The sequence below is a fragment of the Cupriavidus sp. OTU4054 genome, assembly GCF_038440175.1.
Taxonomy (GTDB): domain Bacteria; phylum Pseudomonadota; class Gammaproteobacteria; order Burkholderiales; family Burkholderiaceae; genus Cupriavidus; species Cupriavidus pauculus_D.
Genome location: NZ_JASATF010000006.1, coordinates 1 through 113,347 on the forward strand (window position 1 = coordinate 1; position 113,347 = coordinate 113,347).

A 113,347-nucleotide genomic window follows, 5' to 3' on the forward strand; every position below is an offset into this window, starting at 1 on the left:
GGCCGCGCCCGTGATGCGGGGGGCGTCACCGGTACCGTCGTTCGGGCAAAACACGCCTCGTGCGAACTTCACCGAAGCGTCGGCCAGCAGCGGTTCGCAGGCGAGTAGCTGGGCGCGGTCCAGACGCTCGAAGGGTTCTCCGGCAGACTTCAGTAGTGCCTCGTCATAGGGGCCGGGCTGGTCGTTCTCGCCATACAGGTAGAGGATGCCGGCCTGTCGCCCACCATAGGCCTCGCATGGCACGACGCCTTCGCCGAACAGCAGATTGCGGGAGTAGGCGGCCAGGTCCAGTGCTGCCTGCGAGTTGGCCATCCAGCGGTCGCGCGTGCCTTCGCGTACGAAAAGCGTCGCCCAGCGCAGCATGGACGGCGTCCATGGCGGGCAGATGCTGATGCCCTCTCCGAGGCCCAGCAGGGATTTCAGCGCGGCGCCGGCGACGCCGGGCTCGGCCCAGCTGAAGCAGTGGCCCGGGGACACGAGCCCGGCGTTCGCGAAGCTCGCACCGGCGGCTGCCGTCGGCGCGGCATCGACGATGTCCACGGTGGCGCCCTCACGGGCGAGGGTCAGGGCGGTGACGACACCGGCGATGCCGGCTCCCACAACGACGATATGCATCGGTCCATCCAGTCATGGCTTGCGCTGGGTGGAAAGTATATGTATTTTTTGCGTTTACGCAAATTTCTGGAACGGCGATCATGAACAGGAAGGCCACGCGCCGGGGAGCAGCGGCAGATCTCCTGGATCCGGCGACGCTAGGCAAGCGCCTGCGCACCGCCCGCAAGCAGCTTGGATGGACACTGGTGCAGGTGGCAGAACGCGCAAACGTGTCCATCACGACCATCTCCCGCGCCGAACGCGGCCAGCTGGCGCTGGGCTACGAGAACGTCGCCGCATTGGCGCAGGCGTTGCAGCTCGACATCGGCACGCTGTTCTCCGACGATTACGCGCTGCCCGCCGACCATGAGGGTCCGGTGGTGACCCGCGCTGGCGAGGGCGTCCGCTACCGCGGGCAGTCGTTCACCTATGAGTTCCTTGCGACGGCCGCCACCGGCAAGCCCATCAATCCGGTACTCGGCACCATTCACGCACGGTCGGTGAAGGGCCCGAAGGACTTCGCAAGACATGCTGGCGTGGAGTTCGTGTACGTGCTGTCCGGGGAAATCGAAGTGCACTTCGAGCACGGCGACAAGGTTCATCTCGGACGCGGAGACTCCCTCTACTTCGACAGCCGGATCGGACATGCGTACATCACGGTGAGCAGACAGCTGGCCCGGGTCATCGGGGTCATCACGACAGAAAGCCAGCACATGATGCTGGCCAAAGAGGAACACGCCGCAGGCGATGTCTGACTATCGCGCCGCGACGCCCGCCCCATTCCTTTACGGCGACGTCGTTTCGGTTATTGCGATTTCGTTTATTTCGAATTACCATGTTGGGGTCCATATCGTAAGCATTGGAGCCCCACGATGCCGCATACCCTTTTTCATGCATCGCTGCCGTCGGCAGCCGAGAGCGCTATCGCGCGCGAGTCATCGCGCAATCTGGCCGTCGTTCTGGACAGCAAGGCAGAGACGCAACAGTTCGACTTCAGAAACGCCCGCGGCGAGGTGCAGCAGGTCACCCTGCCCACCACGGCACTGAAGCTTCTGGTCGATGTGCTCGCAGAGATTGGAAATGGCAACGCCGTGTCGATCATTCCCATTCACGCGGAACTCACAACACAGGAGGCGGCGGATCTCTTGAACGTCTCGCGCCCATACCTCGTGCAATTGCTCGAGAAGAACGAGATTCCGTTTCGCAAGGTCAACACGCATCGACGCGTCCTCTATAAGGACGTGGTGGCATACAAGGAACGGATCGACGGCGAGCGACGCAAGGCGCTCGATGAACTCGCGGCGCAGGCGCAAGACCTCGACATGGGATATTGAGCATGGCGTCTAACTTTGCCGTCATCTACGATGCGTGCGTCCTGTTTCCCGCCCCGCTTCGCGATCTGCTCATGCGGCTCGCTCTGACGGATCTGTATCGTGCCAAGTGGACCGATCGGATTCATGACGAGTGGACACGCAACGTCATCGCGCGGCGTCCTGACCTGGGCGTGGACAAGTTGCAACGCACGCGCGACCTGATGAACGACAAGGTTCGAGATTCGCTCGTCGTCGGCTACGAGCACTACATTGAATCGATCACGTTGCCCGATCCGGATGATCGGCACGTTGTGGCTGCTGCCATCCATGCCGGCGCCGGGGCGATCGTTACCTTCAACCTGAAGGACTTTCCCAAGGCCGCGCTCGCGAAGTTCAACATGGAAGCGCTGCATCCTGACGACTTCATCATGGACTTGTGGGACCTGCACATGGGCAAGGTCCTGGCAGCCGTTGCGGAACATCGCGCATCGCTGAAGAACCCACCGAAGAGTCGGGACGACTACCTTGCCACGCTTCTCCAGCAAGGCCTCACGAACACCGTTGCAACGCTTTCCGATTTCAGTCTGGCACTCTGAAAACAGCCTAGGTCGGCGCGGCACGTTCCTGATTGCGTTGGCTGCTACTGGAAACGGGCAGCCGACGCGATAGTCTTGCGTTATGTCGTGAGCGACAAACCGGTGCCGCCTACAGTCACTATCCACCAGCCACGATCACCAGCGCCTGAATCTTCCCTGCCACCGGCCCTTCACCATACCGATCGGCAATCGCCTTCGTCGCCCGGTCGATCGCAAGGTCGAGCAAGCCCGCATCGCGCGCCTCGATATCGTTGCGCAGGGGCGTGCCAAGGCAATAGGCCGTGGCGACGTCGCGGGCCGAGTCTGCGTGGCTCATCTTCTCGTGCGCCTGGATCTCGATATCGCGGAACCCTGCACGGTGCAGCTCGTCCCGGATCCGCGCGATATCGTGATAGCCGTGTGGCGTGCGGGCGAGGAATGCTGGCGGATCATGGGGAAACACCGTGGCGACGGCTTGGGTGACGACGTCGGCAAAGACGTTCTCCTCGATGCGGTCCCACACGTTGAAGATAAAGCGCCCGCGAGGCTTCAGCACGCGACGCGCTTCGGTGTAGCCGGCGCACCGGTCGGGAAAGAACATGGCGCCGAACTGGCAGCAGACGGCATCGAACGTGCCATCGTCGAACGGCAGGTGGAGCGCATCCGCCTGCCGCCATTCGATACGGCTATCCGCACCCTGCCGTGTCGCGGCGTAGTTGAGCATCGGCGCATTGAGATCGGTGACCATATAGCGCGCGCCAGCGTCGAGCTTCGGCGCAAGCGCCCGCGTGACCACGCCACTACCGGCCGCCGTCTCGAGCACCGAACCGGGCGAGGAAGCCGCGACCAGCTCGGCCAGATCGGCGGCATAGGCCTCGAAGATCAGCGGGACCAGCAGCGTGTCGTAGAACTTCGGGATCGACCCCGAAAAGACCGTGTCGCGCTCAGTCATACCGCCCCCCTAATCAGCCGTCTTGCCGTTGCACCATGGTGGTCGTGCGTACCGGGAGCGTCAAGGTCGTCTGCGCACGGCATCGTGGGAATCGTGTTCCGGCACGGCTGACGGGAAACGAAACGACCATCGTGGAAGCGGCGGTCGCCGGCGATCAGCGAGAAGTCAGCGAGTCGGCCTGCGACGCCGCGAATGTGGCCAGGTCCGGTGCATTGTTCTCTCGGTAGACAATCGCCCTCGCCCGATATGCGCGCGCCGCCCGCAATACGTAGCCGTCATCTCCTGCCGGCGTTCCTGCTGCGCTCGCCCACGCCGCGCGATTTGCTTCCAGCCGGTGCCGAATGAGCGCTTCCAGTGAAGCATTCTGCGACGTCTGGGCGAAGCGGATACCCTGTTCATAGGCAGCGCTCAACCAGCCCATACGGCTATCGAGATCCGCCGCTGCCGAGTCGAATCCCCGCACGTAGAGCGCGGTCGTCAGCGCCTTGTCCTGCGTGTTCTCTATGGCCACTGCTGTCGTGAGGCATGCCAGACCGTATCCCCAGGCATCGAAGCCCAGGCTGCGCCCGTCGTCGAGCAATGCACGCGACAGTTCTCGCGCCTTGTCCGGATTGCGAGAGACATAGAACCCGGCCAGAGCGGCCTGTATCCGGTAACGCTGCGACGCGTCGATACCTGGCAGTTTTGCGTAGGCTCGCTCCACCGCCAGACGCTGCGCGTCGGTTTCGCCCGCCTTCTCGAAGTTATTCGCTGCATCAACCCAATGGCTTGCCGCGAACTCCGCGCCGCTGGCAAGGGCCTCGCTATCGATTGCCAGCGACGACCACAGTTTTGCCGCCTCCAGATACTGGCCGGATTTCTCCAACCGCTTGATATCGTCAATCGCGATGTGGGCCTGGGCAGGCTCCGGCATGGCAGGGAGTGCGACCGCGAAACATAGGGCAATCAGACAATGCGCGCGTTTCATGAATTTCTCTGTTCAATTTCCTCATCCGATGCGACTTAACGGCAAAAATCGTCGCGCAACGAACCCCCAACAAGCGCAAAACTGCTGATATATTACATACCTAGTCGAACCACCAACGGGGGGCGCCGGTGCAAACCCGCGCGCAGCTGACCATGACCACGACGATCGTCTATACCCATGCCGCCTGTCTCGCGCATCAGCCCGGCCCTCATCACCCGGAATCGCCCGAGCGGCTGAAGGCCGTCGTGGGGGCGTTGCAGACACCGGAATTCGCGGCGCTGGAATGGCGCGATGCGCCGATGGGCACCGTCGAGCAGTTGCAGTTGATCCACGAATCGGACTACATCGACGACATCGCGCAAAGCGCCCCATCCCGTGGCTATGTGCCGCTGGACGCTGGCGATACGCTGATGTCGCCGGGCTCGTGGGAGGCCGTCATGCGCTGCGTCGGCGCGGCCTGTGCGGGGGTCGATGCGGTCATGGACGGGCAGGCGCGCAACGTGTTCTGCGCGACGCGGCCGTGCGGTCATCACGCCGAACCGGCCAAGGCGATGGGCTTCTGCATTTTCAATCAGGCGGCCATCGCGGCCGCCTACGCGTACGAGGTGCGCAGGCTCGCGCGCGTGGCCGTGGTCGATTTCGACGTGCATCACGGCAATGGCACGCAGGCGGCCTTCTACAACCGCCCTGAACTGTTCTACGCGTCCAGTCACCAGTCGCCGTTCTATCCCGGTACGGGTGCGCGCTCCGAGACCGGCGTGGACCACAATATCGTCAATGTTCCCTTGCCGCGTGGCTGCGACTCGGCGCAGTTCCGTGCCGCGATCTCCACGCTGCTGCTTCCCGCGCTCAGCGCCTTCGCGCCCGATCTGCTCATTGTCTCCGCGGGCTTCGATGCGCACCGCATGGATCCCCTCGCGGGCATGAACCTCGAGGACGACGACTTCGGGTGGATCACTCGCGAACTGATGCGGATTGCCGACGACACCTGCGACGGCCGCATCGTGTCGATTCTGGAGGGCGGCTACAGCCTCGATGCATTGGCCACGAGCACCGTGGCGCATGTCGGCGCCCTGATGCAGGCCGGGGCATCATCCCATTGAGTCGATCGCGCGAAACTGCGCGCACAGCCTGAACACGTCTTCGGACAACGCCATCTGCTTCGCCTTGCCATAGCGGGTGGCGAGTTTCATCAGTTCCTTGATATCGCGTCCGCTCGCTTTCGGGTAGGTGGCGGTCAATACGTCCACGAGTTCGTCCCCCAGCGCCGCGCCGTACTGCTCGGCCTGCAGGCGCCACAGCCGCGCCGCATCCTCCCTGCCCGGTGTCTCGTACTGGATGGTGGCGATGCACCGCGACAGGATGGCGTCATCGACGTCGCCGGTCCGGTTGGTCGTCATGAACAGCAGCCCGCTGAAATACTCCAGCGTGCGCAGGAACTCCGCGACGATCGCGTTGTGCTCGAGGTCGTTGCCGCGGCGGCGAATGTAGACGTCGGCCTCGTCGAGCAACAGCACCGCGTTCCAGCGCATGGCCCGGCGCAGGATCTCCATCAGGCTTGCGCCGACCGAGGCGGCGGTGGTTCCCAGCTGTCCGGAATGCACGCGGTAGAGCGGCTTGCCGACGACTTCCGCGTAGACCTCCGCGGTCAGCGTCTTGCCCAGGCCGGGCGCACCCTGGCAGAGGATCGTCGTGCCGCCCGATTTGCCCGGCACGAAATCCTGCACCAGCACGTCCATATGCGACGTCAGGATGTCGATGAGGTCGCGGTGCTGGTCCGGCAGTACCAGCTTGTCGCGCATTTCGGGCCGATACCGGTATTCGGTCAGGTGTTGCACATGCACCCAGATGTTCCGGTGCCACTCCAGATGGAACATGTGCACATAGCCATGGAGCGGCATCTTGTCGAAGCCCGTGGCCACGCCGGACCGGCGCCAGAACTCGGCGTCGTGTGTCACTTCGAAACGGCGCTCGAGACGTTCCTCGTCGTTGATGCAGCGCGCCGCGACGCCGTCGCCCAGGCGCGCGAGCACCGCGGTGCCTTTGCCCTCGACGGTGAACGCAGCCCCCGTGGCGATGTACTGCGCGCCGAAGCTGCGCTGGTAACGCACAAAGCGCTGGGCATGCCGTTCGTATTCCTGCCGAAACTCCGCGCACTCCTTGAAGAAGCCGAAATCGGCGAGAAGCTGCGGAATGGTGCGGTCGATGATCTCGTCGCGCGTGACGATGATCGACGTCGTCATGCCCGCCCTGCGCCGCGCGGGGTCCGTCAGTTCCGAATTGGCGGACAGCATCGTGTTCGCCAGCAGGTCGATGGCGACATAGGGCATGCCCTGCTCGGGCTCCACGTGCCGCACGCGCTGGACCAGCCACGGCAGCAGCACGCCATCGCGGCTGCGCTGATACAGCCAGCCATCGATGACATCGCGCGACAGGTAGGCGACGAGTCCGGCCGACAGCATCTCCAGGCCGGGAATGGTGCGTGCCTGCGGCGCGTTATGGACGTTGTCCAGCGCCAGCATCTGAAAGAGCAGCGCGCGCTCGTTCTGCGATTTGCTCAGCGCATAGAGCGAGTTCAGCGACTGCGCGTCGAACAGGCGCGCCGATACCGACATGCTGCCATGGCAGAGGCCGTGTTCCCTGAGCTGCCGGGCCAGCGGAGACTCGGCTTCGATCAGCGCGAGCAGCGGGTGGATCAGGGACTGCGGAATCTCGAAATTCATGGGTTGCACTCCGTGCTACGCCAGGAAGAAGCGGATGGCCTCGGAGACGATCGGTGGCTGGATCGCATGCGGGCCGTTGAATTCGACATACTCGACGTCGTAGCCGGCAGCCTTCAGCTTGGTGGCATGGGTGCGCCCGCTGGTCTGAATGGGCAGCTGCTCGTCGGCCAGGCCGTGCGCGATAAAGACTTTTGGCGCGCCTTCCTGCATGAATATAGACATGAACCCGCCCGAGAACGCGATCACGTGGCTGGCGATATCGCCATTGGTGATGCCGATGGAAAGCGCGTAGCTCGCGCCATCGGAGAAGCCGGCGAAGGCCAGCCGATCCTGCCGAATGCGATAGCGGGCAGAGACGGCGGCCAGCGCCTGCCGCAGCCGCTCGAGGTCGGGCCCGTTGCCGCCGATGACGATGTCCCAGGTGGGAAAGGTCGAATGCGGGGCCAGCACCAGAAAGCCGTGCGCGTCGGCGTGCGGCTCGATAAAGGGCAGCACCTTCTCCGGAAAGCCGCCGGCGCCATGGAACATGACTAGCAGCGGCACCGGTCCCTCGCCGAGTGCCGCCGGCACGTACAGGACGGCATCGCGTTCATTGGCAATGCCAAGCCGGTGGCGGCCCGGCGGTAGCGGGGCCTGTGTCGGTTCGGCATGCGTGTAGGTTATCCGGCCCAGCAGAGAGGGATCTAACATGGCGGAAACGATGCATCGTCGGAAGTGTGATATGTAATATATCACCAATGTTGTGCAGATGTCAGCGCGAAGCGGGCGACATCGACACGGCAAACATTGCCGACGATGGACTGGCGCTCAGGTACCGGCCTGCAGGAGCGCCATGCGCATGTCTTCCAGTTTCAGGCGAAGCTCGAGGGGCGTGGAGTCGTCCACGTCTCGCATGGCTTCTTCGAGGACGGTGGCAAGGCGTTGCGCGATGACGCTGGGATCGGCGACCTTCATCACGGCTTCGAGGACGGCCACACGTGCCCGGAGTGGCAATTCTTGAGCGACGGACGAGGCTGGGGGCGATTTTGGGTCCATGGCCGCACATTAAGTCCCAAGGCTTACCGGAGTCTTACAAGCGGTACCCGATGCCAGGCGAAGTAGAATCGGGCGTCCCGCCATATCGGCTGCCCCCTGACATCCGCCATTCGCATGCTTCCCGACAGCGATACCCTGCTCCTGCTCGTCTCCCGTGAAATGCCGTTCGGCAAGTACAAGGGAACGCCGATCGCCGATCTGCCGGGCAACTATCTGAACTGGTTTGCGCGGGAAGGCTTCCCGCCGGGAGAAATCGGCCGCCTGCTCGCGCTCATGCACGAACTCGATCACAACGGGCTCGGGCATCTGCTGGCGCCGTTACGGCAGCGCCGATAAGCAGCCATTTACTTACAACGATTCATTGAAAATCCACCAAGCCCAGCCTGGCTAATCAAGCCCTGATCCACCCGCTAAGCTTTGCTCCAACATCACCCATCAAGGAGCAAGATCATGAGCCAGGCCACCGACCCCATTCTCGTCGCCACCGCGTTCTTCGACCACTGGACCGCCAATCGCATCGACGACGCGCTCGATATGCTGGCCGAGGATGTGCTGTACGACAACGTGCCCTTTCCCGATCTCGTCGGGCGCGAGAAGGTGCGGAAATTTCATGGGGATTTCGGCATCGGGAAGACCTTCAAGGTGGACTGGAAGGTCGTCCATATCGCGGCCGCGGGCAATGTCGTGCTCAACGAGCGCGTCGATATCTTTCGGCACGAAAACGGCAAGGAGATCTCGTTGCCTGTCATGGGCACCGTGACCGTCGAAGGCGGAAAGATTACCGTGTGGCGCGACTACTTCGACCCTGCCGACTTCGAGCGGCAGCTCGCGCAGGTGCTGGCGGCGGGTTGAACGGCAAGCATGCGCGTCAGCGCAATCCGTGAAGAATGTCGATGGCCGAGCGGCCGTAAAACAGGGCGGCTTGCTCCGCGGCCTCTCTGGTGAAGTAATCCTCTTCGTCGTCGAGGGTTTCGCCAAAGAGGCGGTCGTCCCGATGCGCCGAGAAGCAGATGGCCATCCGGTAGTTCCACTTCGGTCCCGGCGCACTGTCGCCGATGCCGGCATCCGGCAATTCGAATGCCATCGCATGGATATACATGCCCCGATAGTCTCGGCAGAACCAGCCCATGATCGGCAAGACTACTTCGCCTTGACGAAGGTGGACATGCCGTCGATCGCCTCTCGCGCCGACGACAGCGCCAGTGCGATGGCCGCGTGCGGGGCGCTGGCCGTATGCTGGATCATGCCGGGCAACTGCCGGCGGGAACCCATGCCCTCGCTCACTTGCGTGATTGTCACGGTTGCGAGGAACCGTGGTTGCACCGAGGCACCCGCGTCGGGTGCCTGAGACACCCTTGCCGATACCCGGAAGCCCTTGTAGATGGCATTGTTTTGAGACATGTTGGCCTCCTTTCGCCATCGAGCATACGCCCTATACCTCGAGGTGTCCGATTTACTTTCACGGCGGCCTGCACGTGCGCGCATGGTAGTGTTGCGGCTCACGTACCCTGAAAGCCCACGCAATGCAGATTTTGGTCGACGCAGACGCCTGCCCGGTCGTCGTCAAGGACATGTTGTACCGTGCCGCGCAGCGGGCCGAAGTGAATCTCACGCTCGTGGCAAATCAGTACCTGCGCACGCCGCCGTCGCGATTCATCAAGGCGCTGCAGGTGCCGTCCGGTTTCGACGAGGCCGACAAGCGCATCGTCGAAATGGCGGAGACCGGAGATCTCGTGATCACCGCCGATATTCCACTGGCCGCGGCGGCGCTAGAGAAAGGTGCGCAGGTGCTCGACCCGCGCGGCGTGTGGTTCAGCCGCGAGAACATCCAGGAGCGACTGACCATGCGCGATGTCATGGACCAGCTCCGGGCTTCGGGCATCGATACTGGCGGCCCGCCCCCGTTTTCGCCTCAGGACGGCAAGGCGTTCGCCGGACAACTGGACCGGTTTCTCGCTCAACAGGCAAGACGATAAGCGGCGCGATAACCAGGCCGCTCGATCACGCGCTCAAACCCCTGACATCGATTCGCCGGGCACCAGCCCGCCGATGATATCGAGACCGCGCTGCACCGCCGCGCGCTTGGCCACGCCAAGACTTTCCCAGTTCTGCTCCGGCAGCTTGAACACGCGACCGTTCGCGCCCGACGGCGTTTCGCCTTCGCGGCAGATCACGACCGACGCGCTATACGTGCGGTCAGGCTTGCGCTCGTTCCATTCCCGTGCGGGCGCGTCGAACTTGTACACCAGCGGATAGATGTCGAAGCCATTGGCGCGCGTTGCTGGATAGTTATCCATGTATTCCCCCACTTTTATAGAACCTCGTCCACTGTACGCCTGTTCTGTTGCCGCACTGAGGTTTATTTTCCATGGACGAACTGTAGCCGCCGCGCTTTTACGTGTGCACGATAAGGCGCAAACGATGGTGGCTTGCCCTACTCGCCAAACAGGTCCTCGGCGGCCACCACATAGGCGCGCACGCGATCGCGAATCACCTGCTGCCAGTCTTCGGGTCCTGGCTGCCGATAGACCCAGCAGCGAATACCGAGATAGAAGATGCCCCCGTGCATGCCCCAGATCAGCTCGTTCTCGCGCTCGGTGGGCCGGGCCCGCAGCGACAGGCCCAGATGGCGTCGCGTCTCGCGCACGATGCGCGGAAACAGCTTCTCTTTCAGCAGCGCGAGGTATTTCTCGGGGATATAGCCGTCGCTGAGCCCCGAGAACACGAGGATGCGTACCCACTCCGGTGTGAGGATCGCCTTCGCGTAGTCGAGGTAGAACTGCGTGAGTTTCTCCTGCAGTCCCGGCCCCTTGTCGTCGAAGCGCGCCTCCCACTCCGCGTTCCAGCGGCCAAGGTAGACCATCTCGTAGACGCGCTCGATCAGCGCCTGCTTGGTCGGGAAGTAGTGATACAGCAGCGGATGCGTGACGCCGATTTCCTTGGCGAGATCGCGCGTCTGACCTTCCAGTCCGCGTTCCGAGAAAAACTTTACCGCGCCTTGCAGGATCTGGAGTTCGCGTTCCTCTGGCTTGAGTCGGCGCCGCACTTTCTTCTCGTCGTCGGTGGTCATCGGGTGTCGCTGGGCCTTGGGCACGGGAATGGCGGATAGGCCGTCATGATAACTGCTTGGCGCGCCCTGCCGCCCGCGCGATCCATGCGGTGCGATGCCGGTATTTTCGGCAACTTGACTTTATTGACCAGTGGGTAAATACTGAAAAAAATAACGAGCGGTACGGAGACAAGGACTCAGGATGGAGCTTGCCGGAGAACAGATCATTCATGCGCCACGCCAGCGGGTATGGGCGGCGCTCAACGATCCGACGATTCTTTCGCGCTGCATTCCCGGCTGCGAGGAAGTCAGCCAGATCTCCGATACGGAGACGCAGGCGCGCGTGCAGTTGAAGATCGGCCCGGTGCGCGCGCGGTTTGGCGGCAGGATCCTGATGTCCGATATCGACGCGCCCAGCCGCTGCCGGCTGACGTTCGAAGGCGCGGGCGGCGCGGCGGGCTTTGCCAAGGGAAGCTCCACGGTCGAGCTGACCGACAGCGGCGCGCACACGAGCCTTCGCTACGCGGTGGAGGCATCGGTCGGCGGCAAGCTTGGGCAGATCGGCGGGCGGCTCATCGATTCGTCGGCGAAGAAGATGGCCGACGAGTTTTTCACGGCGTTCGATATCGCGCTGCGCGATGACGGCGCCGCGGCGAACGGGAGCGCCACGTTCGCTCCCTCCCCCGCAGCGAGCTCCAGCGTCGTCTCCACCGGGCGCGCCATGTCCGGCGCCAATCCCGACGCCAATCCCGGCGCCAGGTCCGGTGCCCTCTACGGCGAACTGCAACGCGCGTTCTGGTTCCTGTTCGGCGCCGCGTTCACGTTCGCGATCATGCACTGGCGGACCTGACCGTCCCAAACGACCGTGAAAGCGCCTCCCTTCGATTTCGTCCGGGCGTCCTCCGTCCCCGAAGTCCTGTCGCTGCTCGCGCAGCACGGCGACGACGCCAGGATCCTCGCCGGCGGCCAGACGCTGCTGGCCACGCTCAATATGCGGCTTTCCGAGCCGCGCCTGCTCGTCGATATCAACGACCTCCCGGGACTGAGCGGTATCTCGCTGCAGAACGGCTACGTCCGCATCGGCGCCCTGACCCGCCATGGCGAGATCGAAGACTCGCCGGTGGTCCGCCGCCATATGCCGTTGCTCGCGCAGGCCGCGCCCCATGTCGCGCACCGCGCCATCCGCAATCGCGGCACGCTCGGCGGGTCCATCGCCTTTGCCGATCCCGCGGCGGAGTGGCCCACGTGCGCGGTCGCGCTCGACGCCCGCATCGTCGTGATCGGCCCGCAAGGCGAACGCAAGATTGCGGCGGCCGACTTCTTTGTCGATCTCTATACGACCGCCCTCGCCCCCGGCGAGATCATCACCGCATGCGAGTTCCCGACGCCGGCGCGGCCGCGACGGCATGTCTTCGATGAACTCACGCGCCGCCACGGCGACTACGCGATCGTCGGGCTGGCCGCGAGCGCGCATGTCGAGGATGACCGTCTGCACGATATGCGGCTGGTTTTCCTGGGCACCGGCAATATCCCCATGCGCGCGCGCGGCGCGGAAGCCGCGCTCGAAGGCAGCCCGCTCGACAATGGGGCGCTCGATGCCGCGCGGCAGGCGCTGGCACAGGAGCTGAAGCCCGTCGCCGATCTCTATCACTCCCCCGAGGCCAAGCTGCATCTCGCGTCCGTGCTGATGCGCCGCCTGGCGCATCGCCTGCTCGGGCACGCATCCACACGGAGCACCCCATGAGCGAACCGGTCCGCATCAATGTTTGCGTCAACGGGCAGGAGCAGGAGCGGCACGTCGAGGCACGCATGCATCTGGTCGATTTCCTGCGCGACGACCTCGGCGTGCGCGCCGCGCGCGTCGGCTGCGAGCACGGCGTCTGCGGCGCCTGCACGGTGCGCCTCGACGGCGAGATCGTACGCGGCTGCCTCGTGCTGGCCGCGCAGGCGCACGGACATGAAGTGGAAACGATCGACTTCATCAGCGATCGCGGCGACATCCGCGAGCTGCAGCAGGCGTTCCACGCGCGCAATGCGCTGCAGTGCGGCTTCTGCACGACCGGCATGCTGCTGACCGCCGCCGCGCTGCTCGAAGAAAAGCCCGATGCCACGCGCGACGAGGTGCGCGAGTATATGTCCGGCAACTATTGCCGATGCACGGGGTATCAGTCGATCGTCGATGCGATCTGCGACGTTTTGCACCAGCGGCGACACGCCGCCGGGGAGAGTGCGACTTCCATGGTGGCGCCGGCATGAACGACTTTTCCCGCAACGAACGCGATGCTGTCGCCGATGGCGTTGATATCCGGCAGCGCTATATCGGCGCCTCTGTCGCGCGCCCGAACGCCAGACGCCATCTGGAAGGGCGCGGCGTCTATACCGACGATGTCGTGCTGCCCCGCATGGCCCACGTCGTCTACCTGCGCAGCCCCATGGCCCACGCGCGGATCGTCCACGTGGACGCCGACGCGGCGCGCGCGATGCCGGGTGTCGTGGCCATCATCGACGGCGTGCAGATCGCGGCCATCTGCAAACCGTGGGTCGCCACGCTCGCTCATCTGACGGGCATGAAATCCGCGCCGCAATACCCGCTGGCCATCGACGAAACCTTCTGGCAGGGCGAACCCGTGCTCGCGATCGTAGCGGAGACGCGCCAGCAGGCCGAGGACGCTCTTCAGAAGGTCCACGTCGAATGGGAGAAACTGCCGGCCATTACCAGCATGGAGGCCAGCCTTTCCGGGCCGCCGATCCATCCCGCGCTGGGCGACAACATCTGCTTCCATCGAGAGATCGATACCGGCGGCGTCGATGACGTCTTTGACTCGGCAGATCTGGTGATCGAGGAAAGCTATACGTTCGGCCGCCATACGGGCGTCACGATGGAAACGCGCGCCGTGCTGGCGGACTATAGTCCCGCCGACGGCCGGCTTACCGTCTATCGCGGCCATCAGGCCCCGCATATGATGCAGGACCTCTACGCGCGCCACTTCGGGCTGCCCGAGAGCGCGGTGCGCGTCATCTGCAAGGACGTCGGCGGGTCGTTCGGCATCAAGGTCCACTCCTACCCCGACGATTTCGCGACGGTCGCGCTGTCGATCCTGCTGCGCCGCCCCGTCAAGTTCGTGGCGGACCGGCTCGAGTCGTTCGTCACCGACGTGCATGCGCGCGAGCATCGCGTGCATGCGCGCATGGCCGTCAATCGCGACGGCGAGATCCTCGGCTTCGATGTGCGCGACATGACCGGCATCGGCCCCTACTCGGTGTATCCGCGTACGAGCGCGATCGAGGGCAATCAGGTCATCAACCTGATCGGCGGTCCCTATACGCATCGGCACTATCGCGCGACGCTCGACGTGCTGTTCCAGCACAAGACACCCACGAGCCAGTATCGCGGCGTGGGCCATCCGATCGCCTGCGCGGTGACCGAGGCCATCGTCGAGCGCGCGGCGCAGCAGCTGGGCATCGATCCGCTCGAGATGCGGCGGCGCAACGTGATGCACGACGACAGCTTTCCGCGCAGCGGTGCGTCGGGCATCAAGCTGGAGGGGCTGTCGCACGACCAGTGCCTGGCGCGCATCGAAACGCTGATGGACTACCCCGCCCTGCGCAGGGAACAGGCCGCCCTGCGCGAACAGGGCATCTATCGCGGCATCGGCATCGCGGTGCTGATCGAGCTGACCAATCCGGGCGCGGCGTTCTATGGCGTGGGTGGCGCGCGCATTTCGGCGCAGGACACCGCCACGCTGCGGCTGGATGCCAGTGGCAACGTCACCTGCCTCGTCGGCGTCGGCGAACAGGGGCAAGGCACCGAAACGGTCTTCGCGCAGATTGCCGCGGACGCCGTCGGCGTGCCGATGACGCGCGTCAGGGTGGTCACGGGCGATACCGACGTGACGCCTTATGGCGGCGGCACGTGGGCGTCGCGTGGCGCCGGCATCGGGGGCGAGGCCGTGCTGCAGGCCGGACTCGCGCTGCGTCAGAACCTGCTGGCGCTCGCGGCCATCATCCGCGATTGTCCCGCGCACGATCTCGATATCAGCGACGGCGTGATCGTTCACCGGCAGGATCGCGCACCCGTGATCGATGTGGCCGAGGCCTGCCGCATCTACTATTTCCGTCCCGATACGCTGCCGCACGGGCCACTTCCGGAACTTGTGGCCACGCGGTCGTATGCGCAGACGGGCTATCCATTCGCGTTCACCAACGGCGTACAGGCCTCGTACGTGGAGGTCGATGTCGAAACCGGGTTCGTCCGGCTGCTCGGGCACTGGGCCGTCGAGGACTGCGGACGCGTGCTCAACCCGCTGCTCGTGGACGAGCAGATGCGCGGCGCCATCGTGCAGGGCATCGGTGGCGCGCTGTTCGAGGAGTGCCAGTATGACGCGGATGGGTCGCTGTGCAATGGCTCCATGGCCGACTACCTCGTGCCGATGGCCGCGGAAATGCCCGATATCGTGCTGGCGCACGTCGAGACGCCGACCAGGACGTCGCAGCTGGGCGCCAAGGGCGCTGGCGAGGCCGGCACGGCCGGCGCGCCGGCTGCCGTGATGAATGCGATCAACGACGCGTTGCTGCCGTTCCGGGCGCGCGTGACGTCGCAGCCGATCACGCCGGAGAAGATCCTGCGCGCGCTCGGTGCGATCTGATCAAACGGCGCGGGATGCTCAGACCGAGCAGTAACGCTGCTGCATGGCCTCGTCCTCGCGCAGCGCGCGCGCCGAGGACGCATGGACGATTTCGCCCTGATCCATGATGTAGGCGCGATCGGCGATGCCCAGCGCATGCTCCACGCTCTGCTCGACGAGCAGGATCGTGGTGCCCTTGCGCTTCAGCCCCTCGAAGTACTCGAACATCTCATCGACCAGCTTCGGCATGATGCCCTCGCTCGGTTCGTCGAGCATGATCATCGCGGGCCGCGCCGCCATGGCGCGCGCGATGGCAAGCATCTGCTGCTCGCCACCGGACATCGTCGTCGCTTCCTGCTTCAGGCGCTCCTTGAGCCGCGGAAACGTCTCCGCGATCTCCTCGACGGCATCCTGCGGCCGCACCGCCCGGCTCCCGCGCGCGGCCAGCACGCCGAGCTCGATGTTCTCCAGGACGGTCAGGCCCGGCACGATCCGCCGTTCCTCGAAGACATAGGCAAGTCCATGATGGAAGCGGCAATAAGCGGGCTCGTCTCGCAATTCCGTGCCGTTGAAGACGATCGAACCCTCGATGCGCGGCATCAGGCCCATCACGCTCCGCATCGACGTGGTCTTGCCCGCGCCATTGCGGCCGATCAGCGCGACGACTTCGCCGGGCATCACGTGGAAATCGACGCCTTGCAGGATATGGCTGCGGCCATACCACGCATGGAGGTTCTTGACGGTAAGCAGCGGGTCGGTCGCCATCAGTGATTCCCCTTGCCCAGATAGACGCGCCGGACGTCCTCGTTGGCCCGAATGTCGTCGGGCCGCCCCTGTACGAGCAGGCTGCCCTGATGCAGCACGATGATGCTGTCGCTGACGCCCATGACGAGTTTCATCTTGTGTTCCACGAGGCCGATCGTGCGGGACTCGAGCAGCTTCAGGATCAGATCCATGATCGCGCGCGTCTCTTCCGGGCTCATGCCGGCGGTTGGTTCGTCGAGCAGCAGCAGGCGCGGATCGCTCGCAAGCGCCACCGCGATCTCGAGGCTGCGCTGCTCGCCATGCGCGAGGCTATCGGCCGCCGCATGGCGCTTGTCCTGCAGGCCGACGAGCTCCAGCAGCGCCTCCGCCTTCGCGACCCATTCGGTATGGCGGCTGCGCGGCGTCCACAGGTCGTACGTACGGTCCTGGCATTGCACCGCGACACGCACGTTCTCCAGCACGGATAGTGCCGGAAACAGGTTGGTAATCTGGAACGACTTGGAGATGCCGACCTTCGCGAACTCGTGCGAGCGCAGCCCGATCAGGCTCTTGCCGTTGAAGACGATCTCTCCGGACGTCGGCGCCAGTCCGCCCGAGATCATGTTGAAGAACGTCGACTTCCCCGCCCCGTTCGGTCCGATGATCGCGGTCAGGCGGCCCGGTTCGAGGCTGACCGTGATGTCGTCGTTGGCGACGAAGTTGCCGAAGCGCTTGGTGACGCCGCGCGTCTGGAGGATTGCCGTGGCGCTCATCGCTTGACCCATCCCAGCACCGTGCCCCAGATACCCTTCGGGAAGAAGAGCACCAGAACGATGAAGACAATGCCGACGATCAGCTGCCAGCGTTCCGTGAAGCTCGTGACGATATGCTCGATGCCGAGGAACACGCCGGAACCGACGAACGGCCCGAAGAACGTCCCCATGCCGCCCAGCAGCGTGATCATCATGACCTGGCCCGACGTGTGATACGACAGGCTGTCTATCGACACCGTGGACAGATTGATGGCATTCAGCGCCCCCGCCAGTCCGCAGATCAGGCCGGAGATCAGCAGCGACAGCAGCCGCACGCGTTCGACGTCGATGCCGCAGGCCCGGGCGCGATGCTCGTTCTCGCGCAGCGCCTCGAGGATGGCGCCGAACGGCGACTGCAGCAGCCTTGCCAGCAGCGCGAGCCCTACCGCGACGAAGGCGAGCGTGAAGTAGTACTTGTTCAGCGGATCGAGCAGACTCAGTTCGGTGAAGCCAAGCCGGAGCTTCTCCACGTTCACGCCGCGCAGACCGTTGTCGCCGCCGGTCAGCGACGACGCATGGAAGAACAGGAAGTACACGCATTGCGCGAGGGCCAGCGTCACCATGGCGAAGTAGATGCCGCGCGTGCGGCTGGCCAGCAGGCCGATGACCAGCGCGAACGCGCCGGCCAGCAGGATGCCGAAGGCGATGGCCAGCGGCCATGCGACGCCGTACTGCGCAATGAGGATGCCGCAGCCGTAGGACCCGCTGCCGAAGAATGCGGCATGGCCGAACGACAGCTTGCCCGTGTAGCCGAACGTCAGGTTGTATCCGGCGGCAAAGAGCCCGAAGATAATGATGTTCGTGGCCAGCGAGTAGAACGGAAACACGAGGGGCAGCACGGCCAGCACGATCAGCGCCGAGACGACCGGGGCGCGCGCGATCCGCTGGACCAGCACCCGTCCGATGGAACCGGACGGCGGCGCACCTGCCTTGGCCGGAAACTGCGAGGTGATCTTTTCCATCGTCAGACCATCAATCCTTTCCGGCCGAACAGGCCATTCGGCCTGACGATCAGCATGATCGCCATGAGCGCGAACATCGAGAAATCGGCGAACTCGGGCTGGAACAGCGTCGTGAAACTGACGACCACGCCCACGATCAGGCCCGCCACCACGGCGCCGCCGAGCGATCCCATTCCGCCCACGACCGTGATGACGAATGCCTCCACCAGCACGGGCACGCCCATTTCCGGCGACGCGCCGCGCATCGGCGCGGCCAGCAGTCCCGCCAGACCCGCGATGGCCGTGCCGGCCCCGAAGATCGCCAGCCATACGGTGGACATATTGATGCCGAGCGTGCGCAGGACCAGCGCGTCGCGCGCGCCCGCCCGCACGATGAGCCCGAACCGAGTCCTCTCGAGCAGCAGCCACAGCGCCAGCAGCACCAGCGCGGTCACGCCGATCAGGAACAACCGGTATAGCGGGAACATGCCGATGCCGATATCGACGGCGCCCTGCAGCAGCTCGGGCGTCTCCAGCTGCTCCCCCTGCACGCCGAACCCCATGCGCACGAGGTCCATCAGCACGTAGGCCAGGCCGAACGTCAGCAGCAGCGGGTAATCGATGCCGCGCCCATAGAGCGGCCGGATGAGGAACCGCTCCGCGAGCATGCCCAGCGCGGCCGTCGCCAGCGGCACCACCAGCATGCAGAGCCAGAAGCTGCCCGTCCTGGCGTAGACCAGCACCCCGACGTAGGCGCCGACCATGAAGAACGCGCCGTGCGCGAAGTTGACGACGGTCAGCAGCCCGAACACTAGCGAGAGCCCGACGCCGATCAGCACATAGATCGAGCCGAGCGCCAGTCCCGTGACGAGCTGCTGCGCAATGAGGTTGAAGGACAGTTCCATCCGGACTCCATCGGGCGGCGGCGAATCAGGCCTGGAAACCCAGTTCCGAGCAGGTGCGGAGCCGGCTCTCGTCGAGGTTATCGACGAGCAGCACCTTGAAGATGTCCTGATCGTTCGCGGCGGCGGCCTTGTCCTTCGACTCGACGATCAGCACCGACTGCACGGCCTGCTGGTCGCACGCGCGGTAGAACTCCATGCCCTTGTAGATATCGCCCCGGATCGCGCGCAGCGCCTCGACCACCTTCTCCGTATCGGTGGTGCCGGCATTCTTCGCGGCGGCCAGCACGTTGCGCACGCCCGCATAGCCCAGACCGGCATAGTCGGTCGGATACATGCCCTTGTGCATTGCCTTGAAGGCGTCGTTGAAGCGCTTTGCCGACGGCAGGCTGGATTCGAGCCCCCAGTAGTACCCGGTGGCGCCGACGATGCCCTCGTACGATTTGTGGCCATCGACGAAGCGCCCGTTGTGCATCAGCAGCGGCGCCGCCATGCGCATCTGCTTCTTCACGCCGAAGTCGTTGGCCTGCCGGAACGCGATCTGCTGGTCGCGGCCGAAGTTGCAGACGATGAGCAGGTCCGGCTTGAGGGCCAGGATGCGCGGGAAATAGCTGGAGAAGTCGGTGGTGCCGAGCGGGTGCCGGATATCGGCGAGCACCTCCATGCCCAGCGGCTTGCCCGCCGTCTGGAAGCCACGCACCATCTCGTGGCCATAGGCATAGTCGGCGGTCAGGAACACCACACGCTTGCCCAGCCGCGGAATGACATACCTGGCTACCGCGCCCGCCGTCATATGGGGGTTGAGGCATTCGTGGAACGTGTAGCGGCTCCAGTCCTTGGCTTCGTTGATCGCATCGGACTGGCTGATCGAGTTGTAGATGACCTTGCGCTGCTTCGTGATGTTGTTCACCGAAAGCTGCACGGCGGCCGAAACCGAGCCGACGATAAAGTGGGCGCGATCCTTGTCGATGAGCTCGATCGTCCGGGTCGCGGCCTCCTGCGGGTTGAGCTTGTCGTCCCGCACGAGCAATTCCGCCTTGCGGCCGCCCAGTCCTCCCCCATCGTTGAACTCCTTGATCGCCACTTCCGCGCCCCGGACCACGGCCTGCGCCTCGGCGGCGAAGGCCCCGGTCAGCGGCACCGGGAAACCCACGCGGATATTGTCGGCGCCCTGCGCTCGCGCCAGCAGCGGAAACTCCCCCAGCGCCAGCACGCCACCGGCGGCAAGGGTCTTGAGAACGGCACGACGTCCGCCCCCGAACGTGGAATCGCCCATGTTGTCTCCTCGGATCGTTGTATTTGTTACCCACGGCCCTTTATTTAACCGTTGGTAAATATCTTTGACCCAATATATATGTGGGTCCTTGCATATGTCAATGCGGGTTTTGGAGACCTCGGTCTCCGACTTGTCTTAACTCGCCCCATCAAAAACTACAGGTCGCAACGGTGGATTTCCGCGGCGCTGCCAAGCCAGAATCCCAAGGGTGGCACCACACACCGGAAGGAGCCGAGATGAGGCGATCGATACTTGCCGCGGGACTGTCGGGCGCGGCCTTGCTTGTGCCCGCCGCGAGCCATGCCGTCGAGGGCGCGCTGGGCCGGCCGGTCACGGGCACCGGCGTCGTGCCCAATGCGGGCATCGTGTCGCCGGAGCCGATCATGGCGGTAAACGTCGCGCAGGTGTACCTGAATGGCTCGATCGGCAGCGGCCGGGCCGTGCCGATCGTGGGCGAGACGTCGGCCGGCATCAACGCGGAGATCGCGTTCACGCTGGCGACGTTCATGAAGGTGTGGGATACGGGCCCCGGCGCCTGGAACTTCGCATCGAGCTTTACGCTGCCCTACCTCTGGACCGAGGTCAACGCCAGTTTCGCGGCGGGACGGTTACAGGGCGCGCGGTCGGACCGCGCATCGAACCTGTTCGATATCACCTTTGCACCGATCATCGCCGGATACCACTTCTCTAAGACCGAGCACGTCTCGGTCAGCCTCAATATCTGGGCGCCGACGGGCCAGTACGACGTGAACGCGCTGGCCAACCCGAGCCTCAACAACTGGACCTTCGTCCCGCAGGTGGCTTACACGAAGATCTTCGCGGCGTATGGACTGGAATTCGACGCCGTGGCGGGCGTGCAGTTCTACACGCGCAACAGCGCGACCGACTATCGCAACGCCTCGCTGTTCACGCTCGACACCATGCTGCTCAAGCATTTCGGCAAGGGCTTCTCGGGCGGCATCATCGTGGGCACCACCCAGCAGCTGGGCAACGACAGCGGCCCGACCGCCGACCGGCTGAACGGCTTCGTCGGGCGCGACTGGGCCGTGGGCCCAATCGTGACCTACGACACGAAGGTCGGCGCCAGAAGCATGCTGTCGCTGGGCATTCGCTGGGTGCCTACCGTTTCCAGCAAGAACCGCATCGACAGTACCCGGACGTTCATGGGCACCGCGACGCTCGTATTCTGACCTCAGGCGCCCCGGGCGCGGCCGAGCAGCCGGCGCAGCTGCGTATCGGTGGGTTCGGCCGCGGACACGGGCAGCAGCGGCACGTCGATGGCCTTGTGCCAGTCCATGAGCGCGACGCTGTGATCGTCCGCGAACTGGCGGATATTGCGCCGCAGCGCTTCGCTGCCGAATCCGAGCTCCACCTGCAGCTCGCCGTTGGTGACCACCAGATGGCCCGAATCGGGCAATTCCAGCAGGAACGGATCGTAGACGAGCACGGACAGCAGATCGTTGCGGCTGCGCAGCGCCAGCATCAGATGGCGCGTATGGCTGTCGCTGCCGTCGAAGTCGCTGATCACGATGACCAGATGATCGTGATGCGCCATGCGCAGCGTGGCCTCCAGCGCCGCGTTGAGCCGGAGCGCGCTGCGTTGCGCGGGGGCGTCGGCGCGCAACGCCCGGTTGAAGCGCTCGATCTCTCCCAGCAGATGCAACACGCCATGGCGGCTGCGCTGTGGCGGCTGCGCGGACTGTCCCACGTCGCCGAACACCACGCCGCCCACGCGGTCTCCATCGGACAGGACGCGCCATGCGGCCAGCGCGGCCACTTCGGCCGCACTCACCGACTTCATCGCGCGGCGGCTGCCGAAGAACATGTTCATGCGCTGGTCCACGACCAGCAGCACCGGACGCTCCTTCTCCTCCGCATAGACGCGGACATGCGGCTTGCCCGTGCGCGCGGTCACGCGCCAGTCCATCGTGCGCACGTCGTCGCCGGGGACGTAGAGCCGTAGCTCCTCGAAGGCGAGGCCGCGCCCATGCACGCGCGACGCATGCCGGCCGGAAAGCAGGCTGTGCACGGGCTGCCGCGTGCCGAAATGGAAGTCGCGCACATGGGCTTCGAGCGCGGCCAGCGCGGGCACATCGACATTGACGCCCGCTTGTGACGCCGCGTGTGACGCCGCTTGTGACCCTGACACGGCCGGTGCCGCCGTCTTCGGGCTTCGGGCGCGGGCGGCGGTGTCGCGGGGCATCGCGCGCTCAGGCAACCGCCACGCGTTGCAGCAGCCGGTCGATCGCCGCATCGGCCGTCACGCCGCTGGCATGCGCCTCGTACGACAGGATCAGCCGATGACGGAAGACATCGTGCACCACGGCCTGCACGTCTTCCGGTGTGACGTGATCACGCGCGCGCAACCATGCGATGGCACGCGCCACCTTGTCGAGGCCGATCGATCCGCGTGGGCTCACGCCGACCTGGATCCAGCGCCTGAGGTCGTCGTCGAAGCGCCCCGCGTCGCGCGTGGCCTGCACCAGCGTGACGATATAGCGCTCCACGGGCGCGCTCACGGTGATGTCCCGTATCGCCTCGCGTGCCGCGAACACCGCGGCCGGGGACAGCCTGTTGGCTTCCCCCTGCCCCCCGGATCTGGCGGCGGCCTCTTCCGCGCGCGCGAGCCGGATGATATCGGCCTCGGCACCGGCATCCGGGTAGCCGACGCTCACGTGCATGAGAAAGCGATCCATCTGCGCCTCGGGCAAGGCGTAGGTGCCCTCCTGTTCGATGGGGTTCTGCGTGGCCATGACGAGGAACAGCGGTTCCAGCTTGTGGGTATGCCCGCCCACGGTGACCTGTCGTTCCTCCATCGCCTCAAGCAGTGCGGCCTGCACCTTTGCGGGCGCGCGGTTGACCTCGTCGGCGAGAATCAGATTGGCGAAGATCGGGCCAGGCTGAAAGCGAAATTCGCCTCTGCCGCCTTCCGAGAGATAGACGTCCGAGCCCGTGATATCGGCCGGGAGCAGATCCGGCGTGAACTGGATACGCGAGAGCCGCGCATCGAGATGCGTTGCCAGGCTCTTGATCGCGCGCGTCTTGGCGAGCCCGGGCAGTCCTTCCACGAGCAGATGGCCGTCGGCCAGCAACCCCAGCAGCAGCCGTTCGATCATGCGCGACTGCCCGACGATCGATGCCCCCATGCGTGCCTGCAGGGCGAGGATGTCGTCGCGTGCCGAAGCGTTCGTGGTCATCGCTCGCCTCCGGAGCGCCCACCCGTGAACCAGCGGTAATAGCGGTTATCGGGGTCCGCGCGCATGACGGCCGTGATATCGCGCAGCCATTGCTCGCGGTCGCCGCGGTAGGCGTCGAGGCCTGCCGCGTAGAACGTATGCAGCGTGCGGCGTTCCTGCTGGATCGCGCGATGGAGCGCGTCGTCGCCGCCGGTGAGCGGCGGATCCGATTGCAGGTCGAGCAGCTCGCGCAGCGTGGCGGGAAACTCCTGCCGCCGCACCCAGCCCGTGTACTCGATGCGCGGGCGATCGTCGGTCACGGCGGCGGCGTCGCCGGCGAACCAGTCGAGGGCCGTGCGATCCATCACGTACGTGGCGAGCAAGGCGGCCGGCGAAGCCACGCCGACTTCGCGCAGCGCGGCGGCAACCGCGGGTTGCGCAAAGCGTGCGGCGATGCCGGTGGCGTCGAGCGGCATCGGTTGCAGGGAGCCGATCAGCAGCATCTCGTGGAGTTCGGTGGTCCAGAGTGTGGCGTGCGGAAATACGTCGAGGAAACTGCGGATCAGCGCGCGCGTGTCGTCGCGGTTCTGCGTCGGCAGCGGCAGCCACTGCGCGACGACGCCACCGGTTTCGAGCCGTGCGGCCGCAAGGCGATAGAACTCGCGCGAGTACAGGTTGACCACGCCGCTGGCGGACGGGGGCGGCGGTTCGAGCGTGATCAGGTCATAGTGTTGCGCGCTTTGGCGGAGCTCGCGCCGGCCGTCGCGCAGGCGGATCTCGAGGCGTGGGTCCGCGCCTGCGTTGTAGTTGCCACGGAAGCTCGGTACCGCGCGGACGACAGCGGGCAGCAACTCGGCTGCCACGCGATGGTCGAGGCCCGGATACTGCAGCAGTGCGCCGGCGGTGATGCCGGTGCCGAGTCCGATGACCAGCGCGGACTTTGGCTCGCGTTGCTGGACGATCAGTGGCAGCAGGGCCTGCAGGCGCATATAGCGCAGCGAGGCCATGGTGTCGCCGGAGTTGGAGACGCCCTGGATGTATAGCCGCCGGAATGGCTGGCTGCGGCCCTGCTCGATGACGCCGACGGTGGCGCCGCGGCTCTCTTCGTAGAACACGAGCGCGCCGCCGCGCGTGTGGGCGAGCAGCGTTGCCAGGCGGTCGGCTGGGGTGGCGATGGCGATGGTCAGGGTCGCGAGCGCGAGTATCGGCACCGCGAGGCGCGTGGTGCGGGTGCGGGTGGTTTCGTTTCTCGAGCCGAGAATGGCCACGAGGGCGATCAGGGTGCTCGCGAGGGCCAGTACGCCGAGCGATCGGATGACGCCGAGCCATGGCAGCAGGACGAATCCGACGAGCGACGAGCCGGCGATGCCGCCGAGGGTGTTGAGCGCGATGACGGTGCCTACGCCCGTGCCGAGGCGGGGCGCCGCCACGGTGAGGCGCAGTACGTATGGGAATGCCGCGCCGAGCAGCAAGGTGGGGAGGAATACCACGCATAGCGCTGCGGTGGCAAAGCTGGCGGAGCTTGCGGCGAGCAGGCTGCCGGTTGCGCTCAGCATGCGCTGCTGCACGAGGGACTGCGCGGCGGGCAGCCATGCGCCGAGCCATGCGAATTCGATGAGCGCGGCGAGGCCCGCGCCGGCGATCAGCAGCGCGAAGGCTGCCCATGGGTCCCGCGTCCGGTCGACACGGCGCGCGACGAGGGCGCTGCCGATGGCGAGGCCGGCGAGATAGGTGGCGAGCATGACGGCGAAGGCGAAGGCGCGGGTGCTGAGGAATTGCACGATGGCCTGGGACCAGAGGACTTCGTAGCCGAGGGCGATGCCGCCGGCCTGGGCGTAGAGCACGAGCGCCAGCGCGCGCCGCCGCGCCGCGACGCGCGCACGGGCCCACCTATCGCCCCCCGCATCGGCCCACGCATCGCCCGCCGCATTGGCCCCCGCATTGGCCCCCGCATCGCCCCGCGCATCGCCCGCCGCATCGCCCCGCGCATCGCCCCGCGCATCGCCCCCGGTATCGGCCCGCGTATCGGCCCGTGTATCGGCCCGCTTATCGGCCCGCTTATCGGCCCGCGTATTGGCCCGGGTATTGGCCCGTGTATCGGCCCGTGTATCGGCCCGTGTATCGGCCCGCGTATTGGCCCGTGTATCGGCCCGGGTATCGGCCCGGGTATCGGCCCGTGTATCGGCCCGGGTATCGGCCCGGGTATCGGCCCGGGTATCGGCCCGGGTATCGGCCCGGGTATCGGCCCGCGTATTGGCCCGTGTATCGGCATCGGCACCGGCATCGGCATCGGCATCGCCAACGGCATCCGCATCTGCATCCGCACCTGCACGTCTGCCATAGGCAAACGCCCCCGCTGCCGCAAGCCCGTTCAGCACCGCCGCCGCGCAGGCGCTGCCCGTTACGCCGAGCAGCGGGATCCATGCGAACGCGGCGAGCAGTGTGCCAGCGATCGCGCCCGCCGTGTTGGCCGCGTAGAGCCTGCCCCCGTGCCTGCCGATCTCGCCCTGCGATGACCGCAGCGCGCGCATCAGCACAGGTAGCGTCGCCCCCATGGCCGTCGCCGGTATGCCGACCAGCAGAACGGGCAGCAGCCATGCAATGGCCCCCACCCGTGCCTCGGCCCAGGCGAATGGCTCCGCCGCGTGCGCGAGGCCGAGCGTCGCCCCGACGCCAAGCACTGCAATCGCGCATTCCAGCATCGCGTAAAGCCGCCACGGCGATACCGCGCCGCCGGCACCGCGATTGCCCGCCGGATCGGTCAGGCGGTCGGCCATCCGCCCGCCAGCCCACCCGCCGAGCGCCAGCCCGGCGAAAAACGCGCTCACCCCGATCGCCACGGCCTCCATCTCCACGCCGACCACGAGCGACAGCTGCTTGACCCACAGCACCTGATAGACGAGCCCGCCCGCGCCGGACAGCGCGAGCAATCCCGAGGCCAGCCACAGGCCGGCCCCGCGCGCCTCCACTCCCGCCACCGCCGCCACTGCGGGGAACGACGCGGCAGCCAGCCGGCCGAGGTTGCGATCCGCCGCGGCCACGGCCTACTTCTTCTGCTGTGGTTGCTGGCCCTTGGCCATCTGATCCGCGACCTGCCGCTTGATCTTCTCGCTGGCCTGGTCGATCGTGAAGCTCGCCGGAATCTGGCTCGGCGGATAGTCGACGAAGGTCTGCAGGAAATTGATCGCGCGGCGGTTGCCCTCGATGAACAGGTAGGGATTCTCGGTCTCGAGATCGTGATACCGGTTCGTCGGCCCCGTGTCCGCGCGCTCGTACGGATCCATCCGCAGATTGAAGTACTTCGGCGCGCGCAGGCACGTGAACGGCTCCTTCCAGACCATCATCGACCCCCGCTCCCGCTGCTCGCAGAACACGACCTTCCACGCCGTGGGCGTGGTCGCGCCCTGCGTGAGCACGTCGTAGCGCATGGCCACCAGCTCCGCGTCGTCGTTGAAATAGTAGAACTCGTCCCGCGCGCTCTTCGTCGTCTGGCCCGTGAGCAACGGCAACTGGTTGTATCCGTCCAGATGGACCTTGAAGCTCTTGCCACCGAGGCTCGCGCCTTTCAGCAACCGGTCCTTGACATCGCCATCGCCCGCCGCCGCAAGTAACGTGGGGAACCAGTCGAGCCCCGACATGAGCCCATTGGTCATCGACCCGGGCTGGATCCTGCCGGGCCACCGGATCATGGCCGGCACACGGAACGCGCCCTCCCAGTTGGAGTCCTTCTCGCTGCGGAACGGCGTGTTCGCGGCATCGGGCCAGGTGAAGAAGTTCGGCCCGTTGTCGGTGGTAAAGATCACGATCGTATCGTTCGCGATGCCGGTGTCATCGAGCACCTTCAGCAGCTTGCCGACGTTCTGGTCCATCTCCCACATGCCATCGGCATATTCGTGCCCCATGCCCAGCCCCGCCTTGCCGCGATATTCCTGCCTGACGTGCGTGAACAAATGCATGCGCGTGAAGTTCATCCACACGAAGAACGGCTGCTTTGCCTGCGCCTGCTTCTGGATATACTGCGCGGCCGCGCCCGTGGTCTCGTCGTCGATCGTCTCCATGCGCTTGCGATTCAGCGGCCCCGTGTCCTCGATCTTGCCGTCCGCCGTGCTGTGCAGCACGCCGCGCGGGTTATAGAACTTGAGGAAGTCGGGATTGTCCTTCGGCCAGTACGGCCGCTCGGGCTCTTCCTCGGCATTCAGGTGATAGAGGTTGCCGAAGAACTCGTCGAAGCCATGCTTCGTGGGCAGGAACCGGTCCTGATCGCCGAGGTGGTTCTTGCCGAACTGCGCGGTGACATAGCCGAGCGGTTTCAGCGCCTGCGCGATCGTGACATCGCGGTCCTGCAGCCCGACGGGCGCGCCGGGCAAGCCCACCTTCGACATGCCGGTGCGGAACACCGTCTGCCCGGTAATGAACGTCGAACGCCCCGCCGTGCAGCTGTTCTCGGCGTAGTAGTCCGTCATCATCATCCCTTCGCGCGCGCTGCGGTCGATGTTCGGCGTTCTGTAGCCCACCACGCCATGGCTGAAGGCGCTGATATTGCCGATCCCCACGTCGTCCCCGAAGATCACGAGGATATTGGGCTTGCCACCCCGGCCAGCCGGGGCGCTTGCAGGCGCGGCGGCCACGGGCGAAGCGCCGGCCGGTGGCGGCGCGACCGGTGCCGGGGTCGCCTCCGATGTCGGGGCGGCGGGCGGCGTGGGGGCGGTCGCAACAGGCGGCGGCGCCGCCGGTGCCGGAGCGGCCTGCTCCGCCTTGTTGTCATCGGCCTTCTTGCAGCCACCCAATGCGCCGCTCAATGCAAGCATCGCGATGCAAAGCGCCGCGGCACCCGCCCGCGCGGATTGAGGGAACGAAGTTGAGATCATCGAAGACTCCCGTCGAGTTTTCACGGTTGTGCAAACGGATAGATACGTGCCCAGTCCCGCTTCATGCTGATGACCGTCCAGCCACGTGCCGTGGCTTCGTCCAGCGCCTTGTCCAGCTTGCCGACGCTCGATTGGCGGTCATACGCGAACTCCCGCTCGGCATCGTCGTGATGCACGAGCACGGCCAGGCGCGCGCCGGCACCGGCCATCGTGTACTGCAACATCTGCAGGTCGCCGTCGGAGTTGCCGACCGCAACGATCGGCCGCTTGCCAATCTGGTGATAGATGCCGACGGGCTTTCCCGGACCGTCGTCGATGAACTCGAACGTGGGTCCGCGTACCAGCGCCGGCTGTCCGTCGCGGACCTCGTACTTGACCGCCTGCGTGGAGCCGATGACCTGCTCCGGCGGAATGCCATAGACGCGCTCCGACCAGGGCCGCATGAACTCGCGCGTGCCGCCGGAGACGATGTACGTCCTGAAGCCGTTGGCGCGCAGATAGTCGAGCAGTTCCAGCTGCGGCTGGTAGACGAGGTCCGTATAGGGCCGCCCGAACCTGGGATGGCGCGCCTGCGCGAGCCATGCACGGATCGTCGCGTCGTACTCGTCCACCGTCATGCCGCTATTGGCAATGGAGACCAGCTTCAGCAGCGCCTCCTGCTGCCGCATCAGCGCCGGCATATCGTTGGCCATCAGCGCGACGAACGCGGGATCGTTGCGCCATTCGGGATGCCGTGGCGCGGCCGCGCGGACCTGATCGAACAGGAAATAGAACTGGAAGTACAGCGGCTGCTCGCTCCACAGCGTGCCGTCGTTGTCGAACACGGCAATGCGGTCCGCGGGCGCCACGTAGTCGGCGGTGCCGGGCTTCGTCACGGCGTCGACGAAGCGGACGATGGACTGCCGTGCGGTGTCGTCGCGCCACGATGGCAGCGCACTGGCCGCGGAGGTGGCGCTGGCCGACGGCGACGCGCCGGCCGCGCCGCCATCGGGCGGGATCGCGCATCCGCTCAATGCGGCAAGCAGCATCGCCACGAACGTCACGCCCGCCAGCAGATTGCCGAGCCGGCGAAGGTGCCGCGCGGGGAGGGTCACGCGTCGCGCCACGCGCGCGCCGCTCATGGCACTGGCCTCGTGGCCTGCATGGCCAGCGCGGACTGCGCGCGCATCTCTGCCCATCGGCGCTCGTCCATCACCAGCCGAAAGCCGAGATGCGACATGCTCGTGTACGGATCGGTGCCGCGGCGGGCGCTGGGCCGGTAGCTGAGGCAGAAGTCCTCGTTGCAGAGGAACGACCCGCCGCGCGTCACGCGCTTCGGCGCGTTCAGCGGCACGCCGGGTTCGCTCGGATCCCACGCATCGGCCGGACCGGCGGGATTGCGGGGCATATTGCCGGCGACGGCCTCGCGCCGGAACTGGTCCGCGCGGTACCAGTCGGCCACCCATTGCCACGCATTGCCGGTCATGTCGAAGAGCCCGTAGCCATTCGCGGGAAACGTGCCCGCCGCACTGGTCCCTAGCGCGCCGCCGGCCTTGGCGCTGACCACCGGAAATGGCTGTGCCTGCTGGCCCTGCCAGACGTTGGCCATCTGCCGGCCGTCGGGGGCGAAGCGGTCGCCCCAGCTATAGGTCGCCTGCTCGAGCCCGCCGCGCGCCGCGAACTCCCATTCGGCCTCGGTCGGCAGTCGCTTGCCGACCCACCTGGCGTAGGCCTGCGCGTCCTCGTACGAGACCTGCACCACGGGATGATCGTCCTTGCCCTCGATGGAGCTGCCCGGGCCCGCCGGGTGCCGCCAGTCGGCGCCGGGAACGAAGCGCCACCAGCGCGAGGACTCGCGCAGCGGCACGGGGCCGTTCGTGCCGACGAAGACGAGGGCGCCCGCCACCATCGCGCTGTCGGGCGGACGCGGCGTACCCGGTGGCAGCTGCACTTTCATCGTTTCCCAGTCGGGTACGCGCTCCGCTGTGGTCACGTACTGCGTGGCTGCCACGAACCTGCGAAATTCGGCATTGGTGACGTGGTGCTGGTCCATCCAGAAGCCATCGACATGCACCTTGTGCGCGGGGCGCTCGTTGGCCTGGCTCATCTTGTGGTCGCTGCCCATCAGGAAGTCGCCTCCGGGTACGTGCACCATGCCGCGCGGACCGGTTACACCATCGCCGGGCGCGATGGCACGTGTGGATGCGGCCCCTGCCGAGGCGTGCGGCACGGCGTCGAACCACCACGCCGCGCCCGCGCCGGCCGCCGCCATGCCGAGCACAAGCGCGGGCCCCACGATGCGGCGTCGCCACGCTGCGGGCGCGATGGCCGCGGTTCGGCCGGGTTGTCGTTTTCCCATTGGCACTCCTTGCTCCATACGCGGGCAATCCCACCCAGTATGCGCAGCGACCCGCCCCGAACGGAATGCAATCTTTCCGTAGCTGATCTGAATGAATTTGTGCGCGCTAGGGATTGAGCGGCGGCAGGCGTCCGCGCGCGCGGGATGCGGCGCGATAGGCGGCAATCTGGCGGCGCATGGCATGCCAGCGTGCGGGGTCGCGCCGGCGCCAGCGGACATATGCGTAGGCAAACACGCCCAGGCACGCCACGACGGCCGCCGCGCCGGCCATTACGCGCGGGTCCAGCCGGTCGATCCAGCGCGACAGCCGCGCGAGCGTTGCCCCCGGAGGGCTCGGCCCCACGCCGGGGCCCGCGCGGCCGACGTCGATCGTTACCGCCGGGGCAGACGATTGCATCGCCTTGCCGCTTGCCGCGTCGTACCACGCCACGGACACGGCCGGCAGCCGGTATTTGCCGCTGGCCTCGAACACATAGGTCACCGTCTCGATGCGACGGCCGCCTGTCGTGCCCGCGCGCGTGGCGCCATCGGCGAGTTGCGGATCGGCGCGGTACTGCTTGGCGCCGCGCACGGGGTCCATCGTCGGCGGCGCGATCATCATCGCGGGTGTGCCGGGGGCGAAGATCGTGATCGTGCGCACCAGTGCGTCACCGGCCTTGAGATGCCCCGCCTTGCCGTCGATGGCGTGATCGAACTGCTGTGCGATCTCGATGGGCACCGCGGGCAGCGTCGCGGCATTGGGCCTCGTCTGCGCGGCCGCGGCCTGCTGGCCGCCGACATGCAACGTCGTCGGCGGCAATGTCACGCGCGCATTGCGCGGCTTGCCGTCATCGCCCGCGAAGGTAAAGGCGATGTCCGGGGATGTCAGCGCGATATCGCCGGGCGTCTGCGGCGTCAGCACGTAGGTCTTGCGGATGCCGGCGTAGCTGGTGCCGTCGATCATCTCGGTCGAGTTGATGGCGCGCTCGTCGGGCATCGTGATGACGGCGCCGGGGACGCGCAGCGTGGGAAATGTGGGCGCGGAAAGAAAGAAGTTCGGCGCGAGGATGGTGACCTCCACCTGCAGCGACTGACCGACCACGGCCGGCTGGCTGCCGACGATCTTCACCTCGACCTTTGCATCCACCTTCGCGTCCACCTTCGCGTCGTCCGCCGCATGGGCCGCGACGGTCAGGCTTACCCATGCGAGCCCCGCCAGCCAGCGCCGCGTCATGGCTTGCCCTGCTGCAGGGCGAACTTGCGTGCAAGCAGTTCGGTGGGCGACGTCTGGATCGCGCGCATCCACATGTCCGCGTTTTGCTGGACGAGGCCCTGCTGCATCTTGTCGCCGCCCGGCGGCGGCGGGGGCTTGCCGGGATCGATCTCGATCTTGTCCGGCTTCAGGTCCGGCGGTTCTTCCTCGCCCTGTTGCTTCTGCTCCTGCTGCTTCAGCAGGGCCTCCATCCGCGCGAGGTTCTGCTGCGCCGGCGGCCAGCCCGGACGCTGCTGCAGGGCATACCGGTATCGCGCCATGGCTTCGCGATATTTCTGCTGCTGCGCGAGGGCATTGCCGAGATCGAACTGCGCTTCGGGGGTGGACACCCTCTCGAACGCGCGCGCGGCTTCGGCGAATTTTCCGGCGCGATAGTAGGCGACGCCACGCCACATCGGATCTTCGAACAGCGTGGCCGCCCGCGTGAAATCGCCCTGTTCGAATGCGCGGCGCCCCTGCTGGTCGTGCGTGAGCCACAGGTCCGCGAAGCGCCACGGCCGTATGGCGGTGTCCGCTTGCGCAAGCAGCGGATCGTGCGGGGCACTGATGGCGACGGTCAGCAGCGCGCCGGCGATCCAGCGGATGGTCCAGCCCTTGCGGAACCATAGCAATGCGAGCAACGCGATCGGTACCGTCAGGGGCCATCCCGCGTCGTGCCAGCGCAGCGTGTCTTCGGCACTGGTCTGTGCCATATGCGACTGGATATGGCGCTGGACCCATGCCACGTCGTCGTCGCTGTCGGGTGTGATCGTCGTCACGGGAATATCGGCGTCGCGCAGGGCACGCAACGTTGCCGGGTCGAGACCGGGCGCGGTGCCGTCGCCCTCTTTCAGCGGACCGCCGTCCTGGGTGCCGATGACCAGTGCCACGACCTGTGTGCGTTTGTCGCGCTGGCGCAGCGCGTCGGCCGCGCCGGGTTCGAGGCCATCGGTCAGCAGCAGGATGGTGCCCGGTATCGGCTCGCGTGCCATGGCTGTCGCGATCATCCGCACGGCCTGGGCGGTGTGCTTGCCCGGCACGGGCATGATGCGTGTCTGCAACGCGTCGGCAAAGGTTTGCAGCAGCGCGGCGTCGTCGGTCAGGGGCAACACGAGGTGTGTGGAACCGGCGTAGGCGTACAGCGCGGTGCGGCCACCGTCGCGATGGGCGAGCAGCGCGCGGATCTTGAGCTTGGCGCGCTCGAGCCGCGTGGGCGTGACGTCGATGGCGTTCATCGTGGGGGCGAGGTCGACCGCGATGGCGAGCGGGGCCTTGTCGGCAAGAAACGGCGGCCGTTCGCGCTGCCATGTCGGGCCCGCCAGGGCGATGGCGGCGATCGCGAGCAGCAGCGTGACCAGATGCACGGGCCGCACGGCAAGCCGCCCGCGCTCGCCGACGACGAGCGCGTCGAGCAGATGCGGGGCGATGGTGCCGCGCCAGCGGCGACGCACGTCGCCGTGCCGACGCACGGCCCAGGGGAGCCATGCTGCGACGAGTGCGAGCAGGAGCCACGAGGGCCGCAGAAAGTGAAACTGCGCGAGGGCACCGATGGCGTCGGTCATGCCGCCCCCTTGCCCGCGGCAGGCGCTGACGTGCGGGCGATCCCGCGCGTGACGTTGTCGGCCGACGGCCAGCGCTGCCGCGAGAACTGGGCTCGCGAGAGGTCCGTTTGCGCTAGCCGGCGCGCGGTCCGGCGCACGGCGTGGGCCGCCGACAGCCAGCGCGTGGCGTAGGCGGCCGACGGCCAGCGCAGCCGCGAGAACTGAGCTCGCGAGAGGTCCGCTTGCGCTAGCCGGCGCGCGGTCCGGCGCACGGCGTGGGCCGCCGACAGCCAGCGCGTGGTGTAGGCGGCCGACAGCCGACGCGGTCGCGGGCGGCGGGCTGGTGCGAGCGCGATGGGCGCCTCGGTCATACCGCCCCCTTGCTCGCGGCAGGCGCTGACGTGCGGGCGATCCCGCGCGCGACGTTGTCGGCCGACGGCCAGCGCAGCCGCGAGAACTGGGCTCGCGAGAGGTCCGCTTGCGCTAGCCGGCGCGCGGTCCGGCGCACGGCGTAGGCGGCCGACAGCCGGCGCGGTCGCGGGCGGCGGGCTGGTGCGAGCGCGATGGGCGCCTCGGTCATACCGCCCCCTTGCTCGCGGCAGGCGCTGACGTGCGGGCGATCCAGCGCGCGTAGCTGGCCATCGACAGCTGATACGCCACCAGCAACAACACCGCCGCCCCAAGCGGCCACATGAACAGTTCGCGTCGGGGCCGCCAGCTCAGCGTTCGCACCTTGTGCGGCGTCACGCGATCGAGCGTGCCATAGATCGCCGCCAGCGCATTCTGGTCGGCGCCGAAGAAATATCGGCCCCCGGTTGCCGCGGCAATGCGCTGCAGCGTCTCCAGATCGACCTTCTGCTCGCCCGTCGCCGCCGGGTCGCCGATGCCCACGGTGTGCACGACGACACCCCGCGCCCTCGCAATCTCGGCCGCCTGCAGCGGCGGCATCCTGCTCGCGGTATCGTTGCCGTCCGTCAGCAGAATCAGCACCTTCTCCGTGGCTTGACTGTGCTCGAACATCTTGATGCCAAGCCCGATCGCGTCGCCCATCGACGTGCTCGCGCCCGCCATGCCCGGCACCATGTCCCCAATCAGCGTGCGCGCGAGCGCATGGTCGAGCGTGAACGGCGCCAGCGGATACGGCGCATCCCCAAACACGATCAGCCCGATGCGATCCCCCGGCCGATGCGACACGAACTCGCCCACCACCTCCCGCACGGCCTGCACGCGCGCTTCCATCGCCCCGGCCGGGTTCCGGAAGTCGCGCGTATCCATCGACTGCGACAGATCCAGCGCCAGCAGCAGATCGCGCACGGGTTCGGTCTTGTAGACCGGCGGCTCCAGATACTGCGGCCGCGCCAGCGCCACCACGATCAGCCCCCACGCCACCGGCGCCAGCACGCGCTGCGCGACATTGCGATGCGGCACATGCGCGCCCGTCGCGGGCTGCAATCCCGCCGCACTGGCTACCTCCCCAAAATAAGGCAGCCGCACCGACGCGCTCGATTCCCGATACGGCGGCAGCAGCCACCACACGAGCAACGGCAGCACCAGTGCAACAAGCACCCACGGATAAGCGAGCGCGATCATGCGGACGGCACCCGATGCCCGGCAATCCATCGCCGGCAGGCCATCGCCACCTCATCGGCGCGCGCGGCCGGCCACGCCGCAAGCACCGATGCGTCGCGGTACTCGGCGTCGATCAGCGCCTGCAATGGCGCCATCGCATCGGCGGCCTTGCCCGCATGCGCGCGCAAGAACGCATGCCATGCCTCGCCGGCCAGACCCGCCACCTCGACGCGCGGCCATGCGGCCAGCGCGCAGCGCTTGAGCAATGCCGACAGCGCCATCAACGCGCGCGCGCGAGCCGCCCCTTCCTCATGCAGGTCGGCCCGCAACCGCGCCAGTTCCGCGAGCGCTTCACGCCGATACCGGTTCGCGCGCCAGTGCCGCCATCCGCGCCACGCCAGCCAGGAGGCCAGCGCGAATACGACGACGGCCAGCACGAGCCACCCCACCGTCCCCGGAAACCAGGAAGGCGGTGACGGCATGACGATATCGGCCAGATCGGGCAACGCATGACTCCCATTGGCAACCGCAACGGTTGTCATGGGCAGCGTAGCGCGCCCCGCGCGGAAAGCGAATTAAGAGTTTTGGGAGGCGAGTTGAATGCTTTGGGCGGCGGCCGCCGCTCAGCGGCGCAGGCGCACGAAATCCGCGAACGAGACGAGCTTGCGCTTCTCGTTGGACAGGGTCTTGCGCCCGGACTGCGTGGATGTCGTGGATGTCGTGGATGTCTTGCGTGCCGACTGGCCGCGCTCGAACTTGGCGGCCGCGCGGGCGTCCTCGCGCGCATGGGTCTGATCGGACTTCTGTTCGGCTTTCTGGCGTTCGGCTTCGAGCCGCGCCGCCGCGCGCTCTTCGCGCGCGATATCCTGCGCCACGGACAGGATCTCCGCCTTGAGCAGATCGCGCCGCTGCCGCGCGGCCAGCCTGGCCGCCTGCAACTGCTCTTTCCGCTGGCGCAGCCAGTCTTTCCGGTTGACGGGCGCGGGCCGCGCTTCCTGCGGCACGCTCAGCCGCAACGCCCGGCTGGTCGCAACCTTTTCCGCCTGCAGCGTGCCTCGCGCTTTTTGCTTCGCCGAATCTTGCTTCGGATCACTCACGCTGGATCACTCCCCGCCCACTTATCGGTGACGCATAGGCATCACCGGTGCAAGTCCTCGAAACGACAACCATACCATAGGACGCATGCGCGGGCGGGCGGTCAACCGGGCAGACAGTCCCGGAATTCGGCGCGCAACGCCTGCACGGCGGGAAGGTTCGCCTGCGGATCGGTCGAGATCAGCGCGGCCATCTGCGCGGCATGGCAGACGAGGCCATTGGCACAGCGCACGATATCCTCGACCTCCGCGTCCGCGGCCGCGTTGCCGGATCGCGACATCGGGCGTATGCCGCCTCGCGTGAGCCCGTTCGCGGCGCGCAATGCCCGCGACCGGTACTCGCCGAGGTGATCGACGATGTCCTTGCTGCGCGGGTCGTCGAGCGCAAGCAGCGCATCGATCATGACGGTCAGGCCGGGCGCCTCCTGGTCGGTGTTCCCGGCGGCATCCCCGGTGGCGTGATACTGGCGCACCCACCGCTCGTCCGCCGCCTCCAGCAGCCAGACACAGCGCATCAGGCTCTCGAACTGCGGCCGGAACAGCGCCAGCGCCGCGTTCGGCATGCCGATCGTGAGCAGCGCCACGGCGCCCGTCGCATGCTCGACGGACATCAGCGCGCACTGATACCCGGCAATGGTGCGCGGATGGTCGGTGGGAACGGCATCCTTCATGCTCGCCACGGCGGCGCCATGCAGGGCCGCCGCGCGCGACAGGATTTCCATGGACATGAGTCGGGCCTCGTTGAGAGAGGCCCGCATTCTATCCCCTATCGACGGTCACGTTCATCGGCGCCCTTATTTCTGTGCAGATCATTATATAAATCGCTTGACCGCCCGCCAACTCTCGCATAGTTTTGCGTCAATCGACAGATCATCCAATCAAAGACTGGCCGGCAATGGCGCGGAGCATGGCATCTTCCCATCGAGACATCATCGTCGTCGGCGCTTCCCTCGCGGGGCTGACATTCGCCCTCGCCTGCGCAAAGCATGGCGTACCCGTTCGCGTGCTGGAGCGCGCCGAGCGAAGAGTGCATGGTGGCGACAATCTGAGCGTGAACCTCGCATCCATTGCGGCAGCCGTCGGCTGCGATCCGCGTTCGGCGCCGCAACTGCCCGTTGTGCGCGCCTATCGTGACCGGCATCTGACGGCCTGGCCAGCCTTGTACGATTGGCTTCGCGATCGTGCCGGCGAGGCCCCGGGCATTACGCTGATGGAAAACATGACCGTTAGCGCGGTCGAGTCCGGGCATGACAAGGCAACGGTAGTGCTCGCCGACGGCTCCACCTTGTCCGCCGATGCGGTCATCGGTGCCGATGGTTACCGCAGCACGGTCCGCCGTGCGATCGCGCCCGAGCTGCCGCATGCGCGTTACGCGGGCTACATCGTCTGGCGAGGACTGATCGAAGAGAAGATGCTGCCATCGCCGGTGGACTGGCCTTCCAATGGCGGCCTATGGATCGAATTCTCGCAAGGGTACCGCCTCGTCGCCGCGGTGCTTCCCGGACGTGACGGATCGCTCGATCCTGGCCAACGGCAGGTGACATTCGCCTGGTTCGATGCCGGCCGGGAAGCGCTCCTCCGGCGCACGCATTGTCTGACCGAAGACGGGTATGTGGTCGGAACGCTCGGCGCCGACGCTATCGGTGACGATGTCAGAGACGAACTCGCCCGGCTCGCTCCGCGGGTCTGGCCCGACCCGTGGGTCGACGCCGTGACCGCGGGGGTGCGCGCGGCCGGCACCATGCGCGGCGCACCGATCGCCGAGTACCGTCCCGACCGGCTGGCATCGGGGCCATTGGCGATCATCGGCGATGCCGCGCACGTGCTCTCTCCCATGACCGGAAGCGGTTACGCCACGGGCGTCGAAGATGCGGCATACCTTGCCGGATTGCTGGCAGGGGTCGCGCCCTCGATGCCCATGGACGTGCTGCTGAAGCAGTACGAGCAGGCACGTCTGCCCTACATACGAGGGCTCGTGAACCATTCCATGACGTTGTCCGGCGAATTTCGCCGCTATGCGGCTACCTTTGCGCGCTGAGGCCCGACCCATGCACCTCAACCTTCACCAGCTGGATGCGTTCGCGCGCGTGGCACGGCTCGGCGGCTTCTCGCGCGCGGCCGATCAAATGCATCTGAGCCAGGCCGGCCTCAGCATTCTGATACGCAAGCTCGAGACCCGGCTTTCGGTCCAGCTGTTCGAACGGAACGCGCGCGGCGTCACGCTCACAGCCTCCGGAAGAGGCCTCCTTCCCATCGCGGAGCGAATGCTGCAGGACGCCCAGACGATCCTGAACAACAGCCAGCAGCTTGCCGAGCAAGCGGTCCGTCGGATCACCGTCGCGCTGCCACCCCTCCTTGCGTCGACGGTGCTTCCGGGAGTGCTGTCACAGTTCCAGGCGTCTCACCCCACGGTGAACGTCAGCTTTCGCGAGTGCGTCGGCGACGAACTGGTTCACCACGTCTACACGCGAGGCGCCGACTTTGCGATGACGTTCCAACCCGCCGACAACGGGGAACTGGAAAGCCTCCCGCTCGGCCGTGACCAGCTCTGCGTCGCCCACACCCCCGATCATCCGTTGTCGCAGCTTCCGCGCGTTCGCTGGTCCGATCTCGTCGGTCTGCCCATCATCGTCAATACGCCGGGTAGTGTCGCCCGGATGCTCGCGGAGGATGCGTTCGCGAGCATGCAGGAGCCGTTGCAGCCTGCCTTCGAGACAGGCAATCACATGACTTCCGTCGTCCTGGCCGGTGAAGGACTTGGGGTCGCCATCGTCTCCTCCACCGTCCAGGGACTCGCGCTGTCGATGAACGCGGTCGTGCGGACATTGATCGGTCCGCAGATCACGCGCTCCCTTCAGGTGCTCAAACGCCGCGGTTCGCCGCTAACCGAACCGGCAAGGGCCTTCGTGGACCTGTTCGGCAAGGCCGCCACACGCGAGATGTCCGCCGCCAGGACGCCCATCTCGCGCCGTTCGGTCTAGGCGAACCGGTTTTCGATCACGCCCAGGCCATCTACCTCGATTCGCACACTGTCCCCTTCCTGGAGGTAGCGCGGCGGCGTCATCCCCATGCCCACCCCGGCCGGAGAGCCCGTGGCAATGACGTCGCCGGGATACAGCGTGATGCCTCGCGAGCAGGTCTCGATCAGCGTGGGGATGTCGAAGATCAGATCCGTGGTCACGGCGTCCTGACGCAGTTCGCGCTCGCCCGACGCCGTGGTGACCCAGCAGCGCACGCGCGTGTTGGTGCCATCGAGCTCGTCGGCGGTCACGATCCACGGGCCCATCGGACAGAACGTGTCGAACGACTTGCCGAGGTCCCACTGCTGATGGCGCATCTGCACGTCGCGCGCCGTCACGTCGTTGACGATCGTGTAGCCATAGACGTGGCCCATGGCCTCTTCACGCGAGATGTTCTTGCCGCCCTTGCCGATCACGATCGTCAGTTCGGCCTCATAGTCGATCTGCGCCGACAATGGGCCGGGCAACTTCACCGTATCGTTCGGCCCGATGACCGTCTCCGGCGCCTTGGTGAAGAAGATGGGCCACGCCGCCGGGTCCGGCGCGTTGTCCTTGAACACCGTCGTCTCCAGCTCCCTGGCATGGGCGCGATAGTTGCGTCCCACGCACCAGAGGTTGCGGCGCGGAACCGGCAACGGCGCTTCCAGCTTCGCCTCACGCAGATCGAAACTGTGTGGTTCGAGCGGAGGGAGTTCGCCACCGTTCGCAATCGAATACTCGATCACGGCCAGTGCGCCACGCTGGGCCTGATCGGCGGCGAGCATGAACGGGCGAATGGACTTCCCATCGCCGGACACGACGCCGACACGACGGGCGCCATCTTTGAGGATTACACCGATACGCATATTACTTCCCAGAGGTTGAGTGAGTCGTTCGATAGACCGGCGCCGGTTGCGTGAAGAACGAACGGAGGATGTGATAGACCATCTTGTAGTTCTTCTGCTGGAAGCTGGCGTGGGCAATGCCCGCCATGACCGCGAACTGTTTGTCGCGATTGGGCAGGAGCTGGAAGAATTCGAGGAGATCCTCCTCGCTCGCGATGCCATCGTATTCGCCGCGCATCACGATGGTCGGCATCGGCATCTTTGCGGGATCCACGATCGGCAGCTTCGAACACATGTCCACGTAGGTGCCCGTGGGCACCGAGTCGTCCAGCGTCAGGATGGCATCGGCAAACGCGTTGACGGTCGCATCGTCCGCGGTGCCTGGGTGATCGCGATTGAAAATGCTGTGCACGAACGCATTGTCGATGGGGCGCCGATTCTTGCTCAGCCACTCGTCGAGCCGCTTGCGCCGCGCCTCGAGCGTGGGACTGCCCTCTCCGGTCCACACGAACGCATCCAGTGCGAGCCGCTCGACGCGCTCGGGATGCTGCTGCGCGAACAGCGCCGCCTTCAGCGCACCGGACGAAATGCCATAGACCAGGAATCGCTCCGCCCCCGTATGCGCGGTGATGAACGTCGTGGCCGCGGCCAGGTCGGCCGCGCCATTCGCGATGTCGAAGTTGATGTCGCGATGCTTGCTGGATCGGCCATAGCCTTCGCTATCGACGCACCACGTGTCAAAACCCTGCGCCGCAAACCAGTCCATGACCGACGAGTCGGGTCGCCCCGGCACATGCAGGTCGAAAGTGGGCTGTCCGGCCATGGACGATCCATGCACGAACAGGATCGTGCCCGCCGCCTTCTGGTTGCCCGTCGGCGGCTTGCGCCACATGAAGAGATCGACGCCGCCGTCGCGGGTGGTCCAATGCTCCTCCCCACCTGTCCACTGCACATCCGGCTTTCGATGCGAAGCCGTTGCGGCGGGTTGATTTGCCATCGTGTTCATAGGCCTTCCTCCTTGAAGATATGGGTTCGAATGAATGTCAATGCCCGGTGGGACCGCATCACTCCAGCGTGATGTGCATCTCGCCGGCCAGCTTGCGGACGTTGCCGACGTAGCGCTTGAGCATGGCGTCCATCTGATCGGGCGTGCTCGACACGGCTTCGGCACCCACGCCCGCGAATACCTCCCGCACGTCGGGAAGCTCGAGGATGCGCGCCAGTTCCTTGCCGAACTTCTCGCGGACCGCCTTCGGGACCTTTGACGACACCACGGTCCCAAACCAGTCGGCGCCGTCGTAGCCCGGCGTGCTCGCCTGCGGCAGCGTCGGCGTACCCGGGATAAACCTCGCGCCTTCCGGCGAACTGCTGCCGAGAATCGCGATCTGGCCGGCCTTGGCGAGGCTGATGACATTCGGTGCCGGCGCGAAGGCATAGAGGAGCCTGCCGCCAATCACGTCGTTGATGGCCTCGGGGGTACCGCGGTACGGCACGTGCGTCGCCGAGAATCCGCCGACGCGGGCGAGCATCGCGCCATGCAGATGCGCCGTGCTGCCCACGCCCGCGGAGCCGTAGTTCACGCCCTGGGGCGCTGCCTTCGCACGCGCGATCAACTGCGCGACATTGGCCAGCTTCTGTTGGGGCGATACCACGAGGAAAGCCGGAGAGCGGCCGATCAGCCCGACGCCGGCGATGTCTCGCAGGGGGTCGTACGCCAGCGCCCGGTCCAGCGCGGCATGCACGCCGAAGGCGCTGGGCACCATCATGACGGTCTGGCCGTCGGGCTTCGCGGCCAGCAATGCGGAGGCCCCGACGATACCGCCCGCACCGGCCTTGTTCTCGACGATCACCGGCACCTTCCATGCTTCCTGGAGGTGCCGCGCCAGGACACGCGCGAGGATATCGGTGGTACCGCCGGCCGAGGCCGGGACGATGACGCGAATGGTCTGGCCCGGCGCGGGGTAAGCCGGCGCGGGATCCTGCGCGGAGGCACAGGTGGCGACGAGGGCCGCGGCGGCGGCCATCAGCCAATGGCGAGGTCTTGCAGTAAGCGACACGGGGACTCCCGGAAGACGTGAAAGATAGATGGGGACGCGATACGTGCGGCGCGTCAGGCAGAAGCCGGATCGCCCTCGTGTTGCCACCAGTGGGAGAGCCAACCCGCGGTGCCGCCCCGCGCGACGAGATCGCGCAGGATTGCCGGCATCGGTGCGAGGCCGAAGCTCGTACCGCGCGTCTGATTGACGAACAGGCCCGTGGCGAAATCGACTTCCAGCAGGTCCCCATCCTCACAGAGATCGAGGATGCCCGGATTGGGTGCGAGCACCGGAAGACCTTCTCCCAGTGCCGCGCGATAGGCTTGCACGGGCATGGATTCGCATACCAGTCCGAGCCCCAGTGCACGCATCGCGATGTAGCCGGGCACTTTCGGCCCCATGCCGAAGCGTTTGCCCGCCACCACGATATCGCCGGGACGGCATCGCGCGGAGAATCCGCTGCGGATCTCTTCGAACAGGTGCGGTTTCAGGACTTCGGGATCGGTTTCGCGCGCGGTAACGAAGTGCGCGGGGACGATGCCGCCAGCGTGCGGCACATCGTCGCCAAACTTGTGGCAACGGCCACGCAATACCCATTCGAACTTAGACATAGCTGGTCTCCAGTCGCTCGAGCAAGGCGGCATCCGCGGTGGCGGTGCGTGGGTCCGAGATTCGTCCGGCCAGTGCCGACGCCGCGACCGTTGCCGGACTGCCGAGATAGAGGCTGGCATCTCGCGGCCCGAAGCGGCCTTTGTTGCTGTTGGTCGCGGTGGAAATCGAGACCTCTCCCGAGGCGAGCGGACCTACCACGGCGTCGTTGCAGGGACCGCATCCCGCGGGCAACACGATCGCGCCAGCATCGAGGAACACCTGCATGAGCCCGTCCGCGACGAGGCGCGTGGTCGAACGTTCCGAACCCGGCACGACGAACAGGCGCACGCCGTCGGCCAGCTTGCGGCCCTTGAGTATGCTGGCGGCGATGATCATGTCGTCGTACATACCGGATCCACACGAGCCGATAAAGGCGTGGTCCACGGGCGTGCCCACCGAGGCCGCGACATCGGCGGCGTTCGTCACGTCTCCGGGCGGCACGACCTGCGGACCCACCTTCGAGAGGTCGATGGCCGCCTGCGCCTCGTACCGGGCGTCCGCGTCGGGAAAGACCGGCTCGAATGGCCGCTTTGCGTGCGTCCCGCAGTAGCGCAGGACCTCGTCGGAGGGCGGCACGAAGACGCCCGCGGCGCGCATCTCGGTCGGTGTGCTGCAGAGCGCGACGCGCGCACCGAGGCCAAACTGATCGAGATCGCCGGCCAGCTCGAGCACACGGTAGTCGAGATCGAACGGAATCCGCCCGGCCTTGATCTCGCGAGCGAGATAGAAGCCGACATCGCGTGCGTACACGCCCGGCGACAGGCGCCCCCGCAGCTCCAGGCGGACACTGCGCGGCACCGTGATCCAGGTCGTCCCCGTGGCAAGTACCCGCGCGATCTCGTTACCGACACGCAGGCCCACCGCGCCGACCGCGCCGGCATTCGTCGCGTGGGTGTCGTTGTCGAAGTAGAACATGCCTGGCAGAACGAGCCCCTCTTCCATCGGGAAGATATGGCCGTGCCCGCCTCGGCCGGCATCGTAGAAGTTCTGAATCTTCCAGCGCTTGACCGCCTTGCGGTTGTACGCCCCGCGCTCGGCAGCCCGCGCGCTGCCGTAGAGGACGTCATGGTCGCTGACAACCATGGTCTTCTCGGGGGCATGAATCCGGTCGATACCGATGGCGTCCAGCGTCTGCTTCGCTTCACGCAGCAGTCCGTCATGGATCATGACCATGTCAGGATCCGGAAACAACAAGGCGTCGGCCTCGACGCCGTCGCGGTGCATGGGATCGCGGCTTACGCGGCCCATGATCTTCTCTATCGCTGTGTACCCCATTGGCGCCTTCCCATGCATGTCGTTGGTATGACACGACTCTAGGGTTCGCGCAGCGATTAGTAAATTATGGGGATGTCATGGCGACATTACGATTCTTTATACGCGCGATCGCCCGGCACGGCGCGCGTCAGCAAGTCCTGCCGAAGGCCGCATCCATGGCTCGCGCCCGCCATCGGCCCGGCGTCGTGCCCGTGGCCTTGCGGAACACGTTGGTGAAATGCGCTTGCGAGTGGAAGCCGGTATCGACCGCGATGGCCGCCAGCGCGAGCTGGCCTTCCGATAGCAGCCGCTTTGCAATTTCGAGCCGGGCTTCCGTCAGGTAGGTATGGGGCGTCATGCCCGTCGCCAACAGGAATTGCGCGGCAAAGTGCATCCGGCTGAGCCCCACGTGGTCCGCCATGGCCTGCAGCGAAATCGCCTCGGTGGCGTTGGCGCTGATAAAGTCGAGGGCCTTGCGCAGGCGCCATGCCTGCAACCCCAGGGACCTGTCTGGCGTGCGCGTCGATTGCAGTTGCGCGCGGACAAGATACGCCACGACGGTCCGGCATGCATGGTCGATGAACAGCGCGGTCGAGGGATCCTGCAGGCTCGCCGCTTCGGCCAGCGCGCCGACGAAGCGCCCCAGGATCGGATCCGCGCGAAAACAAGGGTCCTCGAGCGCGAACCCATCCGGTACGTCCTGCCCGCAGCGATGCAGCGTGTCACGCATCGTGGCGGTGGGGACATACAGAATCACCGACTCCATCGGTCGCTCGACGCGGCACCGTAACCGCTCGCCGGGCGGCGTCACCTGCGCGGCGCCGAAATGCCCGCCGCGCGTGAAGGCGCCGCTCCCTCCCATATAGCAGTCCACCATCGTGTCGGATAACAAGACCTCGATGGTGTAGTAGCGCTCCAATACCGGCGATGTAAGCATGCGCGGTTCGCGGCGACGGTCGCTCCACCGGCCCCATGCGCAGGAAAATACGCCCGACCCGGGCAACACACGCGTATTCCCCCGCCACTCGGCTTCGGCGTCGGTAATGGGCAAAGGTGGGATATCGGCGTCCATAGGCAGGGCTTATAGGTGATGCGCCCAACCATTTTCGTAAGCGCTTCGCCGCAACGCAATATCGCCCGACGGGGTGGTCGATAAGCTGCGCTTATAGGACGTGGCAACCTCAGGCAACCTCAGGCGGCCATCTTCGCGGCAAGCGCGGAAGACTCCTGCGCGAGTTGCACGCGCATCTGGCGAATGACGCCCTTGGCGTGCTCGGACAGCGGCGCTCCCGCGCGAAAGGCGATGACGCTATTCAGCACCACGTCGACGGAGAGCGGCCGGATGGTCAGTCCTCTCTGCATGTAGTCGGCGGCAACGAGCGGATGGGATACGCCGACGCCCACACCGGCCAGTGCGAGTTCGCAAACCGTGTGCGAATTGGGTGTCTCGACCAACGGCTTGAGAAAGACGCCGCTCTCGCCGAACTGGTTCTCCAGCGAGATGCGCGTCGGGTCCGCCGAATTGAGCGCGATGAACGGTTGCCGTTCCAGGTCTCGGGGTGTCACCGTGCGCCGGCGCGCGAGCGGATGGCCGTCGCGCATCACGACTACCGCGCGCAAGTGCGCGAATGGTGAGTGTTCGAGCCCCGCCATGGACAGGCCGGCCGCCATCAGGCCGAACTCGACCTTGCCGGCCGACACCGTCTCGTGGACCTCATGCGTGTTCATCACCTGGAGCGATATCTGCACCCCGCGCTTTTCGGCTTCGAAGGCGGCGATCGCGCGCGAGATGAAGCCGAGCCCGAACGCCGGATTGATGGCGACGGTCAGGCGTCCGAGCCCGTACGAGCGCAGGCTGCGTATGCGATGTTCGATGTATTCATATCCGGCGAAGAACCGATCCACGTCGCTCATGAGCGCGCTGGCGGCGAAGGTGGGTTCGAGCCGCCCGCGCGTCCGCGCGAACAGGCTGACGGCGGCAGCGGTCTCGAGCTTGCGGATTGCCTGGCTCACGGCAGGCTGGGAAACGCCCAGCAACACTGCCGCCTTGCTCATGCTGCCCGACGTCATGACCGCACGGAAGATCTCGATCTCGCGAATGCCCATGTTCCTCAGTTCCCGCTGTGATGGCGTGGGCATTAGCTTACCTCAGCGCAGACTGCCGCTATCGTTCAGAGATCGAGCAGCAGGCGTGCGCCGCCGCCGGAAGACGGGTCGGCGGGCACGGCGCAGCAGATGAGCGCTTCGTCCTCCTCCGTGCGATAGCCAGGGGCGACCGCATAGGCCACGGCGCCTTCGACGATTTTCGTACGGCAGGTGCCGCAGGTGCCCCCACGGCAACTGAATTCGGGACTGAGCCCGCGCGACTCCGCGAGATCCAGCAGGGAGCCGCCGCCGGGGCTCCAGCGTGCCTCCTTGCCGGAGCGGACGAACGCGACCGGCGTGGACGTTTGCGCGGCGCTTCTGACCGGTCCCGCGGCAATCGGGCCAGCGCTGGCGTCCGGTCGCCGGGTCAGGCCGGACGGCCCAAATGCTTCGGCATGGATCCGTGCGTCGGCCACATTGAGATCGCGCAATCCATCGTAGGTGGCCTGCATGAAACCAGGGGGGCCGCACAAATAGAAGTCGTAGTCGTCGAACGGCAGCGTACGGCGCAGCACCGCAACATCGATGCGCCCGGCGATGTCGTAGTCCTTGCCTTCCACGGCGTCTTCCACCTCCGACAGCACACGCACGCATCGCACCTTGCCTCCGGACGCATCGACAAGGCCACGCAGTTCCTCGGTGAACGCGCGCTCGCCGAGCGACCGCGCGGCGTGGAACATCCACGCCTCGCGGACCCTGCGCTTGCGCAGTCCTTCGTACACCACGTGCCGCAGCATGGCGAGCAGCGGCGTGACGCCGACGCCAGCGGCGAGAAATACGGCCGGCCGGCGCTCGGCCGCATCGACGACGAATTGTCCCGCAGGCGCGCGTGCCTCGATCACGCTGCCCACGCGCAGCGCGTCGTGGAGATAGGTCGAGACGACGCCCTCCCGCTTTACGCTGATCCGGTACCGGCCGTCCGACGGCGCCACGGAGATCGTGTAGGTGCGGATGACGGGCTTGCCGCAGGCGGGCGGCGTGACGCGGATAGGCAGATGCTGTCCCGCCGCGTGCGGGATCATGCCGGCGGCATCGTCTGGCTCGAGGTGGAACGAGCGGATCGTGGAGGATTCGTCCACGATGTCCACGACGCGAAACGGCCGCCATGCGTTGGCCAACGCCGCGGCTTTCAGGCGCTCGGCGGCCTGGTCCCAGCTCCCGGTCATCAAAGAGTTCGGCGACCAACCGTTCTCCAGGAACGTCCAGCGCACCGGCAGGGCATCGGGCCGGTACACGATGTGCTGCGGCGTGAAATGCCATAGCCGCTCGGCACCCTGGAAGGCGCCGATCTCGGGGTCGTCGAGCGAGACCGAAGCGGTGCCGCTCAACTGGAGCATGTCGCCCGTCTCGAAATCGACAAAGGTGACGCCCGCGCGCGGGTTGACGAGGAAGTTCCCGAGCGTGGCGAAGAACAGGTTGCCCGCGAAATCCGGCACGGTGAGCCTGCCGTTCTCGTCCACGCGCACGAAGCCGGCCCTGCCGCCCCGGCTCGATACATCCACCTGTCGCGGGCCGCCATGCTCGCCATCTGCGTACGACGCGACGAACATCATATCCGCCGCGCCGATCAGCGAGCGTTCGCGCGGGCCAAGCGCGGCCATCCGCTCCGCTGGCGCCGGCGATGGCGTCGACGGATCCCGCGCAAACGCCGGCGCTCGCAGCTGGATGTACTGGGGGCAGTTGCCAAAGCTCTGGGCCACCGTCACGTCGAATCCCGTGTCGGTCCGGTTGGCCACCGCGCCGTTCATGCGGTTGCGGCGGCGCGTATGGAACTCCACGCCGAGCAAGCCGATGCTGGCACCGTCAGCCAGCCCCACGCTGGCGGGATCGCGCGGATCGGTGACGACATCGACGCGCAGCGACGTGCTCGTCGGCGACTGAATGAAACCTGCCTGACCGGCGATCACGGTGGCCCAGGGAAGACCGTCGGCATCCACGGCGCCCACCACCAGAAACGGCAGTCCCGCGAAGAACTCGCGGTGCTGGTCCGGCATATAGTCGCGAATCACGCGGCGTCCGACATCGCGCATCCGTTCTGCGACGCCGAGCTGGCGCTGCATCGAAAGCTCACCCGCATGCCAGGGCGAAGCCGGCTCGCTACCGTTGTCCATTGCCATCGTAGGCCTCCGTCGGCTTCTGTCTTCACTGGTTGGCGGTGAGCCCCACGGGCGTCCGGTCGAACGCGATGAATCCCGGCAGCGATTCGATCCGCTGCAGCCAGCCATTCACGTTTCGATAGGCAGACAGATCGACGTTGCCTTCCGGCGCGCGCGCGATGTAGCCATATAGCGCCACGTCGGCAATCGTCGGATGGCCGAGCGCGAGAAAGGTGTTGCCTTCCAGTTCCGCCTCGATCAGCTTGAGAATCGCGTGCGAGCGCGCGATGACTTCGTCGGCGTTATAGCGCGCACCGAATACGGTGATCAGCCGCGCGGCGGCGGGACCGTAGGCGATTTCGCCTGCCGCAATGGACAGCCAGCGATGCACGGCGGCAGCCTGCAACGGCGCCTCCGGCAGCCAGTCCGTCTTGCCGAGCTTCTTGGCAAGATAGACGAGAATCGCATTCGAATCCGCGATGACGTCGCTGCCATCGACGAGAACCGGCACCTGCCCGAAGCGGTTCAGCCTCAGGTATTCGGGGGACTTGTGCGCGCCGGCCGCGAGGTCGACTTCGATGGGCTCGTACGCCGCACCCAGCAGCGACAGGAGAAGGCGCACGCGGTGCGAATGGCCGGACAGGTGATGGTAGTAGAGCTTCATGGCAGGCGATCTCCGAGAGGGTTGAGCGCGCCGCACGGCGTGCGTGGCGCGAGCACAAGACTATTGCGCGCGGCCACGCCCGGTATTGCAACTTCGCACGAACTCCATCGGGATGTGCGGAAGACGATCTCTCCCCCCTGCCCTGCGGATGCCCTTTATCCCGCCACCGGCTTAGGCACCACGCAGTGCGCGCTGCCACGTTATTCGATCTTCGCGCCGGATTCTTTGATCACCCGAGCCCATCGGATCGATTCGCTCTTCATGTAGTCAGTGTATTGCTGCGGCGTCCCGCCCAGGATTTCGGAGCCTTGGTCCTGCAGCTTGGCACGCACCGACTTGTCCTGCAACGCATGAGCGGTGGCATCGCGGAGCTGCGCGACGATGGCATCGGGCGTGCCCTTCGGTACGAGAATGCCCTGCCATGCGCCCATCACCAGAGCGTCCAGGCCAGTCGCTTCCTTGATGGTGGGCACGTCCGGAAGGATAGGCGTGCGCTTGTTGCTCGTGATCGCCAGCGCCTTCAGCTTGCCGGCCTTGATATGCGGCGTGGCCTCGTTGAGCGGCAGGAACATGAACTGCGTCGCGCCTGCAATCAGGTCCGTAATGGCGGGCGCGCTGCCCTTGTAGGCGACGTGCGTTGCCTGGATGCCCATCTCCTTGGCGAAGAGCGCACCGCCGAGATGGAGCAAGGCTCCCGCACCGGACGATGCGTAGTTCAATTTTCCGGGATTGGCTTTCGCGTTGGCGACGAGCTCCTTGACGTTGTTCACGGGCAGGTTCGGCGTCGTAACGAGGACCAGCGGGATGTTGGCGGTCAGGCTGATCGGCACGAAATCCGTGAATGCGTCGAACTGGACGTTCTGGTACAGCGACGGCGCGAGCACGATGGCCGAGGTACTGTAGAAGATCGTGTAACCATCGGGCGCCGCGCGCTTGGCCTCCGTGGCCGCGATATTGCCTCCGGCGCCGGGCTTGTTGTCGGGGACGATCGATCCGGAAAGCTGAGAGGCCAGTCCCTGTGCGACGATGCGGGCGTTGATATCCGCTGAACCGCCGGGCGGAAAGCCCACCAGCATCCGCACGGGCTTGTTCGGGTACTTGTCTGCGGCATGGGCGGGAGGCACCGCGAACGTCGTGGCAAGGATCGCTGCCGTTGCGGCGAGATAGAGGGTACGCATGTTCCGTCTCCGAGATTCTTTATCGTGGTGATGCTTTTTTGTCGTTATGCAGCGTGCCGGAGGAGCCATTGAAGCGCGTCTTCAAGCGACGGGTTCTCTCCCACCGGGCTGGCTTCGATCGACGCGGCGGTGCTGGCGAAGCGAGCCTCCACGCCGGGCAGCACGAGGGATGTCAGTCCCGCCCCGCGCAATTCCTTCTGTGCTTCCACCACTTCGTGCGTACGGCGTCGCGCATGAATCGTGTGTGTGCGCACGAGCATGTTGATGAAATCTTCGAGCGGACTGTCGTCGATGTCCTTCAGCACGCCATACAGCTTTGCGCGCACGCCCTGCTTCTCCGCCGCCATCAGCAGTTCCACCGCAAGCGCCTCCATCCCCTTGGTGAACACGCTGCGCAGGACCTTCAACGAGATGGCATCGCCTGCAGCACCGCCCTCGACGACGCGCGCATTGCCGCCCGAACGCTGAATCAGTGACGCAAAGTCGTCCGCGGCATCGCCTGCGCACAGCAGCGGCGTCTTCGACAACGCCAGCGAGATCGCGCCCATGACTGCGACGTCCGCATAACCGATGCCCTGGGCCTTCGCGCGCACGGCCGCCACGCGCTTGTCCGCGGGGCTGGCCGTCGTCAGATCGGCATAACGCGCCCCGAGCTTCATCTGCCCGAAGCACTCCCCTGCCACATCGAGCGCCACGGCGCCGAACACGCACGACAGCACCCAGTCCGCATCGGCAAGCCAGGGACCAATCTGATCGTGAACAACGAGGTCGAAGCGCGTGGCGAGCTCACGGCCTGCCTGCGACAAATGGGTGTCGCAGAACTGGAAGGTGGTGCCCGGAATCGTGGCGAGCGCGCTGACGTAGCAGCGGCCGACTTCGCCCAGGCCGATGATTGCAATGTTCAAGACTGCCTCCTTGCTAATGAAGCCAAAGAGTACAAAAAAAATACAGTCAGAACAACGACAATTCTAGATTTGCAGGGTAAACGTGGAAGATTTGGCGCTCGTCACACGGGGCGGCGTGCGTGGCAGACCCCAAATTGTTCTATTTTTGTATGCCATCCGTACGCGATTCGAAGCTGTCCAGCCGCCGGCTCATGAACCGCTGGTTCGACACCAGCAGATGAACGGACATGAGCTGCTCGGCCAGGTCGCCATCATGCAGCTCGACCGCCATGGCGATATCGCGGTGGTGCTGCAGACTGCGTAGCAGGTCGTCGTATTCGTAGAGGAAGAACGAGCGTGTGATGATCGGCATATCGATCATGGTCTCGAGGATCGTCTTCAGCCGCTGGGACCCCGCGGCATCGAGAATCAAACGGTGGAATCGACTGTTCGCTGCCTGCACCGCCTCGATCCCGCGCTCGGAATCGCGCGCCCCTTCGATCGCGCCGGCCATCTCCTGATTGCATTGCTTCAGGCGCGCGACGGCGGACGCATCGGCCCGCTCCGCCGCCAGCCGTGCGGCAAAGGGTTCGAGGCGAATGCGCAGACGGAACATGTCCTCGATATCCCAGCGCGTGAACCCGGCGACGAACACACCGCGCCCGGCCTCCTGCACGGCAAGGCCGTCGTCGATCAGTCGCTTGAGGGCGGCGCGCACTGGCGTGCGGCTTACGCCGATGTCCTCGGCGATGTGCTCCTCCTTGAGCTGCGTGCCCGCCGTGTAGTGCCCCGCCACGATTCGCTTCTTCAGCACTTCGTAGGTCCGTTCGCTGCCTTTTTTCATCACGTTTCTGATTTTCCTGACGCGAGTCTCGGGGTCACTCCCCACAGGACCGCATCGAGCGGCCCGCGCCGCAATGCTACCAAATGCGGCGCGCTGCGCTGCGCGGCAAGTGGCGCGCACGGCGATGCTGTACTTTTTATGTACACAAACCGCGTCGAGCCGATGCTACCACCGCATTCACCCGCGCCTTCTTCCACGTTTACCCGCACCGAGGCAACTTATCCTTGAACCAAATTGTTTTTATTTTGTACTATGCGCACATCGCCAGCACGCAGCATTCACTTTGAACGGAGACGACATGTCCACCAGCGCGCAACAGATCGACCGCCTTAAGGCATTGGGCACCGCCACCATCCACGAAGCGCAGGGCCAGAAAGGCGCGCTCGATTCGGGGCTCAAGCCCCTGGACCCGACACGCCGCATGGCCGGCCCGGCGGTCACCGTGGATATCCGCCCCGGCGATAACCTGATGATTCACTACGCCCTGACCAAGACGAAGCCCGGTGACGTGCTCGTCGTCGACGCCAAGGGCTTTCTCGAAGCAGGTCCCTGGGGCGACATTCTGACCCTCGCCGCGCTCGAACTTGGCCTTGCGGGCCTTGTCGTGAACGGCTCGGTCCGCGATGGCAACGCCATCATCGAGATGGGTTTCCCCGTGTTCTGCCGTGGGCTGTCCATCAAGGGCACCGGCAAGAACCAGCCTGGCAAGGTCAACGTACCGTTGCACTTCGGCGGCACCCAGATCCATGCCGGCGACATCATCGTGGGCGACCGTGACGGTTTGGTGGTGGTCTCTCCCGATGAGGTCGAGAGCGTCATCGACAAGAGCATCGCGCGCGAGGAAAAAGAAGAAGCCATGCGCGTTGCACTGAAGGAAGGCAAGACGATGGTCGAACTGCTCAAGCTCGGTGAAACCCTGGAGCGCTTCGGCCTCCGTTGACGTTGCCACGCGCCCCGCGGCGGGCGCGCCCTCTTGCATCCATCGAGCGCTCACAGAGGCGCCTTTCCCAACCATCACGGAGACATTCATGCACATCCTGATGCGCATGCTGGTAGCGCTTGCCCTGAGCACGACCGTATCGACTGCCGCGTACGCCGCGGAATACAACGGCCCTGTCCGCATCGTCGTACCATTCGCGGCGGGCGGCGCCACTGACGCGCTCGCTCGCCTGCTCGCGCCCGGCCTCGCCAGGGAGCTGGGCCACACGGTGGTCGTGGAAAACCGCCCGGGCGCGAGCGGCCAGATTGGCACCGCTTACGTCAAGAACGCACCGGCCGACGGCTCCGTGTACCTGCTTGCCCTCGACCACTCCGTCGTGATCGTCCCGTTGATCACACCGACGGCCGGGTATGACGCCCTGCGGGACTTCACGGCCCTCGGTACCGTCGCCCGCTTCCAGTGGGTGCTCTCCGTGCCGGCCACCAGCCCCGCCACGACGCTTCAGCAGTTCATGGCGCTCGCGAAGGACGACCCAGGCAAGCGCAACTACGGTGTGCCGCTGATGGGCGGAATGCCGGATCTCATCGGCAGCAGCGTCGGCAAAAAGGCAGGCGTTGCGATCGAAGCCATTCCTTTCAACGGGTCCGCGCTGATGATGCCGCAACTCATCGGAGGCCAACTCGCCTCTGGCGTGACCGGCTCTCCGGAAGCGGTCACCATGGCGCGCGCGAAGAAGGTGCGCCTGCTCGCGGTCACGGGCGACAACCGTTCTCAACTGCTACCCGAGGTCCCGACCTTTGCCGAAGCCGGCGTGCCGGGCCTGAACCTCAACAGCTTCAACGCGTTCTTCGCGCCGAAGAACCTGCCCGCGGCGATCGCGGACAAGTTCAACGTCGCCTTGCGCAAGACGCTTGCCGACCCGGACGTACGAAAGCAGGTCAGCGACATGTCGCTGGATCTGGTGGAGTCTTCGTCGATTCCCGACGCCAGATCCGAACTGGAACGCACCTACCGGTTCTGGAACACCACGGCGGCAGCCAGGCGCTAAGCCGCCAACGAACCAGGAGGCGTCACGCAATGACGGACAGCGTTCCTCACTCGGCAGGTACTGACGCACCGGCGTTCGTCATGCCCGACAACGCCTGTGACTGCCACATGCATATCTTCGACCCAGCGCTCCCTTTTGCGCGGAACGCAGTGCTGACGCATGGTGGCGCGACGCCAGCGCAATACGAACGACTTCGCACGCGTCTTGGCACGCGCCGCAATGTGATCGTCCAGCCGTCGTCGTATGGTACCGACCACCGGGCCACGCTCGCGGCATTGCAGTATTTCGGTCCGTCGGCGCGCGGCGTGGCGGTGGTCACGCCGGACACTCCCGACCGCGAACTGGAACAGCTCGCCGCCGCCGGCGTGGTCGGCGCACGCCTCAATCTCGTTCAGAAGGGCGCGACCGACATCACGATGGCGAAGCCCCTGGCCGCACGGCTTCGCCGTCTTGGCTGGCATCTGCAGGTCCACATGCTGCCGGATGACTTCCTGCAGGAAGTCGATCCCCTGCTGGGGCTTGGTGTCGACATCGTCGTCGATCATTTCGCCCGCGCCTGCACCGAACCGTCGCTAGCGCCACTCATGGTCCGGGCCGTCAGCAAGCTGCTCGGCAGCGGCCACGGGTGGCTGAAGCTATCCGGCGCCTACATGGCGGTACCGCACGGCAGCCCCGACCTGCATCGGCTTGACGATTTCGTCGCGAGCCTCGCCGACCGCTTCTCGTCGCGGCTCGTATGGGGTACCGACTGGCCGCATGCCACGGAGTCGGCCAAGCCCGACGATGCCGCACTCGTGAACCTGCTCTCGCGCTGGTTCCCGCAGCCGGTGCGGGACAGCATCCTCGCAACGAACCCTGCCCTGCTATACCGCTTCGACACGTAGCGCCCATCCCGGAGAAGACGCCCGGCCGCGAGTATCGGGACCTGTATTGGCATCCGCATCGGCACCCTGCGTCGCGCCCGCTTCGAGCTTGAATACCCTGACCGCTTCGGCCAGCGTGCGCGCCTGCTCCTGCATCGACTGCGTCGCCGCGGATGCCTGCTCCACCAGTGCGGCGTTCTGCTGGGTGACCTCGTCGATCTGCACGATCGCGTGGTTCACCTGCTCGATCCCCGCGAACTGCTCTCGCGTGGCTGTCGTGATCTCGCCCATGAGGTCCGTTACGCGCCTGACGCCCGAGACAATCTCGTCCATCGTGACCCCCGCCTCCCCGACCAACCGATTGCCGTGATCGACCTCCGCCACGGAGTCGTCGATCAAGGTCTTGATCTCCTTCGCCGCGGCTGCCGATCGCTGGGCAAGCCCTCGCACCTCGCCCGCCACGACGGCAAATCCCCGCCCTTGCTCGCCGGCCCGCGCGGCTTCCACCGCCGCGTTCAGGGCCAGGATGTTGGTCTGGAACGCGATACCCTCGATGACGCCGATGATGTCCACGATCTTCCTGGAGGACGCATTGATCGATCCCATCGTTTCCACGACCTGCGACACTACGGCCCCGCCCTTCATCGCGACGTCGGAGACCGTTACCGCCAACGCGTTAGCCTGCCTGGCGTTCTCGGCGTTCTGGCGAATCGTGCTGGTCAGCTCCTCGATCGACGCCGTCGTCTCTTCCAGCGAAGCAGCCTGCTCCTCGGTACGCGACGAAAGCTCGAGATTGCCCGCGGCGATCTGACTCGATGCCGTGGCGATGGTGTCGGTGCCGTTGCGCACATCGCTCACGATCCGCGCCAGGCTCCCCTGCATGATTTCCATCGCATTCAGCAGGCTGTCTTCCGCCGACCCGCCCGCAGCGCGGATGGTGCTGGTCAGGTCGCCGGCCGCGATGCGGTGCGCAACCTCGACCGCATAGGCCGGCTCGCCGCCCAACTGCTTCCTGATGCTGCGCGAGATAACAAACGCCATGCCCAGCCCCAGGAGCACCGCCAGGCCGCCGAGGATCAGCACTTGCTGCTGCGATGCGCGTGACAGGCGAAGGATGTCTTCACTCATGCTTGCACTGCGCGCCGAGTGATGGGCGGTCATTTTCCCGATGGCGGCCACGTATGCGCTCAATGCCGGCTCCAGGCTCGTGCGCATCAGATTGCGGGCACTCGCTTCGTTGACGGCCTTTTCCTTGAATACGCGGTCCCGCGCGGCGATATACGCACTACGCTTCTCCGCGATCATGGCGAAGAAGTCGTGCTCCTCGGTCTCTTGCGCGAGGGACTCGAGCCGCTTCTGGATCTCGCTGATCCTGCTGCTGGTTTCCTTGATCTGCGCCTGAATCTGTTTCTGCCGCTCCGAATCCGTGGTTTCCACGAGAATCATGGTTCGAGCGCCATTCACATTGGTGCTGGCAGCCCATTCGGATGCCAGGCGCTCCTTCACGAGCACGTCGTTCATCATCGTGGAGACGTCCCCGGAGCTTGCATGCAGGCGCCACCACGCAATGCCGACGATGATCGCCAGCAGTACGAGTACAAAGAAGAACCCTGCCACCAACCGCGTACCGACCCGTGTGTCCGCCAATTTCATCAAATACTCCTCAGAGAGTCTCCGCTCGGAATGGACAGGGAGTTTCTGAGACTAGACCTTCTCGGATATAGGCGGGTCAATAGTTGTTTGCACCGATCAATTGACGCAGTGCACATGCCGTACGCTGCCGGGTTGTGGCGTCCCTCTCCTCGTGCCCCCTCACTTGACGCTTTCCATCGCGCCCGCCCGGGCGGCCTGGGCGTCCGCTATGAGGCGGTAGGCCGCATAGTATTTGAAGATGTTTCGCACATACGTCGTCGTTTCGATACCGATGTTCTCGGCAACGACGATCTCCACGTTGTTGAACCACCGGTCCGGGTCCAGCCCGCGCTCCTTCGCTTCGGCGCGCATCTTCGAGATCTTTGCGGGTCCGGCGTTGTAGCTGGCGAAAGCAAAGAGCGATCGGTTGGTCCCCGAGAAGTGGGCGTCCGGGAAGTAACGCGTCATGAGCCGATCGAGATACTTGGCGCCGGCGTGGATATTCGACTCGGTGATCGTGATACTGCCCACGTTCAGCTCTTTGCCGGTGGCGGGCATGATCTGCATGATGCCGATGGCGCCGACGTGACTGCGCGCGTTCTGATTCAGCTGCGATTCCTGGAACCCCTGTGCCGCCAGCATCAGAGGATCGAAGTCATACTGCTTGCCGTACTTCTCGAAGAGCGCGACGGTGTCTCCGAAGCGCTTGATCTCCGCTGCGTTCGTGTTGTTGGAGATCTGCTTGATGACCTTCATGTACTGCTTGAGCCTGTACGCGGCAATCCCCTGTTTCTTGATGTAGTTGACGTAGAAGTCCGTGAGCACGGCATTGAGCTGCGGGCTGTTCTTGCGGAATGCCCAGCCGATATAGCCCGACTCCCTGACCGCCAGATTCTCGTGCACCTTGATGTTTGGCAGAATCTGCGCCCACGTGCGTGCCTTCCAGTCATCGACGACCAGTATCTGCAACGTGCCCGCGTTCAGCATTTCCAGGGCGTCTTCGTCTTCCAGCGCCTCCGGCAGCGCCACCAGCCGAACCGGCGGTTTCCCGGCCTGCCGGAATCGATCGTTCAACGCCGTCAGGCTTTCGTGGTAACTGCTGCTCGGGCGCACGTGCACGGTCTTGCCCGCAAGGTCGTCGAGTGCGTTGAGCACCGGAGATTTCGGCCCCGTGATCACGAGTTCCTGAACCGGTTTGCTATCTTTCGCGACGACGAAGTCGGCCTGCTTCGCGCGTGCGTCTGTCACGGTCAGATTGCCTGCCGCAATGTCGCCCAGCCCCGCGCTCAGGTCCGGCAGCAGACGCTCACGCGTGACGGGAATGATGAAGACGGTGATCGGCCGCTTGTCGAGCCGGCTGGCATAAGCCTTGTTGATATAGCGCTCGAAGTCGCGGACATTGTCCGCCGTGACACCGCGCTCCCGGCCCTTGTCATTGAAGTACAGGGTTCGGCTATAGGGGACCAGCACGCGAATGACGCGACGTTCCATCATCGCGTCGAAATCGCCCTGCCATGGCTTGTTGGTCAGGCTGAGCTGGCGTGCGGGCGATTGCGGCCGCTGCGCGGCCGGGGGCTTGTCTTGTTGCGCTGCGGCGCGCGCCACGGTGAGCTCGCCGCAAAGGCCAGCCACCGCCACAATCAAGCTCGTGACCAATGAAGCGCAACGAATGGCGTGCATGTCGCCCCCCTGCTTTCAAGACTGGCTAGCCTGACTGTGTTGTAGTTGATTTCCCGGGGCCCGTTTGTACATTTTGCACGCGTGCACGGCGGGCATCCCCCGCGGCCCTCAACTCCGCAGGAATGCCAGCAGATCCTGATTCAGCTGGTCCTTGTGCGTTTCCGCCAAACCGTGCGGAGCGCCCTTGTAGATCTTCAGGGTCGCGTTCGGCACCAGTTTCTTCGAGGCGCGGCCGCCGACGTCCAGCGGGACCATCTGGTCGTCGTCGCCGTGGACGATCAGCGTCGGCCTGTCGAACTTCTTCAGGTCCGCGGTGAAGTCGGTTTCCGAGAAGGCACGGACCGATTCGTAGGTGTTCTGCAATCCACCCATCATGCCCTGCATCCACCACGATTCGATCAGGCCCTGCGACACCTTCGCACCCGGGCGGTTGAACCCGTAGAACGGGCCGCTGGCAATGTCGCGGAACAGCTGGGAGCGATCGGCGATCATGCCCGCGCGGATCTTGTCGAAGACTTCGATCGGCACGCCGCCGGGATTGGCGGGCGTCTTGACCATCAGCGGGGGCACCGCGGAGATCAGGCCGATGCGCGCCACGCGCGAGGTGCCGTGGCGGCCGATATAGCGCGCCACTTCGCCGCCGCCGGTCGAGAAGCCGACCGCGGTGACGTGCTTCAGGTCGAGCGTGTTGATGACCGTCGCCAGATCGTCGGCGTAGTGGTCCATGTCGTTGCCGTCCCACGGCTGGCTGGAGCGGCCGTGGCCGCGCCGGTCATGCGCGATGACGCGGAAACCGTTCGCGGCGAGGAAGTACGCCTGGCTCTCCCAGCTGTCCGAACACAGCGGCCAGCCATGGCTCAGCGTGACGACGGGACCGTTCTTCGGGCCCCAGTCCTTGTAGTAGAGATCGACGCCATCGGCGGTCGTGATGGTGCTCGCGGTGCGCTTGGCGCCAGCTCCGACGAAGGCCACGCCCGCGGGCGGCGCAAAGCTGCCGCGTTCGGCTGCCATCGAGGCGGCAGGCACGACCGCCGCGATCATCGCGGCGGCGCTGCCCTTGATCAGCTTCCGACGGTTCGCATCGTGCGACGGGGTGATGAGTTCAGGCTTCAATTTGCATGCTCCGGGTAAGGATGGCACCAAGGTTGAACGGCGCTGAACGAATCGTAAAAGGGAGGTGGCTCCTGTCGGTAGCGCCGCGCGGATCGACAAACCGTTGCCAGAAGCGCACCAATCCCCTGTCAACCCCGCCTTACCACCTGTAGCGAACCCCGAGCCTGGCGCTCACCGCATTGCTGTCGCCGAAGTCCTGCAGGCTCGTGCGCGCGACGAGTTCGCCGTAGACCGTGTAGCGGTCGTCGTCCCAGTTCATCGATGCGCCGATGCCCAGGCCCGCCCACAATGCCTGCTCCTTGCTGACCACGCTCAGGTTCGCGACATGCGCGGACGTGCCGTTCAGGAAGTCGTAGTACAGGTTCGTGATGCCGTACACATGCGAACGCCGGGTCTTGCCATTGCCGCCCGTCCATGTGGTCTCGTGGTCGAGCGACACGCCGAGGCGCGACACGAGGCTGTTGCCGTTGTCGCGCGACACCGTGGCGCCGTACTGATCCGTGAACGCGTCGAAGCGTACCTGCGACCAGGCCAGCTGCGCCTGCGGCGTGACGGACCAGCTGCCGCCGAGCGGCAGCCGATGGCCGGCCTCGAGGCTGGCGGCCACGCCGTTGCCACGATTGTTGTTGGCCAGTCTGGTGCCAAGCGTCGACGACCGCAGGTCGGTGTCGTACCAGCTCACCGTCGCGCGGGCATCGATATACGAACCATTGGTGCCATACCACGTGGCATTGGCGCCGAAGCCATAGCCGGTGGCATCGATCGCGCCCTGCCCGAACATCGACGACACGTTGGCGTTGGCTACGCCATAGTGGAACGTCGGCCCCACCACCAGCGTGCCGGCGGCCCCGGCGGCATCCCCCAAATACACCGGCGCATCGACGCCGGCCTCGAACTTCCACATACGCGTGTTGTAGCTCGCGCTCGTGGTACTCGTGGACGGATCGACGTGCACGTTCGAACCTTCCGCGCGCGCCCAGACGCCACGGCCGATCAGCGGCTTGCCGGCCTCCTGCTCCGCGGGCACCGCGGCATTCGGCGACCACGAGCGGTTGCCCACGCGCTGCTGCAGCGTGCCGGGTTCGTTAAAGCGTTGCAGGACGCTTGCATAGGCCTCGTACACGGGGACGGTCGGCGCGAGCAGCGGCGCGGCTGCGGCCGCGGCGGCCGCCATCTCCGAGCTGGCCGCGGGCGTATCGACGATCGACGAGCGCAGGTACCAGCCGCCATCGGTCGAGGTGGACACGCCATGCTTCACGAGCCGATAGGCATACGGACCCGCGACCACGGCCTGCTGGCCCTGGAACGTGTAGTCGCCCGCCAGCGCGAACGTGCCGTTCGACGCGCCCTGCACGTCGATGATCTTGATGCCTTCGACGGTCGGCGCGCCCGCCCCGCCGACATTGGTCACGCGCACGGTGCTGCTGCCCGACGTATCGCCCTTCACGACCAGCCGGCCCGTCGCCGAGCTGTCGTTGCCGAGCACCGTGTTGACGCGCACCGTCCCGCCGTTGCCGACATAGTTGCCGGCAACGGTCAGGACACCCGAGCCGTTGCCCGGCGCGACGGTGCCCTCGTTCGTGAGCGTACCCGCGATCGTGCCCGTGCCGGACACCATGCCCGCGTTGGCGACATTGCCGGTGATCGTGCCGGCGCCGGCCAGCGTGCCGGCGGCGGCGACCGTCACCGCGCTGGCGATCGAACCGTCGATGGCCAGCGTGCCGAGGTTGACCGCAGTCGGGCCCGTGTACGTGCTGGCGCCCGTCAGCACGGTCGTGCCCGTGCCGTTCTGCGCAAGGCCGCCCGCGCCCGACACGATGCCGGCGTAGGTGTAGCGGTCCGAGCGATTGAACGCGAGCGTGGCGTCCGCGTTCACGGCAACGTTGCCGGCCAGGCTGCCGCTCGTGCCGCCGTTGCCGATCTGCAGCGTGCCCTGCTCCACGGTCCACGGCGCGGTCACGGTGCCCGTGCCGGTCAGCGCCCATGTGCTCGCGCCGGTTTTCACGAACGTGTCGAAGTAGCGGTACTGCGCGGTATCGCCGATGGCCGAGACGTCGAACACGCCATTGGCCGCGCCGCCCAGGCGGAACGCATCGTTCACGCCGATCTGGCTGGCCACGACGTTGCCGACGATGTGGGAGCCGGCTTGCAGTTCGAGCGTGGCGCGGCCGCTGGCCGTGCCACTGAACTGGATCGCATTGACCGCACCCTCGCCGGCGCGGATCGTCCCGGCATTCACGATGCCAAGCGCGACGTTCGAGGCGGACGGCACGAATATCGCCGCCGCGCCTCGGCCGCCCTCCACGAGTCCTGTGTTCCCGACGGTAAAGGTGCCGCTATTCGCGAAACGCACACCATTCCCGCCGCCCGAACCGCCGCTCGTGTCGTCGCCGCCACGAATCGTGCCCGCGTTCGCGAGCGAGCCCGCGACCAGCGCGTTGGAGAACGCGACGCCGTTGCCCGCGGTGCCGCCATTGCCATCGCCGCCGACGATCGTGCCCGATGCGGCATTGACGACGCTCCCACCGCTGGCGACGGTGATACCCGTGCCCGCGGTACCGGCAGTGGCGCCTCCGCCTTTGACGGCGCCGTTGTTGGTGAGCGTGATGGAACCGGCCAGGGTAATGCCGGCACCGGCAGCGCCGCCGCTGGTGGTCTGGGTACCGCCCGTTACCGAGCCGCTACTGACGATCGTGCCGTTCGCCAGCGTGAGGCCGACGCCTGGGGCGGCGCCGGTCACTCCCACGTATGTCCCATAGAACGTCCTGGGCCCGCCGGCCCCCGTGAACCCGGCGGTCGAGCCATTTCGGGTCAGCACAAAGCCTTGCGTATCGAAGATGATCGGCTTGGTTGGCGACGGAAACGTCGATGACGCGGCACTGGTAATGGTGAAGCTTGCGGCTAGCCGAATGGTAGCCGTTGCATCGCCGTCGATATTGGCACTCGCGAGTGCCGCGCGCAGCTCGGCATCGCTGCTGACAAGGTACTCGGCCGCCGACGCACCGAACGGAAACCACAGCGCCACCGCCACCGTAATGGAGGACGCTTTCGGCGCGCGCACGCTGGCACGCCGCATTCCACGACAAAAATTGGACTTCATTGACTACCCCGCAAATTTGAATGTATTTTTTTTAAAACAACGGTAAAAGCGGGGGTGATGTTAGATCACAATGTGATCTTATGTAAGTGCTTCACAACCGGAGATGTGTGGCTTACGCTACAAAAACGATAACGGTGTTGTCAGCGTGGTTACCTCTCATTGATGACCGCTTCCAGACGAGCAGACGCTGAGGACGCGCCTTCACGGGAAGGCGGACTGACCGCCTTCCGCCCCCGCGCCTCAAGCCTGCCGCGCGAGCATCAGGTCGAGGTTCTGCACCGCCGCGCCCGAGGCGCCCTTGCCAAGGTTGTCAAACACCGCGGCCAGTACCGCCTGGCCGTGCTTGTCGTTGGCAAACACGCTGAGACGCAGATCGTTCGTCCCGTTCAGCGCCTGCGGATCGAGCGTCGCGGCGCCCGCCTCCTGCAGCGGCGCCACGCTGACGTGCGCCGCGCCTTCGTAATGCCGCGCCAGGCAGGCGCGCAGCGTGGCGCCATCCGTGCCCGGCGCCAGCAGGCGCAGGTCGAGCGGCACGGTCAGCACGATGCCCTGGCGATATGCGCCAATCGACGGCAGGAAGATCGGCCGATGCGACAGGCCAGCCAGTTGCTGGATCTCCGGCGTGTGCTTGTGGGCAAGCCCAAGCCCATACACGTGATAGGCCGGCGCGTTGCCGGCATCGGGCCCCTCGTACTGCTCCACGCCCGCGCGGCCGCTCCCCGAGTAGCCCGATACCGCGTGGATGCTGATCGGATGATGGTCGGGGATCAGCCCCGCTTCCATCAGCGGACGCAACAGCGCGATCGCCCCGGTCGGGTAACAGCCGGGATTCGTCACGCGCTTCGCGGTGGCGATGCGCTCGGCCTGACCGCGCGTCATCTCGGGAAAGCCGTATGTCCATTCCGGATGCGTCCGATGGGCCGAGCTCGCATCGATGACCCGCACCGCGGGATTCTCGATCATGGCAACGGACTCGCGCGCGGCCGCATCGGGCAGGCACAGGATGGCGATGTCGCAGGCGTTGATGGCCTCCGCGCGACGATGCGGGTCCTTGCGCGCCTCCGCCGGCAGCGTGGATAGCGTCAGGTCGGTGCGGTCGCGCAGCCGTTCGTGGATCTGCAACCCGGTGGTGCCCTGGTCGCCGTCGATAAAGACAAGGGGAGAGCGCATGCGTGAAAGCTCCGGTGAAAGTGGGGGAGAAAACGAGCCCCTATGTTCCGCCCGTCGCTACAATAAGAAAAGTTGAATTTCATGATCCTATCGTTCAGCTTTCCTGAATCTGGAGACACGACATGCGGGAGATCAGTCTGGACCGCCTGCGCACACTGGTGGCCATTGCCGATCGCGGCTCGTTCGCCGAGGCGGCGCGCGCATTGCATCTGGCGCCGCCGACGGTCAGCCTCCACATCACCGAACTGGAGGCACGGATCGGCGCGCCGCTGCTGTCGCGCAAGCGCGGACAGGTCAGGCCGTCCGCCATCGGCGAGGTGCTCGTGGAGCGCGCGCGCCGGCTGCTGGCCGATGCCGAGCAGACGCTCGACGATATCCAGCGGCAAGTGCAGGGGCTGGAGGGGCGCGTCCGGCTCGGGGCCTCCACAGGCGTGATCGCGCATCTGCTGCCGCAGGCGCTGGAAGTCCTGCGCAAGCACCATCCCGCCATCGATATCCAGATCGCGATCCTGACGTCGCAGGAGGCGCTGTCCCGACTGGCCGATGGCACGCTGGATGTCGGGCTGATCGCCCTGCCCCAGCCGCCCGTGGCCGGGCTCGTGATCAAGCCGTGGCGACGCGACCCCGTCATGGCCTTCGTGCCCGCGCACTGGTCGTCGCCAGCCCGCGTCACGCCCGCATGGCTTGCCGGCCAGCCGCTGATCCTCAACGATGCGACGACGCGTCTCTCGCGGCTGACGGCGGAATGGTTCGCGGCGGCCGGTCATCATCCTTCGCCGCGCATCCAGCTCAACTACAACGATGCGATCAAGAGCCTGGTGGCGGCGGGCTATGGCGCCGCGCTATTGCCGCACGAGGCCACGACGCCGTTGCCCGACAAGCGCGTGGTCATGCGGCCGCTGAGGCCGGCATTGTGGCGGCGACTCGGCGTCGCCCATCGCGCGGGATACGTGGAACGCGCGACGCAGCATGTGCTCGATGTGTTGTGGGATCTGCGTCTGGCCTAGCGGTAGCGGAACAGCGTTTATCGGAACAAGGAGAGCATGCGCAGATGATGCAGAAGCTCGACGCTGAGCCTGCCGTTCATCCACAGATCGGCCGACACCGCCGCCGCGACGAGCCATGACGCCGCCACGATAAACAGATCGCAGCGCCCGCTGTTCCACCAGTTCAGCGAATGCCGCCCGGCAATCCACGGCACCCCGAGCGGGTTCGGCCAGTCGGCGAGCAGATGCATGAGGCCGCCGCAGGCAAACCCGAACAACGGCGCGGCCAGCGCATGCGTGCCCAGCGCGTGATAGGCGCCGACCAGCAGCGCGATCCATCCCACGCCCCAGTGCGTGAGCGTCCGATGCGTGATCCACAGCCGCCGCGACCGCGACCACCAGGCGACCTCCATCCAGTCAGGCGCGGTACTGCCGAACAACGCCGCCACGAACCCGGCCATATTCGCCCAGTGCCAGCCGGCCCCGCCATGCTTCGCGACGACCGCCGCATAGATGACGGCCGCCGCCCAACCGGTGGCATGGTGTGCTTTGCTCGAGGCCATGATGGAACCGCGCTTGTCCGCTACGTCGTGGAAGGGGCGCCATGGTGGCAGATGTGGCCTGCAATTGCCATAGCGAAAGCGCGAATCGCGAATCGCGACTGCTTCTGTAGCACGTGCCCTGCACGCGGCTGCTGACACTCGGCGACGCGATGCGGGGCCATCGCTGAGATCAGGAGCTCTGGATGCCGCGCTTCTTGATGAAGTCGCCCCAAACGTTCGAGTCCTGGATCGCGCGCTGCTTCATGGCGTCGGGTGTGCCGACGACGGGGTAGAGATAGAGCGCCGCGAGGCGCGCCTTGATCTGGGGATCGGCCAGCGCGGCCTGCAGCGTGGCATTCAGCTTGCCCACAGTCTTGGCATCCATGCCCGCCGGACCGACGAGCGCCCACCAGCTCGGCATGACCGGCACGTCGATGCCGGCTTCCTTGAGCGTCGGCACGTTGGGCAGTTCCTTCACGCGCGTCTGGCCGATGACGGCCAGCGGTACGACCGTGCCCGCCGCGATCTGCGGCAGCGCGGTGCCCAGCACGCTGGCCATCGCATCCACTTCTCCCGCCACGACACCCGTCAGCGCCGGACCCGAGCCTTTGTAGGCCACGTGCGTCAGCTTGAGGCCGAGCTTGTCCGCGATGATTTCCATGGCGAGGTGCGTGCTATTGCCGACGCCCGCGCTGCTGAACGGCAGTCCGCCGCTCTTCTGCCTGGCCTTCTCGATAAAGCCTTGCATGGACGTGATGCCGCTGGCCTTGCTGGCGATCAGCACGAACGGCGTATCGACGACGGGCGAGATGAACGTGTAGTCCTTCTGCGGGTTGTACGGCAGCGACGCGTACAGGTGCGGGTTGAAGCTGATCTGCGATACGCCCGTCAGCAGCAGCGTATAGCCATCCGGCGTGGACTTCGCCACCGTGCTCATCGCGACGATGCCGTTCGCGCCGGGACGGTTATCGACGACGATGGACTGACCGAGGTCCTGGGACAGCTTTTCGCTGAGCAGGCGCGCCACCACATCGCTACCGGATCCGGCCGACTGCGGAACGATCAGGCGGATCGGCCGGGAAGGATAGGCATCCTGCGCGCTGGCGGGACCGTGGCACAGCAGGGCGGTGGCGGCAAGTGCCGAAGCGATAAAGCGGCGTCGATACATCGAGTTCTCTCCCATCGAAGCTAGGTCAATCACGAAATTCTCATCGCGATGGTATGGACGTCCGCGCCCGGAAACCAATATGGATTATCGATGCCAACATAGGACATAGCTATGCCCCGGGTACACGCTCAAGTCCCTGCCCACCGTTGGGGCGAGCGGGCACTATTGCAATGCAGCATGCCCTATCGCCGCGCCATAGGATCGGCCTATGTTCGAATCGGAATTTCGTCTTTCCGCCCAGGATGGCGGCCTTCGTACCATAGGCAGCGTTACTGACGCCCACCACGATCTCTCATGTCCGATCACGATACCCGGGGTCACGCCTGGAAGACGGCCCCCTCGGCCTACCTGGCAAACCGCCCCTCGGCGTTCTCGGTCCCGCCGCAGCCCGTCTCCCGTTACCTGCCCATGCGCGACGGATGCCGCCTTGCCGCGGACATCTATTTGCCCGCGCCCCTGCCCGGCACGTCCGCGCCTGAAAGCTTTCCGACCGTCGTCATCTTCACGCCCTACTATCGCCGCTTCCGGCTGTCGGGCACCGGTGCCGAAGCCAGCCCCAATGCCGCGAAGTACCGCGATGCCTTCGTGCCCAAGGGCTATGCCGTGGTCGTCGTGGACGTGCGCGGCACGGGCGCCAGCTTCGGCACGCGCGATACATTGCGCTCGCCCTCCGAGCGCGACGACTACCACGAGGTCGCGGAATGGATCGCGAACCAGACGTGGTCGAATGGAAAGATCGGCTCGACCGGCATCTCTTACCTCGGCGCCGCGGCCTGCTTCCTGGCCAGCACGGGCCACCCCGCCGTGAAAGCCATCGCACCGCTGTTCTCGGTCTCCGACATCTACAGCGAGCAGCTCTATATCGGCGGCAACCTGTCCAAGGTCTGGGTGGAAGCCTATGACGAACTGATGCTCGCGCTCGATCAGGACCGCCGCGAGCTGGTCGCGAAGTTTCCGTACTTCAACGACGCGCGCTTCCATGGTCCGGAGCGCGTGGACGAGGATGCGGACGGCGCGCTGCTGGCGGCCGCCATCGCCGAGCACCGCAACAATTTCACGCTCGCGGACCTTGCGCCGGAGTTCGCCTATCGCGACGGCGCGGCGTTCCACGACCCGTCGCTGGACTCCGGCAGCTGCAGTCCATACCGCTATCTGGACGGCATCCAACCCGATGTCGCCGTCTATTCGATTTCGGGCTGGTACGACGGCGGCGGCTACGCCAATGGCGCGATCACGCGCTTCCTCTCGCTGCCCCACAACGACAACCGCCTGCTGCTCGGTCCGTGGGACCACGGCGCGCGCACGAACGTATCGCCGTGGCGCGAGAAGCCTGCCTCGGATTTCCCGTTGCTGGGCGAGGTCCTGCGTTTCTTCGACGAACATCTGCTGGGGATGGATACCGGCCTCGATAGCGAATCGCGCATTCACTATCACAGCATTCACGACAACCTGTGGCATGCGGCCGATGCGTGGCCGCCCGTGCCCGGCAACGAACGCTGGTATCTGGGCGCTGGGGACACCCTGTCGCCGCACCCCCCAACGGCGGCAAGCCAACGCACGTTCCGCGTCAGCTTCGACTGGACGACGGGCCGGAAAACGCGCTACGAGCGTCTTGGCGCCGCGAATATCGAGGACTACTACGCGGACTGGGCCGAGCACGAAGCGCGGCTGCCGCATTTCGATTCGGCGCCCGTCGCCACGCCGATGGCCATCGCGGGCCATGTGATCGCGCATCTGAACGTCGCATCGTCGCAGCCGGATGCCGCCGTCTATGTCTATCTCTCCGAGGTGGAAGCGGACGGCACGGTGCGCTACATCACGGAAGGGCTGCTCCGCGCGTCGCATCGGCAGACGGAGCCCTGCCCGCCTGAATATCGGACCACGTGGCCCTACCGGGCGCACCGGCGCGCGGATGCCGAGCGGCTGGTCCCCGGCGAACCGGTGACCCTCGACTTCGCTTTGCTGCCCGTTGCATGGACGCTCGCGGCCGGCAGCAGGCTCCGCGTATCGCTGGCCGGTGGCGATCGCGGGCACTTCCCGCAGGTGCCGCATGGCCGGCCACCGGTGCTGACGTTCGGGCTGGGCGGGAACGGCGGATGCTATATCGAGGTCCCCGTTTGGAACGCCGCGGACGGCCGCTAGGGCATACAGCGATGCCCAGCCGGCACGGGAGGTGCTAGTGTCGGGCATCCGTCCCCTGCCGCGCTCATCATGGATTTCCGCCAGCTCCGTTATTTTTCCCGCATCGTCGAACTCGAAAGCATTACCGCCGCCGCGGATGCGCTGCATATCGCGCAGCCGTCGCTGAGTCAGCATGTGGCGAATCTCGAGGCCGAACTCGATGCCAGGTTACTGGTGCGGGGTCCCTTCGGCGCGCGCCCGACCGAGACCGGCAAGATTCTCTACCGGCATGCCAAGATGGTGCTCCGGCAAATGGAAGAGGCACATGCGGCCGTGCGTCACGGACGCGATGTGCCGTCCGGGCATGTGCGCGTCGGCCTGCCGACCAGCACGTCGCGCGTCCTCGCCGTGCCGTTGCTCAGGTACGTCGCCGACAACGTCCCCGACGTGACCGTCGAGATCGTCGAAGGCAGCAGCGCGGATCTCGCCGAACTGGTGGCGACGCAGAAGCTCGATATCTGCATCTCGATGGACTCCCAGCAGCGGCCCAACATGCATCTGCTGCCGCTGCTCGACGAGGACCTCATGGCGGTCGGCCCCGGCCCATCGTCCGGCGAAGCGCCGCTGACGCTGGCGGAGGTCGCGGAACTGCCGCTGTTGTTGCCAAGCTTTCCGAATTCCGTGCGGGTCCTCACGGACCGCGCCTTTATCGCGGCGGGGCTCGAGCTCACGCTCGTGGCGGAAACGAGCGCGGTATCGGTACTGCTGTCGGCCGTCGGCGCGGGCATGGGCTGGACGATCCTGCCATGGAGCGCGCTGGCCAACGAACCGGCCGGCGCCTACGCATGCCTGCCCATCTCCGATTCCTCGCTATCGCGCCGTGTCTTCCTGTGCGTGGCGGGTTCCGCGCGACTCAGTCTTGCATGCCGGACGATCGAAGCCGCGATGCTGCGCCTGATCGTGGCGTCGATCGACTCGCAGGCATGGCGCGGCGTGCATCCGCTCAGCAACCTCGCGCTGCTCGCCGCCAGCGATGCGGAACTGCTTCCGCAAGATCGATGATCTGGCTGGCGGCTGGCTGGCGGCTAGCCGCCCCGCCGCAGCACGGTCGCCAGATCCGCCCCCGCCAGCCGTTGCGCCGCCGTGCGGCTGTCGCCGGTCCAGAAGTCGCGCTCCGCCGTGGAGATGCGTTCCTCCGTGTTGCGCATATGGAGGAACGCCGCTTCCCGCGCGCGCGGGGCGTCCTGGGCTTCGATGGCCGCGCAGATATCGGCGTGTTCGCGCCTGACCTGCGCGGTCAGGTCGCTGCGGCGCGATTCGTTGCCGCGGGTCAGGCGGATGGCATCGCGCAGCGATCGCGTCAGCATGCCCAGCAGTTCGGTGTAGTGCGGATTGCCCGTCGCGCGGGACACCGCGATATGGAAAGCCAGGTCTTCCTCGACGCCGTCGCCGCCGGCATCCACGGCGCGATCGATCGCCTGCAGCGCTTCACGAATCTCCGTCATCTGCGCATCGCTGCGCCGCACGGCCGCCAGCGCCGCCATCTCGGCTTCGATGCCACGCCGTAACTCGAGAATGCGGACCACGCCCAGCGCGGGGTCGGCATTGTCGCGGCCCGATCGGCTGCCCAGGCGGAATACCTCCGCGCTCGTCGGATCGAGCACGACCGTGCCGCTGCCCTGCCGGCTCTCCACCAGCCCTTCCGACTTCAGGCGCGAGATCGCCTCACGGATCACGGTCCGGCTCACGCCGAACTGCTCGGTCATGAATTTTTCCGTCGGCAGGCGCGCGTTGACCGGATAGACCCCTTTCCGGATCTGCCCCGATAACAACTCCGTGACCCGATCCGCGAGGGTCGGTTCGTTGCCGCCCTGTAATCGCTGCTCCATGCGCTGTGTCCCTGTTTCCGTATGGACGCGATCATAGCACCGCCAATAAATTTGCTTGACACATTGATACGATGAATTTGTAATACAACTTACATTCTCGTTCGATGAGAGGTTTCGATGCGGTCAGAAAGTCACACTGGGAGTCAAGCCGGTCAGCTGGAAAGGGCCTATGTCTGCCGGCGCATGCCGCCGGAGGTCGAGGCCGCCCTGCAGGCGCGCTTCGACGTGGCGCTCAACGAGAGCGATGCGCTGCTGCCCCCCGCAACCATTGCCGAGCGGGCCCGAGGCGCAAGCGTCCTCTTCGTGACGGCGACCGAACGCGTCGATGGCCAACTGCTGCGGCAGCTGTCGCCGGCGCTGAAGACCGTGGCCACGCTCTCGGTCGGCCACGACCATATCGACCTCGCCACGGCGCGCGAGCTCGGCATCGACGTCCTCCACACCCCCGATGTCCTCAGCGATGCCTGCGCGGAGATCGCGATGATGCTGTTGCTCAACGCGGCCAGGCGCGGCTTCGAAGCGGACCGCATGGTGCGTAGCGCGCAGTGGCCCGGCTGGGCGCCCACGCAACTGCTCGGCAAGGGCCTGGTCGGCAAGCGGCTCGGCATCTTCGGCATGGGCCGCATCGGCCGGGCCATTGCCGCGCGGGCGCGCGCGTTCGGCATGCAGATCCACTATCACAACCGGTCCCGCCTCTCGCCCGACATGGAAGACGGCGCGACCTTCCAACCCACGCTGGAGGCCCTTTGCCGGCACAGCGACATGCTGATGGTCGCGGCGCCGGGCTCCCCGCAACTCAAGGGCGCGCTGGACGCCGCGCATCTTGCCGCGCTGCCGCGCGGTGCCGTGGTCGCGAATATCTCGCGCGGCGACATCGTCGATGACGACGCATTGATCGACGCGCTGACGTCCGGTCACGTCTTTGCGGCCGGGCTCGATGTGTTTGCGAACGAACCCCATATCGACGCGCGCTATCGCGAACTCGACAACGTGTTTCTCAGCCCGCATATCGGCAGCGCCACCGAGGAAACACGCAATGCCATGGGCTGGCTGCTGATCGATGGCCTTGCCGCATTACGCCGTGGCGAGCGCCCCGCCAACCTGATTTCCTGAACTTTCCCCCCGCCTACAACAATCGACGATCGGAGTCGCTTTCATGCAGATTCAGAACACCTCCCTGTTTCGCCAGCAGTGCCACGTCAACGGTCAATGGGTCGATGCCTCCGATGGCGAGGTCGTGCCCGTCACCAACCCGGCCACCGGCAAGTCCATCGGTTCCGTGCCCCGTATGACCGCGGCCGACGTCGAGTCCGCCATCGCCGCCGCCGAGCAGGCGCTGCCCGCGTGGCGCGCCACGAGCGCGCGCGAGCGCAGCAAGCTGCTGCGCCGCTGGTATGACCTCTGCATGGCGAATCAGGAAGACCTCGCCACCATCCTCACGCTCGAGCAGGGCAAGCCCCTGAAGGAATCGCGCGGCGAGATCGCCTACGGGTCGGGGTTCCTCGAGTGGTTTTCGGAAGAGGCACGCCGCATCTATGGCGACGTGATTCCCGCCCCGTCGTCGGACCGCCGGATCGTCGTGATCAAGCAGCCGGTCGGCGTGGTCGCGGCCATCACGCCATGGAATTTCCCCAACGCGATGATCACGCGCAAGGCCGGGGCCGCCCTCGCCGCCGGCTGCACGATCGTGATCAAGCCCGCCTCGGCCACGCCGTTCTCGGCGCTGGCACTGGCCGAGCTTGCCAGGGAAGCGGGCATTCCCGATGGCGTGCTCAATGTCGTGACGGGCTCCGCGTCCGTCGTGGGCAACGTGCTGACGAAAAGCCCCGTGGTCCGCAAGCTGTCGTTCACGGGTTCCACGGAAGTCGGCAAGACGCTGCTCGAACAATGCGCGGGCACGGTCAAGAAGGTGTCGATGGAACTGGGCGGCAACGCGCCGTTCCTGATCTTCGACGATGCCGACCTCGATGCCGCGGTCGCGGGCGTCATGGCCTCCAAGTTCCGCAACGCCGGCCAGACCTGCGTCTGCGCGAACCGGATCTTCGTGCAGGACGGCGTCTACGACGCGTTCGCCGAAAAGCTTCGCGTGGCCGTGGAAGCGCAGAAGGTCGGCGACGGCATGTCCCCGGGCGTCGACCTCGGCCCGCTGATCGACGACGCGGCGGTCGAGAAGGTCCGCGAGCATATCGTCGACGCGGTGGCGCTCGGCGCGCAGGTGTTCACGGGCGGCAAGCCCCATGCGCTCGGCGGCCGTTTCTTTACGCCGACGATCCTGACCGACGTCTCGCCGAAGGCGAAGCTCATGAACGAGGAGACATTCGGCCCGGTCGCGCCACTGATCCACTTCAAGACCGAGGCGGAAGGCGTCGCGATGGCCAACGACACGCCGTTCGGCCTCGCCGCGTACTTCTACACCACCGACTACGCCCGCTCGTGGCGCGTGGCGGAAGCGCTCGAATGCGGCATCGTCGGCCTGAACGAAGGGCTGATCTCGACAGAGGTCGCGCCGTTCGGCGGCGTCAAGGAATCGGGGATCGGACGCGAAGGCTCGAAATACGGCATCGAGGACTATATCGAGGTCAAGTACATCTGCGCCGGCGGACTGGCGCCCCGGTAAGCATGCATCCCACGACAGGAGACATCCATATGAAGACCGTAGGCATGATCGGCATCGGCATGATGGGCCATGGCATTGCGACGAACGTGGTGAAGCATGGCCATCCACTGGTCGTTCTCGCGCATCCGGGCAACCAGCCGCTGGACGCGCTGCTGACCGCGGGCGCGCGTCAGGTCGCGACGATTCCCGAACTCGCGGCGCAGGCGGACATCGTGATCCTGTGCGTCACGGGCACGCCCGAAGTGGAGGACGTGCTGTTCAGCCAGAACGCACTGCTGAGCGCGTTGCGGCCCGGCACGGTCGTGATCGACTGCTCCACGGCCATCCCTTCCTCCACCGAGCGCATCGCCGCGGCCGTGCACAAGGCAGGCGGCAAGTTCCTCGATGCGCCGATGACGCGTACCCCCAAGGAAGCGGCGGAGGGCCGGCTGAACCTGATCGTCGGCGGCGACCCCGCGCTCTATCGCGAATGCCTGCCCTTGCTGCAGAGCTTTGCCGAGAACATCACGTTCGCCGGCCCCGTGGGCTCGGGCCATCGGCTGAAGCTGCTGCACAACTTCGTATCGCTGGGTTTCTCCGCGGTGCTCGCGGAGGCGGCCGCCTGCGCGGCGCGCGCGGACGTCAATCCCGAGGTGCTGATCGACGTGCTGGCCAAGGGCGGCGGCGCGGGCGTGATTCTGGAGCGGCTGCGTCCCTTTATCGAGCATGGCGACGGCTCGGGCTTCCGTTTCACGATTGCCAATGCGCTCAAGGACATGACGTACTACGACACGATGGCGCGCGAGATCGGCGCCAGCCACACCACGTCCACGGCCATTCGCGAAACCTATTCCGGGGCTTACGTCCAGCGCGCGACGGGCACCGTGCCGGAACTCGTCGCCCTGCTCGCGCAACCCGGTTCCGCTCAATAACCCGCACGCCCATCATGACCACCAACCAGCACTACAAGATTGCCGTGATTCCCGGCGACGGCATCGGCAACGAAGTCGTACCCGAAGGCCTCCGCGTCCTGAAGGCCGTCAGCGAAAAGTTCGGTTTCCAGCTGTCGTTCACGACATACGACTGGAGTTGCGCGCGCTACCACGCGCAGGGCAGCATGATGCCGGCGGACGGCATCGAGCGCCTGCGCGACTCGGACGCGATCTTCCTTGGCGCGGTCGGCTTTCCCGGCGTGCCCGACCACGTGTCGCTGTGGAATCTGCTGATTCCCATCCGCCGCGAGTTCGACCAGTACGTGAACCTGCGGCCGGTCCGGCTGCTGCCCGGCGTGCCCTGCCCGCTCGCGAACAAGAAGCCCGGCGATATCGATTTCTGGATCGTGCGCGAGAACACGGAGGGCGAATACTCGCAGGTGGGTGGACGCATGTTCGCGGGCACCGAGCACGAGTTCGTCACGCAGGAGGCCATTTTCACGCGTCGCGGAACCGATCGCATCATGCGCTATGCGTTCGAGCTCTCGCGCAAGCTGGGCCGCAACCACGTCACCTCGGCCACGAAGTCGAACGGCATCTTCCATTCGATGCCATTCTGGGACGAGCGCTTCGCGGCCATCGGCGCCGAGTATCCGGAGGTCCGCACGGACCAGTACCACATCGATATCCTGGCCGCGCGGTTCGCGATGTCGCCCGAGCGGTTCGATGTGGTGGTGGGGTCGAACCTGTTCGGCGACATCCTTTCCGATCTGGGACCGGGCGTGACCGGCACCATCGCGGTGGCGCCGGGCGCCAATATCAACCCCGAGCGCAAGTATCCGTCGATGTTCGAGCCCGTCCACGGCTCGGCGCCCGATATCGCCGGACAAGGCATTGCCAATCCCATCGGCCAGATCTGGTCCGCGGCGATGATGCTCGACCACCTCGGGCAGCCGGAAGCCGCCGCCTCCGTGATGCAGGCCATCGAAGCGGTGCTCGTGCACCCCGACCGCGTGCATACGCCCGACCTTGGCGGCAAGGCCACCACGCAGGACATGGGTGCCGCGATCGCGCGCGCCGTGCTCGCCTGACTCGCCCGACAAAACAGAACAAAACAGAACAGAACAGAACAGAACGCAGGAGACAACCGATGAAGATCACCCGCATCACCGCCATTCCGCTGTCCTTCCGTCTGCCCGAAGGCAAGACGGTCACCATGGGCGTCGGCAGCACGCTCAAGCGCGATGCCATCGTCATTCGCGTGGAGACCGACGAAGGCATCGTCGGTTATGGGGAGTCGCATCCGGGCCGCAGCCCCGGCGCCATCGTCAGCCTGATCCACAACACGCTGCAGCCGCTGCTCGTGGGCATGGATGCCACGGACGTCGTGGGCACGTGGCAACGCGTGCATCGCATGCAGTTCTCGAGCCACGGACTCGGTGCCGGTGCCGCGCTGGCGCACTCGGGCATCGACATGGCCCTCTGGGATATCCGCGGCAAGGCGGCCAGGATGCCGCTGTACCAGCTGCTCGGCGGATCGCGCCGCCGGATTCCCGCCTACGCGGGCGGTATCGCGCTGGGTTACCAGCCAGCCGCTTCGCTGGCGGAAGAAGCCCAGTCGTATATCGAGCAGGGCTACAAGGCGGTGAAGCTGCGCATCGGCGATACGGTCAAGGCCGATATCGAACGCGTGCGCCATGTCCGCAAGGTGGTCGGTGACGACATCGATATCCTGACCGACGCGAACACGGCCTACACGATCGCCGACGTTCGCCGTGTGCTGCCCGTGCTGGCGGACATCCAGGCCGGATGGCTCGAGGAACCGTTTGCCTGCAACGACTTCGCGTCGTATCGCGAGGCCGCGCGCATCACGCCGGTCGTGCCGATTGCCGCGGGCGAAAACCACTTTATGCGCTTCGAGTTCGCGCAGATGCTGGAGGCCCGCGCGGTGCAGGTGTGGCAGCCCGATCTGTCGAAGACCGGCGGCATTACCGAAGGCATGCGCATCGCCGCGATGGCATCGGCGTTCCGGATTCCAATCCACGCGCATAGCTCGGCCACGGGCCTCAACCACGCGGCCACGCTGCATTTCCTCGCCGCGACCGAGAACGCCGGTTACTTCGAGGCCTGCGTATCGCACTTCAATCCATTCCGCGACATGTTCGGCAAGACGTTCGAGATCGGCCGCGACGGCTGCGTCGTGCCGCCGGAAGCGCCAGGCCTCGGCGTCGAAGTCGATGAGGAACTGTTCAAGCAGTATCCGCTGATCGATGGACCGGGATATGTCGTGAAGTTCCAATAAAAAAATCATCGTAGGTGAAGGAGACAAAACATGCCTGACAGAAGAACCGCATGCAAATGGGTACTGTCGTCGCTCGCCGGGGCCGCCGCATGGCGTGCGGCGTCCGCCGCCGAGCCCTACCCTGACAAGCCCATCCGCATCGTCGTACCCTACACGCCGGGCGGCTTCAACGATACGCTCGCGCGCACCGTGGGCGAGAAGCTGACCGCCAAATGGAAGCAGTCGGTCGTCGTGGACAACCGGCCCGGCGGCAATACGCTGATCGGCAACTCGCTCGTCGCCAAGTCGCCGCCCGATGGCTACACGCTGCTGATCACGCCGCTCCCCTTTGCGGCATTGCCGGCGCTGTACGGCGCCAGGCTGCCCTATAACGCGACGAAGGACTTCACGCCCGTGGTGTGGGCCGCCAGCACGCAGAACGTACTGGTCGCGCGCAACGACCTCAACCTCGCCACGGTCAAGGACATCGTCGAGTTCGCGAAGAAGCAGCCGGGCAAGCTCAACTACGGTTCGACGGGCTCCGGCTCGTCCAACCATCTGTCGATGGAGCTGTTCGAGAAGATGACGGGCACGAAGCTCACGCATATTCCCTACAAGGGCAGCGGCCCGGCGGTCGTGGCGATGCTGGGCGGCGAGATCGACGTGCTGTTCGACAACCTGCCCAACGTGATCAACCAGATCCGCGCGGGCAAGTTCAGGCCCATCGCGGTGACGGGCCAGCAGCGGTCGTCGCTGCTGCCGGACGTGCCGACCGTCGCCGAGGCCGGCGTACCGGGCTACGAGGTCAATGTCTGGTTCGGCATCCAGGCGCCGGCCGGCACGCCGAAGGACATCGTGCAGCGGCTCAATGCGGAGATCACGAAGTCGCTGGCCGAGGCCGATGTGGTCAAGCGTTTCCGCGAGCAAGGCGTGGAGGTGGTCGGCAGCTCGCCGGCGAAGTTCGCGTCGCTGGTCGACAGCGAGATCGAGAAATGGGGGACCGTGGTGCGGGACGCCAACGTGCGGCTCGAGTAAGCCCACGACAGCGAGGTCGTGCCCGCGCACGACCTCACATCACGCCCAGCGCGCCCAGCGCCCGCTCCACCACCGGCGACCGGTTCGACGGGTGCCATACCACCGAGTACTCCGCCTGCGCGGGTTCCCCCGCCAGCGGCTTGAGCACGACACCGGGCAACTGGGCGCGTTCCGGCGTACGCGGCACCAGCGATACCCCGCGGCCCAATGCCACGAGGCTGGCAACCGACAGCAAATGCCGCGCGTAGTGCCGCACATTGGGACTGAACCCCGCGCGCAGGCAGGTCGCGACGATCAGATCGAAATACGCGGGCGCGCTTTCGCGCGGAATCACGATAAACGGCTCGCCGGCCAGGTCGGCCGGATCGATGCGCTTGCGCTGTGCAAGCGGATGCTGCGCCGGTAGCGCCGCCACCAGCGGCGTGCGCGCGATCGGGTGAATCCGCATCTCGACCGCCCCGCTCGCTCCAGGCGAGATCTGGCCGAGCCCGAGGTCGATGCGGTCATGGCGTAGCGCCTCGATCTGCTCCGACGACCCCATCTCCTCCCAGACCGTCTCCACACCCGCCAGATTCCGTTCGAGCCGCGCGATGAGCTTTTCCATGCCGATATAGAGCAGCGCCGCGACGAAGCCGATGCGCAGCGTCCCCGTCTGCCCTTCCTCGGCGCGCCGCACGACCTCGCGCGCCATATCGGCCTGCCCGATGATGCGCCGCGCCTCCTGCACGAGCGCATGGCCCGACGGCGTCAGGCGCACGCTGCGCTTGTTGCGGTCGAACAGCATGACGCCGAGTTCGGCCTCCAGCTGCTGGATATGCTTGGTCAGTGGCGGCTGGGAAATACGCAGACGCTCGGCCGCGCGGCCGAAGTGCAACTCCTCGGCGAGCGTGAGAAACATTCGGAGATCTCGGATTTCCATGGCGAGCCTTCGTGGGCAGCGGGAATGAACAGAGCAGTTATTCTATTTCGGAATGACTGTGCTCCGGAAAACATATTGGACGATAGCGCGGACTGTCAGCAGAATGCTCGTGTTCCACCTAAAAACGCATACAGGACACGGAGACGACATGACCCGCATTCCCCCGCTCCAGCCAGCGGAGATGAACGACGACCAGCGCGCGGTCCACGCCGCCATCGTGGCCGGCCCGCGCGGCCAGGTGCGCGGGCCGCTGGCCGTCTGGCTGCATCGGCCCGGCCTCGCCGCGACAGCGCAGGCGCTGGGGCAATACTGCCGTTACGACTCGTCGCTGCCGCAGCGCCTGTCCGAGCTGGCCATTCTGGTGATGGGCCAGTTCTGGCGTGCCGAGTTCGAATGGTGGGCGCACAAGCCCATCGCGCTGAAGGCTGGCGTCGATGAGGCCGTCGTGGAAGCCCTGCGCACCGGTGCCGAGCCGGCATTCTCGCGCGAGGATGAAGCCACGGTCTACGCCGTGGTGCGCAGCCTCAACGAAGCGCATCGCATTCCCGCGCCGCTCTACGACCGCGCGATCGCCGTGCTCGGCAACGATGCCGTCATCGATCTCGTTGGCCTTGCCGGCTACTACACGCTGATTTCCATGACCGTGAACGCGTTCGAGGTGATGCCGCCCGACGGCGAGCCGCTCGCGTTCGACACCACCCCCGCACGCTGATCCCACTCTCAGGAACACCCCGAAATGTCGCAACAACAAGCAGGCCGGCTCGCCGGCAAGGTCGTACTCGTAACCGGCGCGGGCTGCGTCGGCCCCGGCTGGGGGAATGGACGCGCGGTCGCCGTGCGCTTTGCCGAAGAAGGCGCGAAAGTGTTTGCCGCGGACAAGAACCTGTCGGCGATGGACGAGACGATCGCCCGTGTCCGCGCGATCGCCGGCGCCGAGATCGAGGCCCACACCTGCGACGTGACGCAGGCCGCCGAAGTGAAAGCCATGGTCGATGCCTGCGTCGCGCGCTTCGGGCGTGTGGATATTCTCGTGAACAACGTCGGCGGCTCCGCGCGCGGCGGACCCGTGGATCTCGACGAAGAGGCCTGGGACAGGCAGATCGACTTCAACCTCAAGAGCGTATTCCTGACCTGCAAGTACGTGCTGCCGCTGATGGAGGCACAGGGTGGCGGCGCGATCGTCAATACGGCGTCCACGTCGGGCACCCGATGGACCGGCGCCGCGCAGGTAGGCTATGCGTCCGCGAAGGCCGCGGTCATCCAGTTCTCCCGCGTCGTGGCCGTGGAGTATGCGAAGAAGAAAGTGCGCGTGAACACCGTCATTCCCGGCCAGATGCATACGCCGATGGTGGAAGCACGCCTTGCCGGCCAGCGCGCGGGCGGCGATGTCGAAGCGCTGCTGGCCCAGCGGCAGGCGCGCATCCCGCTCGGCTTTATGGGCGATGGACGAGATACCGCCAATGCCGCATTGTTTCTGGCGTCCGATGAAGCGCGCTTTGTCACGGGCGCCGAACTCGTCGTCGATGGCGGGATGAGCGTGCGCTGCGACTAGACAGGCTCCACCCAACGGCGTCATCGATACCAATAACGGAGACAACGCCATCATGCCTTTCGTCAAACCCGCGCGCGCGGCGATGCGAGCCGTCACGCACGTGCTTGCCGCGTCGGTCGCGCTCGCGATATCGGGCGGGCTGGCCACGGCGCAAGCCGCGGACTACCCCGACAAGCCGGTACGAATGGTCGTGGCCTTCTCGCCCGGGGGCCCGACCGACATCATCGCGCGTGTCGTGGCACGCAAGCTCGGCGAGCGGCTGAGCCAGCAGGTGGTGGTGGACAATCGCCCCGGCGCGGGCGGCAATATCGCCTCGGAGCAGGTCGCCAAATCGGCGGCCGATGGCTATACGCTGCTCTACAACAGCTCGTCGATCGCGATCTCGCCCGCGCTGTTCCGCAATCCGAAGCTCGACCCGACGCGGATTTTCACGCCGGTGGCGTACGTGGCGACGGTGCCGCTGGTGGTGGTCGTCAATGCGGCGAGTCCGATCAGGACGCCCGAGGATTTTCTGCGCGAACTCAAGGCGAATCCGGGCAAGCTCAACTTCGGGTCGTCGGGCAACGGGACCATCGACCATCTGACGAGCGTGCTGTTCGCGGCGAAGACGCACACGACGTTCAATCACGTGCCGTACAAGGGCAATGCGGCCGCGCTCCCGGACCTGTTGTCGGGCCGGCTGGACTTCATGATGTCGGGCAGCCTGAACGCCGCGCTGCCGTTCATCAGGGATGGTCGCCTGCGCGCCATTGCCGCGACCACACGGCAGCGCGTGTCGGTGTTGCCCGATACGCCGACGCTGGCCGAGACCATCGTGCCCGGCTTCGACTCCGGCACATGGCAGGGCATCGTGGCACCCGCGCATACGCCGCCTGACGTGGTCAGCCGCCTGAACCGCGAGATTGCGGCGGTGCTGCAGGATCCGGACGCGATCGCGGCGCTGCACGCGCAGGGTGCCGAGCCCACGGGCGGCACGGCTGCCGCGTATGGGCAGTTGATCAACACCGAGTACGCGCGCTGGACGCAGGTGGTCAGGGACACCGGCGCGCGCTCGGACTAGACCGGCGCTTACCACCTTCATCGAGAACCAGGATGCAGACACGCAACGACATCTGGGATTGCCACACCCATATCTTCGGCCCCTACGCCGACCATCCATTGCCGCCGGACGCGGTCTATCGCCCGCCGGAGGCACCGTTCGCCGCGCTGCGCGCGCTGCATCGCTCGCTCGGGATTACGCACGGCGTCCTCGTGCAGGGCGCCTGCTATGGCGAGGACCACGACGCGGTGCTGACCGCGCTCGATACCACCGAGGGTGCCTATCGCGGCGTGGCGCTGATCTCGCCCGACGTGGACGAGGACCATCTGCGGCGGATGCATGCGCGCGGTATTCGCGGCATCCGGCTCGGGCTGATGTCGCATCTGGGGGGCAAGCCCGACGCGGGCCGCATGGTGGCGCAGCTCGAACGGATTCGGCCATACGGGTGGCATGCGCTCGTGCATGGCGAGGTCGGCGACGTGGTCGAGGCGCTCGACGTCCTCTTGCCGCAGGGCGTGCCGCTCGTCATCGACCATATGGCGCGCGTCGAGGCGTCCAGGGGCGTGGACTATCCCGCGTTTGCCGCGCTGGAACGCTGCCTCGCGATGCCCAACGTCTGGATCAAGCTGTCGGGCGCGGATCGGATCACCGGCGGCGCGGCGCCCTACGAGGCGGCACTTCCCATCGCGAGACGGCAACTGGCCGCGGCGCCCGAGCGTGCCATCTGGGGCACGGACTGGCCGCATCCGAACATCGCCTACCCCGTGCCGGACGAAGCCGGGTTGCTCGCCTGGATTCGCCGCGTCTGCGCGGACGTGTTTGCCAACGAGGCAGGAGCGGACGCCGTGTTGCGCCATAACCCGTCGCGGCTCTACGCCTAGCCCACAGGAATTGACCATGACCACGATTCCCACCCTTCCAATGCCCGCGGTCCGCTATCCGGATCCGGCCGTGCAGGCGCTCACCCCCGCGTTCGAGAAATACCGGCTGGGACTCGCCGCCGTCGAGCGCATCGCGTCCGGTTCACGATGGGCCGAAGGGCCCGTCTGGTTCGGCGATGGCCGCTATCTGCTGTGGAGCGACATCCCGAACAACCGCATCCTCAAGTGGGAGGAGGAGACCGGCATCGTCAGCGTCTTTCGGTCGCCGTCGGGCCATGCCAACGGCAATACGCGCGACCGGCAGGGACGGCTGGTCAGTTGCGAGCACGGCGGCCGGCGCATCACGCGCACGGAGTACGACGGCAGCATCACCGTGCTGATGGACCGCTTCGAGGGCAGGCGCCTGAACTCGCCTAACGATATCGTCGTGAAGTCCGATGGCTCGATCTGGTTTACCGATCCGCCGTTCGGCATTGCCGGGTACTACCAGGGCGAACAGGCCGAGCAGGAACTGCCGGAGCGCGTCTACCGGCTCGACCCGACGACGGGCCAGGCCACGGTGGTCGCCGACGATATCAGTGGCCCCAATGGGCTGGCGTTCTCGCCCGACGAGCGCACGCTGTACGTGATCGAGTCCCGCGCGCGTCCGCGGCGGATCCGCGCGTTCGCCGTTACCGCGGACGGTGCGCTCGACAACAGCCGGGTGCTGATCGACGCGGGACCCGGCACGCCGGATGGCTTCCGCGTGGATGTCGACGGCAACCTCTGGTGCGGCTGGGGCATGGGCACGCCGGAGCTCGATGGCGTGCGCGTGTTCTCGCCCGAGGGCGAGGCCATCGGCCATATCTCGTTGCCCGAACGATGCGCGAACCTCTGCTTTGGCGGCCGGCATCGTAACCGGCTGCTGATGGCTTCCTGCACTTCCATCTATTCGCTGTACGTGAACGCACAAGGTGCCGCGGGCGGCTGACCGTCACGACCGCACCCTTCAAGGAGACCTCGTCATGCAAACCCGAACCACGCTTCGCGGCGTGTTGGCCGCGCTCGCCCTCGTTTTACTGATGCCTGCCGCCATCGCGGCGCCCATCACCCGGCTCGTCGTAGCCTTTCCCGCCGGCGGTCCCGCCGACACGCTTGCCCGCACGCTGTCGCGTCAGCTCGAAGCGGAACTCAAGCAAACGGTCGTCGTGGAGAACCGGCCGGGCGCGAACGGTGCCATTGCGATCAATGCCGTGGCGCGCGCGGCCACGGATGGGTCCGTGCTGTTCCTGACCAGTGCCGGCGCGATCGTGATCAATCCCGCGCTGTATCCGAGCCTGCCTTACGATCCGCAGAAGGACCTCACGCCGATCTCGCTCGTGGTCAATACGCCCGAGGTGCTCGTGGTCAAGCCGGACGACAACGTCGCCAGCGCGGCCGCGTTCGTCAAGCGCGCGCAATCCGCGGGCAAACCGCCTAGCCTTGCGTCCACGGGTATCGGCAGCATGCCGCATATGGCGATCGAGCTGTTCAAGATCTCCACGCACGTGAACTTCCTGCACGTCGCGTACAAGGGCGCGGCGCCCGCCATTACCGACACGCTCGGCGGGCAGGTGGATGCGTTCTTCGGCGATACGTCCGGGCTCATGACCTACATCACGTCGAAACGCCTGCGGCCGATCGGCGTCGCGGCGCCCAAACGTCTGCCGTTCCTGCCCGACGTGCCGACGCTGGCCGAACAGGGCATCGCGAACGTCGAGGCCAGCAACTGGTATGGGCTGATGGCACCCGCAGGCACCGGGCCAGACGTCGTGAAGAAGGTCAACGAGGCGCTGCGCCGCACGCTGGCCGCGCCGGCGGTGCGCAAGAACCTCGACCAGCTCGGGCTGGAGCCCGCCCCGGGCACCCCCGCGGAGTTCACGGCCATCATCAAGGCGGACACCGCGCGATGGACGAAGCTCATCAAGTCCCAGAACATCCGTGGAGAATGACATGACGACCGTGATCGCCCCCACCGACGACGCCTTTACCGTGGCGTCCGGCACCAGCGCACGCGCTGGCGAACTTCGCCTCTGCTGGTCGCCCCGCTCCCCGTTCGTCCGGCGCGTCATGGTTGCCGCGCACGAGCTCGGGCTTGCGGAACGCATCACGTGCATCGACACCGTGGTGGGCATGACGGGCTGCCATGCGCAGCTTATGCGCATCAACCCGCTCAACAAGATTCCGACGCTGATTACCGACGACGGTTTCGTGCTCTCGGATACGACGTTGATCTGCCAGTACCTGGACGGCATCGCGCCGGCGCCGAGGCTCTTTCCACAATCCCATCGCGCGCGGATGCAGTCGATGCGCTGGCACGCGCTCGGCCATGGGCTGACCGATCTGCTCGTGCTGTGGCGTAACGAACGGCTGCGCCCCGCCGAACAGCAACACGCGCCCACGCTCGCCGCGTGGCGCGCCAAGTACGACGCCACGCTGGTCACCCTCGACCGGGAAGCAGGCACGCTCGCCGGCGCCCCGCTCTGCATCGGCCAGATCGCCATCGCCTGCGCGGTCGGCTACCTCGATTTCCGCTTTCCCGACCTCGCGTGGCGCGACAACGTGCCGGCACTGGCGGACTGGTTCGGCACCTTCGATCGGCGGGCCTCGATGCGGGCGACCCTGCCGGCGGGGGGTTAGCAGACTTTCAGGTCGTGGATGCCCGTGCGATGCGACAAGGACGGGCAGGAACCTGGCCTGGCCACGGTGAAGTCCACCACGAAAGCCATGGCGTTCGGCAACGTGCTCGTCGGCGGCGCCATTGGCGTGGTGGTCGATACCACGTCGGGCGCGGCCTACGACTATCCGAATGTGATTCTGGTGCGCATGGGCACGAGCTCCATCGTCAGCACGCCGACGGCGGGCAGAGGGGGGCTCGCGCATGTGGAAACTTCCCTGCCCGCGCCCACCGGCTACGCCGCCGCGGAGAATATCGATGCGGTGCCGTACCGGCGTGCCCAGAAAGGCTATGCCACGTACCTCGAACGCAAGGCACCGAAGGCGTTCGTGCTCGCCGACGGGGGCCATTATGCGCTCTGGTCCAACAGCGCCACGTCCATCGACAAGGCCATGGATCGCTGCCGGGAAATGGGCTTCACAAACTGCCGCCTCTATGCCTACGACGACGTCGTGGTCTGGCCGGGCGGACTCGGGGCCTTGACCCCGAGCGCGGGGTGGGGACGGCTACCGCGCCCGCGCACGCGCGCCGGCACTGCGGGCCGCATCGAGCCAGTACAGGATGCCCAGCACCAGCACCGCCAGCCCCCCCGGCACCACGCCGAGCGCGGATAGGCTCCATCGATCGATCGCCCAGCCTCCCGCGGAGGCGCCGAGCGCGATGCCGAGGTTGGCGGCCGACACGTTGAGCGTCATCGCAAACGCGGGGGCTTCCGCGCCCGCGAGCGTCACCCGCACCTGGCTCAGCGTGACGCCCGCCGTGTGCGTCAGGCTCCAGATCGCGAGCGGGATCGCCGCGGCCAGCAACCCGTGTGTCCAGCTTGCCGCGTTGACGGAGACTGCCAGCGCGATCACGACCACCGCGGTGGCAAGCAGCGGCGTACGGTCGGCAAAGCGCCCGGCCAGCGCATTGCCGCCGAGCCCGATCGCGCCGAACGCAAGCAGTGCCAGCGCGAGACCTTCGCCCCGCAGGCCCAGCACGCTCTCGAGCCAGACGCCAAGATAGGTATAGGCAGCGAACATGGCCGCGAACAGCGCGACCGACGCCAGCAGATGCCCGATAAAGCCGCCACTGCGTAGCAACCCGAGCTGATTCGCGGCGGCCGGTGCCACATGCGCGTCCGCGCGTGGGAACAATCCCGCAATGGCCACCGCCATCAGCACGGGCGCAACGGCGAGCACGATAAACGGCAGCCGCCAGTTCATGCCTTCGGCCAATGCGATACCGGCGGGCAATGCAATCAGCACGCCGAGCACGAAGCCGAGATTGGCGCGCGCCAGCGCCCGTCCACGCGCATCCGGCGGCGCAAGCCGCGCGACTTCCGCCGCGCCGACGCTGATGAACGCCGGCAAGACCGCGCCCTGCGCGATCCGTGCCAGCAGCATCAGCGCGAAGCTCGACGTCGCCGCCAGCACGGCATTGCCGATGGCGAACAACACCAGTCCGGCGATCAATACGCGCCGGGGCGCGTACCGGCCCGCCCCGAGCGTGACAAACGGGCCGGCAACCGCCGCAGCCAATGCAAACAGCGCAGTCAACTGTCCCGCCGTGGCGAGGGGCAGATCGAGATCGGCCGCCATGCGATGCAGCAGGCCCACCACGATGAACTCGCTGCCCACCACCAGCGCAATGGCCGGTGCCAGCAGCCACAGCACACGCTGCAATGCGGCGTCGGGGCGGTTGCCGGCGGGCGTCATGCGTTCGCTCCGCCGTCGACGGTGAGGCCGGTACCGTTGATCGAGCGTGCGGCCGGGCTGGCAACGAACGCATACAGCGCCGCGACGTCGTCGGCATTGCCATAGCGCTTGATGGCCATGCGCTCGCGCTGTCCGTCGGCGCGTTCGCTGTCCGCGGGGTTCATGTCGGTGTCGGTCGAGCCCGGATGCACGACGTTCACGGTAATGCCACGCGGGCCCAGATCGCGCGCCAGTCCCTTGGTCCACGCGATCAGCGCGGCCTTGCTTGCCGAGTACAGGCTGACGCCGCCGGTGGGCACGCGTTCGGCGAGGTTGCTGCCCGTGGAGATGATGCGGCCGCCGTCCCGCATATGGGGAATGGCCGCCTGCGAGGCGACGATCACGGCGCGAACGTTCACCGCGAGCGTGGCGTCGATGTCCTCGAGCGTCATGTCCTCGATATTGCCCGCGCGGATGATGCCGGCGTTATTGACCAGGATGTCGAGACCGCCCCACGCCGCGGCCGCGCGATCCACCGCACCCCTGACCGACGCGGGGTCCGCCGCATTCATCTGGATGACGACGGCACGGCCACCCGCTGCCTGGATCTGTTCGGCCAGCGCTTCGGCCTTGCCGGCCGACCGTTCGTACCCGATGGCGACCGATGCGCCCTCCTCGGCAAAACGGCGAACGATGGCGGCGCCGATACCCCGGCTGCCACCGGTGATGAATGCGCGCTTGCCCTGTAGTGACGTCATACCTTGCTCCTTTTCTGTAATGAACGACACAAAATTAGCCGAGCCTTGGCAGATGGTCAAGATATTTTTATAATGACCGATACACAAATGGAGTCAATCATGGCCGAACGTGGACGACCCCGGAGCTTCGACCGGGACGTGGCGCTTGCCCGCGCGATGAATGTGTTCTGGGAGCGCGGCTTCGAAGGCGCTTCGATGAACGATCTGACCGCCGCGATGGGCATTGCGTCGCCAAGCCTGTACGCGGCATTCGGCTCGAAGGAACAGCTGTTTCGCGATGCCGTGGCGCTGTACGTCGAAACGGACGGCGCTTCCATCTGGAACCAGGTGGAGGCTGCGGACACTGCCTACGGCGCCGCGGAGGACTTCCTCATGGAAAGCGCCCGGGCCTTCACCCGCAAGGACAAGCCGACCGGTTGCCTCGTCGTGCTGTCGGCGGTACATGCGGACGACAAGAGTACGTCGGTCCGCGCGGCGCTCGTCGCCAGACGGCAGGAATGCAAGAAGCTGCTCGCCCGCAAGATCGCGAAGGGTGTCGAGACTGGCGAGATCGGGTCATCCACCGACGTGGATGCCCTCGCCACGTTCCTGATGACCGTGCAGCAGGGCATGTCCATTCAGGCGCGCGACGGCGCGAGCCGGACCTCCCTCCTGAAAACGGCGAAGGCCGCGCTCGCGGGATGGGCGGCGCTGACCGGACATCGGGCATGATACGCCTACGCACATCATCAACCGCCAATATCCCCCACCCCGACCAGATGAAGACACCCTTCCTGACCTTCGCAGCTTTGGTTGCCACGCTGGCCGCTGCCACCGTGGCGCTCTCCGGATGCTCCGACCGCGGTTCGGACACCGCCCCGCCCGCCGCCAGCGCCCCCGCAGCCGACAAATGGCTCGGCAAATGGACGGGCCCGGAGGGCACGTTCCTGTTGCTGGAGGGCGGTCATGGCAAATACGACGTCACCGTGCAGAACCTCGACGGCCCGCGCAAGTTCGAGGGCAAGGCGATCGGCGGCGGTATCGAGTTCGAGCGCGATGGCGTCAAGGAAGACATTCGCGCCACCAATGGGGCCGAAACGGGCATGAAGTGGCTTGCGGACAAGAAAGACTGCCTGACGGTCCGCACCGGCGAAGGATATTGCAGGGACTGATCCCATGGCGGGCAAGAAGCGTGCGTACCGGTGCGCGTGCTAGGCTTGCAACCGTTGCCAACGAACGTATCGCCCTGCTTCCATGACCACGCTCTATACGACGCTTGGCGTGCAGCCAGATGCCACCCTCGACGAGATCAAGCGTGCCTATCGCCGCGCGGCCATGAAATGGCACCCGGACCGCAATCCGGGGCGCGAAGACGAAGCGCATGCGGTCTTCCAGCAGGTGCGCGACGCCTATTCCATCCTGTCCGACGCCGAGCAGCGTCAGGTCTACGACGACGTCTTCGAACGCGAGATGCGCCGGTGGGAAGCGGAACACGCCGCCGAGGCGGCACGGGAAGCCGAAGCGCAGGAAGCGGCCCGGCGGGTCGCGCAGGAACATTACGAGAAGATGGTGGCTATCGCCATGCGCTTTGCCGAGGATGGCCATGGGCGCGACGTGCTGTTCGGCGTGCTGCTCGGCCGCGACTGCGAGACCGAGCTGGCCGGGCGCATTGCCGATAGCGTCTGGGCACTGCATCAGTCGCGCAAGGCGGAGGTGGCGCCGGATGCGGCGGCCCAGCCGGAACCCGACGATACGCGCGCGGAAGCGCCGCCCAGCGCGTTCGAAACGTTCTGGCACGGGTTGTTCCGGTTTCGCTAGACCCGCACGGGAGCAAGCTTGCCCACCCCGCATTGTCCCGATAGCACCCACCACGCCCCGCCGGTCATCCCCGCCCAGGCGAGCCCCTGCGATGGGCTCGTCATCCGCACGCAGCCCAATACCGTCGATCGCGCATGCCAGCGCAAGCGCATGGCGCTTGCCGCGACGATTCTCGGCTCGAGCATGGCGTTCATCGACGGGTCCGTCGTCAATGTCGCGCTGCCCGCCATGCAAGGCGAACTCGGCGCCAGCGTTGCGGAAATGCAGTGGATCGTCAACGCGTATCTGCTCTTTCTCGGCGCGCTTGCGCTCGTGGGCGGCGCGATGGGCGACAAGCTCGGCCGGCGCACGGTGTTCGTGGCGGGCGTCACGGTCTTCACGGTGGCATCGATTGCCTGCGGCCTGGCCCCGAATGCGATGTCGCTGATCGTCGCGCGCGCGGTGCAGGGCATTGGCGCGGCCTTCTTCGTGCCGAGCAGCCTCGCGATCATCGGCGCGGTATTCGAGGGCGAAGCGCGCGGACGCGCCATCGGCACATGGTCGGCCGTCGGGGCGATTACCTCGGCCGTGGGACCCGTCGCGGGCGGCTGGCTCGTCGATGTCTCGTCATGGCGCGCCATCTTCTTCCTCAACCTGCCGCTCGCGCTGGCGACCATCGCGCTGGCAATGGCCTCCGTGCCGAACAGTCACAAGCCCGGCGCGCAACAGCGGCTGGACTGGCCCGGCGCGGCCACGGCAACCGTCGGGCTGGCCGCACTCGCATACGGGCTGACCGAGGCCGCCGAGCGCGGCTTCGCGCATCCGCTCGTGCTCGGCATGCTCGGCGTGGGTGTGCTGGTGCTGATCGCCTTCGTCCGGATCGAAGCCAGGAGCGCGCAGCCCATGATGCCGCTCGAGGTCTTCCGTTCACGGGACTTCACCGGGGCGAACCTCGTCACCTTGCTGCTCTACTTCGGCCTGGGCGGCATTCTGTTCTTCCTGCCCTACACGCTGATACGCGCGGACGCCTATACCGCGACCGAGGCCGGCATGGCGGTATTGCCCGTGCCCATCATCATCGGTCTGCTTTCGCGCTACACGGGTGGGCTGACGACGCGTTTCGGCGCCCGGCTGCTGCTGACCGCCGGCCCGTTCGTGGCCGGACTCGGCTTTGCGATGCTGGCGTTTCCGTTCGTCCGCGACAGCTACTGGGTCGGGTTCTTTCCCGCGCTCGCGGTGCTCGGCCTCGGCATGACGATCACCGTTGCGCCGCTGACGGCGACGGTCATGGGATCGGTCTCCACCGACCACGCGGGCGTGGCCGCCGGCATCAACAACGCGGTGGCGCGGGTGGCGGGCCTGCTGGCCGTCGCGGTGCTGGGCATCGTCTTCGTCTGGTCGGGTCAGGCCGCGCTGGCCACGCATGCCGCGGCGGATGCCGCGATGGACGCCCACGCGATTGCCGCGGGCCTGCGCGCGGTATCGCTCGTTTGCGCGCTGTGCGCGTTCGCGGGGGCGGGCGCCGCGCTGGCGACCCTCCGGCGTGGTGGCTGAATCGCGTGTGACGGGCAGGCTTGCGGCATCCCATCGCGTCTTCTACGCTTGCAGGGTTGCCCACACCCGACCTGCGAAAGGAGCGCCCGCGATGCCCGCATCCTCTGACATCGGCAAGTTTTATTCACCGCCCGACCCGTGGGCATTGTGGCTGGCATGGGCGTCGCCGACGCTGGCCGGCGAGCGGGCACCGTGGAGCGGCGATGTGACGCAATGGATTCGCGCATGGGGCGAGGCGGTCGGGCAAGTGGGCCTGTTCAACATCAACTACGCGGGCTCTTCCGACCCGCAGGCGGAGCGGCGGATCACGGGAAGGTATAGTTACGGGCGCCAGCTCGGGCGCCTGATGGATGTGCTGGTCCCTTACGTGCAGAAACACGAGGCCGACTTCCGGGACGGCAAAGACGGGCAGGCCGTCAGGGAATTCCTCGCCATGGCGCGGGAAATCGAAGCGATGAAGCAGACGACCGTCGATGACCTGCTCGCGCACGCGAAGAAATGGCGCAAGAATCCGGACTTCAAGGCGAAGCTGGAAGCGTTGCGACGTGGGCTGGACGAGATCGAACAATCGTCCGGATGACACGTCAACAAGATCAAGAGTCTCCCATGAACCACCCACAACATTCGCAAGCCCCAATCGACGAGGATCGCAAGGTCCCATCGGACCGCACCAGCGTGACAGACGACGCGCACGTGGAAGACATCATTCCACTGCCGCCGCCTGAACATCTGATCCGCTTCTTTCCGATTCGCGGCACGCCCGTGGAATCGCTGGTCACGCAGACGCGTCAGCGCATCGCGCGCATCCTCCATGGCGAGGACGATCGGCTGCTGGTGATCATGGGTCCCTGCTCCATCCACGATCCGGCCGCGGCGCTCGAGTATGCGCGGCGGCTGCTGGCGCTGCGCGAGCAGTATGCCGACTCGCTCGAGATCGTGATGCGCGTGTATTTCGAGAAGCCGCGCACCACCACCGGCTGGAAGGGACTGATCAACGATCCGTATCTGGACGAAAGCTATCGGATCGACGAGGGCCTGCGTATTGCCCGCAGCCTGCTGCTCGATATCAATCGCCTCGGTCTGCCGGCTGCCGGCGAGTTCCTCGACGTGATTTCGCCGCAGTACATCGGCGACCTGATCTCGTGGGGAGCGATTGGCGCGCGGACCACCGAGAGCCAGATCCACCGCGAACTGGCATCGGGTATTTCCGCGCCCATCGGGTTCAAGAACGGCACGGACGGCAATATCAAGATCGCCATCGACGCCATTCAGGCCGCGTCGCGTCCTCACCATTTCCTGGGCGTGCACAAGAACGGCCAGGTCGCCACCGTGCATACCAAGGGCAATCCCGATTGCCATGTGATCCTGCGCGGCGGCAAGGCACCGAACTACGATGCGGATTCCGTGGCGAACGCCTGCAGGGAACTGGAGGCCGCGGGGCTCGGCCATACGCTGATGGTCGATTGCAGCCATGCCAACAGCAGCAAGCAGCACCAGCGGCAGATCGACGTCGCGAAGGACGTGGCGCGGCAGGTGGGCGGCGGCAGTGACTCCATTTTCGGCATCATGGTCGAAAGCCATCTGCTTGCCGGCGCGCAGAAGTTCACGCCGGGCCAGCACGATCCGCGCGGGCTCACCTACGGGCAAAGCATTACCGACGCCTGTATCGGATGGGACGACTCGGCGGCGGTGCTCGAGGTGCTGAGCGGCGCCGTGGCGGCACGCCGGCAGCTGAAGGCGAACCGATAGATCAGCGCTCTCCCGCGAACGGCTGCGGTTCCAGCGAGCGCAGATACGCAATCAACGCGCGCATATCGGCGCTGCTGATGTTCTCGTACCAGGTGTACGCCATCGGCGGCTTGTATTGGCCGCCGTGGCGATCGGTACCGCGAATGGCCGCGGCGATCTGCGCGTCCGACCATCCCTTCAGGCCGGACGCATCGGGCGTGAGATTGCGCGAGACGCTCATGCCCCAGGCGCCATTGAATACCTGCCCGCCCGCGCCGACGTATCGGGTCACGAGTTGCCCGTCCTTGCCACGCGGCGTGTGGCATTCCATGCAGTGGCCGATATCGGCCAGATACTTGCCGTAGCGGATCGTCGCGTTCGGCGATGGCGCACGAACGTGTCCGACGGGTTCGCCGTAGTTCGGCGGGAGCGGAATGCGATAGACCGATTTGTCGACCACGTGCTTCACCGGCGGCTGTGCGCGCAGATACGCGACGATCGCCGCGAGGTCGTCATCCGACAGGTTGCGGTAGAAACCAATCGGCATCGGCGGCCCAATGATCGTCCCATCGGGCCGAACCCCCTCGCGAATCGCCTTGCCGATCTGCTCATCGGTCCACCTGCCGATGCCCGTCTCGAGGTCCGGGGTGATATTGGGCGCCACCGCCCGAAACGGCGGCTCGTCGATCACGCGCCCACCGGCAAGACTCCGCGAAAACTTCCCCTCGTCCCGCGGATCGCGCGTGGCATGACAATTCGCGCAGGCCACGACGCTCTCCATCAGATACTTGCCCCGCGCGAGACGCGTGCCGTCATCGGCGGACGCAAAGCCGCATCGTGCAATCAGAAAAAGGAGCAGCAATACGCGTCGTGCCTGCATTGGAAGACCCCGCCCATTCGTCAACGATGGGCCGCACGATAGCGGCTATGCCGTTTGTATGCGGCAGGTAATGAACGGATGTTGCCATTGCGAACATCGGTCGATCGACCGATCGGCAGCTTCTACCCTTCGTCCGCTCCCGCCTTCGGCCGCGATAGCACCCCTGCTCCGATCAATTCGTCCCGACTCGGATACCAGAACGTGGTCGCCGGCGTCTTGCCTACCCGGGCAATGAAATCCTCCGGCAACCCGGCCGCGCGGTAATACCTGAGCATCGATGCCACCGCGGCGGGATCTTCCTCCACTCCGTTGCCGTTGAACGAGGTCGCGCGATGGAAGCCGATCTTTGCCTTCGGTCCGGCCATGCGTTTGCGTCCCGCCATCAGGACGTAGGTGCAGGCGCTGCTGCATTCTTTCGACACATAGGTATCCAGCGCGCGACGGCGGATCCCGTCTGCGAGCATTCTCGCTTCGCCGAGCCTGCCACCCGTCGAGTTCAGGATCAGTGTCCTGGCGTCCGGGGACTGGTCCACCATCCTGAGTACGCGCTGCGCCGCGCCCTCGCGCAGGGTGCCGGTGACGACGATCGCTTCGCCATCGTCGGTCGGCCTGACGTAGATCTTGCCGATGGGATCGTTGCCCACGGCGATCGCGGCATACTCCTGCAGCCACCCGGCGTGGCGGGCTGCCTGGATCGCCGTGATCGTGGCGCAGACGATCACCGTGAAGCGCGCAAGGCTGCTCCAGAGCGGTGCGCCACCGCGGCCATCGTGCCTGTCCGCCGCGCGCCAGACGCCCATGTATAGCCACATGGACCACACGGGCACCGCGCAGAAGATCACGACATAGAGCATCGAATACAGCCGAAGCGAGTCGATCGAATAGTAGACCCAACCGAACGCTTCCAGCACGATGGCCCACGCCACCCAGGCCAGCGCGCCATTGACCCAATACGAAACGGGCAATGAAAAATCGCCGCGCCAATGGCGCATGAGGTAAGACCTGGAGAGCGCCGGTTCGGCCGCCACTGCCGGGTCCTCGGAAGACAGCGCCACCGCGAACGCGGGCATCGGCATCGCATAGCGCGAGTCGGGCGGCGGTGGCGGGCCCACCTTTCCCGCCTCGGAGACATGCCGCGAAAGCACGCGGATATTCAGTGCCGCGATGACGAGCAACATCACGGGCAGGCTCGCCTGTGCGGCAGGCATCCCCCTCAGGGCGACATACCCGAGCACGAGGCAGCAGAACGCCGAAAGCACGATATTGGTGACCTTCGCCGTTCGCACCATGCGAAGCGTCCCCCATCGCCCAAGCGCCTCGCTCGTCAGAAACGGCGGCAACAGAAAGGCACAGGCGGCAATCGCCGCGCTCGACCGTGTGAGCAGATCACCGCCCCACAACGTGGGGACCCAGATGGAAGAAAAGACCGCAACCCCGAATACCACCGCATTCAACAGCCGCATGCCACCAACCCAGGCACTCGCGCCCATGACATCGCCCCCTGTTAACGTTGCAAACCGTCACGACGGCAGCGTCAGCAATCGCCAGAAACGCCGTCCCACGGAACCGCCGCGCATGATCCAGCAGCGCCGCAGGTCCTTTGCCAGCGCCCCCAATAGCTGGTGGGATTCGCGAACCTTCGCGGTTCGGCGCAGTTGCAGGACGAACAACGTGGCCTTGCCGACGGACGCCGACTTGTGAAACGCCGTCAGCAGCTCGACCAGCGGCCGCAGCCACCCGTGCACGTCCACCTGACCGAGCTTGTCGAGCCACTGGCCCAATGCTTCGATATCGTTGTCCCGCGCGGCGTCGGCGGCGAGCCAGACGCCCGCGCTGCCGCCCCTCGGCTCCAGCTGATGCGACCGGGCCGCCACGTCGTGCGCGAGCCGAAGGTCGCCCTGATAGCGCAAGGCGATGGCAAGGTTGTCGAGCGCCCAGTACGGTGCATCGTCGCGCTTCCAGTCGTGCATCCAGTCGATCATCGCGGCATGGCGTTCGCCATTGATCAGGGCGAAGGACACCGCTCCCCAGCATTGCGCATCGCCACGCAGCGCGGTGTCGTACTGACTCATCAGCGTGGTGACGTGCCGCAGCTGCTTTGCGGCGCCGGCGGCTTCCACGACGGCGATCTTCAGATGATTCTTGCGGTCGGCCTCCAGGTACGGCGCCAGCCGCTCGATCAGCGCGGCATGCGGAATGTCGTACTCCATGCCGAGCCAATGCCGGCAAGCGGCAATCGACGCCTCTCCGGCCTTGCACCCATCGATCAGTGCGTCGCGCAACAACTGTTGCCAGATCCCCTGGGTCATCCGCTTGGCGATGTCCTCGAACAATCCCGCCTGCGCCTCGGGCGCGCGGACGAGCTCGTTCAGCGGCACCGGCACCCGGCTCGGCGCTTCCGCGAGCATGGCCAGGCGAACCTCGCGATACGCGGACGACGGCCCCGGATAGCGTGTGCGCAGCGTCGCGACGACCCGCCACGCGTCGTCCCACTCCGCGCTGTCGAGCAACAGATCGGCAAGCCCGAATGCCGCGAACTCATACTCGGGATCGATCTCGAAAGCCGTGCGATAGGCATCGATGGCCGCCTGCCACTGCGACTGCCTGCGCGCGGCATTGCCGACGTAGCCGTAACCGACGGCATAGCCCGGGTTGATCCGGACCATCTCGCGACCCGCAGCGCCGCTCTGATCAATCCGGTCGAGCTTGAGCGACGCGTCGGCAAGGTCCTGCCATAGCAGCACGTCGTTGGGCTCCTTCTCCAGCAAGGCGCGCAGTTCCGTGACCGCGCCCTCCCGGTTGCCCTGCCGCCACAGCACGTCGGGGCGACGCCGGCGTACGGCCAGCGGCGTATAGGCGCCCCAGGGACTGCTATCGATCGCCGCGAGCGCGTCATCCAGCCGCCCGAAGCGGATCAGCGCGTCGATGCGGCAGACATAGGCTTGCTGATTGCGCGGATCGAGGGCATCCGCGCGCTCGAGCGCGGCCAGCGCAGCTTCCGGCGTGCTCGTGTACCCCGCCACGCGAAGCCACACGTCGATATTGTCCGGCCGCGCCGCGGCCAGCGCCTGTGCCACATGCAAGGCCCGATCGGTCTGACCACGCTCGGCCGACCAATCCGCAAGCATCGTCCAGGCCTGCGCATGACCGGGCCAGCGCTGCAGCATTGCTTCGAGCCTGTCGAGCGCCTCGTCCTGCCGCGCCATTTTCCACAGTACGCGTGCGCGCAGCACCTGACATTCGGCACTCTCGTCGCTACGCGACTGCGGCGCATCGAGCAGCACCAGCGCGGCATCCGGATCGCCGTTCTCTCGCAGGGCAATCTCGACGAACAGCCGAATCGGCCAGTCCCACGCGGGGGCGATCTGCAGGGTACGCCGAAGGCCCGCCATGGCGCCATCGAAGCGACGCCGGTTGGCATCGACACGCGCCTTCTCGTAATGGACTCGCGGCGTGAGCGGAAAGCGCTCGATCGCCGCGTCGAGGATCGCGGCCGCATCGTCGAATCGCTGCTTGTCGGCGTGCTGCAAGGCAAGCGCGACCCACGTGGTCCAGAGGTCGGGCCGCCATTCGCGGAATGTCTCGAGCTCGCCGGTCAGCGCCTCGTCGGTGAAGACGCGCGTGCCGAGTTCCTGATACGTCAGGACGGTCATGCCCTGCGTAGCCTGTTCGCGCAGCTGGTCGCCCGCGAAACGCAAGGCCTCGCGCCGGCCCTCGAGCCCGGGCTGCGTCCGAACGAAATCGACAAGCGCACCGATGTCGTCCACCGAGCGGCGCAGCGCTTCGCGGTACTGTGCGTGCGCCTGTTCCATGTCGCCCTGCAACTGATGCAGGTATCCAAGCAACGCGTACGAGCGCGAATGATTGGGCGCCAGCTCGCGCGCGAGCCGCGCGGCGCTCGTCGCATCCTCCATGCGCTGCTGGGCCGCCAGATTCAACGCGAGTTCCCGCTGGAACATCGCATGACCGGGATGCAGCGCCAGCATGTGCCGCAGCACATCGTGACGCTCCAGCAGGACGTCCGCCGGCAGGCGCTGCAGCAACAATTCGTGCAGGCCGACCGATGCGGGATGACGCTCGCACAATGCACGCAGATACCGAAGCACTTCGGCTTCGCCGGAACGCGCGCCGAGGATATCGACAGCGATATGCCGCAAGCCGATATTTAGCGGATCCTGCTCGCAGGCAAGCGAGATGGCGTCCCACGCTTCATCGAGCCGATTGTCATGGCGCGCCAGCCGCGCCACCACGCGTAGCCGGCTGACCTGGCTCGCGTACCCGCCGGCCTCGGCCAGCAACGTACGCGCGCGCTCGACCTCGCCATAGGTCAGCAATCGCTCGGCGTAGGCATGCCGCAGCAACGCGTCGTCGGGCCGTCGCGCCATCGCGCGTTCCAGCACGGCGAATCCTTCCGGCCCGCGCTCGAGGCTGTCGAGCTGATTGAAGTAGTTGATGGCAGGTGCCGACGATCGCGCGCCAAGGCGTTCCACCCGTTGTGCGAGAAACTCGAAACCATCGCTGGCGCGGCCCAGACCGACGCAGGCCTGGAAGTAGGCCACGGCATGATCTTCGTTGAACTCGCCGAGGCACGCCGCCGCGCGATAGTGAGCGAGCGCGGCATGCTTGTCGCCCGCGACCCAAAGCGTCGTGGCGCGCGTTCGCCACGCTTCCGCGTCGGAGGGCTGCACACGCAGCGCGCGCCGGACATTCCGCTCCGCCTGCGGCAGCAGGCGCGCATCCGACGTCTGCAATTGCGCCAGACGCGTCAATAGGTCGGCATTCCATGGCTGCCTGGCGACGCCGGACTCGATCAGCCGCATGGCGGCCATTCCCTCGCCGAGCGATTCGAGCAGCCGCGACTTGTAGAACACGAGCGACGGCACTTCTCCGAAGCGGGCAATAAGGGCATCGGTCCGCGCAAGCAACGCGTCGGTGCTGCCGTCGTAATGCGCGAGGCCGCGATAGCACCAGTCGGTCAGCCAATGGTCGGGCGCCCGCGCGTTCTGGGCCTCTGTCACCGACGCCGCCGTCTCGCGATCATGGACCTCCAGCGCGCGCATCGTCGCGTAATAGCTGTCCCAGCTCTCCGCATCGGGCAACACGATGCCATCGAGGCGATACACGGCCTCCTGTGGAATCAGCACCATGCCGCGCGGGCCGCTGAACCGGTTCTGCTCGAACAGCGGCTCCGGGTCGAACTCGCCGAACACGCGCTGGAACGGATCGCGGATCAGCAGCGTGCCACGCAAGGCGTCGTAGCCGATCACGGCCTGGAGGTGTCCCGAACTCACGAACTGGGTGGTGAGCGTGAACGGGATGCCCGCGTCGATCAGCCGCGTGGCGACCTCCCAGTTGACGGTGAACTCACGCGTCACGAAGCCATGACGCTCGGCCCAGGCGCGTTCGCTGGGCGCGGGGGTACCGTCGTAGCAGATCTCTTCGGCAATCTCGACGTGTTCGGCACTCCGCCCCCAGTAGCCCGCGATGGCACTCAATGTCGCGGGTGCACAGGTCTGATGGTGCTGGCGGACAAAGCCCACGTGCAATTGCACCCGGCGCGGCGCCTCGCCCCCGGCGGCAACGGCGTCGAGCTTCTCGATCAGGCGGGCATGGAACGGCTGATCGGCGAGTCGCCGGCTGACGGACGCCGCCTCCTCGCACCGGCCCAGCCGCAGCAGCGTATCGGCTTCGTTGGCATCGAACCACGCCCGGTGAGCGCGCACCGCCCGCGGTGCGAAGGCCCGGCTGCGGTGCAACGCGGCCAGCGCTGCCTCGTGGTCTTCGAGTTCGGTCGCGACAAGATAGCGTTGCGCCTCGACGTCCGAGCTTTGCATGCGCGCCGATGCGTCATCGAGCAAACGCAGCGCTTCCCTGTCGCGGCCGGTCAGCGTGTAAAGGTGCGCGGCGGACTGGATGGCGGAGCGGAAGTTCGGGTTCAGCGCGCATCCGCGCTCGGCCATGCCGATGGCCTCGGCATAGCGATCCTCGCGCTCCAGGACGGACGCGTGCTCCACATGGATCCACGGAGAATCTGGCCAGAGCCGGTGCGCCTCTTCGATCAACGCACCCGCGCGCGCCCAGTCGCGCTGCAACGCCGCCAGATTGGCCCGATGGGCGAGCCATTCGGCGCGCTGCGGCGCAGTGGCATGGTCGGGCAGCGCATTGCGCTCGCTCCATTCCCAGCCGCGATAGTGGCCGTAGCGATCGGTGATCGTACGCAGATACGCCACCATCGCGTCGGGATCGGACGGATGCCGCCGCCACAGGAGCTCGATCAACGCATCGCCCCGTCGCCGGCCGCCACAATGACGCAAAACGCGCGCGGCGAGCACGCATGCCGAAGGCGTCGGATTGTCCTTCAGCCCTTCGAGCAGCGGTAACGCGTCGAAGCTGTTGCCATGGTCGGCAAGGTGAAGAATATGATCGTAAAGGTCGAGCGGGACAGCTTGTGTCATGCGGCGCAGGTATCGACCGAAGGCCGCAGCCTAACCCCCAACATGACCCAGGCCCCTCGGTATTCTTTTTATGTTGGCCCTGAATCTACCGTAAGCCGCCACGGAAATGGTTGGATTCGCGCAATACCCCTCTAAATGATGGCCCCGTCAATGCGACGACACGTACATCGCGTCCTCGAACGCCTCCGGTACCGCAAACCCCTCGCGCATGCGCTTCGCTTCGGCGGCCGGCGTCAGGCCGAATAGCCGCTTGAACTCCCGGCTGAATTGCGATGGGCTCGTGTAGCCCACCGCGACGCTCGCGGCCTCCGCGGTCAGGTCCTGCCTGACCATCAGCAGTCGCGCCTGATGCAGCCGCGTGGACTTGACGTACTGCATCGGCGAGACCTGCGTGATGGTCTTGAAGTGGCTATGGAAGCTCGGGACGCTCATGCCCGCCTCCTCCGCCAGTTGCGACACGTCCAGCTGTTGCGCGTAGTCGGCGTGGATTCGCCGCAGCGATTTGCCGATGCGGCCGAACTGGCCTTTCATCGCCAGCGCCTGCCGCATCGCGCCGCCCTGCGCGCCCGTCAGCACGCGGAAATAGAGTTCGCGCAGGAGGCCCGGACCCAGTATCGCCGCCTCCAGCGGATCGGCCATCGCTTCGAGGAAGCGCAGCACCGACGCCTGCATCGCGGCGTCCATCGGCGTGGACATCATGCTCTGCGGCGGTTGATCGCGCGCGGTCGCGCCTTCGCGGTCGATCTGCGTCGCCAGTTCGGCGGCCATTGCGAAATCCAGATGCAGGTACAGCGCCAGCAGCGGCCGCTGCGGCGTGGCGTCGGTTTCCATGCTGAACGGCACGGGCACCGAGACGGCGAGGTAGTGGTCCTGATCGTAGAGATACAGCTGGCCGCCGAAATATCCCCGCTTGCGGCCCTGGCACACGATCACGATGCCCGGATCGTAGAGCACCGGCGTGCGCGACAACGCGCGGTTCGAGCGCAGGATGCGGACGCTCGGCAGCGCCGTCAGGTTATAGCCCTCGTCGGGCGCCAGCCCGCGCAGCAGCGCAACCGTACGTTGGCGCATCTCGGGAGAGCGATCCGAAACACTCATAGTTTTATGCAAGAACGTTAGCGGAATTTGGCTTATTCGGCCTCGATCACTAGACTACCATGCACTCCATACCCAATGCACAGGAGAAACGTCGATGGCTTCCAGCAAGATTCTGTTGATCACGGGCGTGAGTAGCGGGTTCGGTCTCGCACTCGCGAAAGAGGCGCTGGCTGACGGGCATACGGTCGTGGGCACGGTGCGCAGCGAGCCGGCCCGGCAAGACTTCGAAGCACAGGGCGCCGGCACCCGCGGCAAAGCCTTCGCCCGCGTGCTCGACGTCACGGACTTCGACGCCATCGACGGCGTCGTGGCGGAGATCGAGGCCAGCGTCGGCCCGATCGACGTGCTCGTCAACAACGCCGGCTACGGCCATGAAGGCGTCATGGAGGAGTCGCCGCTGTCCGACATGCGCAGACAGTTCGACGTAAATGTGTTCGGCGCGGTGGCCATGATGAAGGCCGTGCTGCCGTTCATGCGGCAACGCCGGCGCGGACATATCCTCAACATCACGTCGATGGGCGGCCATATCACGCTGCCCGGCATCACCTACTACTGCGGCAGCAAGTTCGCGCTCGAAGGCATCTCTGGCGCGCTCGGCAAGGAGGTGCAGGCGCTGGGCATCCACGTGACGGCCGTGGCCCCGGGCTCGTTCCGCACCGACTGGGCCGGACGTTCGATGGTCCGCGCGCCGCGTTCGCTGCCCGATTACGATGCCATTTTCGATCCCGTGCGCAAGGCGCGCGAGGAAAAGAGCGGCAAGCAGCTCGGCGACCCGAAGAAGGCCGCGCGCGCCATGCTCGCGGCCATCGCGTCGGACCGCCCGCCCGCGCATCTGCTGCTCGGCAGCGATGCCCTGGCCCTCGTGCGCAAGGCACAATCGGCGCTCGACGAGGAGATTCGCGCGTGGGAGGTTGTGTCCGCATCGACCGACGGCTGACAATAAAAAAACCGCGACCTCGCGGTCGCGGCTTCCGTCACATCGGCGGGCGTATCCGACCCAGGATCAGACCTTGGTCGTCTTCACGCTCGTGGCATCGGCCGTCAGGTAACCCACGGCGGCACCGAAGCGATCCTTGTAGTTCGCGCGGATCAGCGGGTCCAGCGTGGCTTGCACCTTGGCGTGCAGGCCGCTCCAGTCACCGGCGTGCTGGAAGTTGCTCATGATGTAGGTCCAGCCGTTGATCTCGTCAACAGCGTGCAGGCCCGTGGCTTCCGCGCCGGCCGGCGTGGAAAGCAGGCGCGACAGCTTCTTCGTGTCGACGTTGTACGCCCACAGGAAGTTGTTGACGTGCTGGCCGCTGTCTTCGCCGATGAACAGCGTGCGCAGCTTCTCCGAGAACTTGAGGTTGTCGGGATTGCCGATGGTGTCCGGATCGGCCGTATTGCCCAGTGCATCGGCGGCGATATCCTTGCCGACGATCAGCGCGCTGGTCTGCATCGGCACCCATTCGCTGTTGATGGCCGCGCCGCTCGTGTCGACCTGGCCGCCAGCCAGCTTGTGCTGCATCACGCCACCGGCGTTCAATGCAGCGGGCACGCCGATGTTGCTCTGCGCGTTCCAGCCCTTGGCATTGTTGATCACCATCGAATCGACGATGTTCTGCAGCGCCGAGTAAGCGATCTTGTCCCGGATGTTGACCGTGGTGCCTTCCATCTTGGTGAAGCCCATGCTGCCACCGGCCAGGTACGCATAACGGTGCGTCTCCAGGAACGCGGCCACGCGCTCCTTGCCCGGGACGATCTTGACCCACTGCGCCACGCCACCCGAGAAGATCTTGGTGTAGCTGGTGTCGACGGGGTCGGCCCACTTGACGTCCATGATGTCGGTCGGGCGGTGCGACTTGGCCATCGCCTCCACTTCCGCGCTGGTCGCGTGACCCAGCTTGATCCACTTCAGCGGCGCCGGCGTGGCGGCCGGGTCGATCGAGAAGCCCGAAACGACCTTGGCCACGTACAGCGTACCGGCGGAGAGATCCTTCTCCTTGTCGGCCACGAACATGAACATGCCGGAGTTGGTCGCGTCGTCGCCCATCAGCACCGTGCGCTGGTCTGGCATCACCTGCACGAGCTCGTGCGAGATACGGCCCAGGCAGTAGTGCTTCTTGATGGAGCCCGTACCGTCCGGGTTTACCGTGACTTCCGGCAGATGCCCGTACAGGTACGGGTTCAGCGGAATCGACGCGTTGCCGTACAGGTTCTTGGCGAACGCGGCGTACTGCGTGAGGTTGGCGGCAACGGTCGTGAACGCGTCCGGCTCGTACTCTTCGCTCGACAGGTGCGTGTTCCACGGCGACAGGCTCGCGCCGCACGTGATCCACAGGCCGTTGGCGCTCGACGTATCCACGTTGTGGTACTTCACGAGCGTCAGCTTGCCGGTGGTCGGGTTCTGGTCGAGCGTAAGCACGGCGATCGGCGACGGCAGGCAGCCGTACGTGCTGACCAGGGCCTGGTCACGCGTCGTGTATTCGAACTGCACCACCGCGAACACGGTGTTGCCCGTCACGCCGGCAACCTTCGCGCCGTCGATCTTGAGCAGCGACGTGCCGTCCGGAGAGTCCGAGAAGAACTGGCGTTCCTTGCCGGCCACCGATGCGTCGATGATCGGCTGGTTGTTGATGTCGAAGTAGCCGCCCGACAGGATCTGGCCGCCATTGCCATTGGGCACCATGTCGCCCGTGACGAAGAACGGCTGGTAGGCGAGCTTGAAGGTCTGGCTCGAACCGTCGGTGAAGGACACCTTGAGGCTCGACCCCACCGTCGTGGTGGCCATCGAGGCCGGGTTCGCCAGCGTCGGCGCGGGCATCGCGGTGAACTCGGCCTTGTCGAACGCCGGCGTTACCGGATTCGTCGGGTTGTTGGGCGTGGTGGGCGCGGTCGCCGCATCGTCGCCGTCACCGCCGCAACCGGCCAGCAGCGAGGTGGAAACGAAACCGAGCGGCAGCATCGGCGCGCCGGCGAGGACCTTGAGTGCCTTGCGGCGGGAAGCATCTGGCTTATCGGACATGCTTTCTTTCTCGTATGTTGTACGCACGCAGCGTTGCACCGCGTCGCGGGGAAGTGTGGACGACCAAAACATCCATCAGGCCGACGCGGATGCTAAGAAGCTTTTGTGACAGGACGTTGAACCTGAGTGGATTTCAAGACATCCGAACGCTGGCGCCCCGCTCCCCCCACATTCGAGACACGCAAAAAAAAACCGCGACGCATGGGCCGCGGTGGTGAACTTGCCGAGACGGGCGACACCCACATGTCGTCCGCCAGCCCTTGCCTGGGGCGCTCGGCGGGTTGGCAGAGGTTCTTGCCAGGCCCAAATATTACGGCGTATTAATGACGGTCCCATGACATCGTGTCATGACAACGCATCACCTCAATATCGCCCATATGGACGAGACTCAGGCCCCGATCGGCTTGCCTTGCTTGTGGCGGATGACCACGGTCGAGGAGCGGGACGGCAGCACCGGATCCGGCCAGTTGCCATTCGGCTGGCCCGTTCCCGTCGGGTGCTGGATGTTGATGAAGAACGTCGTGAGGTCCGGCGTGTAGGCGATGCCCGTGATCTCGCAACCGACCGGACCGACCAGAAAGCGCTTGACCTCGCGCGTGGCCTGATCGATGTAGTGCATCGAGTTGGCGCCGAAGATGTTCGTCACGCTCGTGCCCGTACCCGCATCGGTCTGCACCCACAGGCGGCCCTTCGGATCCACGCGAATGCCATCGGGGCTGGAGAACGTCGCGCCCTTCATATCGCCCTTGAGGTTCGCGGCCGCAATCGACGGATCGCCCGCGAGCAGCAGCAACTCCCACGTGAACGTCGTGGCCAGCGGCGAATCGCCCTGCTCGTGCCAGCGCACGATATGGCCATGCGAGTTGTTGACGCGCGGGTTCGCGGCATCGGTCACCTGGCGGCCGCCGTTGTTGGTCAGCGTGCAGTAGATCGTGCGGTCGATGCCCACCGTGATCCATTCCGGGCGATCCATCAGCGTGCCGCCCGCAACGCGCGCCGCCGCCTTGGTGTTGATCAGCACGTCGGCCTGCGTGTTGAAATCGATGCTGGCCGGCGTCTGCGGACCCTGCGTGGTGTTGCCCGGGTCGACCGCGCCCGCCACCAGGCCGTTCATGCCCTGCGTGAGCTCGATCCAGTTGCCCGTGCCGTTGGCATTGAAGCGCGCCACGTAGAGCTTGCCGGTGTCGAGCAGGTTCGCGTTGTTCAGGCGGTTGGTCGCATCGAACGCGGCGCTCGGAATGAACTTGTAGATGCAGCCCGGCGTGCCGTCGTCGCCCATGTAGAACGCCACGCGGTTCGACGCATCGGTCATGAACGCGGTGTTCTCGTGGTCGAAGCGGCCCATTGCCGTGCGCTTGACGGGCACGCCCGGCAGTTCCTGCTGCGGATCGATCTCGACCACCCAGCCGTAGCCGTTGTCGGGCTGCGTCGGGTCGAGGTAGTTGTCCGTGGTTTCCTCGCACGTCAGGTACGTGCCCCAAGGCGTATGACCGCTCGAGCAGTTGTTGAGCGTGCCGACGACCGTTGCGCCCACCACGCTCGCCGCGGGACCGGACACGCGATAGATCGTGTTGCCCGAGTAGCGCTTGTTGTAGAGCGAGTTGCGCTTGACCTGCCATTTGCCGGCCACGAGTTCGATCTCGATGACCGACACGCCCACCGACGACAGCGCAATGCGCTTCTGCTCCGGCGTGGCCGTGGCCGCGTTGTAGGTGCCGCCCGGGAACAGGATCAGGTTGTCCATCGCCTCGTGGTTCATCACGAGCAGGCCACCCTTCTGCGGATCGACGCCAGGCAGCGTGAAGTAATGCATGCCGTCGTGATTGCCGCCGGCCTGCTGCTCGGTTTCCATCGAGGTCTGGAACGCGCCCTTGTAGCCCGCGGCACCTGCCGTCACCGGATCGCCGGCCGAGAACAGGACTTCCACCGTGTACGTGTCCGGCACCTGCACGGTGTTCGGCGTGAGCTTGGACGCAAGCGGCTGGAAGTTGACGCTGTAGTCGAGCGGCTGCACGGGCGCCGGGCCCGGCGCGGGCACGGGGGCCGGGGCGGGGCTCGGTGCGGGCGCGGGATCGTCGTCGCCACCGCATGCGGCGAGCAACCCGCCGCTGCCGAATGCGGTCAGCAGCGAAAGTCCGAGGCTGCCGCGCAGCACCTTGCGGCGTTCGGGATTGGCGGCAACGATTTCCTCGAGGCTCTGGCCCGGGACCGTGACAACGCCTTGCGCTTCGCGGCGCGGGGCGCGAAGCTTGTCCGTGATGTACGACATGAATGTCTTCTCCTTGTGGGGTCGGTGCGATTTACCGGCCCCGATACTAGGGACATCACATGTCGGTTTCGTTACAGCATGACTGCAATACCAGTCATCTGCGGATTCAACGCTGCAGATGGCTGCGCAAGATCTCCATGCCCTCGAGCAATTCGCCAACCTGCGCATCGGTCAGATCGCAGGCGCGTTCGAATGCGGCATCGACCTTGCGCGCCTTCTCGCGCATGGCCTGCCCCGCCGGGGTCAGGCGCAGCGACAGGCTGCGTTCGTCGCCGGGCGTGCGCTGGCGCGTGACGAGCCCCGCGGACTCGAGGCGCTTGAGCAGCGGCGTCATCGAGCCCGAGTCCTGCCCCAGGCGCGCGGCAAGGTCTTTCACGGCGATACCGTCCTGCTCCCAGAGCACCACCATGGCGAGGTACTGCGGGTACGTGAGGCCGGTTTCCTCGAGTAGCGGCTTGTAGGTCTGCGTCATCGCCAGCGAGGTCGAGTAGATCAGGAAGCAGAGGCGCTGATCGACGGGGCGCAGCCTGGGCGCGGCCTTGGAGGCGGGGTTGGAGCGGGGCTTGTCGGGGGTCATGGGCGGAATGCGGGAATGTTCCCAAAGCATAGTGCACATAAATATTTTGCGCAATAACTATTGACGCACTAATTGTTAGTGCACTAATCTTCGTCCGTCAGTTCCTTTCTCCAACCCGTCAAAAAGGATTCGCAATCATGGACCGTGTCGCCCGCTTCTATCGCACCACCACCATCGCCCTCGCGGGCGCCGTCGCAGCCACCGCGTTCTCGCTGGCCGCCCGCCCGGCGGAAGCCGCGGAGCCGGCCAACGGCAAGACCATCGTGCTCGTGCACGGCGCGTTTGCCGATGGCTCCAGCTGGAACAAGGTCATCCCGACGCTGCAGCAGCGCGGCTACAAGGTCGTGGCCGTCCAGAACCCGCTGACCTCGCTGGCCGACGACGTGGCCGCAACCAATCGCGTGATCGACGCGCAGAAGGGTGACGTCGTGCTGGTGGGCCACTCGTGGGGCGGCGTGGTGATTACCGAAGCCGGCAACAATCCGAAGGTGAAGTCGCTCGTGTACGTGGCCGCGTTCGCGCCGGAAGCGGGCCAGTCGGTGGCCGACGCCTCCAAGTCCTACGCGCCGGCACCGGGCCTGAAGAACCTCGTGGCCGACAGCGGCGGCTTCCTGACGTTGACCGACGCCGACTTCAAGACGTACTTCGCGCCCGACGTGTCGTCCGCCGAGGTCAAGCTGATGGCCGCGACGCAGGGCCCCGTGCAGTCGAAGGTGTTCGGCGAAAAGATCGGCGACAGCGCCGCATGGAAGAACAAGCCGTCGTGGTTCGTGCTCGCGCAGAAGGACCAGATGATTCCGCCGCAGCAGCAGGCCGATGACGCGCAGAAGATCCACGCCACCGTGGTCAAGGTCAACGCGAGCCACGTGCCGATGGTCTCGCAGCCGAAGGCCGTGGCCGACGCGATCCTCGCGGCCGCCAAATAAGTCGCCGGCACCAGCAGCCGGTACCAGCAACTGGTACCGGCTGCCCCGTGATTTCCGGTAGAATTCTGCGCGCTTCCGGTTTCAGTTGGAGGAATCCTCCAGGAAACCCCGCCGTCAGAGGAGCGGCAACCCGCTATGGCGCTTCACCTCGCGCAGACTCAGAATCGACTCCACCGATGTCACCCCGGGCAGCGTCCGGATGACATCGCGCACGAACACGCCATAGTCGTCCAGATCGCGTGCGACCACGGTCAGCACATAGTCGGCGGTACCCGTGACGTTATGGCAGGCGACGATGCGCGGAATGGCCTGCACCTCGCGCTCGAAGCGGTCCGACAGCTCGCGGTCGTGCACCCCGAAGCGGATCTGCGTAAACGCCATCAGGCCGAGGTCGAGCGCCTTCCGCGAGAGCGTGGCGCGATAGCCTTCGATGAAACCGTCGGCTTCCAGGCGCCGAAGCCGGCGCGCGCATGGCGTTTCACTGAGACCTACCGAGTCCGCCAGACTCGCGTTGGTGATACGGCCGTCCGCCTGCACGGCCTGCAGGATCTCCCGATCGATGCGGTCAAGGTCCATCTTGGCATTACCCCCCGTATGTTTTGCCGAAAGGGTAGCGCATCGGTCGCCTGAGGCCATGCCATAAATCAATGGTCCCCACTTCTTTCCAATACGTTTGGCACCGGTCTGTTGCGGAAAGCAGACGACTGGGGACGATTTAATTGCGGTTTATCCGTGATGAACCGCGGACATTGAGTTGAAACGGGAATATGTCATTCTTTTCCTATTGAAGTCGTCAATGCCTAGCGCTAAGGTTCGACCAAAATATTTTTCCGGCAGATATATGCAAAACAAAGCATATATCCACCACGCCCGTCACGGGAAGACAATGAAAACCAGCAAAACAGGTCAACGCGCCCCCGCCATGACCGCAGACACCGACACCATCCGCATCGCGGCCCACGTGCCCTGCCCCGCCTCGCCTGTTTTCGCGCGTCGCAACCGTCGATAGCCCTACCCGTTCCTGTAGCAAAACGCCGCATCGGCAGGCGCGCTCGCGCGCGGCTGCCAGTGCGGCATCGTTGGGCAGTGCGGCCACGGCGTGACGGGGTCAATCCGGCAAGGGTGCCTCAGACTACCCGGCCGGACACGCCAGGTCCTTGGTCGTGCTGTCCCGGATCCCTGTCTGGAGATTTACGTCATGAGCAGTGTCATGAATGATGGCGGCAGCGTGGCTTACGGCCACGCACCGTTTTTTTCAAAAGAGGCGACTTACGCCAAACCGGGTTTTTCCCGGTGGATGGTGCCGCCTGCCGCCCTCGCCGTGCACCTGTGCATTGGTCAGGCCTATGCGTTTTCGGTGTTCAATGGCCCGCTGTCCAAGGCTATCGGCATTACCGAGGCAGCGCCCGATGACTGGAAGCTGACCACGCTGGGCTGGATTTTCTCCCTCGCGATTTTCTTCCTCGGTATTTCGGCCGCATTCGCCGGCAAATGGCTCGAGCGCGTCGGTCCGCGCATGACCATGTTCACGGCGGCATGCTGCTTCGGCAGCGGCTTCCTGGTCTCCTCGCTGGGCGTGTACCTGCACCAGATCTGGCTACTGTACCTTGGCTACGGGGTACTCGGCGGTATCGGCCTGGGCCTCGGCTACGTGTCGCCGGTGTCGACGCTCATCCGCTGGTTCCCGGACCGCCGCGGCATGGCGACCGGCATGGCCATCATGGGCTTCGGCGGCGGCGCGATGATCGCCGCACCGCTGTCCGTGGCGCTGATGAACTACTTCAAGAGCGCGACTTCGGTCGGCGTGGCGCAGACCTTCCTGGTACTGGGCGTGGCGTACTTCATCTCGATGACCATCGGCTCGCTGGCCATCCGCGTTCCGCCCCCCGGCTGGAAGCCGGAAGGCTGGACCCCGCCGCAGACCACCAGCAAGATGGTCTCGAAGAACCACGTGCATATCGATCAGGCCCTCAAGACGCCCCAGTTCTATCTGCTGTGGCTCGTGCTGTTCCTGAATGTGACCGCCGGTATCGGCATTCTGGGCCAGGCTTCGCTGATGATTCAGGAAAGCTTCAAGAGCACCGTGAATGCGGCTTCCGCCGCCGGCTTCGTCGGCCTGCTGTCGCTGTTCAACATGGGCGGCCGTTTCGTCTGGGCCTCGTCGTCGGACTTCCTGGGCCGCAAGAACACGTACTTCGTGTTCTTCGTGCTGGGCGCGATCCTGTACTGGCTGGTGCCCGAGCTGGGCGCCTCGGGCAACATCGTGCTGTTCGTGCTGGCCTACTGCGTGATCATGTCGATGTACGGCGGCGGCTTCGCGACCATCCCGGCCTATCTGGCCGACATGTTCGGCACCGCCTACGTCGGTGGCATCCACGGCCGTCTGCTGACCGCCTGGGCCGCCGCCGGTATCGCCGGCCCGGTGATCGTGAACTACGTGCGCGAGTACCAGGTGTCGCAAGGCGTGGCCGCCGCGCAGGCGTACACGATGACCGTGCACATCATGGCCGGCGTGCTGGTGGTCGGCTTCCTGTGCAACCTGCTGGTGTCGCGCGTCAACGAAAAGCACCACATGAGCGACGCGGACGTGGCACGCATGGGCGGCGCCGCCGGTCCTGCCCACTAATCCGCAACCACCCTATCAGGAGCGAATCGACATGGAAAACAAGACTGTCGAAACCAACAAGGGCCTGCTGGCGGCGTTCTGGCTGTATGTCACGATCCCGCTGTGCTGGGGCGTGTACAACACGATCCTGCAAGCGACGAAGCTGTTCCAGTAACACGCTTCCCCGTCTTTGACGAAACAGCCGGCCTCGCGCCGGCTGTTTTGTTTTTGCACGGACGTTGAATTCCGCACTGTGCGATCATCCGTTGCTCGAATGACCCACTTTATGGAGTTCGCATGAAAATCGATCTCTCCGGCAAGACGGCCCTCGTCACGGGTTCCACCGCGGGCATCGGCCTTGCCTCCGCCAAGGGGCTTGCGGCCGCTGGCGCGCGCGTCATCATCAACGGCCGCAACGCGGCCGGCGTGGAAAAGGCACACCAGACCATCGCCGCGGCCGTGCCCGGCGCGCAGGTGGTCGGCTTTGTCGGCGATTTGTCGGAGCCGGCGCAATGCGAGAAGATCGTGGCCGCGCACCCCGACGTCGATGTGCTGATCAACAATCTCGGCATCTTCGAGTTGAAAGACTTCTTCGACATTCCGGACAGCGACTGGGAACGCTTCTTCCAGGTGAACGTGATGAGTGGTGTGCGGCTGTCGCGCGCGTATGCGCAGGGCATGGCCACGCGCAAGTGGGGCCGCATCGTCTTTATCGCGTCGGAGTCCGGTTTCAATATTCCCGTGGACATGGTCCACTACGGTTTTACCAAGACCGCCCAGATTGCCATCGCGCGCGGGCTGGCCAAGCGTCTGGCGGGTACCGGCGTGACGGTCAACTCGGTGCTGCCGGGGCCGACGCTGACCGAAGGCGTGGCGGCGATGCTCAAGGACGATATCGCCCGCACCGGCAAGAGCCTCGAGGAAGCCGGGCGCGACTTCGTGATGGAGCACCGCAGCACGTCGCTGATCCTGCGTGCCGCGAATGTGGACGAGGTGGCGAACATGGTCGTGTATGCGAGTTCGCCGCAGGCGTCGGCCACGACGGGCGCATCGCTGCGCGTCGATGGCGGTGTCGTGGATCTCTTGTGAGCGGTTCAACTTGAAATACGTACGCCTGCCCGCGCTTGCGCTGGCCGCACTGACTTTCGTCGGTGTCGCCAGCGCTGCGGAACTGAAGATCAATGCGGTCACGCTGACCACGCAGCAACTGCTTGCACGCCAGGACGCGAAGACCATCACGGTGCCCGGCGATGTGTCGTACCACCGCACGATGACCTATCGCGCGGTGCCGCTGCGCGCGTTGCCCGGTATCGACAGGCTTGGCAAAGAGGAAGACCTGCAGATTGCCGCGACCGATGGATACGTGACCAACCTGCCCCATGCGCTCGTGGCCGGGGGCTCCGCCAACATGCGCGGCAAGGGCGCCGAGCCGTGGCTCGCCATCGAACCGCCGGACAAGCCGTGGCCGCGCGCAACCGATGGCAAGGCGACCGGGCCGTTCTATCTGGTGTGGCTGCATCCCGAGGCTTCGGGCGTCAAGAGCGAACAGTGGCCGTTCCAGATCGGGTCGATCCGCACGGTGTCCGCGCGCGCGGGCAAGTGGCCGCAGATCGCGGTCGGCAGCGAAGTGCCGGCCGACTCGGTCATCCGGGTCGGACAGTCGGTCGTGGCCACGCAATGCATGGTGTGCCACAAGCTCAACGGCGCGGGCGACGCCACGCTGGGCCCCGACCTCAATGTGCCGCGCAGCCCGACCGAGTATTTCCAGCCGGGCGTACTGCGCGAGTTCATCCGCAATCCGCGCGCGATTCGTGCATGGCCGGGTATGCAGATGCCGAGCTTTCCGCCGTCGAACCTGAGCGACGCGGACCTCGATGCCGCGATTGCCTATCTGTCTTATATGGCGCAGCGGCGCAAGTAACCCGGGATTAGCGTCTCAGGGGCTCAGCAGCTTGCCCGTCCGGTAGGCACGCGAGCCCGAGACACGCCCGATCTGGTCGCCCGGCTTCACAAAGCGCACCTCGCGCCCCATGTAGAACACGCCTCCCGTGTGGCTCTCCATGGTCGTACGCGTGCCATCGACCGGGTCGACGATATCGAACAGCGCCTGCCCGGGCCGGACCGTCGAACCCACCGCGGTGCGATACACGAGGATGCCCGCCACCGGCGCCACCAGCTGTTCGCTGCCCGCCAGCGGCGTGGCCGGCTGCAGCAGTGGCGGCAGCGGCGGCGCCTCCCCGTCGATGATGCCGACATACGTCAGATATGCGATCAGCGCATCGGCATCCTGCCGCGCCAGCGCGTCCGTCACGTCCCGCTGGCCGCGGTGTTCCACGGTCACCGCCACGCTGCCATGCGGAATCGGATAACGCTCCCCGAACGCCTGCTGGATCTGATACCACGTGTAGCTGTGCGCCTCGTCGAACGAGTACGCGCCCGAGTCCAGCGCAAGCAGGCTCGCGGTCGCGCCCAGATAGCGCGCCAGCGGTTCCACTTCGCGCCAGATCGCATCGCCGGTGTAGACGTGCATGCCCGCCTCGCGCGAGCAATGCAGATCCAGCACATAGTCGGCGTCATGCGCGAGCAGCATCAGCGTCTGCTGCAGCGACGCGAACGCCGATACCGGCTTGCGCGCGAGCAGCGCCTCGCGCCACGCGGCGCGCACGATGCGCAGGTTTTCCTGGCCATTCTGCGTCAGCTGCTCGGCAATCGCGGCGCTGACCTCGGTGGCTACCATCGGAAAGTCGCGATTGAAATTCTTGCCGCTCGTCACCTCGAAGCGGCCGATAAAGTTGCCGAGGACGCCCTGCGCGAGCCCGATCGGATTCGCGGCCGAGACGAGCACGACCTCTCCGCGCACGCGCCCCGCCTGCTCGAGCGCCGCGAATTTCTCCTTGAGCACCGTCGCCGTGAGCATTGCGGGAATCTCGTCCGCATGCAGGCCGGCCTGCAGATAGACCTTGCGGCCGCCCCCCGGCTCGCCAAAGTGGTGGCTCACGAGTCCGAGGGACACGCCGGGCGACGGCGACAAGAGGGGATGGGTCTGGCGTTTCATCGCGGATTTGGGTATCGTATTGCTTATTGTATTCACAAAATACTTTAAGCATCGTATCACCGCGCCTTCATGCCGACAACCGCCTTTCCAGTCATGGACGACTTCGACCACCAACTGCTGGGCCTGCTCCGGGCCAATGCGCGGGCCAGTGCCGCCCTGCTTGCCCATCGGCTCGGCGTGGCGCGCACCACGATCGCCAACCGTATCGCCCGGCTGGAAAAGGCGGGCATCATCGTCGGTTATACGGTGCAGGTCCGGCCGGAAGCCCAGCGCGACGCGATTGCCGCGTGGATGAGCATTGCCGTGGAAGGAAACCAGGCGCGCGAGGTCATCGCGCGCCTGCTGGGGGAGCCCGGTGTCTCGGCGCTGCACGACACCAATGGGCGATGGGACCTGCTGGCGGAAGTCCGGGCGCCGTCGCTCGACGGGCTGGCGTCCGTGCTCGAGCGCGTGCGGCTGATCCGTGGCATCAGCGCCACGGAGACCAGCATCCACCTGACGAGTTACAAGGCGTCCTGAACGGACGCCGCCTGCGCGGACTGCGGCTGCGCCGCGGGCGACGCCTTGAGCTTGCTCGCTACTTCCAGATGCTTGCGCATCAGCTCGGCCGCCCCCTCTCGATTGCCGGATTCGAGCGCCGCCAGAATGCCCAGATGCTCGTGGCAACTGATCTCCACACGCCCGCTGCCGTGCTTCCAGTCGTAGTTCGATAGCCGGCGGATGCGGTTCAGGCGCCGGATCGCATCCACATAGAACCGGTTGCCCGAGGCAATGGCCAGCCCTTCATGGAACGCCGCGTTGGTCTCGAAGAACGCGATCGGTGACGCCTCCGTCCACGGCTGCGTGAGGAACGCCGAATGCTGGATGCGCATACGCGCGGCCC

108 protein-coding genes (1 of these 108 cut by a window edge) are annotated in these 113,347 nt (G+C 66.0%); 47 read left to right on the forward strand and 61 right to left on the reverse strand.

Going from position 1 to position 113,347, the window contains the following annotated elements:
• On the reverse strand, positions 1–615 hold a 615-nt coding region (locus AAHB16_RS09280; RefSeq protein WP_342050685.1), incomplete at its 3' end, for an FAD-dependent oxidoreductase.
• A gap of 80 nt (positions 616–695) precedes the next feature.
• On the opposite strand from AAHB16_RS09280, the gene AAHB16_RS09285 reads away from it, so the two are divergent.
• The 3 genes from AAHB16_RS09285 (at position 696) to AAHB16_RS09295 (ending at position 2,503) form a co-directional block, all read left to right on the forward strand.
• Entirely contained in the window at positions 696–1,349 is a 654-nt protein-coding gene (locus tag AAHB16_RS09285) for a helix-turn-helix domain-containing protein (protein WP_342050686.1), read from the forward strand.
• Positions 1,350–1,466: 117 nt separating this feature from the next.
• Positions 1,467–1,928 (forward strand): helix-turn-helix domain-containing protein, encoded by a 462-nt coding sequence (locus AAHB16_RS09290; protein ID WP_342050687.1) that lies wholly within the window; start codon positions 1,467–1,469, stop codon positions 1,926–1,928.
• A 2-nt stretch (positions 1,929–1,930) separates the two neighbouring features.
• A complete protein-coding gene (locus AAHB16_RS09295; RefSeq protein ID WP_342050688.1) occupies positions 1,931–2,503 on the forward strand; it encodes a PIN domain-containing protein in 573 nt (190 codons plus the stop codon).
• A gap of 118 nt (positions 2,504–2,621) precedes the next feature.
• Here AAHB16_RS09295 and AAHB16_RS09300 read toward each other — a convergent pair whose 3' ends face one another.
• Both AAHB16_RS09300 and AAHB16_RS09305 read right to left on the reverse strand, forming a co-directional pair.
• Positions 2,622–3,434, reverse strand: a complete 813-nt coding sequence (locus AAHB16_RS09300; protein ID WP_150374833.1) for a class I SAM-dependent methyltransferase — start codon at positions 3,432–3,434, stop codon at positions 2,622–2,624.
• Positions 3,435–3,588: 154 nt separating this feature from the next.
• Complete coding sequence (locus tag AAHB16_RS09305) at positions 3,589–4,401, reverse strand: hypothetical protein (RefSeq protein ID WP_150374834.1); 813 nt, start codon at positions 4,399–4,401, stop codon at positions 3,589–3,591.
• A gap of 152 nt (positions 4,402–4,553) precedes the next feature.
• Between AAHB16_RS09305 and AAHB16_RS09310 the strand changes: the two genes are divergently transcribed.
• Positions 4,554–5,504, forward strand: a complete 951-nt coding sequence (locus AAHB16_RS09310) for a histone deacetylase family protein (RefSeq protein WP_342050689.1) — start codon at positions 4,554–4,556, stop codon at positions 5,502–5,504.
• Here AAHB16_RS09310 and AAHB16_RS09315 read toward each other — a convergent pair.
• The 3 genes from AAHB16_RS09315 to AAHB16_RS09325 all read right to left on the reverse strand — a co-directional run bounded on the left by AAHB16_RS09315 (position 5,493) and on the right by AAHB16_RS09325 (position 8,099).
• Positions 5,493–7,124, reverse strand: a complete 1,632-nt coding sequence (locus tag AAHB16_RS09315) for an ATP-binding protein (protein ID WP_150374836.1) — start codon at positions 7,122–7,124, stop codon at positions 5,493–5,495. The genes AAHB16_RS09310 and AAHB16_RS09315 overlap by 12 nt on opposite strands.
• A 15-nt stretch (positions 7,125–7,139) precedes the next feature.
• Positions 7,140–7,814, reverse strand: a complete 675-nt coding sequence (locus AAHB16_RS09320) for an alpha/beta hydrolase (RefSeq protein ID WP_150374837.1) — start codon at positions 7,812–7,814, stop codon at positions 7,140–7,142.
• A gap of 117 nt (positions 7,815–7,931) precedes the next feature.
• Positions 7,932–8,099 carry a hypothetical protein gene (locus AAHB16_RS09325; RefSeq protein WP_191002376.1) on the reverse strand — a complete coding sequence of 56 codons (168 nt, stop codon included), beginning with the start codon at positions 8,097–8,099 and terminating at the stop codon, positions 7,932–7,934.
• 174 nt (positions 8,100–8,273) lie between these two features.
• On the opposite strand from AAHB16_RS09325, the gene AAHB16_RS09330 reads away from it, so the two are divergent.
• Together AAHB16_RS09330 and AAHB16_RS09335 are read left to right on the forward strand one after the other, a co-directional pair.
• Positions 8,274–8,495: a DUF3820 family protein gene (locus AAHB16_RS09330; RefSeq protein ID WP_150374838.1), complete on the forward strand. Its 222-nt coding sequence runs from the start codon at positions 8,274–8,276 to the stop codon at positions 8,493–8,495.
• Positions 8,496–8,609: 114 nt separating this feature from the next.
• The gene (locus AAHB16_RS09335) at positions 8,610–9,011 is read left to right on the forward strand and encodes a limonene-1,2-epoxide hydrolase family protein (RefSeq protein ID WP_342050690.1); all 402 of its coding nucleotides are present in this window, start codon (positions 8,610–8,612) and stop codon (positions 9,009–9,011) included.
• Positions 9,012–9,027: 16 nt separating this feature from the next.
• Here AAHB16_RS09335 and AAHB16_RS09340 read toward each other — a convergent pair whose 3' ends face one another.
• Together AAHB16_RS09340 and AAHB16_RS09345 are read right to left on the reverse strand one after the other, a co-directional pair.
• A complete protein-coding gene (locus AAHB16_RS09340; protein WP_223851853.1) occupies positions 9,028–9,288 on the reverse strand; it encodes a hypothetical protein in 261 nt (86 codons plus the stop codon).
• 11 nt (positions 9,289–9,299) lie between these two features.
• Positions 9,300–9,560: a GTP cyclohydrolase gene (locus AAHB16_RS09345; RefSeq protein ID WP_150374840.1), complete on the reverse strand. Its 261-nt coding sequence runs from the start codon at positions 9,558–9,560 to the stop codon at positions 9,300–9,302.
• 122 nt (positions 9,561–9,682) lie between these two features.
• On the opposite strand from AAHB16_RS09345, the gene AAHB16_RS09350 reads away from it, so the two are divergent.
• On the forward strand, positions 9,683–10,135 hold the full coding sequence (locus tag AAHB16_RS09350) for a YaiI/YqxD family protein (RefSeq protein WP_150374841.1): 453 nt from the start codon (positions 9,683–9,685) through the stop codon (positions 10,133–10,135).
• Between the two features lie 33 nt (positions 10,136–10,168).
• On the opposite strand, the gene AAHB16_RS09355 is transcribed toward AAHB16_RS09350, so the two are convergent.
• Together AAHB16_RS09355 and AAHB16_RS09360 are read right to left on the reverse strand one after the other, a co-directional pair.
• Positions 10,169–10,456: a hypothetical protein gene (locus AAHB16_RS09355; RefSeq protein WP_150374842.1), complete on the reverse strand. Its 288-nt coding sequence runs from the start codon at positions 10,454–10,456 to the stop codon at positions 10,169–10,171.
• A gap of 137 nt (positions 10,457–10,593) precedes the next feature.
• Positions 10,594–11,229 carry a TetR/AcrR family transcriptional regulator gene (locus AAHB16_RS09360; protein ID WP_150374843.1) on the reverse strand — a complete coding sequence of 212 codons (636 nt, stop codon included), beginning with the start codon at positions 11,227–11,229 and terminating at the stop codon, positions 10,594–10,596.
• A gap of 181 nt (positions 11,230–11,410) precedes the next feature.
• Here AAHB16_RS09360 and AAHB16_RS09365 point away from each other — a divergent pair, with 181 nt between their 5' ends.
• Genes AAHB16_RS09365 through AAHB16_RS09380 form a run of 4 tightly spaced genes read left to right on the forward strand, consistent with a single transcriptional unit; the run spans position 11,411 to position 15,854 of the window.
• Positions 11,411–12,058 (forward strand): CoxG family protein, encoded by a 648-nt coding sequence (locus tag AAHB16_RS09365; RefSeq protein WP_342050691.1) that lies wholly within the window; start codon positions 11,411–11,413, stop codon positions 12,056–12,058.
• 15 nt (positions 12,059–12,073) lie between these two features.
• Positions 12,074–12,952 carry an FAD binding domain-containing protein gene (locus tag AAHB16_RS09370; RefSeq protein ID WP_342050692.1) on the forward strand — a complete coding sequence of 293 codons (879 nt, stop codon included), beginning with the start codon at positions 12,074–12,076 and terminating at the stop codon, positions 12,950–12,952.
• Positions 12,949–13,464 carry a (2Fe-2S)-binding protein gene (locus AAHB16_RS09375; RefSeq protein ID WP_342050693.1) on the forward strand — a complete coding sequence of 172 codons (516 nt, stop codon included), beginning with the start codon at positions 12,949–12,951 and terminating at the stop codon, positions 13,462–13,464. The genes AAHB16_RS09370 and AAHB16_RS09375 overlap by 4 nt, the downstream gene beginning before the upstream one ends.
• Positions 13,461–15,854 carry a xanthine dehydrogenase family protein molybdopterin-binding subunit gene (locus tag AAHB16_RS09380; protein ID WP_342050694.1) on the forward strand — a complete coding sequence of 798 codons (2,394 nt, stop codon included), beginning with the start codon at positions 13,461–13,463 and terminating at the stop codon, positions 15,852–15,854. The genes AAHB16_RS09375 and AAHB16_RS09380 overlap by 4 nt, the downstream gene beginning before the upstream one ends.
• A gap of 18 nt (positions 15,855–15,872) precedes the next feature.
• On the opposite strand, the gene AAHB16_RS09385 is transcribed toward AAHB16_RS09380, so the two are convergent.
• Genes AAHB16_RS09385 through AAHB16_RS09405 form a run of 5 tightly spaced genes read right to left on the reverse strand, consistent with a single transcriptional unit; the run spans position 15,873 to position 20,508 of the window.
• A complete protein-coding gene (locus AAHB16_RS09385) occupies positions 15,873–16,598 on the reverse strand; it encodes an ABC transporter ATP-binding protein (RefSeq protein ID WP_342050695.1) in 726 nt (241 codons plus the stop codon).
• Positions 16,598–17,350, reverse strand: coding sequence for an ABC transporter ATP-binding protein (locus AAHB16_RS09390; RefSeq protein WP_150374849.1), 753 nt, complete (start codon positions 17,348–17,350; stop codon positions 16,598–16,600). The genes AAHB16_RS09385 and AAHB16_RS09390 overlap by 1 nt, the downstream gene beginning before the upstream one ends.
• Entirely contained in the window at positions 17,347–18,351 is a 1,005-nt protein-coding gene (locus tag AAHB16_RS09395; RefSeq protein WP_150374850.1) for a branched-chain amino acid ABC transporter permease, read from the reverse strand. Before AAHB16_RS09395 ends, AAHB16_RS09390 begins: the two co-directional genes overlap by 4 nt.
• A 2-nt stretch (positions 18,352–18,353) precedes the next feature.
• Positions 18,354–19,235, reverse strand: coding sequence for a branched-chain amino acid ABC transporter permease (locus tag AAHB16_RS09400; protein ID WP_342050696.1), 882 nt, complete (start codon positions 19,233–19,235; stop codon positions 18,354–18,356).
• 25 nt (positions 19,236–19,260) lie between these two features.
• Positions 19,261–20,508 carry an ABC transporter substrate-binding protein gene (locus AAHB16_RS09405; RefSeq protein WP_150374852.1) on the reverse strand — a complete coding sequence of 416 codons (1,248 nt, stop codon included), beginning with the start codon at positions 20,506–20,508 and terminating at the stop codon, positions 19,261–19,263.
• Positions 20,509–20,744: 236 nt separating this feature from the next.
• On the opposite strand from AAHB16_RS09405, the gene AAHB16_RS09410 reads away from it, so the two are divergent.
• On the forward strand, positions 20,745–21,698 hold the full coding sequence (locus tag AAHB16_RS09410; protein ID WP_342050697.1) for a SphA family protein: 954 nt from the start codon (positions 20,745–20,747) through the stop codon (positions 21,696–21,698).
• Positions 21,699–21,700: 2 nt separating this feature from the next.
• On the opposite strand, the gene AAHB16_RS09415 is transcribed toward AAHB16_RS09410, so the two are convergent.
• The 13 genes from AAHB16_RS09415 to AAHB16_RS09475 all read right to left on the reverse strand — a co-directional run bounded on the left by AAHB16_RS09415 (position 21,701) and on the right by AAHB16_RS09475 (position 37,053).
• Positions 21,701–22,711, reverse strand: coding sequence for a DUF58 domain-containing protein (locus tag AAHB16_RS09415; RefSeq protein WP_342050698.1), 1,011 nt, complete (start codon positions 22,709–22,711; stop codon positions 21,701–21,703).
• A gap of 7 nt (positions 22,712–22,718) precedes the next feature.
• Entirely contained in the window at positions 22,719–23,705 is a 987-nt protein-coding gene (locus tag AAHB16_RS09420) for an AAA family ATPase (RefSeq protein WP_150374855.1), read from the reverse strand.
• Positions 23,702–26,725, reverse strand: a complete 3,024-nt coding sequence (locus AAHB16_RS09425; protein ID WP_446718077.1) for a fused MFS/spermidine synthase — start codon at positions 26,723–26,725, stop codon at positions 23,702–23,704. Before AAHB16_RS09425 ends, AAHB16_RS09420 begins: the two co-directional genes overlap by 4 nt.
• Positions 26,726–26,728: 3 nt before the next feature.
• Positions 26,729–28,552 (reverse strand): arylsulfatase, encoded by a 1,824-nt coding sequence (locus AAHB16_RS09430; protein WP_446718078.1) that lies wholly within the window; start codon positions 28,550–28,552, stop codon positions 26,729–26,731.
• Between the two features lie 20 nt (positions 28,553–28,572).
• The gene (locus tag AAHB16_RS09435; protein ID WP_411859871.1) at positions 28,573–29,673 is read right to left on the reverse strand and encodes an HAD family hydrolase; all 1,101 of its coding nucleotides are present in this window, start codon (positions 29,671–29,673) and stop codon (positions 28,573–28,575) included.
• Positions 29,670–30,890 carry a formylglycine-generating enzyme family protein gene (locus AAHB16_RS09440; RefSeq protein WP_342050699.1) on the reverse strand — a complete coding sequence of 407 codons (1,221 nt, stop codon included), beginning with the start codon at positions 30,888–30,890 and terminating at the stop codon, positions 29,670–29,672. The genes AAHB16_RS09435 and AAHB16_RS09440 overlap by 4 nt, the downstream gene beginning before the upstream one ends.
• Before the next feature lie 106 nt (positions 30,891–30,996).
• Positions 30,997–32,103 carry a hypothetical protein gene (locus tag AAHB16_RS09445; RefSeq protein WP_342050700.1) on the reverse strand — a complete coding sequence of 369 codons (1,107 nt, stop codon included), beginning with the start codon at positions 32,101–32,103 and terminating at the stop codon, positions 30,997–30,999.
• Entirely contained in the window at positions 32,100–33,683 is a 1,584-nt protein-coding gene (locus AAHB16_RS09450; RefSeq protein WP_342050701.1) for a vWA domain-containing protein, read from the reverse strand. The genes AAHB16_RS09445 and AAHB16_RS09450 overlap by 4 nt, the downstream gene beginning before the upstream one ends.
• The gene (locus AAHB16_RS09455) at positions 33,680–33,934 is read right to left on the reverse strand and encodes a hypothetical protein (protein ID WP_342050702.1); all 255 of its coding nucleotides are present in this window, start codon (positions 33,932–33,934) and stop codon (positions 33,680–33,682) included. Before AAHB16_RS09455 ends, AAHB16_RS09450 begins: the two co-directional genes overlap by 4 nt.
• 304 nt (positions 33,935–34,238) lie before the next feature.
• The gene (locus AAHB16_RS09460; protein ID WP_342050703.1) at positions 34,239–35,252 is read right to left on the reverse strand and encodes a vWA domain-containing protein; all 1,014 of its coding nucleotides are present in this window, start codon (positions 35,250–35,252) and stop codon (positions 34,239–34,241) included.
• A complete protein-coding gene (locus AAHB16_RS09465) occupies positions 35,249–35,773 on the reverse strand; it encodes a DUF4381 domain-containing protein (protein WP_342050704.1) in 525 nt (174 codons plus the stop codon). Before AAHB16_RS09465 ends, AAHB16_RS09460 begins: the two co-directional genes overlap by 4 nt.
• An 81-nt stretch (positions 35,774–35,854) precedes the next feature.
• Positions 35,855–36,328: a hypothetical protein gene (locus tag AAHB16_RS09470; RefSeq protein ID WP_342050705.1), complete on the reverse strand. Its 474-nt coding sequence runs from the start codon at positions 36,326–36,328 to the stop codon at positions 35,855–35,857.
• Positions 36,329–36,429: 101 nt separating this feature from the next.
• On the reverse strand, positions 36,430–37,053 hold the full coding sequence (locus AAHB16_RS09475) for a DUF6988 family protein (RefSeq protein ID WP_342050706.1): 624 nt from the start codon (positions 37,051–37,053) through the stop codon (positions 36,430–36,432).
• 179 nt (positions 37,054–37,232) lie between these two features.
• Between AAHB16_RS09475 and AAHB16_RS09480 the strand changes: the two genes are divergently transcribed.
• Both AAHB16_RS09480 and AAHB16_RS09485 read left to right on the forward strand, forming a co-directional pair.
• Complete coding sequence (locus tag AAHB16_RS09480; RefSeq protein ID WP_342050707.1) at positions 37,233–38,363, forward strand: FAD-dependent monooxygenase; 1,131 nt, start codon at positions 37,233–37,235, stop codon at positions 38,361–38,363.
• 10 nt (positions 38,364–38,373) lie between these two features.
• Positions 38,374–39,306 carry a LysR family transcriptional regulator gene (locus AAHB16_RS09485; protein ID WP_191002378.1) on the forward strand — a complete coding sequence of 311 codons (933 nt, stop codon included), beginning with the start codon at positions 38,374–38,376 and terminating at the stop codon, positions 39,304–39,306.
• Here the strand turns inward: AAHB16_RS09485 and AAHB16_RS09490 are convergent.
• From AAHB16_RS09490 to AAHB16_RS09545, 12 genes are all read right to left on the reverse strand, one after another.
• Positions 39,303–40,190: a fumarylacetoacetate hydrolase family protein gene (locus AAHB16_RS09490; protein WP_342050708.1), complete on the reverse strand. Its 888-nt coding sequence runs from the start codon at positions 40,188–40,190 to the stop codon at positions 39,303–39,305. The two genes, AAHB16_RS09485 and AAHB16_RS09490, sit on opposite strands and share 4 nt — an antisense overlap.
• Before the next feature lies 1 nt (position 40,191).
• A complete protein-coding gene (locus tag AAHB16_RS09495; RefSeq protein ID WP_223851744.1) occupies positions 40,192–41,175 on the reverse strand; it encodes an alpha/beta hydrolase in 984 nt (327 codons plus the stop codon).
• 58 nt (positions 41,176–41,233) lie between these two features.
• Positions 41,234–42,226 (reverse strand): Bug family tripartite tricarboxylate transporter substrate binding protein, encoded by a 993-nt coding sequence (locus AAHB16_RS09500; RefSeq protein WP_342050709.1) that lies wholly within the window; start codon positions 42,224–42,226, stop codon positions 41,234–41,236.
• Positions 42,227–42,279: 53 nt separating this feature from the next.
• A complete protein-coding gene (locus AAHB16_RS09505; protein WP_342050710.1) occupies positions 42,280–42,816 on the reverse strand; it encodes a hypothetical protein in 537 nt (178 codons plus the stop codon).
• A complete protein-coding gene (locus AAHB16_RS09510; RefSeq protein WP_342050711.1) occupies positions 42,809–44,104 on the reverse strand; it encodes a 3-isopropylmalate dehydratase large subunit in 1,296 nt (431 codons plus the stop codon). The genes AAHB16_RS09505 and AAHB16_RS09510 overlap by 8 nt, the downstream gene beginning before the upstream one ends.
• A gap of 154 nt (positions 44,105–44,258) precedes the next feature.
• The gene (locus AAHB16_RS09515; protein WP_342050712.1) at positions 44,259–45,047 is read right to left on the reverse strand and encodes an AraC family transcriptional regulator; all 789 of its coding nucleotides are present in this window, start codon (positions 45,045–45,047) and stop codon (positions 44,259–44,261) included.
• A 254-nt stretch (positions 45,048–45,301) separates the two neighbouring features.
• Complete coding sequence (locus AAHB16_RS09520; protein WP_342050713.1) at positions 45,302–46,249, reverse strand: LysR substrate-binding domain-containing protein; 948 nt, start codon at positions 46,247–46,249, stop codon at positions 45,302–45,304.
• 32 nt (positions 46,250–46,281) lie between these two features.
• Positions 46,282–48,372: a 2Fe-2S iron-sulfur cluster-binding protein gene (locus tag AAHB16_RS09525; protein ID WP_342050714.1), complete on the reverse strand. Its 2,091-nt coding sequence runs from the start codon at positions 48,370–48,372 to the stop codon at positions 46,282–46,284.
• A 25-nt stretch (positions 48,373–48,397) separates the two neighbouring features.
• Entirely contained in the window at positions 48,398–49,015 is a 618-nt protein-coding gene (locus AAHB16_RS09530; protein WP_150374868.1) for a glutathione S-transferase family protein, read from the reverse strand.
• Positions 49,016–49,215: 200 nt separating this feature from the next.
• Positions 49,216–50,193, reverse strand: a complete 978-nt coding sequence (locus tag AAHB16_RS09535; protein WP_150374869.1) for a Bug family tripartite tricarboxylate transporter substrate binding protein — start codon at positions 50,191–50,193, stop codon at positions 49,216–49,218.
• Positions 50,194–50,237: 44 nt separating this feature from the next.
• Positions 50,238–51,098: an NAD(P)-dependent oxidoreductase gene (locus AAHB16_RS09540; protein ID WP_150374870.1), complete on the reverse strand. Its 861-nt coding sequence runs from the start codon at positions 51,096–51,098 to the stop codon at positions 50,238–50,240.
• 139 nt (positions 51,099–51,237) lie between these two features.
• On the reverse strand, positions 51,238–52,041 hold the full coding sequence (locus AAHB16_RS09545) for a GntR family transcriptional regulator (RefSeq protein ID WP_342050715.1): 804 nt from the start codon (positions 52,039–52,041) through the stop codon (positions 51,238–51,240).
• A gap of 178 nt (positions 52,042–52,219) precedes the next feature.
• Between AAHB16_RS09545 and AAHB16_RS09550 the strand changes: the two genes are divergently transcribed.
• The 3 genes from AAHB16_RS09550 (at position 52,220) to AAHB16_RS09560 (ending at position 54,793) form a co-directional block, all read left to right on the forward strand.
• The gene (locus AAHB16_RS09550) at positions 52,220–52,861 is read left to right on the forward strand and encodes a 4-carboxy-4-hydroxy-2-oxoadipate aldolase/oxaloacetate decarboxylase (RefSeq protein WP_150374871.1); all 642 of its coding nucleotides are present in this window, start codon (positions 52,220–52,222) and stop codon (positions 52,859–52,861) included.
• A gap of 88 nt (positions 52,862–52,949) precedes the next feature.
• Positions 52,950–53,909: a Bug family tripartite tricarboxylate transporter substrate binding protein gene (locus AAHB16_RS09555; RefSeq protein ID WP_223851748.1), complete on the forward strand. Its 960-nt coding sequence runs from the start codon at positions 52,950–52,952 to the stop codon at positions 53,907–53,909.
• 149 nt (positions 53,910–54,058) lie between these two features.
• Positions 54,059–54,793 carry an amidohydrolase family protein gene (locus AAHB16_RS09560; RefSeq protein WP_342050716.1) on the forward strand — a complete coding sequence of 245 codons (735 nt, stop codon included), beginning with the start codon at positions 54,059–54,061 and terminating at the stop codon, positions 54,791–54,793.
• Here the strand turns inward: AAHB16_RS09560 and AAHB16_RS09565 are convergent.
• From AAHB16_RS09565 to argC, 5 genes are all read right to left on the reverse strand, one after another.
• A complete protein-coding gene (locus AAHB16_RS09565; protein WP_342050717.1) occupies positions 54,773–56,425 on the reverse strand; it encodes a methyl-accepting chemotaxis protein in 1,653 nt (550 codons plus the stop codon). The two genes, AAHB16_RS09560 and AAHB16_RS09565, sit on opposite strands and share 21 nt — an antisense overlap.
• Positions 56,426–56,584: 159 nt before the next feature.
• Positions 56,585–58,084: a transglycosylase SLT domain-containing protein gene (locus AAHB16_RS09570; protein WP_342050718.1), complete on the reverse strand. Its 1,500-nt coding sequence runs from the start codon at positions 58,082–58,084 to the stop codon at positions 56,585–56,587.
• Positions 58,085–58,192: 108 nt separating this feature from the next.
• Entirely contained in the window at positions 58,193–59,125 is a 933-nt protein-coding gene (locus AAHB16_RS09575; protein WP_150377331.1) for an alpha/beta fold hydrolase, read from the reverse strand.
• A 211-nt stretch (positions 59,126–59,336) separates the two neighbouring features.
• Positions 59,337–62,258 carry an autotransporter family protein gene (locus AAHB16_RS09580; protein WP_342050719.1) on the reverse strand — a complete coding sequence of 974 codons (2,922 nt, stop codon included), beginning with the start codon at positions 62,256–62,258 and terminating at the stop codon, positions 59,337–59,339.
• A gap of 279 nt (positions 62,259–62,537) precedes the next feature.
• Positions 62,538–63,467 carry an N-acetyl-gamma-glutamyl-phosphate reductase gene (gene argC / locus AAHB16_RS09585; protein WP_342050720.1) on the reverse strand — a complete coding sequence of 310 codons (930 nt, stop codon included), beginning with the start codon at positions 63,465–63,467 and terminating at the stop codon, positions 62,538–62,540.
• A 122-nt stretch (positions 63,468–63,589) separates the two neighbouring features.
• Between argC and AAHB16_RS09590 the strand changes: the two genes are divergently transcribed.
• The gene (locus AAHB16_RS09590) at positions 63,590–64,474 is read left to right on the forward strand and encodes a LysR family transcriptional regulator (protein ID WP_150374878.1); all 885 of its coding nucleotides are present in this window, start codon (positions 63,590–63,592) and stop codon (positions 64,472–64,474) included.
• A gap of 17 nt (positions 64,475–64,491) precedes the next feature.
• On the opposite strand, the gene AAHB16_RS09595 is transcribed toward AAHB16_RS09590, so the two are convergent.
• Together AAHB16_RS09595 and AAHB16_RS09600 are read right to left on the reverse strand one after the other, a co-directional pair.
• A complete protein-coding gene (locus tag AAHB16_RS09595) occupies positions 64,492–65,016 on the reverse strand; it encodes a metal-dependent hydrolase (protein ID WP_150374879.1) in 525 nt (174 codons plus the stop codon).
• 169 nt (positions 65,017–65,185) lie between these two features.
• Positions 65,186–66,196, reverse strand: coding sequence for a Bug family tripartite tricarboxylate transporter substrate binding protein (locus AAHB16_RS09600; RefSeq protein WP_342050721.1), 1,011 nt, complete (start codon positions 66,194–66,196; stop codon positions 65,186–65,188).
• A 261-nt stretch (positions 66,197–66,457) separates the two neighbouring features.
• On the opposite strand from AAHB16_RS09600, the gene AAHB16_RS09605 reads away from it, so the two are divergent.
• The gene (locus AAHB16_RS09605; protein WP_342050722.1) at positions 66,458–68,305 is read left to right on the forward strand and encodes a CocE/NonD family hydrolase; all 1,848 of its coding nucleotides are present in this window, start codon (positions 66,458–66,460) and stop codon (positions 68,303–68,305) included.
• A gap of 69 nt (positions 68,306–68,374) precedes the next feature.
• Positions 68,375–69,346 (forward strand): LysR substrate-binding domain-containing protein, encoded by a 972-nt coding sequence (locus tag AAHB16_RS09610; protein ID WP_150374888.1) that lies wholly within the window; start codon positions 68,375–68,377, stop codon positions 69,344–69,346.
• A gap of 23 nt (positions 69,347–69,369) precedes the next feature.
• On the opposite strand, the gene AAHB16_RS09615 is transcribed toward AAHB16_RS09610, so the two are convergent.
• Positions 69,370–70,173, reverse strand: coding sequence for a FadR/GntR family transcriptional regulator (locus AAHB16_RS09615; protein ID WP_342050723.1), 804 nt, complete (start codon positions 70,171–70,173; stop codon positions 69,370–69,372).
• Positions 70,174–70,356: 183 nt separating this feature from the next.
• Between AAHB16_RS09615 and AAHB16_RS09620 the strand changes: the two genes are divergently transcribed.
• The 6 genes from AAHB16_RS09620 to AAHB16_RS09645 are packed head-to-tail and all read left to right on the forward strand — an operon-like array spanning position 70,357 to position 77,017.
• Positions 70,357–71,286, forward strand: coding sequence for a 2-hydroxyacid dehydrogenase (locus AAHB16_RS09620; RefSeq protein ID WP_223851750.1), 930 nt, complete (start codon positions 70,357–70,359; stop codon positions 71,284–71,286).
• Positions 71,287–71,329: 43 nt separating this feature from the next.
• Positions 71,330–72,790 (forward strand): NAD-dependent succinate-semialdehyde dehydrogenase, encoded by a 1,461-nt coding sequence (locus AAHB16_RS09625; protein WP_150374891.1) that lies wholly within the window; start codon positions 71,330–71,332, stop codon positions 72,788–72,790.
• Positions 72,791–72,819: 29 nt separating this feature from the next.
• Positions 72,820–73,701, forward strand: coding sequence for an NAD(P)-dependent oxidoreductase (locus tag AAHB16_RS09630; protein WP_263364832.1), 882 nt, complete (start codon positions 72,820–72,822; stop codon positions 73,699–73,701).
• Between the two features lie 14 nt (positions 73,702–73,715).
• Positions 73,716–74,792 (forward strand): tartrate dehydrogenase, encoded by a 1,077-nt coding sequence (locus AAHB16_RS09635; RefSeq protein WP_342050724.1) that lies wholly within the window; start codon positions 73,716–73,718, stop codon positions 74,790–74,792.
• Between the two features lie 59 nt (positions 74,793–74,851).
• A complete protein-coding gene (locus tag AAHB16_RS09640) occupies positions 74,852–76,003 on the forward strand; it encodes a mandelate racemase/muconate lactonizing enzyme family protein (protein WP_150374894.1) in 1,152 nt (383 codons plus the stop codon).
• A gap of 30 nt (positions 76,004–76,033) precedes the next feature.
• Complete coding sequence (locus tag AAHB16_RS09645) at positions 76,034–77,017, forward strand: tripartite tricarboxylate transporter substrate binding protein (RefSeq protein WP_150374895.1); 984 nt, start codon at positions 76,034–76,036, stop codon at positions 77,015–77,017.
• 34 nt (positions 77,018–77,051) lie between these two features.
• Here AAHB16_RS09645 and AAHB16_RS09650 read toward each other — a convergent pair whose 3' ends face one another.
• Entirely contained in the window at positions 77,052–77,936 is an 885-nt protein-coding gene (locus AAHB16_RS09650; RefSeq protein WP_342050725.1) for a LysR family transcriptional regulator, read from the reverse strand.
• A gap of 148 nt (positions 77,937–78,084) precedes the next feature.
• Here AAHB16_RS09650 and AAHB16_RS09655 point away from each other — a divergent pair, with 148 nt between their 5' ends.
• The 8 genes from AAHB16_RS09655 to AAHB16_RS09690 are packed head-to-tail and all read left to right on the forward strand — an operon-like array spanning position 78,085 to position 84,717.
• A complete protein-coding gene (locus tag AAHB16_RS09655; protein ID WP_150374897.1) occupies positions 78,085–78,648 on the forward strand; it encodes a carboxymuconolactone decarboxylase family protein in 564 nt (187 codons plus the stop codon).
• Positions 78,649–78,672: 24 nt separating this feature from the next.
• Complete coding sequence (locus AAHB16_RS09660; RefSeq protein ID WP_150374898.1) at positions 78,673–79,488, forward strand: SDR family NAD(P)-dependent oxidoreductase; 816 nt, start codon at positions 78,673–78,675, stop codon at positions 79,486–79,488.
• Positions 79,489–79,540: 52 nt separating this feature from the next.
• Entirely contained in the window at positions 79,541–80,548 is a 1,008-nt protein-coding gene (locus tag AAHB16_RS09665) for a Bug family tripartite tricarboxylate transporter substrate binding protein (RefSeq protein WP_342050726.1), read from the forward strand.
• 32 nt (positions 80,549–80,580) lie between these two features.
• Positions 80,581–81,408: an amidohydrolase family protein gene (locus AAHB16_RS09670; RefSeq protein WP_150374899.1), complete on the forward strand. Its 828-nt coding sequence runs from the start codon at positions 80,581–80,583 to the stop codon at positions 81,406–81,408.
• A gap of 16 nt (positions 81,409–81,424) precedes the next feature.
• Entirely contained in the window at positions 81,425–82,378 is a 954-nt protein-coding gene (locus AAHB16_RS09675) for an SMP-30/gluconolactonase/LRE family protein (RefSeq protein WP_150374900.1), read from the forward strand.
• Positions 82,379–82,412: 34 nt separating this feature from the next.
• On the forward strand, positions 82,413–83,378 hold the full coding sequence (locus AAHB16_RS09680) for a Bug family tripartite tricarboxylate transporter substrate binding protein (protein ID WP_150374901.1): 966 nt from the start codon (positions 82,413–82,415) through the stop codon (positions 83,376–83,378).
• Between the two features lies 1 nt (position 83,379).
• Positions 83,380–84,066, forward strand: a complete 687-nt coding sequence (locus tag AAHB16_RS09685; RefSeq protein WP_342050727.1) for a glutathione S-transferase family protein — start codon at positions 83,380–83,382, stop codon at positions 84,064–84,066.
• An 18-nt stretch (positions 84,067–84,084) separates the two neighbouring features.
• Entirely contained in the window at positions 84,085–84,717 is a 633-nt protein-coding gene (locus tag AAHB16_RS09690; RefSeq protein WP_342050728.1) for a hypothetical protein, read from the forward strand.
• Here AAHB16_RS09690 and AAHB16_RS09695 read toward each other — a convergent pair.
• Positions 84,610–85,800, reverse strand: a complete 1,191-nt coding sequence (locus AAHB16_RS09695) for an MFS transporter (protein ID WP_342050729.1) — start codon at positions 85,798–85,800, stop codon at positions 84,610–84,612. The genes AAHB16_RS09690 and AAHB16_RS09695 overlap by 108 nt on opposite strands.
• Positions 85,797–86,537, reverse strand: coding sequence for an SDR family NAD(P)-dependent oxidoreductase (locus AAHB16_RS09700; protein ID WP_342050730.1), 741 nt, complete (start codon positions 86,535–86,537; stop codon positions 85,797–85,799). Before AAHB16_RS09700 ends, AAHB16_RS09695 begins: the two co-directional genes overlap by 4 nt.
• Before the next feature lie 99 nt (positions 86,538–86,636).
• On the opposite strand from AAHB16_RS09700, the gene AAHB16_RS09705 reads away from it, so the two are divergent.
• The 6 genes from AAHB16_RS09705 to AAHB16_RS09730 all read left to right on the forward strand — a co-directional run bounded on the left by AAHB16_RS09705 (position 86,637) and on the right by AAHB16_RS09730 (position 91,616).
• A complete protein-coding gene (locus tag AAHB16_RS09705) occupies positions 86,637–87,248 on the forward strand; it encodes a TetR/AcrR family transcriptional regulator (RefSeq protein WP_342050731.1) in 612 nt (203 codons plus the stop codon).
• Positions 87,245–87,688, forward strand: coding sequence for a hypothetical protein (locus AAHB16_RS09710; protein WP_342050732.1), 444 nt, complete (start codon positions 87,245–87,247; stop codon positions 87,686–87,688). The genes AAHB16_RS09705 and AAHB16_RS09710 overlap by 4 nt, the downstream gene beginning before the upstream one ends.
• An 82-nt stretch (positions 87,689–87,770) precedes the next feature.
• Positions 87,771–88,334 (forward strand): J domain-containing protein, encoded by a 564-nt coding sequence (locus tag AAHB16_RS09715; protein ID WP_150374907.1) that lies wholly within the window; start codon positions 87,771–87,773, stop codon positions 88,332–88,334.
• A gap of 18 nt (positions 88,335–88,352) precedes the next feature.
• Complete coding sequence (locus AAHB16_RS09720) at positions 88,353–89,867, forward strand: MFS transporter (RefSeq protein ID WP_342050733.1); 1,515 nt, start codon at positions 88,353–88,355, stop codon at positions 89,865–89,867.
• A 91-nt stretch (positions 89,868–89,958) separates the two neighbouring features.
• Positions 89,959–90,447, forward strand: a complete 489-nt coding sequence (locus AAHB16_RS09725; RefSeq protein WP_342050734.1) for a hypothetical protein — start codon at positions 89,959–89,961, stop codon at positions 90,445–90,447.
• 26 nt (positions 90,448–90,473) lie between these two features.
• Positions 90,474–91,616 carry a 3-deoxy-7-phosphoheptulonate synthase gene (locus tag AAHB16_RS09730; RefSeq protein ID WP_150374909.1) on the forward strand — a complete coding sequence of 381 codons (1,143 nt, stop codon included), beginning with the start codon at positions 90,474–90,476 and terminating at the stop codon, positions 91,614–91,616.
• Between the two features lies 1 nt (position 91,617).
• On the opposite strand, the gene AAHB16_RS09735 is transcribed toward AAHB16_RS09730, so the two are convergent.
• The 4 genes from AAHB16_RS09735 to AAHB16_RS09750 form a co-directional block, all read right to left on the reverse strand.
• Complete coding sequence (locus AAHB16_RS09735; RefSeq protein ID WP_342050735.1) at positions 91,618–92,475, reverse strand: c-type cytochrome; 858 nt, start codon at positions 92,473–92,475, stop codon at positions 91,618–91,620.
• Between the two features lie 122 nt (positions 92,476–92,597).
• Positions 92,598–93,764, reverse strand: a complete 1,167-nt coding sequence (locus AAHB16_RS09740; RefSeq protein WP_342050736.1) for a COG3904 family protein — start codon at positions 93,762–93,764, stop codon at positions 92,598–92,600.
• 231 nt (positions 93,765–93,995) lie between these two features.
• Positions 93,996–98,930, reverse strand: coding sequence for a tetratricopeptide repeat protein (locus tag AAHB16_RS09745; RefSeq protein ID WP_342050737.1), 4,935 nt, complete (start codon positions 98,928–98,930; stop codon positions 93,996–93,998).
• Positions 98,931–99,077: 147 nt separating this feature from the next.
• Positions 99,078–100,001 carry an AraC family transcriptional regulator gene (locus AAHB16_RS09750; RefSeq protein ID WP_342050738.1) on the reverse strand — a complete coding sequence of 308 codons (924 nt, stop codon included), beginning with the start codon at positions 99,999–100,001 and terminating at the stop codon, positions 99,078–99,080.
• A gap of 121 nt (positions 100,002–100,122) precedes the next feature.
• On the opposite strand from AAHB16_RS09750, the gene AAHB16_RS09755 reads away from it, so the two are divergent.
• Positions 100,123–100,965, forward strand: a complete 843-nt coding sequence (locus AAHB16_RS09755; protein WP_342050739.1) for an oxidoreductase — start codon at positions 100,123–100,125, stop codon at positions 100,963–100,965.
• A 66-nt stretch (positions 100,966–101,031) separates the two neighbouring features.
• Here AAHB16_RS09755 and AAHB16_RS09760 read toward each other — a convergent pair whose 3' ends face one another.
• The 3 genes from AAHB16_RS09760 to AAHB16_RS09770 form a co-directional block, all read right to left on the reverse strand.
• Positions 101,032–103,032 (reverse strand): PhoX family protein, encoded by a 2,001-nt coding sequence (locus tag AAHB16_RS09760; protein ID WP_342050740.1) that lies wholly within the window; start codon positions 103,030–103,032, stop codon positions 101,032–101,034.
• A gap of 388 nt (positions 103,033–103,420) precedes the next feature.
• Complete coding sequence (locus AAHB16_RS09765; protein ID WP_342050741.1) at positions 103,421–105,301, reverse strand: PhoX family protein; 1,881 nt, start codon at positions 105,299–105,301, stop codon at positions 103,421–103,423.
• Positions 105,302–105,407: 106 nt separating this feature from the next.
• Entirely contained in the window at positions 105,408–105,878 is a 471-nt protein-coding gene (locus AAHB16_RS09770) for a MarR family winged helix-turn-helix transcriptional regulator (protein WP_342050742.1), read from the reverse strand.
• 137 nt (positions 105,879–106,015) lie between these two features.
• On the opposite strand from AAHB16_RS09770, the gene AAHB16_RS09775 reads away from it, so the two are divergent.
• A complete protein-coding gene (locus AAHB16_RS09775) occupies positions 106,016–106,804 on the forward strand; it encodes an alpha/beta fold hydrolase (RefSeq protein WP_150374918.1) in 789 nt (262 codons plus the stop codon).
• Positions 106,805–106,918: 114 nt separating this feature from the next.
• Here the strand turns inward: AAHB16_RS09775 and AAHB16_RS09780 are convergent, their stop codons facing one another.
• Positions 106,919–107,380, reverse strand: coding sequence for an Lrp/AsnC family transcriptional regulator (locus AAHB16_RS09780; protein WP_150374919.1), 462 nt, complete (start codon positions 107,378–107,380; stop codon positions 106,919–106,921).
• A gap of 622 nt (positions 107,381–108,002) precedes the next feature.
• Between AAHB16_RS09780 and AAHB16_RS09785 the strand changes: the two genes are divergently transcribed.
• The 4 genes from AAHB16_RS09785 (at position 108,003) to AAHB16_RS09800 (ending at position 111,330) form a co-directional block, all read left to right on the forward strand.
• The gene (locus AAHB16_RS09785) at positions 108,003–109,430 is read left to right on the forward strand and encodes an L-lactate MFS transporter (protein ID WP_150374920.1); all 1,428 of its coding nucleotides are present in this window, start codon (positions 108,003–108,005) and stop codon (positions 109,428–109,430) included.
• A gap of 31 nt (positions 109,431–109,461) precedes the next feature.
• Positions 109,462–109,584: an MFS transporter small subunit gene (locus AAHB16_RS09790; protein ID WP_150374921.1), complete on the forward strand. Its 123-nt coding sequence runs from the start codon at positions 109,462–109,464 to the stop codon at positions 109,582–109,584.
• Positions 109,585–109,706: 122 nt separating this feature from the next.
• Positions 109,707–110,498 (forward strand): SDR family NAD(P)-dependent oxidoreductase, encoded by a 792-nt coding sequence (locus AAHB16_RS09795; protein ID WP_342050743.1) that lies wholly within the window; start codon positions 109,707–109,709, stop codon positions 110,496–110,498.
• Positions 110,499–110,508: 10 nt separating this feature from the next.
• Entirely contained in the window at positions 110,509–111,330 is an 822-nt protein-coding gene (locus AAHB16_RS09800) for a c-type cytochrome (protein WP_342050744.1), read from the forward strand.
• Between the two features lie 15 nt (positions 111,331–111,345).
• On the opposite strand, the gene AAHB16_RS09805 is transcribed toward AAHB16_RS09800, so the two are convergent.
• Positions 111,346–112,464: a succinylglutamate desuccinylase/aspartoacylase family protein gene (locus AAHB16_RS09805; protein ID WP_342050745.1), complete on the reverse strand. Its 1,119-nt coding sequence runs from the start codon at positions 112,462–112,464 to the stop codon at positions 111,346–111,348.
• Between the two features lie 93 nt (positions 112,465–112,557).
• On the opposite strand from AAHB16_RS09805, the gene AAHB16_RS09810 reads away from it, so the two are divergent.
• The gene (locus tag AAHB16_RS09810; RefSeq protein ID WP_150377336.1) at positions 112,558–112,983 is read left to right on the forward strand and encodes an Lrp/AsnC family transcriptional regulator; all 426 of its coding nucleotides are present in this window, start codon (positions 112,558–112,560) and stop codon (positions 112,981–112,983) included.
• On the opposite strand, the gene AAHB16_RS09815 is transcribed toward AAHB16_RS09810, so the two are convergent.
• On the reverse strand, positions 112,968–113,347 hold the 3' end of the coding sequence (locus tag AAHB16_RS09815) for a GntR family transcriptional regulator (protein ID WP_150374925.1). It continues 577 nt past the right edge of the window; the window shows 380 of its 957 coding nt (coding positions 578–957); the start codon falls outside the window, past its right edge; it ends in the stop codon at positions 112,968–112,970. The two genes, AAHB16_RS09810 and AAHB16_RS09815, sit on opposite strands and share 16 nt — an antisense overlap.

Bases quoted from the DNA above. Each gene is read 5' to 3' on its own strand.
- AAHB16_RS09350 (WP_150374841.1), top strand. From the start codon at position 9,683: ATGCAGATTTTGGTCGACGCAGACGCCTGCCCGGTCGTCGTCAAGGAC.
- AAHB16_RS09790 (WP_150374921.1), top strand. From the start codon at position 109,462: ATGGAAAACAAGACTGTCGAAACCAACAAGGGCCTGCTGGCGGCGTTC.
- AAHB16_RS09305 (WP_150374834.1), bottom strand. From the start codon at position 4,401: ATGAAACGCGCGCATTGTCTGATTGCCCTATGTTTCGCGGTCGCACTC.
- AAHB16_RS09655 (WP_150374897.1), top strand. From the start codon at position 78,085: ATGACCCGCATTCCCCCGCTCCAGCCAGCGGAGATGAACGACGACCAG.
- AAHB16_RS09290 (WP_342050687.1), top strand. From the start codon at position 1,467: ATGCCGCATACCCTTTTTCATGCATCGCTGCCGTCGGCAGCCGAGAGC.
- AAHB16_RS09805 (WP_342050745.1), bottom strand. From the start codon at position 112,464: ATGAAACGCCAGACCCATCCCCTCTTGTCGCCGTCGCCCGGCGTGTCC.
- AAHB16_RS09710 (WP_342050732.1), top strand. From the start codon at position 87,245: ATGATACGCCTACGCACATCATCAACCGCCAATATCCCCCACCCCGAC.
- AAHB16_RS09530 (WP_150374868.1), bottom strand. From the start codon at position 49,015: ATGAAGCTCTACTACCATCACCTGTCCGGCCATTCGCACCGCGTGCGC.
- AAHB16_RS09460 (WP_342050703.1), bottom strand. From the start codon at position 35,252: ATGATCGCGCTCGCTTATCCGTGGGTGCTTGTTGCACTGGTGCTGCCG.
- AAHB16_RS09485 (WP_191002378.1), top strand. From the start codon at position 38,374: ATGCACCTCAACCTTCACCAGCTGGATGCGTTCGCGCGCGTGGCACGG.
- AAHB16_RS09755 (WP_342050739.1), top strand. From the start codon at position 100,123: ATGGCTTCCAGCAAGATTCTGTTGATCACGGGCGTGAGTAGCGGGTTC.
- AAHB16_RS09535 (WP_150374869.1), bottom strand. From the start codon at position 50,193: ATGCGTACCCTCTATCTCGCCGCAACGGCAGCGATCCTTGCCACGACG.
- AAHB16_RS09700 (WP_342050730.1), bottom strand. From the start codon at position 86,537: ATGACGTCACTACAGGGCAAGCGCGCATTCATCACCGGTGGCAGCCGG.
- AAHB16_RS09715 (WP_150374907.1), top strand. From the start codon at position 87,771: ATGACCACGCTCTATACGACGCTTGGCGTGCAGCCAGATGCCACCCTC.
- AAHB16_RS09740 (WP_342050736.1), bottom strand. From the start codon at position 93,764: ATGGTGCGAACGGCGAAGGTCACCAATATCGTGCTTTCGGCGTTCTGC.
- AAHB16_RS09385 (WP_342050695.1), bottom strand. From the start codon at position 16,598: ATGGCGACCGACCCGCTGCTTACCGTCAAGAACCTCCATGCGTGGTAT.
- AAHB16_RS09625 (WP_150374891.1), top strand. From the start codon at position 71,330: ATGCAGATTCAGAACACCTCCCTGTTTCGCCAGCAGTGCCACGTCAAC.
- AAHB16_RS09480 (WP_342050707.1), top strand. From the start codon at position 37,233: ATGGCATCTTCCCATCGAGACATCATCGTCGTCGGCGCTTCCCTCGCG.
- AAHB16_RS09680 (WP_150374901.1), top strand. From the start codon at position 82,413: ATGCAAACCCGAACCACGCTTCGCGGCGTGTTGGCCGCGCTCGCCCTC.
- AAHB16_RS09665 (WP_342050726.1), top strand. From the start codon at position 79,541: ATGCCTTTCGTCAAACCCGCGCGCGCGGCGATGCGAGCCGTCACGCAC.
- AAHB16_RS09605 (WP_342050722.1), top strand. From the start codon at position 66,458: ATGTCCGATCACGATACCCGGGGTCACGCCTGGAAGACGGCCCCCTCG.
- AAHB16_RS09595 (WP_150374879.1), bottom strand. From the start codon at position 65,016: ATGGCCTCGAGCAAAGCACACCATGCCACCGGTTGGGCGGCGGCCGTC.
- AAHB16_RS09775 (WP_150374918.1), top strand. From the start codon at position 106,016: ATGGACCGTGTCGCCCGCTTCTATCGCACCACCACCATCGCCCTCGCG.
- AAHB16_RS09750 (WP_342050738.1), bottom strand. From the start codon at position 100,001: ATGCGCCAACGTACGGTTGCGCTGCTGCGCGGGCTGGCGCCCGACGAG.
- AAHB16_RS09375 (WP_342050693.1), top strand. From the start codon at position 12,949: ATGAGCGAACCGGTCCGCATCAATGTTTGCGTCAACGGGCAGGAGCAG.
- AAHB16_RS09550 (WP_150374871.1), top strand. From the start codon at position 52,220: ATGTCCACCAGCGCGCAACAGATCGACCGCCTTAAGGCATTGGGCACC.
- AAHB16_RS09765 (WP_342050741.1), bottom strand. From the start codon at position 105,301: ATGTCGTACATCACGGACAAGCTTCGCGCCCCGCGCCGCGAAGCGCAA.
- AAHB16_RS09410 (WP_342050697.1), top strand. From the start codon at position 20,745: ATGAGGCGATCGATACTTGCCGCGGGACTGTCGGGCGCGGCCTTGCTT.
- AAHB16_RS09450 (WP_342050701.1), bottom strand. From the start codon at position 33,683: ATGACCGACGCCATCGGTGCCCTCGCGCAGTTTCACTTTCTGCGGCCC.
- AAHB16_RS09640 (WP_150374894.1), top strand. From the start codon at position 74,852: ATGAAGATCACCCGCATCACCGCCATTCCGCTGTCCTTCCGTCTGCCC.
- AAHB16_RS09340 (WP_223851853.1), bottom strand. From the start codon at position 9,288: ATGGGCTGGTTCTGCCGAGACTATCGGGGCATGTATATCCATGCGATG.
- AAHB16_RS09315 (WP_150374836.1), bottom strand. From the start codon at position 7,124: ATGAATTTCGAGATTCCGCAGTCCCTGATCCACCCGCTGCTCGCGCTG.
- AAHB16_RS09620 (WP_223851750.1), top strand. From the start codon at position 70,357: ATGCCGCCGGAGGTCGAGGCCGCCCTGCAGGCGCGCTTCGACGTGGCG.
- AAHB16_RS09690 (WP_342050728.1), top strand. From the start codon at position 84,085: ATGCCCGTGCGATGCGACAAGGACGGGCAGGAACCTGGCCTGGCCACG.
- AAHB16_RS09295 (WP_342050688.1), top strand. From the start codon at position 1,931: ATGGCGTCTAACTTTGCCGTCATCTACGATGCGTGCGTCCTGTTTCCC.
- AAHB16_RS09300 (WP_150374833.1), bottom strand. From the start codon at position 3,434: ATGACTGAGCGCGACACGGTCTTTTCGGGGTCGATCCCGAAGTTCTAC.
- AAHB16_RS09505 (WP_342050710.1), bottom strand. From the start codon at position 42,816: ATGTCTAAGTTCGAATGGGTATTGCGTGGCCGTTGCCACAAGTTTGGC.
- AAHB16_RS09415 (WP_342050698.1), bottom strand. From the start codon at position 22,711: ATGCCCCGCGACACCGCCGCCCGCGCCCGAAGCCCGAAGACGGCGGCA.
- AAHB16_RS09590 (WP_150374878.1), top strand. From the start codon at position 63,590: ATGCGGGAGATCAGTCTGGACCGCCTGCGCACACTGGTGGCCATTGCC.
- AAHB16_RS09810 (WP_150377336.1), top strand. From the start codon at position 112,558: ATGGACGACTTCGACCACCAACTGCTGGGCCTGCTCCGGGCCAATGCG.
- AAHB16_RS09475 (WP_342050706.1), bottom strand. From the start codon at position 37,053: ATGTCCATGGAAATCCTGTCGCGCGCGGCGGCCCTGCATGGCGCCGCC.
- AAHB16_RS09770 (WP_342050742.1), bottom strand. From the start codon at position 105,878: ATGACCCCCGACAAGCCCCGCTCCAACCCCGCCTCCAAGGCCGCGCCC.
- AAHB16_RS09570 (WP_342050718.1), bottom strand. From the start codon at position 58,084: ATGCACGCCATTCGTTGCGCTTCATTGGTCACGAGCTTGATTGTGGCG.
- AAHB16_RS09610 (WP_150374888.1), top strand. From the start codon at position 68,375: ATGGATTTCCGCCAGCTCCGTTATTTTTCCCGCATCGTCGAACTCGAA.
- AAHB16_RS09670 (WP_150374899.1), top strand. From the start codon at position 80,581: ATGCAGACACGCAACGACATCTGGGATTGCCACACCCATATCTTCGGC.
- AAHB16_RS09495 (WP_223851744.1), bottom strand. From the start codon at position 41,175: ATGAACACGATGGCAAATCAACCCGCCGCAACGGCTTCGCATCGAAAG.
- AAHB16_RS09510 (WP_342050711.1), bottom strand. From the start codon at position 44,104: ATGGGCCGCGTAAGCCGCGATCCCATGCACCGCGACGGCGTCGAGGCC.
- AAHB16_RS09520 (WP_342050713.1), bottom strand. From the start codon at position 46,249: ATGCCCACGCCATCACAGCGGGAACTGAGGAACATGGGCATTCGCGAG.
- AAHB16_RS09735 (WP_342050735.1), bottom strand. From the start codon at position 92,475: ATGCAGGCACGACGCGTATTGCTGCTCCTTTTTCTGATTGCACGATGC.
- AAHB16_RS09685 (WP_342050727.1), top strand. From the start codon at position 83,380: ATGACGACCGTGATCGCCCCCACCGACGACGCCTTTACCGTGGCGTCC.
- AAHB16_RS09780 (WP_150374919.1), bottom strand. From the start codon at position 107,380: ATGGACCTTGACCGCATCGATCGGGAGATCCTGCAGGCCGTGCAGGCG.
- AAHB16_RS09630 (WP_263364832.1), top strand. From the start codon at position 72,820: ATGAAGACCGTAGGCATGATCGGCATCGGCATGATGGGCCATGGCATT.
- AAHB16_RS09695 (WP_342050729.1), bottom strand. From the start codon at position 85,800: ATGACGCCCGCCGGCAACCGCCCCGACGCCGCATTGCAGCGTGTGCTG.
- AAHB16_RS09405 (WP_150374852.1), bottom strand. From the start codon at position 20,508: ATGGGCGATTCCACGTTCGGGGGCGGACGTCGTGCCGTTCTCAAGACC.
- AAHB16_RS09565 (WP_342050717.1), bottom strand. From the start codon at position 56,425: ATGAAATTGGCGGACACACGGGTCGGTACGCGGTTGGTGGCAGGGTTC.
- AAHB16_RS09360 (WP_150374843.1), bottom strand. From the start codon at position 11,229: ATGACCACCGACGACGAGAAGAAAGTGCGGCGCCGACTCAAGCCAGAG.
- AAHB16_RS09760 (WP_342050740.1), bottom strand. From the start codon at position 103,032: ATGTCCGATAAGCCAGATGCTTCCCGCCGCAAGGCACTCAAGGTCCTC.
- AAHB16_RS09445 (WP_342050700.1), bottom strand. From the start codon at position 32,103: ATGACGCGGCGCTGGCTGGCGGGGCTCGCATGGGTAAGCCTGACCGTC.
- AAHB16_RS09555 (WP_223851748.1), top strand. From the start codon at position 52,950: ATGCACATCCTGATGCGCATGCTGGTAGCGCTTGCCCTGAGCACGACC.
- AAHB16_RS09730 (WP_150374909.1), top strand. From the start codon at position 90,474: ATGAACCACCCACAACATTCGCAAGCCCCAATCGACGAGGATCGCAAG.
- AAHB16_RS09285 (WP_342050686.1), top strand. From the start codon at position 696: ATGAACAGGAAGGCCACGCGCCGGGGAGCAGCGGCAGATCTCCTGGAT.
- AAHB16_RS09575 (WP_150377331.1), bottom strand. From the start codon at position 59,125: ATGATCGCGGCGGTCGTGCCTGCCGCCTCGATGGCAGCCGAACGCGGC.
- AAHB16_RS09650 (WP_342050725.1), bottom strand. From the start codon at position 77,936: ATGGAAATCCGAGATCTCCGAATGTTTCTCACGCTCGCCGAGGAGTTG.
- AAHB16_RS09380 (WP_342050694.1), top strand. From the start codon at position 13,461: ATGAACGACTTTTCCCGCAACGAACGCGATGCTGTCGCCGATGGCGTT.
- AAHB16_RS09335 (WP_342050690.1), top strand. From the start codon at position 8,610: ATGAGCCAGGCCACCGACCCCATTCTCGTCGCCACCGCGTTCTTCGAC.
- AAHB16_RS09390 (WP_150374849.1), bottom strand. From the start codon at position 17,350: ATGAGCGCCACGGCAATCCTCCAGACGCGCGGCGTCACCAAGCGCTTC.
- AAHB16_RS09330 (WP_150374838.1), top strand. From the start codon at position 8,274: ATGCTTCCCGACAGCGATACCCTGCTCCTGCTCGTCTCCCGTGAAATG.
- argC (WP_342050720.1), bottom strand. From the start codon at position 63,467: ATGCGCTCTCCCCTTGTCTTTATCGACGGCGACCAGGGCACCACCGGG.
- AAHB16_RS09615 (WP_342050723.1), bottom strand. From the start codon at position 70,173: ATGGAGCAGCGATTACAGGGCGGCAACGAACCGACCCTCGCGGATCGG.
- AAHB16_RS09745 (WP_342050737.1), bottom strand. From the start codon at position 98,930: ATGACACAAGCTGTCCCGCTCGACCTTTACGATCATATTCTTCACCTT.
- AAHB16_RS09395 (WP_150374850.1), bottom strand. From the start codon at position 18,351: ATGGAAAAGATCACCTCGCAGTTTCCGGCCAAGGCAGGTGCGCCGCCG.
- AAHB16_RS09345 (WP_150374840.1), bottom strand. From the start codon at position 9,560: ATGTCTCAAAACAATGCCATCTACAAGGGCTTCCGGGTATCGGCAAGG.
- AAHB16_RS09645 (WP_150374895.1), top strand. From the start codon at position 76,034: ATGCCTGACAGAAGAACCGCATGCAAATGGGTACTGTCGTCGCTCGCC.
- AAHB16_RS09525 (WP_342050714.1), bottom strand. From the start codon at position 48,372: ATGGCAATGGACAACGGTAGCGAGCCGGCTTCGCCCTGGCATGCGGGT.
- AAHB16_RS09435 (WP_411859871.1), bottom strand. From the start codon at position 29,673: ATGAGCGGCGCGCGCGTGGCGCGACGCGTGACCCTCCCCGCGCGGCAC.
- AAHB16_RS09660 (WP_150374898.1), top strand. From the start codon at position 78,673: ATGTCGCAACAACAAGCAGGCCGGCTCGCCGGCAAGGTCGTACTCGTA.
- AAHB16_RS09795 (WP_342050743.1), top strand. From the start codon at position 109,707: ATGAAAATCGATCTCTCCGGCAAGACGGCCCTCGTCACGGGTTCCACC.
- AAHB16_RS09430 (WP_446718078.1), bottom strand. From the start codon at position 28,552: ATGATCTCAACTTCGTTCCCTCAATCCGCGCGGGCGGGTGCCGCGGCG.
- AAHB16_RS09355 (WP_150374842.1), bottom strand. From the start codon at position 10,456: ATGGATAACTATCCAGCAACGCGCGCCAATGGCTTCGACATCTATCCG.
- AAHB16_RS09725 (WP_342050734.1), top strand. From the start codon at position 89,959: ATGCCCGCATCCTCTGACATCGGCAAGTTTTATTCACCGCCCGACCCG.
- AAHB16_RS09675 (WP_150374900.1), top strand. From the start codon at position 81,425: ATGACCACGATTCCCACCCTTCCAATGCCCGCGGTCCGCTATCCGGAT.
- AAHB16_RS09490 (WP_342050708.1), bottom strand. From the start codon at position 40,190: ATGCGTATCGGTGTAATCCTCAAAGATGGCGCCCGTCGTGTCGGCGTC.
- AAHB16_RS09465 (WP_342050704.1), bottom strand. From the start codon at position 35,773: ATGACAACCGTTGCGGTTGCCAATGGGAGTCATGCGTTGCCCGATCTG.
- AAHB16_RS09365 (WP_342050691.1), top strand. From the start codon at position 11,411: ATGGAGCTTGCCGGAGAACAGATCATTCATGCGCCACGCCAGCGGGTA.
- AAHB16_RS09310 (WP_342050689.1), top strand. From the start codon at position 4,554: ATGACCACGACGATCGTCTATACCCATGCCGCCTGTCTCGCGCATCAG.
- AAHB16_RS09705 (WP_342050731.1), top strand. From the start codon at position 86,637: ATGGCCGAACGTGGACGACCCCGGAGCTTCGACCGGGACGTGGCGCTT.
- AAHB16_RS09635 (WP_342050724.1), top strand. From the start codon at position 73,716: ATGACCACCAACCAGCACTACAAGATTGCCGTGATTCCCGGCGACGGC.
- AAHB16_RS09515 (WP_342050712.1), bottom strand. From the start codon at position 45,047: ATGCTTACATCGCCGGTATTGGAGCGCTACTACACCATCGAGGTCTTG.
- AAHB16_RS09320 (WP_150374837.1), bottom strand. From the start codon at position 7,814: ATGTTAGATCCCTCTCTGCTGGGCCGGATAACCTACACGCATGCCGAA.
- AAHB16_RS09785 (WP_150374920.1), top strand. From the start codon at position 108,003: ATGAGCAGTGTCATGAATGATGGCGGCAGCGTGGCTTACGGCCACGCA.
- AAHB16_RS09440 (WP_342050699.1), bottom strand. From the start codon at position 30,890: ATGGGAAAACGACAACCCGGCCGAACCGCGGCCATCGCGCCCGCAGCG.
- AAHB16_RS09420 (WP_150374855.1), bottom strand. From the start codon at position 23,705: ATGACCACGAACGCTTCGGCACGCGACGACATCCTCGCCCTGCAGGCA.
- AAHB16_RS09400 (WP_342050696.1), bottom strand. From the start codon at position 19,235: ATGGAACTGTCCTTCAACCTCATTGCGCAGCAGCTCGTCACGGGACTG.